At 48.4% G+C, this 115343-nt stretch carries 101 protein-coding genes, 1 tRNA gene and 16 pseudogenes (2 of these 118 running past the window's edge); 95 read left to right on the plus strand and 23 right to left on the minus strand.

Annotated features, from left to right (window positions below; translation table 11 throughout):
• From pepT to ACGCCZ_RS11860, 3 genes are all read right to left on the minus strand, one after another.
• Nucleotides 1-957, minus strand: the 5' portion of a protein-coding gene (pepT, locus tag ACGCCZ_RS11850) for a peptidase T (RefSeq protein WP_054324343.1). 258 nt of this gene lie to the left of the window's left edge; 957 of the gene's 1215 nt are visible here — the first part of the coding sequence; it begins with the start codon at nt 955-957; the stop codon falls past the left edge of the window.
• A 74-nt stretch (nt 958-1031) separates the two neighbouring features.
• On the minus strand, nt 1032-1397 hold the full coding sequence (locus ACGCCZ_RS11855; protein ID WP_085533179.1) for a hypothetical protein: 366 nt from the start codon (nt 1395-1397) through the stop codon (nt 1032-1034).
• Nucleotides 1398-1439: 42 nt separating this feature from the next.
• Nucleotides 1440-2825: a PLP-dependent aminotransferase family protein gene (locus tag ACGCCZ_RS11860; protein WP_054324341.1), complete on the minus strand. Its 1386-nt coding sequence runs from the start codon at nt 2823-2825 to the stop codon at nt 1440-1442.
• Nucleotides 2826-2962: 137 nt separating this feature from the next.
• Between ACGCCZ_RS11860 and ACGCCZ_RS11865 the strand changes: the two genes are divergently transcribed.
• The 9 genes and pseudogenes from ACGCCZ_RS11865 to srtB all read left to right on the plus strand — a co-directional run bounded on the left by ACGCCZ_RS11865 (nt 2963) and on the right by srtB (nt 10428).
• A complete protein-coding gene (locus tag ACGCCZ_RS11865) occupies nt 2963-3547 on the plus strand; it encodes an ECF transporter S component (RefSeq protein WP_054324340.1) in 585 nt (194 codons plus the stop codon).
• Between the two features lie 1243 nt (nt 3548-4790).
• The gene (locus tag ACGCCZ_RS11870; protein ID WP_411656129.1) at nt 4791-6116 is read left to right on the plus strand and encodes a lipopolysaccharide biosynthesis protein; all 1326 of its coding nucleotides are present in this window, start codon (nt 4791-4793) and stop codon (nt 6114-6116) included.
• 26 nt (nt 6117-6142) lie between these two features.
• The gene (locus ACGCCZ_RS11875; RefSeq protein WP_411656130.1) at nt 6143-6403 is read left to right on the plus strand and encodes a hypothetical protein; all 261 of its coding nucleotides are present in this window, start codon (nt 6143-6145) and stop codon (nt 6401-6403) included.
• 4 nt (nt 6404-6407) lie between these two features.
• Nucleotides 6408-6611, plus strand: a complete 204-nt coding sequence (locus tag ACGCCZ_RS11880; protein ID WP_411656131.1) for a hypothetical protein — start codon at nt 6408-6410, stop codon at nt 6609-6611.
• Nucleotides 6569-7126 (plus strand): DUF2207 domain-containing protein, encoded by a 558-nt coding sequence (locus ACGCCZ_RS11885; RefSeq protein ID WP_411656132.1) that lies wholly within the window; start codon nt 6569-6571, stop codon nt 7124-7126. Before ACGCCZ_RS11880 ends, ACGCCZ_RS11885 begins: the two co-directional genes overlap by 43 nt.
• 37 nt (nt 7127-7163) lie before the next feature.
• Nucleotides 7164-7870: pseudogene (locus ACGCCZ_RS11890) on the plus strand (AzlC family ABC transporter permease).
• Nucleotides 7867-8202, plus strand: coding sequence for a branched-chain amino acid transporter permease (locus ACGCCZ_RS11895; protein WP_054324337.1), 336 nt, complete (start codon nt 7867-7869; stop codon nt 8200-8202). Before ACGCCZ_RS11890 ends, ACGCCZ_RS11895 begins: the two are co-directional and overlap by 4 nt.
• Before the next feature lie 70 nt (nt 8203-8272).
• The gene (locus ACGCCZ_RS11900) at nt 8273-9508 is read left to right on the plus strand and encodes a BTAD domain-containing putative transcriptional regulator (RefSeq protein ID WP_054324336.1); all 1236 of its coding nucleotides are present in this window, start codon (nt 8273-8275) and stop codon (nt 9506-9508) included.
• A gap of 44 nt (nt 9509-9552) precedes the next feature.
• Nucleotides 9553-10428 (plus strand): class B sortase, encoded by an 876-nt coding sequence (gene srtB / locus ACGCCZ_RS11905; RefSeq protein ID WP_158088993.1) that lies wholly within the window; start codon nt 9553-9555, stop codon nt 10426-10428.
• 627 nt (nt 10429-11055) lie between these two features.
• Here srtB and ACGCCZ_RS11910 read toward each other — a convergent pair.
• From ACGCCZ_RS11910 to ACGCCZ_RS11930, 5 genes are all read right to left on the minus strand, one after another.
• Complete coding sequence (locus ACGCCZ_RS11910) at nt 11056-11820, minus strand: MetQ/NlpA family ABC transporter substrate-binding protein (RefSeq protein WP_411656228.1); 765 nt, start codon at nt 11818-11820, stop codon at nt 11056-11058.
• Nucleotides 11821-11952: 132 nt separating this feature from the next.
• Nucleotides 11953-12612, minus strand: coding sequence for a methionine ABC transporter permease (locus tag ACGCCZ_RS11915; protein ID WP_411656133.1), 660 nt, complete (start codon nt 12610-12612; stop codon nt 11953-11955).
• Nucleotides 12602-13621 (minus strand): methionine ABC transporter ATP-binding protein, encoded by a 1020-nt coding sequence (locus ACGCCZ_RS11920; RefSeq protein WP_143255283.1) that lies wholly within the window; start codon nt 13619-13621, stop codon nt 12602-12604. The genes ACGCCZ_RS11915 and ACGCCZ_RS11920 overlap by 11 nt, the downstream gene beginning before the upstream one ends.
• 127 nt (nt 13622-13748) lie before the next feature.
• Nucleotides 13749-14423: a tRNA (guanosine(46)-N7)-methyltransferase TrmB gene (gene trmB / locus ACGCCZ_RS11925; protein ID WP_411656134.1), complete on the minus strand. Its 675-nt coding sequence runs from the start codon at nt 14421-14423 to the stop codon at nt 13749-13751.
• Nucleotides 14407-14910 carry a YbaK/EbsC family protein gene (locus ACGCCZ_RS11930; protein WP_054324330.1) on the minus strand — a complete coding sequence of 168 codons (504 nt, stop codon included), beginning with the start codon at nt 14908-14910 and terminating at the stop codon, nt 14407-14409. Before ACGCCZ_RS11930 ends, trmB begins: the two co-directional genes overlap by 17 nt.
• Before the next feature lie 325 nt (nt 14911-15235).
• On the opposite strand from ACGCCZ_RS11930, the gene ACGCCZ_RS11935 reads away from it, so the two are divergent.
• The 10 genes from ACGCCZ_RS11935 (at nt 15236) to ACGCCZ_RS11980 (ending at nt 22521) form a co-directional block, all read left to right on the plus strand.
• Nucleotides 15236-16297 carry an FAD:protein FMN transferase gene (locus ACGCCZ_RS11935; protein WP_054324329.1) on the plus strand — a complete coding sequence of 354 codons (1062 nt, stop codon included), beginning with the start codon at nt 15236-15238 and terminating at the stop codon, nt 16295-16297.
• Nucleotides 16294-16692: a NusG domain II-containing protein gene (locus ACGCCZ_RS11940; RefSeq protein ID WP_054324328.1), complete on the plus strand. Its 399-nt coding sequence runs from the start codon at nt 16294-16296 to the stop codon at nt 16690-16692. The genes ACGCCZ_RS11935 and ACGCCZ_RS11940 overlap by 4 nt, the downstream gene beginning before the upstream one ends.
• Before the next feature lie 38 nt (nt 16693-16730).
• Nucleotides 16731-17273 carry a Gx transporter family protein gene (locus ACGCCZ_RS11945; protein ID WP_082402230.1) on the plus strand — a complete coding sequence of 181 codons (543 nt, stop codon included), beginning with the start codon at nt 16731-16733 and terminating at the stop codon, nt 17271-17273.
• A gap of 33 nt (nt 17274-17306) precedes the next feature.
• Entirely contained in the window at nt 17307-18650 is a 1344-nt protein-coding gene (rsxC, locus tag ACGCCZ_RS11950; RefSeq protein WP_054324398.1) for an electron transport complex subunit RsxC, read from the plus strand.
• A complete protein-coding gene (locus ACGCCZ_RS11955; RefSeq protein ID WP_054324326.1) occupies nt 18650-19621 on the plus strand; it encodes an RnfABCDGE type electron transport complex subunit D in 972 nt (323 codons plus the stop codon). Before rsxC ends, ACGCCZ_RS11955 begins: the two co-directional genes overlap by 1 nt.
• A complete protein-coding gene (locus ACGCCZ_RS11960; RefSeq protein WP_054324325.1) occupies nt 19618-20196 on the plus strand; it encodes an RnfABCDGE type electron transport complex subunit G in 579 nt (192 codons plus the stop codon). The genes ACGCCZ_RS11955 and ACGCCZ_RS11960 overlap by 4 nt, the downstream gene beginning before the upstream one ends.
• 2 nt (nt 20197-20198) lie before the next feature.
• Nucleotides 20199-20885 carry an electron transport complex subunit RsxE gene (gene rsxE, locus ACGCCZ_RS11965; protein ID WP_054324324.1) on the plus strand — a complete coding sequence of 229 codons (687 nt, stop codon included), beginning with the start codon at nt 20199-20201 and terminating at the stop codon, nt 20883-20885.
• The gene (locus tag ACGCCZ_RS11970; RefSeq protein ID WP_198945609.1) at nt 20882-21490 is read left to right on the plus strand and encodes an electron transport complex protein RnfA; all 609 of its coding nucleotides are present in this window, start codon (nt 20882-20884) and stop codon (nt 21488-21490) included. Before rsxE ends, ACGCCZ_RS11970 begins: the two co-directional genes overlap by 4 nt.
• A 16-nt stretch (nt 21491-21506) precedes the next feature.
• Nucleotides 21507-22310, plus strand: a complete 804-nt coding sequence (locus ACGCCZ_RS11975; RefSeq protein ID WP_411656135.1) for an RnfABCDGE type electron transport complex subunit B — start codon at nt 21507-21509, stop codon at nt 22308-22310.
• Nucleotides 22311-22434: 124 nt separating this feature from the next.
• Nucleotides 22435-22521: transfer RNA gene (locus ACGCCZ_RS11980), tRNA-Leu, on the plus strand.
• 650 nt (nt 22522-23171) lie between these two features.
• On the opposite strand, the gene ACGCCZ_RS11985 is transcribed toward ACGCCZ_RS11980, so the two are convergent.
• From ACGCCZ_RS11985 to ACGCCZ_RS11995, 3 genes are all read right to left on the minus strand, one after another.
• Nucleotides 23172-23837, minus strand: a complete 666-nt coding sequence (locus ACGCCZ_RS11985) for a HypE family hydrogenase expression/formation protein (protein ID WP_082402229.1) — start codon at nt 23835-23837, stop codon at nt 23172-23174.
• A 238-nt stretch (nt 23838-24075) separates the two neighbouring features.
• Nucleotides 24076-24246, minus strand: a complete 171-nt coding sequence (locus tag ACGCCZ_RS11990; protein WP_411656233.1) for a hypothetical protein — start codon at nt 24244-24246, stop codon at nt 24076-24078.
• Complete coding sequence (locus ACGCCZ_RS11995) at nt 24195-24494, minus strand: hypothetical protein (RefSeq protein WP_143255282.1); 300 nt, start codon at nt 24492-24494, stop codon at nt 24195-24197. Before ACGCCZ_RS11995 ends, ACGCCZ_RS11990 begins: the two co-directional genes overlap by 52 nt.
• Before the next feature lie 194 nt (nt 24495-24688).
• On the opposite strand from ACGCCZ_RS11995, the gene ACGCCZ_RS12000 reads away from it, so the two are divergent.
• From ACGCCZ_RS12000 to ACGCCZ_RS12035, 8 genes are all read left to right on the plus strand, one after another.
• Nucleotides 24689-25363 (plus strand): response regulator transcription factor, encoded by a 675-nt coding sequence (locus ACGCCZ_RS12000; RefSeq protein ID WP_054324320.1) that lies wholly within the window; start codon nt 24689-24691, stop codon nt 25361-25363.
• Nucleotides 25360-26706, plus strand: a complete 1347-nt coding sequence (locus ACGCCZ_RS12005) for a sensor histidine kinase (protein WP_085533151.1) — start codon at nt 25360-25362, stop codon at nt 26704-26706. Before ACGCCZ_RS12000 ends, ACGCCZ_RS12005 begins: the two co-directional genes overlap by 4 nt.
• Before the next feature lie 104 nt (nt 26707-26810).
• The gene (locus tag ACGCCZ_RS12010) at nt 26811-27794 is read left to right on the plus strand and encodes a PepSY domain-containing protein (protein ID WP_085533149.1); all 984 of its coding nucleotides are present in this window, start codon (nt 26811-26813) and stop codon (nt 27792-27794) included.
• 490 nt (nt 27795-28284) lie between these two features.
• Nucleotides 28285-28461: a hypothetical protein gene (locus tag ACGCCZ_RS12015; protein ID WP_411656136.1), complete on the plus strand. Its 177-nt coding sequence runs from the start codon at nt 28285-28287 to the stop codon at nt 28459-28461.
• 113 nt (nt 28462-28574) lie between these two features.
• Nucleotides 28575-30944: a hypothetical protein gene (locus ACGCCZ_RS12020; RefSeq protein ID WP_411656137.1), complete on the plus strand. Its 2370-nt coding sequence runs from the start codon at nt 28575-28577 to the stop codon at nt 30942-30944.
• 540 nt (nt 30945-31484) lie between these two features.
• Nucleotides 31485-34214 (plus strand): ATP-binding protein, encoded by a 2730-nt coding sequence (locus ACGCCZ_RS12025; RefSeq protein WP_054324255.1) that lies wholly within the window; start codon nt 31485-31487, stop codon nt 34212-34214.
• Nucleotides 34215-34232: 18 nt separating this feature from the next.
• Nucleotides 34233-34967: a response regulator gene (locus ACGCCZ_RS12030; RefSeq protein WP_054324256.1), complete on the plus strand. Its 735-nt coding sequence runs from the start codon at nt 34233-34235 to the stop codon at nt 34965-34967.
• A 164-nt stretch (nt 34968-35131) separates the two neighbouring features.
• Complete coding sequence (locus tag ACGCCZ_RS12035) at nt 35132-35908, plus strand: DeoR family transcriptional regulator (RefSeq protein WP_054324257.1); 777 nt, start codon at nt 35132-35134, stop codon at nt 35906-35908.
• Nucleotides 35909-36025: 117 nt separating this feature from the next.
• On the opposite strand, the gene ACGCCZ_RS12040 is transcribed toward ACGCCZ_RS12035, so the two are convergent.
• A complete protein-coding gene (locus ACGCCZ_RS12040) occupies nt 36026-36931 on the minus strand; it encodes a glycyl-radical enzyme activating protein (RefSeq protein WP_085533139.1) in 906 nt (301 codons plus the stop codon).
• A gap of 170 nt (nt 36932-37101) precedes the next feature.
• On the opposite strand from ACGCCZ_RS12040, the gene ACGCCZ_RS12045 reads away from it, so the two are divergent.
• From ACGCCZ_RS12045 to ACGCCZ_RS12060, 4 genes are all read left to right on the plus strand, one after another.
• Nucleotides 37102-38076: an ROK family protein gene (locus tag ACGCCZ_RS12045; RefSeq protein ID WP_411656138.1), complete on the plus strand. Its 975-nt coding sequence runs from the start codon at nt 37102-37104 to the stop codon at nt 38074-38076.
• Nucleotides 38077-38132: 56 nt separating this feature from the next.
• Nucleotides 38133-40535 carry a glycyl radical protein gene (locus tag ACGCCZ_RS12050; protein ID WP_054324259.1) on the plus strand — a complete coding sequence of 801 codons (2403 nt, stop codon included), beginning with the start codon at nt 38133-38135 and terminating at the stop codon, nt 40533-40535.
• Nucleotides 40536-40547: 12 nt separating this feature from the next.
• Entirely contained in the window at nt 40548-41249 is a 702-nt protein-coding gene (locus ACGCCZ_RS12055; RefSeq protein WP_411656139.1) for a fructose-6-phosphate aldolase, read from the plus strand.
• Between the two features lie 295 nt (nt 41250-41544).
• The gene (locus ACGCCZ_RS12060) at nt 41545-42933 is read left to right on the plus strand and encodes a sodium-dependent transporter (protein WP_054324261.1); all 1389 of its coding nucleotides are present in this window, start codon (nt 41545-41547) and stop codon (nt 42931-42933) included.
• A gap of 1417 nt (nt 42934-44350) precedes the next feature.
• On the opposite strand, the gene ACGCCZ_RS12065 is transcribed toward ACGCCZ_RS12060, so the two are convergent.
• From ACGCCZ_RS12065 to gdhA, 7 genes and pseudogenes are all read right to left on the minus strand, one after another.
• Entirely contained in the window at nt 44351-44827 is a 477-nt protein-coding gene (locus tag ACGCCZ_RS12065; protein ID WP_054324263.1) for a GNAT family N-acetyltransferase, read from the minus strand.
• Nucleotides 44827-45297, minus strand: coding sequence for a pyridoxamine 5'-phosphate oxidase family protein (locus tag ACGCCZ_RS12070; protein ID WP_054324264.1), 471 nt, complete (start codon nt 45295-45297; stop codon nt 44827-44829). The genes ACGCCZ_RS12065 and ACGCCZ_RS12070 overlap by 1 nt, the downstream gene beginning before the upstream one ends.
• 346 nt (nt 45298-45643) lie before the next feature.
• Nucleotides 45644-47205: pseudogene (locus tag ACGCCZ_RS12075) on the minus strand (acyl CoA:acetate/3-ketoacid CoA transferase).
• Nucleotides 47206-47363: 158 nt separating this feature from the next.
• On the minus strand, nt 47364-47951 hold the full coding sequence (locus tag ACGCCZ_RS12080) for a manganese efflux pump MntP family protein (protein WP_085533127.1): 588 nt from the start codon (nt 47949-47951) through the stop codon (nt 47364-47366).
• A gap of 130 nt (nt 47952-48081) precedes the next feature.
• Nucleotides 48082-48657, minus strand: a complete 576-nt coding sequence (locus ACGCCZ_RS12085) for a PTS sugar transporter subunit IIC (RefSeq protein WP_411656140.1) — start codon at nt 48655-48657, stop codon at nt 48082-48084.
• Complete coding sequence (locus tag ACGCCZ_RS12090) at nt 48654-49118, minus strand: PTS sugar transporter subunit IIC (RefSeq protein ID WP_411656141.1); 465 nt, start codon at nt 49116-49118, stop codon at nt 48654-48656. The genes ACGCCZ_RS12085 and ACGCCZ_RS12090 overlap by 4 nt, the downstream gene beginning before the upstream one ends.
• 229 nt (nt 49119-49347) lie before the next feature.
• The gene (gene gdhA, locus ACGCCZ_RS12095) at nt 49348-50679 is read right to left on the minus strand and encodes an NADP-specific glutamate dehydrogenase (protein ID WP_054324266.1); all 1332 of its coding nucleotides are present in this window, start codon (nt 50677-50679) and stop codon (nt 49348-49350) included.
• A gap of 84 nt (nt 50680-50763) precedes the next feature.
• On the opposite strand from gdhA, the gene ACGCCZ_RS12100 reads away from it, so the two are divergent.
• The 14 genes and pseudogenes from ACGCCZ_RS12100 to guaA (ACGCCZ_RS12165) all read left to right on the plus strand — a co-directional run bounded on the left by ACGCCZ_RS12100 (nt 50764) and on the right by guaA (ACGCCZ_RS12165) (nt 68270).
• Nucleotides 50764-51126: a hypothetical protein gene (locus tag ACGCCZ_RS12100; RefSeq protein ID WP_411656142.1), complete on the plus strand. Its 363-nt coding sequence runs from the start codon at nt 50764-50766 to the stop codon at nt 51124-51126.
• Nucleotides 51123-52453 (plus strand): annotated as a pseudogene (locus tag ACGCCZ_RS12105) (glutamine synthetase family protein). Before ACGCCZ_RS12100 ends, ACGCCZ_RS12105 begins: the two are co-directional and overlap by 4 nt.
• Nucleotides 52454-52489: 36 nt before the next feature.
• Nucleotides 52490-52723: a hypothetical protein gene (locus tag ACGCCZ_RS12110; protein ID WP_411656143.1), complete on the plus strand. Its 234-nt coding sequence runs from the start codon at nt 52490-52492 to the stop codon at nt 52721-52723.
• On the plus strand, nt 52720-53034 hold the full coding sequence (locus ACGCCZ_RS12115; protein WP_411656144.1) for an ANTAR domain-containing protein: 315 nt from the start codon (nt 52720-52722) through the stop codon (nt 53032-53034). The genes ACGCCZ_RS12110 and ACGCCZ_RS12115 overlap by 4 nt, the downstream gene beginning before the upstream one ends.
• A 135-nt stretch (nt 53035-53169) precedes the next feature.
• The gene (gene dapF, locus ACGCCZ_RS12120) at nt 53170-54006 is read left to right on the plus strand and encodes a diaminopimelate epimerase (RefSeq protein ID WP_411656145.1); all 837 of its coding nucleotides are present in this window, start codon (nt 53170-53172) and stop codon (nt 54004-54006) included.
• Between the two features lie 57 nt (nt 54007-54063).
• Nucleotides 54064-55284, plus strand: coding sequence for an LL-diaminopimelate aminotransferase (locus ACGCCZ_RS12125; RefSeq protein WP_054324271.1), 1221 nt, complete (start codon nt 54064-54066; stop codon nt 55282-55284).
• Between the two features lie 112 nt (nt 55285-55396).
• Nucleotides 55397-56446 (plus strand): annotated as a pseudogene (locus ACGCCZ_RS12130) (carbamoyl phosphate synthase small subunit); the annotation flags it as partial.
• Between the two features lie 24 nt (nt 56447-56470).
• Nucleotides 56471-59689 (plus strand): carbamoyl-phosphate synthase large subunit, encoded by a 3219-nt coding sequence (carB, locus tag ACGCCZ_RS12135; protein WP_085533119.1) that lies wholly within the window; start codon nt 56471-56473, stop codon nt 59687-59689.
• An 84-nt stretch (nt 59690-59773) separates the two neighbouring features.
• Nucleotides 59774-60481 (plus strand): phosphoribosylaminoimidazolesuccinocarboxamide synthase, encoded by a 708-nt coding sequence (gene purC / locus ACGCCZ_RS12140; RefSeq protein WP_085533117.1) that lies wholly within the window; start codon nt 59774-59776, stop codon nt 60479-60481.
• A 71-nt stretch (nt 60482-60552) separates the two neighbouring features.
• Nucleotides 60553-61998: an amidophosphoribosyltransferase gene (purF, locus tag ACGCCZ_RS12145; protein ID WP_411656229.1), complete on the plus strand. Its 1446-nt coding sequence runs from the start codon at nt 60553-60555 to the stop codon at nt 61996-61998.
• 14 nt (nt 61999-62012) lie between these two features.
• Nucleotides 62013-63443 (plus strand): adenylosuccinate lyase, encoded by a 1431-nt coding sequence (purB, locus tag ACGCCZ_RS12150; RefSeq protein WP_054324314.1) that lies wholly within the window; start codon nt 62013-62015, stop codon nt 63441-63443.
• Nucleotides 63444-63551: 108 nt separating this feature from the next.
• Entirely contained in the window at nt 63552-64829 is a 1278-nt protein-coding gene (locus ACGCCZ_RS12155) for an adenylosuccinate synthase (RefSeq protein ID WP_085533115.1), read from the plus strand.
• Nucleotides 64830-64873: 44 nt separating this feature from the next.
• Nucleotides 64874-66701: pseudogene (glmS, locus tag ACGCCZ_RS12160) on the plus strand (glutamine--fructose-6-phosphate transaminase (isomerizing)).
• A 33-nt stretch (nt 66702-66734) separates the two neighbouring features.
• Nucleotides 66735-68270: a glutamine-hydrolyzing GMP synthase gene (gene guaA, locus ACGCCZ_RS12165; protein ID WP_411656230.1), complete on the plus strand. Its 1536-nt coding sequence runs from the start codon at nt 66735-66737 to the stop codon at nt 68268-68270.
• Between the two features lie 292 nt (nt 68271-68562).
• Here guaA (ACGCCZ_RS12165) and ACGCCZ_RS12170 read toward each other — a convergent pair whose 3' ends face one another.
• Nucleotides 68563-69093, minus strand: coding sequence for a helix-turn-helix domain-containing protein (locus ACGCCZ_RS12170; RefSeq protein WP_009247529.1), 531 nt, complete (start codon nt 69091-69093; stop codon nt 68563-68565).
• Between the two features lie 448 nt (nt 69094-69541).
• Here ACGCCZ_RS12170 and ACGCCZ_RS12175 point away from each other — a divergent pair, with 448 nt between their 5' ends.
• The 9 genes and pseudogenes from ACGCCZ_RS12175 to guaA (ACGCCZ_RS12215) all read left to right on the plus strand — a co-directional run bounded on the left by ACGCCZ_RS12175 (nt 69542) and on the right by guaA (ACGCCZ_RS12215) (nt 79232).
• On the plus strand, nt 69542-69730 hold the full coding sequence (locus ACGCCZ_RS12175; RefSeq protein WP_009247528.1) for a transcriptional regulator: 189 nt from the start codon (nt 69542-69544) through the stop codon (nt 69728-69730).
• Nucleotides 69731-70823 (plus strand): annotated as a pseudogene (locus tag ACGCCZ_RS12180) (tyrosine-type recombinase/integrase). It abuts the gene before it with no gap.
• Nucleotides 70813-71148, plus strand: a complete 336-nt coding sequence (locus tag ACGCCZ_RS12185) for a plasmid mobilization protein (RefSeq protein WP_009247526.1) — start codon at nt 70813-70815, stop codon at nt 71146-71148. Before ACGCCZ_RS12180 ends, ACGCCZ_RS12185 begins: the two are co-directional and overlap by 11 nt.
• A complete protein-coding gene (locus ACGCCZ_RS12190) occupies nt 71138-72292 on the plus strand; it encodes an AAA family ATPase (RefSeq protein ID WP_009247525.1) in 1155 nt (384 codons plus the stop codon). Before ACGCCZ_RS12185 ends, ACGCCZ_RS12190 begins: the two co-directional genes overlap by 11 nt.
• 355 nt (nt 72293-72647) lie before the next feature.
• Complete coding sequence (locus ACGCCZ_RS12195; RefSeq protein ID WP_411656231.1) at nt 72648-73787, plus strand: plasmid recombination protein; 1140 nt, start codon at nt 72648-72650, stop codon at nt 73785-73787.
• A 26-nt stretch (nt 73788-73813) separates the two neighbouring features.
• Nucleotides 73814-74191: a TnpV protein gene (locus ACGCCZ_RS12200; RefSeq protein WP_009247523.1), complete on the plus strand. Its 378-nt coding sequence runs from the start codon at nt 73814-73816 to the stop codon at nt 74189-74191.
• 453 nt (nt 74192-74644) lie between these two features.
• Nucleotides 74645-76189 (plus strand): ATP-binding cassette domain-containing protein, encoded by a 1545-nt coding sequence (locus ACGCCZ_RS12205; RefSeq protein WP_009247522.1) that lies wholly within the window; start codon nt 74645-74647, stop codon nt 76187-76189.
• Between the two features lie 84 nt (nt 76190-76273).
• On the plus strand, nt 76274-76771 hold the full coding sequence (locus ACGCCZ_RS12210; protein ID WP_009247521.1) for a nucleotidyltransferase domain-containing protein: 498 nt from the start codon (nt 76274-76276) through the stop codon (nt 76769-76771).
• A 1162-nt stretch (nt 76772-77933) separates the two neighbouring features.
• Nucleotides 77934-79232 (plus strand): glutamine-hydrolyzing GMP synthase, encoded by a 1299-nt coding sequence (gene guaA, locus ACGCCZ_RS12215; protein WP_054324275.1) that lies wholly within the window; start codon nt 77934-77936, stop codon nt 79230-79232.
• Between the two features lie 213 nt (nt 79233-79445).
• On the opposite strand, the gene ACGCCZ_RS12220 is transcribed toward guaA (ACGCCZ_RS12215), so the two are convergent.
• Entirely contained in the window at nt 79446-79967 is a 522-nt protein-coding gene (locus ACGCCZ_RS12220; protein WP_054324315.1) for a helix-turn-helix domain-containing protein, read from the minus strand.
• 418 nt (nt 79968-80385) lie between these two features.
• Between ACGCCZ_RS12220 and ACGCCZ_RS12225 the strand changes: the two genes are divergently transcribed.
• From ACGCCZ_RS12225 to ACGCCZ_RS12275, 11 genes and pseudogenes are all read left to right on the plus strand, one after another.
• Entirely contained in the window at nt 80386-80589 is a 204-nt protein-coding gene (locus ACGCCZ_RS12225) for a DNA-binding protein (protein WP_411656149.1), read from the plus strand.
• 2 nt (nt 80590-80591) lie between these two features.
• Nucleotides 80592-81674 carry a tyrosine-type recombinase/integrase gene (locus ACGCCZ_RS12230; RefSeq protein ID WP_411656150.1) on the plus strand — a complete coding sequence of 361 codons (1083 nt, stop codon included), beginning with the start codon at nt 80592-80594 and terminating at the stop codon, nt 81672-81674.
• Between the two features lie 3 nt (nt 81675-81677).
• Nucleotides 81678-82013 carry a plasmid mobilization protein gene (locus tag ACGCCZ_RS12235; protein WP_054324277.1) on the plus strand — a complete coding sequence of 112 codons (336 nt, stop codon included), beginning with the start codon at nt 81678-81680 and terminating at the stop codon, nt 82011-82013.
• Nucleotides 82003-83160, plus strand: a complete 1158-nt coding sequence (locus ACGCCZ_RS12240) for an AAA family ATPase (protein WP_054324278.1) — start codon at nt 82003-82005, stop codon at nt 83158-83160. Before ACGCCZ_RS12235 ends, ACGCCZ_RS12240 begins: the two co-directional genes overlap by 11 nt.
• Nucleotides 83161-83246: 86 nt before the next feature.
• Nucleotides 83247-83501, plus strand: a pseudogene (locus ACGCCZ_RS12245) (complexin-2).
• Nucleotides 83502-83861: 360 nt separating this feature from the next.
• A complete protein-coding gene (locus ACGCCZ_RS12250) occupies nt 83862-85127 on the plus strand; it encodes a plasmid recombination protein (RefSeq protein WP_411656152.1) in 1266 nt (421 codons plus the stop codon).
• A gap of 145 nt (nt 85128-85272) precedes the next feature.
• The gene (locus tag ACGCCZ_RS12255) at nt 85273-85572 is read left to right on the plus strand and encodes a hypothetical protein (RefSeq protein WP_411656153.1); all 300 of its coding nucleotides are present in this window, start codon (nt 85273-85275) and stop codon (nt 85570-85572) included.
• A gap of 181 nt (nt 85573-85753) precedes the next feature.
• Nucleotides 85754-85966, plus strand: a complete 213-nt coding sequence (locus tag ACGCCZ_RS12260) for a helix-turn-helix domain-containing protein (RefSeq protein WP_054324281.1) — start codon at nt 85754-85756, stop codon at nt 85964-85966.
• Between the two features lie 15 nt (nt 85967-85981).
• Complete coding sequence (locus tag ACGCCZ_RS12265; RefSeq protein WP_054324282.1) at nt 85982-87877, plus strand: Dam family site-specific DNA-(adenine-N6)-methyltransferase; 1896 nt, start codon at nt 85982-85984, stop codon at nt 87875-87877.
• A 14-nt stretch (nt 87878-87891) separates the two neighbouring features.
• Complete coding sequence (locus ACGCCZ_RS12270) at nt 87892-89904, plus strand: AlwI family type II restriction endonuclease (RefSeq protein WP_054324283.1); 2013 nt, start codon at nt 87892-87894, stop codon at nt 89902-89904.
• A 27-nt stretch (nt 89905-89931) separates the two neighbouring features.
• Entirely contained in the window at nt 89932-90798 is an 867-nt protein-coding gene (locus ACGCCZ_RS12275) for an abortive infection family protein (protein ID WP_054324284.1), read from the plus strand.
• Between the two features lie 423 nt (nt 90799-91221).
• On the opposite strand, the gene ACGCCZ_RS12280 is transcribed toward ACGCCZ_RS12275, so the two are convergent.
• The gene (locus tag ACGCCZ_RS12280; protein ID WP_411656155.1) at nt 91222-91545 is read right to left on the minus strand and encodes a hypothetical protein; all 324 of its coding nucleotides are present in this window, start codon (nt 91543-91545) and stop codon (nt 91222-91224) included.
• 223 nt (nt 91546-91768) lie between these two features.
• Between ACGCCZ_RS12280 and ACGCCZ_RS12285 the strand changes: the two are divergent.
• The 10 genes and pseudogenes from ACGCCZ_RS12285 (at nt 91769) to ACGCCZ_RS12330 (ending at nt 97452) form a co-directional block, all read left to right on the plus strand.
• Nucleotides 91769-92287, plus strand: a pseudogene (locus ACGCCZ_RS12285) (AAA family ATPase).
• Nucleotides 92288-92311: 24 nt separating this feature from the next.
• On the plus strand, nt 92312-92719 hold the full coding sequence (locus ACGCCZ_RS12290; RefSeq protein ID WP_411656157.1) for a hypothetical protein: 408 nt from the start codon (nt 92312-92314) through the stop codon (nt 92717-92719).
• Nucleotides 92720-93122: 403 nt separating this feature from the next.
• A pseudogene (locus tag ACGCCZ_RS12295) lies at nt 93123-93789 on the plus strand (plasmid recombination protein); the annotation flags it as partial.
• 77 nt (nt 93790-93866) lie between these two features.
• Nucleotides 93867-94055 (plus strand): hypothetical protein, encoded by a 189-nt coding sequence (locus ACGCCZ_RS12300; protein WP_152918376.1) that lies wholly within the window; start codon nt 93867-93869, stop codon nt 94053-94055.
• A gap of 482 nt (nt 94056-94537) precedes the next feature.
• Nucleotides 94538-95185, plus strand: a complete 648-nt coding sequence (locus ACGCCZ_RS12305; protein WP_411656160.1) for a GNAT family N-acetyltransferase — start codon at nt 94538-94540, stop codon at nt 95183-95185.
• 83 nt (nt 95186-95268) lie between these two features.
• Nucleotides 95269-95691, plus strand: a complete 423-nt coding sequence (locus tag ACGCCZ_RS12310; protein ID WP_411656161.1) for an MATE family efflux transporter — start codon at nt 95269-95271, stop codon at nt 95689-95691.
• Nucleotides 95655-96365, plus strand: coding sequence for an MATE family efflux transporter (locus ACGCCZ_RS12315; protein ID WP_411656162.1), 711 nt, complete (start codon nt 95655-95657; stop codon nt 96363-96365). Before ACGCCZ_RS12310 ends, ACGCCZ_RS12315 begins: the two co-directional genes overlap by 37 nt.
• Nucleotides 96338-96607 (plus strand): hypothetical protein, encoded by a 270-nt coding sequence (locus tag ACGCCZ_RS12320; RefSeq protein ID WP_411656164.1) that lies wholly within the window; start codon nt 96338-96340, stop codon nt 96605-96607. The genes ACGCCZ_RS12315 and ACGCCZ_RS12320 overlap by 28 nt, the downstream gene beginning before the upstream one ends.
• Nucleotides 96608-96620: 13 nt before the next feature.
• The gene (locus ACGCCZ_RS12325; protein ID WP_054324287.1) at nt 96621-97097 is read left to right on the plus strand and encodes a GNAT family N-acetyltransferase; all 477 of its coding nucleotides are present in this window, start codon (nt 96621-96623) and stop codon (nt 97095-97097) included.
• Nucleotides 97098-97317: 220 nt separating this feature from the next.
• Complete coding sequence (locus ACGCCZ_RS12330; protein WP_411656166.1) at nt 97318-97452, plus strand: hypothetical protein; 135 nt, start codon at nt 97318-97320, stop codon at nt 97450-97452.
• A gap of 613 nt (nt 97453-98065) precedes the next feature.
• Here the strand turns inward: ACGCCZ_RS12330 and ACGCCZ_RS12335 are convergent.
• A pseudogene (locus ACGCCZ_RS12335) lies at nt 98066-98553 on the minus strand (helix-turn-helix domain-containing protein).
• Between the two features lie 84 nt (nt 98554-98637).
• Here ACGCCZ_RS12335 and ACGCCZ_RS12340 point away from each other — a divergent pair.
• The 20 genes and pseudogenes from ACGCCZ_RS12340 to ACGCCZ_RS12435 form a co-directional block, all read left to right on the plus strand.
• Nucleotides 98638-98972, plus strand: a pseudogene (locus ACGCCZ_RS12340) (plasmid mobilization protein).
• Complete coding sequence (locus ACGCCZ_RS12345; protein ID WP_411656167.1) at nt 98962-99183, plus strand: hypothetical protein; 222 nt, start codon at nt 98962-98964, stop codon at nt 99181-99183. The pseudogene ACGCCZ_RS12340 and the gene ACGCCZ_RS12345 overlap by 11 nt, the downstream one beginning before the upstream one ends.
• Nucleotides 99180-99734: an AAA family ATPase gene (locus ACGCCZ_RS12350; protein ID WP_411656168.1), complete on the plus strand. Its 555-nt coding sequence runs from the start codon at nt 99180-99182 to the stop codon at nt 99732-99734. Before ACGCCZ_RS12345 ends, ACGCCZ_RS12350 begins: the two co-directional genes overlap by 4 nt.
• 52 nt (nt 99735-99786) lie before the next feature.
• Nucleotides 99787-100098 (plus strand): hypothetical protein, encoded by a 312-nt coding sequence (locus ACGCCZ_RS12355; RefSeq protein WP_411656169.1) that lies wholly within the window; start codon nt 99787-99789, stop codon nt 100096-100098.
• Nucleotides 100099-100742: 644 nt separating this feature from the next.
• Nucleotides 100743-101384 (plus strand): TetR/AcrR family transcriptional regulator, encoded by a 642-nt coding sequence (locus tag ACGCCZ_RS12360; RefSeq protein WP_054324290.1) that lies wholly within the window; start codon nt 100743-100745, stop codon nt 101382-101384.
• Between the two features lie 174 nt (nt 101385-101558).
• A pseudogene (locus ACGCCZ_RS12365) lies at nt 101559-102675 on the plus strand (hypothetical protein).
• A 14-nt stretch (nt 102676-102689) separates the two neighbouring features.
• A complete protein-coding gene (locus ACGCCZ_RS12370) occupies nt 102690-104090 on the plus strand; it encodes a DUF6138 family protein (RefSeq protein ID WP_411656171.1) in 1401 nt (466 codons plus the stop codon).
• 27 nt (nt 104091-104117) lie between these two features.
• A complete protein-coding gene (locus ACGCCZ_RS12375) occupies nt 104118-104840 on the plus strand; it encodes a hypothetical protein (protein WP_054324292.1) in 723 nt (240 codons plus the stop codon).
• Nucleotides 104815-105012, plus strand: coding sequence for a hypothetical protein (locus ACGCCZ_RS12380; RefSeq protein WP_411656172.1), 198 nt, complete (start codon nt 104815-104817; stop codon nt 105010-105012). The genes ACGCCZ_RS12375 and ACGCCZ_RS12380 overlap by 26 nt, the downstream gene beginning before the upstream one ends.
• A gap of 32 nt (nt 105013-105044) precedes the next feature.
• Entirely contained in the window at nt 105045-105188 is a 144-nt protein-coding gene (locus ACGCCZ_RS12385) for a hypothetical protein (protein WP_411656174.1), read from the plus strand.
• 615 nt (nt 105189-105803) lie between these two features.
• A complete protein-coding gene (locus tag ACGCCZ_RS12390; RefSeq protein ID WP_411656175.1) occupies nt 105804-106565 on the plus strand; it encodes a hypothetical protein in 762 nt (253 codons plus the stop codon).
• An 802-nt stretch (nt 106566-107367) separates the two neighbouring features.
• Nucleotides 107368-108254, plus strand: a pseudogene (locus ACGCCZ_RS12395) (hypothetical protein); the annotation flags it as partial.
• Nucleotides 108243-109020: pseudogene (locus ACGCCZ_RS12400) on the plus strand (DUF4241 domain-containing protein). The pseudogenes ACGCCZ_RS12395 and ACGCCZ_RS12400, both read left to right, overlap by 12 nt.
• 18 nt (nt 109021-109038) lie before the next feature.
• Nucleotides 109039-109365, plus strand: coding sequence for a DUF5713 family protein (locus ACGCCZ_RS12405; protein WP_085533101.1), 327 nt, complete (start codon nt 109039-109041; stop codon nt 109363-109365).
• Between the two features lie 13 nt (nt 109366-109378).
• Nucleotides 109379-110340: pseudogene (locus tag ACGCCZ_RS12410) on the plus strand (NTF2 fold immunity protein).
• Nucleotides 110341-110375: 35 nt separating this feature from the next.
• Nucleotides 110376-110975, plus strand: a complete 600-nt coding sequence (locus tag ACGCCZ_RS12415; protein ID WP_411656178.1) for a hypothetical protein — start codon at nt 110376-110378, stop codon at nt 110973-110975.
• 59 nt (nt 110976-111034) lie between these two features.
• Nucleotides 111035-111219: pseudogene (locus tag ACGCCZ_RS12420) on the plus strand (hypothetical protein).
• 138 nt (nt 111220-111357) lie between these two features.
• On the plus strand, nt 111358-111528 hold the full coding sequence (locus ACGCCZ_RS12425) for a hypothetical protein (RefSeq protein ID WP_411656179.1): 171 nt from the start codon (nt 111358-111360) through the stop codon (nt 111526-111528).
• A gap of 684 nt (nt 111529-112212) precedes the next feature.
• Complete coding sequence (locus tag ACGCCZ_RS12430; protein ID WP_411656180.1) at nt 112213-115338, plus strand: suppressor of fused domain protein; 3126 nt, start codon at nt 112213-112215, stop codon at nt 115336-115338.
• Nucleotides 115319-115343, plus strand: partial view of a hypothetical protein gene (locus ACGCCZ_RS12435; RefSeq protein WP_411656181.1) — the beginning only. The gene runs 701 nt beyond the window's last position; the window shows 25 of its 726 coding nt (coding positions 1-25); it begins with the start codon at nt 115319-115321; its stop codon lies off the right edge, out of view. Before ACGCCZ_RS12430 ends, ACGCCZ_RS12435 begins: the two co-directional genes overlap by 20 nt.

Here is a 115343-nt window from a genome sequence, read left to right on the forward strand (position 1 = left end):
ACTGTCAGTGATGTTGAGAACAACTGTTCCTGTACCATATTTCTCATTCAAGTAAGTCGCAATCTTTTGAAAACGCGCCTTTTTGACTTCAAATTTTTCCATATCATGGTCTCGGATAATATAGTGCAAGCTTGTCTGCTCTTCATGTCCCTGAATACCTTCCAGATGGCTGAACCCCTCATATCCTTCTGTAAAGGCCGGATTTTCGAAAACGGGAAGCATGGAGTGAAATTCCATTGCAATTAGGATTGCATTTTTCATCTTGCCCTTGGCTGTACCAGGATGAACGCTTACACCATTGATGGTGACTTTAGCATCTGCGGCATTAAAGTTTTCATATTCAATTTCACCGAGTTTTCCTCCGTCAACTGTATAGGCATATTGCGCCCCAAATCCCTTTACATCAAAGCGGTCTGCGCCACGTCCGGTCTCTTCGTCGGGCGTAATGCCGACTTTAATCGTACCGTGCGGAATGTTTTCCGTTGTCAGGCGTTCCAGCGCAGTGAAGATCTCAGCAATCCCCGCTTTGTCATCCGAACCAAGCAGCGTCGTACCATCGGTCACAATCAGATCCTGTCCTTTGTAATCGAGAAGGCTTTCAAATTCTGTGGGACGCATGACGATCTTCTTTTCCGCGTTGAGTAGGATGTCTCCTCCATTGTAGTTTTCCACAATACGTGCTTGCACATTTTCACCGCTTGCTGCGGGAGAGGTGTCCATATGTGCAATTAGCCCCAAAACCGGCTGGTCCGTTTTACAATTGGCTGGCAGTGTTCCGTAGACATAGCCAAATTCATCCATATGGGCATCGGCCAATCCCAAGCTGAGCAGTTCCTCAGCAAGTGCAGCCCCCAGTACCTTTTGGCGATCGGTTGTGGGACATTTATCCGCCGGTGCATTGTCGTCAGAAGTGGTATGATAACGCACATATTGTAGAAATCGTTCATAAGCTCTCATCACATATGTCTCCTTTCAGGAAAAAGCATTTTTTTCCATCATACGCCAATTTTTTTCAAAGCGCAATGTTGTTTTCACAAAGGATGTGGCTCGCCATGGTGCAGCTCTGTTCCATAGTGCTCGCTAGAAAATCCGTTATCAAAGAATATGGAAAAAAACGGAGTCATCTTATTGTAAATTTCAGTATCCATTGGCTTTGGTAGACATAGGAGCATATGAAGGAATTCCGGTGTTACGGGTCCGGAGATAACTGTACCATATGGCCAATCGGTTTCTTTGGGGATTCCGTATTGTAAAGCGAGATCGATCCACTCTGGTTCTTCCTTCCAGCAGTGGATTTCAAAGGTCTGCGCTCTTTTCGCGTGTTTTTCAACAAGCATCTTCCAGCGCTGGCTATCGGGTTCTGCCGCATCGAAATAAAGGCTTTTAAGGGAATTCATTCTATCCATCCTTTTTTATATGTGTGGATTGCTGCAGAAAGGTCATACTGTGGGAAGTGTTTCCCAGGCAATGTGAAGTTGTTCCACTGCTGAAGGGATGTCTTCCAAGGGGATGCCAGCAAATCCCAGAGTGACACTGCCCGGCTCTTTTTCAGCAATCACCCGGACCCCACGCTGAGCGGCTAATTGGCAAAGTTCTTCAGAGGGAGTTTCATAGGGAAGAAATAAGGTCAACCGAAGCGCCGTTTCCTGCAAAAAGAGGCGGCATCGGGGTCCAAATGCCTTTTGTACCGAGCGGATGAGCTCTATGCTTTTCGCCGCATAAAGTTTGCGCAAACGGCGAAGATGACGTTCCAATTGCCCGCTTTTGACATAGCTGCACAGCGCAAGCTGCTCCACCTTGGAGGCGGTCTGATTGTAGCTTCGCACACGGGAACGATAGTCCGCAAGCAGAGAGGACGGCAATACCATATACCCTATGCGCACCGATGGCAGGAGCAATTTGGAAAAGGAACCAATGTAGGCAACTTGTTCCCCGCTTGCCATTCCCTGCATAGCGGGGATGGGGCGGGCATTGTAGCGCAATTCGCCGTTGTAGTCATCCTCAATGACCAGAGCTCGATGAGCCTTTGCCCATTCCAGGAGGGCAAAGCGTCGATTCATAGGCATTGCGGTTCCACTTTGAACGCTGTGAGAGGGCCGCACCAAGACAGCACGAACGCCGCTGGCTTCCAATGCATCCATACGAATGCCGTCCCGATCGGCCGGCAGGTGTAAAACTGAGAAACCGCAGTCCGCAAAAACACGTTCCGCTTGGGGAAAGCCGCGCTCGTCCATCGCGACTGTTTTTTCCGAAAGCAGGCCACAGAGTAGATATAAAAGCGGCTGGGTACCCGCACCAACCACGATCTGTCCCGGGCTGGCTTTCACCCCACGCACACCATAACAATAGGAGGAAAGCGCTTCTCGCAGGGCGGGTTCCCCCTGGGGATCACCATAGGAGGTCAACACCTCCTGACGGGTTAGCACATCGCGGATATGACGGCGCCATATTTTGAGGTCAATACACACGCTGTCCACGGAATCACTGCCAAAATTGTAACGAATACGGGACTCCAGTGTTTCCGCTTGGAGGGAACGCACAGGAGGTTCTGAGAGGGTAGCGTGTTCTGAACGAAGAGGACTGGCTTCTACAAAAAAGCCGCTTTGCGGGCGGGCGCGCACATATCCTTCGACACAGAGCTGCTGATATGCCATCTCAATTGTGGTGCGGCTTAAATGCAAATCTTCAGAAAGCTTGCGAATCGAAGGGAGTTTTTCATTTCTGGTCAGGTGTCCTCGTTCAATTGAATTTCGCAAAGACTCATAGAGCTGCTGATATAAAGGTACTTCTGCATTCGGATGAAGGACCAAATAGTCGTATGTCATAACGATTTCCTCACAAACTGTACTGGTCAATTTTTTATAAACTGTATATTTTAGTATGAACACTTTTGCGCTATGATTATACCACAAATGGACAGAGATGCAAGATTCTCTGTTTAAACTGTCTGGAGGGGAAGACCATGAAATTTCATTTGAATGAACGGAATACCAGCGTCAATCTGGCGCTTACTGGGCTGATGGCGGCGCTTGTCCTGGTGGCGACGATGTTCTTTAAAGTGCAGATTCCTGTGGGAACGGATAAAACGATGATTGGCTTTGCAAATGTGTTTTGCATTTTAGCCGGCCTGTTGTTGGGGCCGGTGTATGGCGGCCTTGCGGCTGGCATTGGTTCCTGCATTTTTGATTTAATCGGCGGATGGGCGGACAGTGCGCCAAGTACCTTGATTTTTAAATTCCTAATGGCGTTTGTGTGCGGCCTGATCGCATGGGGCGGCGATCACACGGCGAGGAAGCTCTCCCGTGTGATTGTGGGTGCAGTGAGTGGTTCTCTCTGCTACTGTGTTCTGTATTTGGGATATTCGTTCGTGAAGCTAATCTTGGTGGGATCTGCACCAGAGGCTGCGGCGCTTGCAATGGTAACAAAGTTGGCAGCCACTTTGACAAATGCAATTGTGGCCGATGTGATCGCGGTGCCGTTTTTCTTTGCGATCCGCAAAGCCTTGGAGCGTGCGCATTTACCAGTAGGCGGCCCGCGTCGAGCGTAACCGAATAGAAGTGAAAATAGATAAGCCTGTTGTACGTGGGAAAGACCGTACAACGGGCTTATTTTTTTAAAAGATGCGAGAAAAATCAGGTCATGTCTTGACGCCATTGTACGTGGGAAAGACCGTGTTTAGAGGTATTTCATCCGGGGCAAGACTCCTCGTTTCAAAAAATTTGAGGACTCCATCAGGATTGTAGGAAGCCGCAAAAATAGGAAATTTATTTTTTATAATCCATATTTGCGGGGATGGACTGATGGGAGGTCGTTTCTTTCAGGAGGCGGACCCTCTATCCCGGTGAGGTACGGGGGCATATACAGAAATGATTCAATTTTACAAGGCTCCGGGATTCGAACGGTTCGATTGTCAGGAGAGGGGTGCTCTATCCTATTGAACTACTGGCGCATGTACAAAAATTATTCAATTGTACGGCTCCGGCGGACGAGAGATCGTCAAATATTAGGAGGAGGACCCTCTATCCCGGTGGGGTACGGGGCATATACAGAAATGATTCAATTTTACAAGGCTCCAGGATTCGAACGGTTCGATTGTCAGGAGAGGGGTGCTCTATCCTATTGAACTACTGGCGCATGTACAAAAATTATTCAATTGTACGGCTCCGGCGGATGAGAGATCGTCAAATATTAGGAGGAGGACCCTCTATCCTGGTGAGGTACGGGGACATATACAGAAATGATTCAATTTTACAAGGCTCCAGGATTCGAACGATTCGATTTTTAGGAGAAACGTCCTCCCTTTGCTTTGTCATACCTTCTGATTATCGACTGATTTTGAGAAGATTCCCATGCTTTGGATTCCTTTTCCGTCCGCAAGCTCACTGCAAGTGGGTTGTTTTTGACGAAACTGGACATCGTATAGAGGGTTTGGCATTTGGAAGGACAACTGCTTTTGAAATGGAATTCCCTAGGAGTTTGCATATCGCCCGGAAGATGTGGATAAGAGACGTTTCTCGATAGATAGAATCGGAGTCGGGAATCTGCAGAAAGGACCAAACAACGGAAGGATATAAATAAAGAAGGACCGATTTGTATAGAAACCTACGAAAGGGTTTTATACGATATGGACGATATTCCTGGCTTTTTTCGCCCTTTTGAAACCTCAAACCCGCAGAATCCGTAAAAATCCGGAAAATCCCTTGTGGAATTGCCTGTCAAAATGTTATAATAATCTTTATGAATTTCGGCCTTGAAAAAAGGGATTTTTCCCTGGAATGGAGTTTCACAGGATGAAGGATACGGAAAAGAAGCCCAAGAGACTTCACAGCGACATTGTGCGGGATAGTATCAATACATTCGGCACCAATGCGATTGGCTCTCTATTGTCCATCATCTCCGCTTTTTTTGTACTGGGTGTCCTGGACCCTGACGTCAAAGGGCAGTATAACCAAGTGCAGCTGGTGGGAAATGGTTTGTTTACACTGTTTGGGTTCAGCATCAATGCCGCAATGATCTACTTTGTCTCCCGCTTTAAGATCAAGAATACCAAAAAGGCGATCACAACCTTGACAACAGCGATGTCCATCCTGATTATGGCGGCTGGCGCTGCGGCAGTGCTGTTTATGAAGCAGATCTTTTTCCCCGGCAGTACGGCCTTTTACTGTTGGGCGGCTGTTGTGTATGGCCTGTTCTCATTTTTGTTAAACGTCTGCCTGGCAATTCTGCGCGGTGAAAACAAGTTTAAAATGTTCAACACCATCAACCTGCTGCAAAAAGTGTTGCTGACCGCATTTATGTTTTCCATGTTGTTGTGGCCCAGTGCGATGTTGTTGGTGACTTCGATGATTGGCATCCAGGTGCTGATGATCGTCTTGGCGATGTATGGAATTAAGCGTTGGAATGGAAAAGAGCCGGAACCTGCTCCAGATGATGATTTTCCTGTACGGACAGGTGCCATGTTGCGCTACAGTCTGAAGTCGCATGTTTCCAATGTGATGACCTATATTAACTCCTATTTGGGCTCTTATATTGTCAACGCCGTGTATTCTCTTTCGACCTTTGGCATTTATAATGCGGCAGTGACAATGATGCAGCAGGTCTGGTTGTTGCCCGATGCAGTGAGCCAAGTGATTATGAGCCGGATTGCGGCCATGCATGAGAAGGATGACAAAGTCCGTTTGACCTTGATGTCCTGTAAAGTTGTAACCTATATCACCATCGTTTGCGCCGTACTTTTGGTGTTAGTGGCGCAGGTATTTGTGCCGATTGTTTTCCCAAAGTATGTAGAGGCGATCGCGCCTTTGCGGTATCTAATCATTGGTTCGATTTTTATCTGTTATGCAAAGGTGTTGGCCAATTCCATTGCCGCTTATGGAAAACCGGAGTTGAATATTCTGCCCACCATCATCGGAATTATCGTCAATCTGAGTTTGTCCTTCGTTTTGATTCCTTTGATGGGGGTCAATGGAATTGCATTGGCAACATCAGCGTCTTTGACTGCACAGGGCTTTACCTCCATGGTGATTTTTTGCCTGTTTACGCACACGCCATTTTACCGGCTTTTGATCCCGAACGGTGAAGAAATCCGTTCGGTCAAGCAACTCTTTCGGAAATAATTTATGAATACAAGGAGAGAGCATCCATGAAAAAATACCTATCTCTGCTTCTGGCGCTGCTTCTGGCGCTCTCATGTACGTCCTTCGCTTTTGCTGAAGAAGACGAAGAAGAGATCTCGTCAGAAATGAAGGAACTCGGCGAATACATTATGAACCATCAGGTGGAAGCGTTTGATCTGGCGGTGGAGGGCTATACCTGTCAATCCGAAAAGGTAGAGGCAGAGCTGCTGCACAGATGGTACGGTGAACATCATAGAATATTGGACGTTCTCCTGCCGGAATTTTGAAAAGATGACAAAATTCGAACGCACGATTGCAAAGTCCGATGCCTATGAAATATCGAATATCCGTGTGGTCATGGGTTCAGAGGATTTGGAGCGTTTTAACAGCTACGAGGAGATTCAAGCAGCGACGGAAACCGAGGGGAAAAATATCCGGAGCGTAAGTATACATTGGATGAAACCGATACGGGATACGACATTCATGCTTATCTAAAAAATTGGAATGCTACTACGACGATCAAAGTCCTCTATACGGTAAAAGGCGCGGTTCGGTTTCATAACGATACGATGGAATTCAACTGGCAACTGATCGGAGAAGATATTCCATATGAGGCGGGATTGCTGACTGGTTATGTCATTTTGCCGTATGGTGCGGAGCGCAAAGAGGTAAAAGCATGGACGCATGACCAGGAAAACGATACGCTGGTCATCGAAAGCGGCGAATTGGTGAGCTTGACCGTGGACGAAGTTCCGGCCAACCATGCCGTAGACATCCGTGTGACCGCCCCGTTGTATCTGTTCCCCAATGCTGCGGATGCCTATAAGACCGGGGAAGATGCCTATCTGCAAATTTTGCAGGAGGAAAATGACCCGGATCAAAATCCTGATTACACTGCGGGGGAGGCGCGCAAAGACCAGATGATTCGCATAGCGGCTCCGGTTGTATTGATTGGTGGTGCAGCGCTGATTTTGATTGTCTCCCGCCTTCGCAGGAAGAAAAAGGCATAAGGGAGGCAAAGCAATGCAAACAGGACAACCAGCAAAAATGCGGCAGTTGAAGTTGGCCCTCCGCGCAGCCTTCCCTCGAACGGTTCCCGTGATGGTGGGATACCTTTTTTTGGGGGCTGCCTTTGGAATTTTGCTGGAAAGTAAAGGGTATGGCTTTGGATGGGCTGCCTTGATGAGCATATTCATCTATGCCGGATCGATGCAATTTGTAGCAGTCGATCTGTTGGCCACCGGGGCAGGATTTTTACAGGTTATTTTGATGACCTTGATGGTGAATATCCGACATGTCTTTTACGGGATTTCCATGTTGGGGAAATTTCGGAATCTTGGAGCAAAGAAACCCTACATGATTTTTTCCCTGACGGACGAAACGTTTTCTTTGCTTTGCACAGCAGAGCCACCGAAAAATGTGGACCGCAATTGGTTTTTCTTTTTTATCGCTTTGTTCAATCAGTTATATTGGATTGTGGGTTCTGTGGTAGGAGGCTTGCTCGGTTCTTCTTTTCGTTCAACACGCAGGGAATTGACTTTGCAATGACGGCACTCTTTGTGGTAATCTTTGTAAACCAGTGGCGCGAGGCAAAGAGCCATGTTCCGGCGTTGGTGGGGCTGGTTTGTTCACTGGTGTGTCTATTGCTCTTTGGAGCGGACAATTTTATCCTGCCGGCGTTGATCGGAATGGTCGTGTTACTGTCGGTCTTTCGAGGACGTCTGGACAGGCCGGAGGAGGGGGCGGCTACATGAACGGGGCGATTCGTGCGCTACTGGTGATTGCGTTTGTTGCGCTTGTTACTTTTTTCACAAGGCTGCTTCCGTTTGTTCTTTTCCCAGAAGGAAAGGAGACCCCACCGTATGTGAAATATCTGGGGAAAGTTTTACCTTTTGCAATTATTGCCATGCTGATGGTATACTGTTTGAAAGGGACCAGTTTGTTGGAATGGCCATATGGATTACCGGAACTGATCGCTGTAGCAGCGGTTGTGGTGCTGCACCTTTGGAAGAAAAACACTCTGCTGAGTATTGGTGTAGGGACGGTACTGTATATGCTGTTGGTGCAGTTTGTTTTTATTACATAAGGGTTTCCTGTCCAGGGGGCAGGACAACCAATCCAGTGAAACGAATAAAAAGATTGTGGGGGAAATCGGAATGATGGCCACTGAAAAGCTGTCCGTGCGCATGCTGGGAGATTTTTCAATCCGGCGGGGCGACCGGGAAGTCGTGAAAAAAGGAAACCGTTCCAAAAAGATCTGGCTTTTGATAGGGATTCTCTTAATTAACCGGGGCCAAAGGTTGTCCCAAGACCATTTGATTCGTCTATTGTGGCGGGATGGAGACGAGTGTATCGATCCGGCAAATTCTTTGAAGAATTTGGTCTATCGTGCGCGTATGCTGTTGGATGATTTGACGCCGGACAATGAAGCTTGTGAGGAAGGCATGGAGCTGATTCGTTTTTCCGAAGGCGCTTACATGTGGAATGAGGATTTTCCTTGTGAGATTGATACGGAGGTTATGTCCCTATTGGCCAAGCGTGGTTCGGATGAAGAGCAGGCCCTGGAAAGCCGTATTGCCTGTTATTCCCAGGCGGTGGAACTGTACAACGGGGAATTCCTGCCCAATTTGGGAGAGGACGAATGGATTTTTAGCAGACGTGCGCAATACCAAAGCCTCTATGTCAGTTGTGTACTGACGCTATGCAGACTTTTGAACCAGTCGGAACAGTACGGGGATGTGATCTCAGTTTGTGAGCGTGCGGTCCGCTTTTGTCCTTATCAGGAGGACATCCATCACATTTTGCTAAAGGCCTATTTGCATACCGGTCAATATGCACAAGCTTTGGTTCATTATGAGAATATTTCGGAATCTTTTAATCGGGAATTGGGAATGGGTCTTTCTAATTCCATCCGAAATCTACATCGTGAAATTATCCAAGGGCTCAACATGGTAGAGATCGATATGAATCAGATCAAGGACGACATCCTTGCGGAGGAGACCTCCGGTTCTACGCCATTTTTCTGTGAATATACGGTATTCCGTGAAATCTGTCGAGTACAGATGCGTTCGCAAGAGCGCTGCAATCAGAGCGAGGTTTTGATTTTGCTTACAGCAACGGATAAGAACGGAGAGATTCCTCCGTTGGAGAAATTAAAAAATATTATGATCCTTTTGAAGCAAGCAATATCGGAAACCTTACGCCGGAATGATATTGTAGCGCGCTATAGCCCGTCGCAGTTTATTTTGGGGCTGCTGGTGGCACAGGAAGAAAACGGTCAATTGGTTGCAAACCGCATCCGCAGCGCATTTGAGGCCAAATGCCGTAGAAAAGGGGAAATACACCTGAAAGAACAGATCATCAGCCTGCGTACACAAGAGACGCAGCGTTGACCGGCGGATCGATAGAAGATGCGGAAACTGCGAAAGGAGAGCCTATGAGAAACGGTCTACGCAAGGGGATTTTTGTTGTGTCGCTCTGTGTTTTTGTGGGCTCCTTGAGCGTGATCGGATATAAGGGAATCTATGAACCCCTGCGAAACCGGAATGCAGTCGAGCAGGTACAGCAGATTTATCACACCGAAGAAGATGACAAGGATCGTACCTCTTCTTCACAGGTTCCGGAAAAAACCGCAGAGAGAAAACGGGATGCCTTTAAACAACTCAAGGAAGGCAATCCGGATACCATTGGATGGATTCAGATTCCCAATACGGTGGTGGATTATCCAGTGATGCAGTCTGCAAAGGACAATCCAGAACTCTATTTGCGTCATGGATATGACAAAAAGTATACCCAGTATGGGTGTATTTTTCTGGATGCCAATTGCTCGCCGGCACAGGACATGAAGAATTTGACTCTCTATGGGCATAATATGGATGATGGGCAGATGTTTGCAGCTATTTTGCAATATACCGATCTGGATTTCTATAAGTCTGCTCCTGTTATTGATTTCGACTTAGAAGGCGTTGAGGGCAAGTGGAAGGTTTTCTCTGTGTTTAAGATCAACACACTCCCAGAGCAGGGAGAGATTTTCGACTATGCCCAGCCGGATTTTCCAGATGATGCAGCTTTTGCGGCGTTTATTGAGGAGATGAAAAGCCGCTCTATTCTAAATATACCAGTTGATGTTACCACAGATGACCAATTGCTCACCCTTTCAACCTGTTCCTATGAGTTTAAAGAATTTCGAACGGTCGTTGTGGCCCGCCGTGTGCGGGAAGGCGAGGATGCAACTGTGAACTTAGATCAGGCAGGGTATAATCCGTCGCCGGTCTACCCAGATTGTTGGGTACAGAAATACGGAAATGGATGAAGGGGCTTGATCTTGTAATTCTCGGAGAGGAATAGCAATCATCGGGAACGGATACATCATTTATAAATAGAATTGCACGTCCAACAAAAAATAACGCCCTGTATCTGCCGAATGGCTGTGTTACAGGGCGTTTCTTTGTTAGGCTGGAGACACATATTAAAATCGCATCAAAGCGCTTTTACGAAGCTCCTTTTGCTTTTGGCTAGCGCAAAAAGGCCAACAAGGAGAAACTGGGCCTCTCAGTGGTGGCAAGTATAATCTGATTCGAAAGGATGAAATCGGAACTACTTAAAACTACATGTAATGAGAGGTTTACTTCCATCTTAAAGGGCAGCACTTTTGATTCATAGGAAGAGGTACTGAAAATAGGATTGCATTGCTTGCCCGGCTACGGATAAACCAGCTCCTCTCAGTATCTTGTTAACCATATCGGTTCTGGGGGTTTACAAATACCTCTGAAATCATCGGAAAAGGCTAGGCGATGTTCCTTCTTAATAGGCTGGTAACCCCCAAGATCGTTTCCAGTCGAAACTTTTTGAATTTCGCGGTTGAAGCAAGGCGTTTATGCTGAAAGTGGCAACAAGAAACCGGCTGTGTGATTTCACACAGCCGGTTGACGTTTGCGGTTCACTCAATTGGAACAACGGAACCCGCATAAGTTTCATTGATATACTGCTTAACAGTGTCGCTCTTCAGGGCATCCACAAGCGCCTTCAATTCCGGGCGGTCTTCGTCTCCCTTGCGAACAGCGATCACATTGGGGTAGGCGGTTGTCGCAACAGAACCGCTCTCTTCCACGGCCAAAGCGTCGCTGATTTTTAGGCCGCCGTCGATGGCGTAATTTCCGTTGATGACGGCGAGATCGACATCGGGAAGAATGCGGGACAACTGTGCCGCCTCAATTTCCGTTATTTGAATATTCTTGGGATTATTGGTGATGTCCTTCACTGTCGCATTTAATCCAGCGGATTCATCCACTTCGATGAAGCCCTGATCTTGGAGCAACAGGAGTGCGCGCGCTTCATTGGTCGTATCATTCGGGACGGCAATGGTCGCATTGTCCGGGAGGTTGTCCAATGAGGCAGTACGGCCGGCATAAATGCCGAGGGGCTCGTAATGGATTGCACCGATGGAGACCAATTCCGTGCCATACTCCTCGTTAAAGTTGTCCAGATAGGTCTGATGCTGGAAATAGTTTGCATCCAGTTCGCCCTCAGAGAGCGCAAGGTTCGGCTGCACATAATCGGAAAATTCGACGACATCCAGCTCATAGCCCTGTTCTTTAAGAAGATCACTGGCGACCGCAAGAATTTCTGCATGAGGGGCAGGAGAAGCCCCTACTTTAATGACTTTAGCTTCAGAATTGGTTGCATTTGTTTCGGAAGCAGGTATTACCGCCGGATTGGCATCCAGCTAAAACAGTAGCGGAAAGTGCAACAGCCAACAAAATTGCAAAAATCTTTTTCATGAGAGAATCCTCCTTGTTTTTTCAACAGATGGAAAAAACATTCTGTTTTTCCAAATTTATTTCCGCCGGTCGAGTCGCCTGGCTACCCAAAGCCCCAGCCCTTGGAATACCTGAACCACAACGATCAAGAGGACGACGGTGATGAGCATAATATCCTCTTCACGTCGGTAATAACCGAAGCGTATGGCAATGTCTCCTAATCCTCCACCGCCGACAAATCCTGCCATCGCAGTATATCCAAGAATGGTCGTGATGGCAATGGCACAGTTGACGATGAGCGAAGGGCGTGCCTCTGGAAGAAGGACTTTCCAAATGATCTGGAAAGCGGAAGCTTCCATCGATTGAGATGCTTCAATCACACCAACATCGACTTCTTTGAGAGACCCCTCGACCAACCGCGCCACAAACGGGGCGGCAGAGATCGTCAGGGGGACAATGACTGCGGTAGGGCCGAGTGTGGTACCGAGCAGCCAACGAGTGAACGGCAAAACAGCAATTAATAGGATGATGAATGGGAAAGACCGGGTCAAATTGACCACCACATCCAAAATTTTGTACAGGACTGGATGTGGGCGGATCCCGTCCGAGGCGCACATGACGAGCAGAACACCCAATGGAAGTCCAATCACATAGGCGAACAGGGTGGACCCCAGTGTCATATACAGGGTTTCACCAACGCCTTGTAACAACATTTGCAGCGTGGATTCATCCCACATTTCCGCTCACCTCCTCTACGGTCAATCCCCGCAGATGCAGATACCGCTGCATCTTTTCCGCAAGAGAGACATCTTCCGGCAATTGGATCACGATTTGACCGAAAGCTTTGCCGTCCATATTTTTTGTGTCTGCAAATAGAATATTGACAGGGGACTTATATTCCAGCACCATGTTTGCGATCACAGGTTCAAAAGAGGAACTCCCATCGAATACAATGCGAATTGCATGCTTGCCGGTGAATTGCTCGGTAGTATGTTTCCCCTCAGGAAAGACCAAATGTTGTGCAGCCGGTGTCTTGGGGTGGGAGAAGATCTCTGTAACCTCACCGCACTCGGCAATTTTGCTCTCACTGATGATGGCCACCCGGTTACAGATTTCTTCGATCACGCTCATTTCATGCGTGATAATTACAATGGTGATTCCCAGACGGCGGTTGATATCCTTTAATAACGAAAGGATAGAAGCCGTTGTATTTGGGTCTAGGGCGGAAGTCGCTTCATCGCATAGAAGTACCTTCGGATTGGTTGCAAGCGCACGGGCGATGGCGATGCGCTGTTTCTGTCCACCTGAAAGCTGAGAGGGGTAGGCCTTTGCCTTATCGGCTAACCCGACAAGCTCTAAAAGTTCTTTCGCGCGTTTTCTGGCGGTGATCTTGTCTACTCCGGAGATCTCCAATGGAAAGCAGATGTTTGCTTCTGCTGTCCGCTGCATCAGTAGATTGAACTGTTGGAAAATCATGCCCATCGAGCGACGTGCTTCACGCAGTTGTTTGCGATTTAGCTTGGAAAGGTCCATACCATTGAAGAATACAGTCCCCTCCGTAGGAACCTCCAGCATGTTCATACAGCGCACCAGCGTACTTTTTCCTGCACCGCTCATACCGATAATTCCGAAGATGTCGCCTTCTTCGATTTTCAGGTTGATGTCCCGCAGCGCATGGACTTCCGTGTTCTTTCCCCGGAAGGTTTTGCTCAAGGAGCGAATTTCGATCATCGGTTTACCTTCCACACTGCACCCCTCTTTCCATCTTTTGGTGGGATACCGAGCCGCAGAGTATCCCTTAATTATTACTGATTTAATAGGAATTATACGGCACAAAACGACGCCTGTCAAGCAAAATACATATGAGATACATTCATTCGACGGGCGGCTCCCAACGTGCGATCAACGCTTTGATGGGAATCCCCTGTTCGGTGAACATCTTTTCATGTTCGGTCGGGGCATCCTGCTCAAAAAAATCTGGACTTTTATGTAAATCCATTGTCTGAGATAAAAGTGCAAATCCACTTTCCTTTACATATGCCAGCGTATCGGAGAAAAGGCCATCATCGTCTGTTTTGAACCAAAGTTCACCACCCGGCTTGAGGAATTGCTTATAATCGTTTAAACGGCGCGGATGGGTCAAGCGGCGCTTGTTGTGCTTTGCGCGCGGCCAGGGATTGCAAAAATTGATGCAAATGCGCTCCACACCATCTTCTGGGCGAAGAATATTGCAGATTTGTTCCACATTATAGGCGGTTAACCCGACATTGTCAACGGGCTGTCCGATTTCAGCAAATGCAGCCTCCACAATGCGCTTGGCGGGCGCCAAAACAATATCTTTTAGGTCCACTCCAAGGTAGTTGATGTTTGGATTTTTGGGAGCCAATCCGGCGATGTACCAACCTTTTCCACAGCCAAGCTCCAAGTGAATCGGCTGCTTTTGAGAAAACCAATCCTGCCATTTGCCAGCCATGCGCTCTGGACCGCGGACAAAAAAGGGGCAGGCGTTTAATTCCGGAGTCGCCCATGGTTTATTGCGCATCCGCATTTGCAATTCCCTCCGTCTCCCAATTTTTACACACATCCACCCACTTTAGACTGTGAGAATACCGGAAGAGTTCCTCACAATTCAATTCAATGGCAGAGTTTGCCGTACCGCAGGCAGGAAAAACCGTTGCAAAGCGTTTTAAAGAGACGTCACAATACACTGCTGCGGTATTTGGATTGGCAAAGGGGCATACGCCTCCTACTGGATGGCCCGTAAGGGGCAACACTTCCTCCGCATTCAACATTTTGGCTTTCCGATGAAATTCTGCTTTAAATTTACCGTTGTCAATCTTGGCATCGCCAGCGGCGACGACTAAGATGCAGCCGTTATCCGCTTGCAGAGAAATCGTCTTGGCAATACGTGCAGGTTCCACGCCGAGCGCCTGTGCGGCTAACTCCACTGTGGCGCTGGAAACGGAAAATTCCTGTACGCGATCGGCTACCCCATAGGGTTCTAAATACCGTTTTACGGTTTCAATTCCTGACATGAATACGTCCCTCCATACCGCTACTCAACCGGCTGGGTTGTTGCGGCTCTTTCCATAACATAATTCTAACAAAGTATAGCATAAGAATAGACGTTGGAAAGCAGTTCAAAAGGAATTTGTTGAATACGACAAAAAAAGTTGGGTAATTTTCGCCTTTCTGGTGTGATTTTGTGGAATGTGCAGGGAGAGAGAAATTCAACACTTTTTTTGCTTCAATTTCTTACAAATAACCAGTTGAAAAATGTCCCGATCGTTTGCTTGCTCTATCAAGAGTATGGTATACTATATTTTGTATAGAGGCATGTGAGCCGCTTTGGAGGAACCCATGAAGAATCAGAAAAAATGGAAAATCGGCCGGGCGTTGGCGTTTTTTGCAGTTGTTTTGGTGTTGGTATTTGCCGGCCGCCAATGGTACATACAGCAACGTGACCGGCAACCGTTTACCAGCACAGAATATGCAATGGGAAGCTATGTCCAGCAGACGGTTTATGGCCGTATGGGAGAGGATGCTGCATCCGAGGCGGCCAATGCGGTACAGCGTTTAGAAAATCAGATTTCCTGGCGGATGGAGGATTCCGACATTGCGCGTTTGAATGCAGCGGCAGGAACGGATTGGATTGCGATTGAACCCCAGACAGCGGATTTATTGGAAATGGCTCTTCATGTGGCAGAGCAATCGGAGGGGGCTTACGACCCGACGGTCTTGCCGGTCAGTTCCCTATGGGATTTTGGAGGAGAAAACCAACACTTGCCGGACGAAGAAGAGATCGAGACATACCGGACTTTTGTGGACTATCACAACCTTCGAGTTGACAAAGAAACTTCCGAGGCTTCTTTAAAGATCCATGGGGCCGCTCTCGACCTCGGTGGTATTGGAAAGGGTGCAGCGTGTGATACAGCGGTGCAGGCCTACCAGGAGGCAGGGGTGAAAGCTGGGATTATCGCAGTGGGCGGCAGTATTGGCTTATATGGGGAAAAACCCGATGGAAGCCTTTGGCGGTTGGCTGTCCGCGATCCTCAAAGTGGCGATGACAAAGCGGAAGAGATGGGGTTGTTGGATTTGGCATCCGGTTTTGTTTCCACTTCCGGTTCGTACGAAAAGAATTTTACGGAGAATGGCAAGACCTATCATCATATTCTCGACCCGAAAACCGGATATCCGGCAGAAAGTGGACTCGTTTCCGTCACCGTGGTTTCCGACAGTGGTGCGTTAAGCGACGCGCTATCCACGGCGGCTTTTGTACTCGGAGAAGAGAGGGGAATGAGCCTACTAGAGCACTATGATGCAGGCGGCGTTTTTATTGCAGAGGATGGACGTGTTTGGGTATCCGATTCCTTAGAAGATGCCTTTCAACTTACGTCGGACGCCTACACGCTTGTATCATGAACGGGCGGGAAAATCGGACGCGCTTGTTGAAGAAGCAGGATGTCGTGTTGATCGCCATCCTACTGGCACTTGCTGGATGTTTAGCCGCGTGGTTCCAGCTACGTCCGGTGGAGGAATGTATCGCGGTGGTGGAACAGAATGGACAGGTTATCCGCCGCATAGATTTAGACAGACAGACTCAAACGGAAGAACTGGCCCTTGGCGGTCCATATCAGGTCAAGCTGTTGGTGGAACCGGGAGCGATTTCCTTCTTTTCGTCTGCATGCCCGGACAAAACCTGTATACGCACAGGGAAATTGACACGGCCGGGACAGTCGGCTGTGTGTCTGCCTGCGCGTGTTTCTGTACGGCTAGAATCCGGTGGAACTTCCGGATTTGACGGGGTGACCGGTTGAGGTCATTGTGTGCGTTTCGATTGGGAAAGGGATGGACGATGAGACAGCAGGGATATTTAAATCTATCGCCTAGAACGCAGCGCATTGCGTTTAACGGCCTATTAGGGACGCTGGCATTGGTGCTGTCTGCATGGGAGGGGATGCTTCCTCCCATTCCGGTATTGCCACCTGGAGCAAAGTTAGGGCTGTCCAATTTGGTGACCATGTACGCTGCAGGGACGGTGGGACTTGGCCCGGCATTGTGTATTGCAATTTTAAAAGGATTATTCGCTGGAATAACACGTGGATTTGTGGCGATGCTGATGAGCCTTTCGGGAGGAGTGGCCAGTACGCTGGTAATGTGGTTTTTCCTGCGATTAAAAGGGAATCCGTTCGGAATGATCGGCCTTGGCGTGGCGGGAGCGCTTTCACACAATGCAGCGCAGTTGTGTGTGGCGGCGTTGCTTACAACGCCTGCAATCGTCTGGTATATTCCATGGTTGCTTTTATTTGGTGTGTGTTCCGGTATTCTCACGGGGTTGGTGCTTCGTGCAGTGATGCCGTTACTCGATAAATGGCGTCCCATTGAACGGGATGCTTAGGAAGAAAGTATGTTTGAAAATGGAGGGAAAAGAATGGAACTTGCATTTCCGGAAAAGCCATTCAAAACACATGGCGGAGCACATGTGCCGCATCGAAAGAATACGGCACAGATGGAATCGGCTGTCATGCCGCCGCCCACGCAAGTGATCATTCCCATGCAGCAGCATGTGGGAGCTCCCTGTACGCCCCTGGTGAAGGTGGGGGATGAGGTTCTGGTGGGCCAAAAAATCGCCGACAGTATGGCTTTTGTCAGCGCACCGATTCACGCCAGTGTCTCCGGCAAGGTGCGTGCAGTTACCCAGGTGATGCTCTCTGGGGGTCAATATGTGGATGCACTTGTCATCGATTCCGATGGAGAGATGAAGATCTCGCCGGAGGTACAGCCGCCAAAAGCGGATACGCGGGAATCGTTTCTTCAAGCAGTGCGCGAATCCGGACTGGTTGGACTGGGTGGCGCGGGGTTTCCAGCACATGTGAAATTGAAGGTTTCACCAGATAAAAGGATTGACACGCTGATTATCAATGCCGCAGAGTGCGAGCCCTACATAACGGCAGATCACCGGGAAGCGTTGGAAAACTCCTGGGCGGTCCTTTCTGGAATTTATGCTGTGAAGGATATGCTGGAAATCGAACGAGTCATTATTGCAGTCGAGGACAACAAGCCCGACGTGATTGAAACGCTGCGAAAAATGGCAGACAACGAGAAGCTGGACCCGGGGAATCACGTGCGGGTCTTGGCGCTCCATGCCTCCTATCCGCAGGGGGCGGAGAAAGTGCTCATCAAATCCTGCACAGACCGGGAGGTTCCCATGGGAAAACTGCCTGCGGATGTGGGATGCATCGTGATGAACATCACCTCTGTTGCATTCCTGGCCAATTATCTCAAGACAGGGATGCCCCTGATAAAAAAGCGCGTTACTATCGATGGCTCGGCAATCCAATATCCACAGAATGTCATCGTTCCAATTGGCACGCCGATTGAGGAGGTTATCCGTTTCTGCGGCGGGTATAAAGCCCCACCGAAAAAGATTTTGATGGGTGGCCCCATGATGGGTATTGCCATTACAGACGACAGTCTTCCAATCGTCAAGCAAAACAACGGGATTATTTGCTTGGATGAGGAAGAAGCCCGTTTACACGAACCGACCGCATGTATTCGATGCGGCCGCTGTGTCAGTGGCTGTCCGATGCATCTGATACCTACGATGTTGGAGAAATATGCGGAGGCTAAGCGTGCAGAGGAATTGCAGGAATACAGTGTGATGGACTGCATGGAATGTGGCACTTGCGCCTATAATTGCCCGGCGCACCGGCCTTTGGTGCAGGCAATCCGACTAGGAAAAGCCTTGGTAAAAAGCGCGGGAGGGAAGAAATAATGGAGCAAAAATTGATCGTATCTCCTTCGCCCCATCTGCGGAGTGGGGCAACTACTCAGAAAATTATGCTGGATGTCATCATTGCGTTGACCCCCGCGGCCATTGCTTCCTGTATATTATTCGGCGTTCAGGCATTGATTTTGATTCTTACCTGTGTGGGATCCTGTGTACTGGCAGAATATCTTAGCCGCCGAGTGATGAAGCGTGACAACACCATTTTTGACCTGAGCGCGGTTGTCACAGGAATTTTGCTCGCTTTTAATTTGCCGGTTACCATCAGCCCGCTGATCGCAATTTTTGGCAGTGTGGTAGCGATTGTTGTAGTAAAGCAAATGTTTGGCGGTATTGGACAGAACTTTGTCAATCCAGCTTTGACGGCACGCATTGTACTGATGGCTTCCTTTCCAGCGAAGATGAGCAATTGGGTGGTGCCGTTCTGGTATCGCATCGGGAACCCAGATGCAATTACGACCGCTTCGCCGCTCGGACTGCTCAAGCAGGGGGCGGCGGACCAGCTTCCGAATCATTTGGATATGCTGCTTGGCGCACGTGCCGGTTGTTTAGGGGAAACTTGCGCGATCGCTTTGCTTTTAGGGGGCATCTATTTGATCGTCCGCAAGGTAATTAGCCCCGTGATACCGCTTTGTTATTTGGGAACCGTGGCGGTAATCTCGTTGCTTGCTGGCCGCGATGTGATCTTTGAGCTCTTGTCCGGCGGATTGCTCCTCGGCTCCATTTTCATGGCGACGGATTATACAACTTCTCCGATCAACCGGAACGGGCGAATTGTATTTGCCGTCGGTTGTGGAATTTTGACTATGTTGATTCGGATGTTTGGTTCTTTGCCAGAGGGGGTATCCTTCTCCATTATCCTCATGAACATCCTGGTGCCGCACATTGAGCGTATGACGCGCCCGCGTCCGTTTGGGGTCAAAAAGGAGAAAGCAAAGAAGGAGGGGGCACAGGAATGAAAATTCAGGCAAAAGAGGTCCTTCGCCCCACGGTCACACTGACCTTGATTTGTTTGGTAATTGCGGCCTTGTTGGCGGGAACAAATCTGCTGACGAAGGACAAGATCGCAGAGCAGGAGGAGGAAGCTGCCCGAGAAGCGCGTGAGTTAGTGCTTCCCGGAATTAAAGACTTTGAAGAAGCGCAGGTCACAGATGCGGAGGGCGCAAATGTTATTTACTATGTTGGCAAGGAGAACGGAGAAACGGCCGGATATGTATTTACGACCTCTGCCAGCTCGTATGGCGGCCCGGTTCAGGTGATGACCGGTATTCAGGTGGATGGATCGGTGTCCGGCGTGGAACTGCTCAGCATTGATGACACGCCGGGCCTCGGTATGAATGCAGAAAAAGAGGACTTTCGCGCTCAGTTCCACCAGGCAGTTCCAGAATCTGGTGAATTTGAAGTGATTAAGTCCGGCGAAAAGCAGGATGGTCAAATCATGGCGATGACGGGCGCTACCATCACGACCCAGGGCGTGACCGATGCGGTCAACGAGGCGTTGGCCTTGTACGAGACAGTGAAAGGAGGCGCCTAAGAATGGATAAGAAGAAATCCCTTTGGAAGGAGTTCTCCAAGGGCATTGTCAAAGAAAACCCTGTTTTGCGCCTGGTGCTTGGATGCTGCGCAACACTAGCGGTCAGCACCTCTGCGAGCAATGCCATTGGTATGGGTTTAGCGACGACGTTTGTTCTGGTGTGTTCCAATGCGGTGATTTCCATTCTGCGCAAGATCATTCCGGATAAAGTACGCATACCTGCATTTATCACAGTCATTGCAGGCTTTGTGTCCGTTGTACAGATGTTTATTCAGGCCTATTCTCCAGCACTTGATGAGGCTCTGGGAATATATTTGCCTCTGATTGTGGTGAATTGCATTATTTTGGGCCGTGCAGAGATGTTTGCCAGCAAAAACAAGATTGTACCATCCATCATTGATGGGCTGGGAATGGGCGTGGGATTCACAGCCACACTGTTGGTGATGGGGATGATCCGTGAATTTTTTGGCGCGGGAAGCTTGTTTGGTATCCCGATTACGGCGGGCGTTGTCGACCCGATCATTGTATTTATTTTGCCGCCAGGAGGTTTCTTTGTGTTTGGAATTCTGATCGCAGTGGCAAACCGGCTGGCAGGTGAGGGATCTCGCCCGGCAGAGCTCGGCTGCCATGGCTGCCCTCTTGCAGAGAACTGTTCGAAGATTCAGAAAAAGGAGGCTGCTAAGAAATGATTAAAAATTTGGTAGCGATCTTTTTGGCGGCAATCCTTACAGAGAACTATGTGCTCAATAAATTTCTTGGCATCTGCCCATTTCTCGGTGTATCCAAAAAGCTGAATACTGCGACGGGAATGAGCGTGGCGGTGACCTTTGTTATGGTGATTGCCACAGCTGTGACGTGGCCGATTTACATGTATCTGTTGGTACCCAATCAGCTGGAATACCTACAGACCATCGTCTTTATTTTGATTATAGCTGCTTTGGTACAGCTGATTGAAATTGCTTTGCGCAAGTTCATGCCGCCGCTTTACAATGCGCTGGGAATTTACTTGCCACTGATTACTACGAACTGCGCGGTTTTAGGCGTCACTATGTTGGTGATCGAAAAAGGCGCTGCAGATCCGACCTTTGGATATGTACAATCCCTGGTCAATGCATTTGGTTCCGGTATTGGTTTCATGGTTGCAATGGTGCTTTTTGCAGGTGTCCGTGAGCGACTGGAAACAAATGATATTCCAAAATTCCTGAAGGGCCTCCCGATCACCCTGATTGCGGCATCGCTCGTGGCGGTGTCCTTCCTTGGGTTCCAGGGCCTTGTTGATGGCCTGTTGGGTTGATAGGAGGGAGTAGAGAATGAATCAATTGTGGATTCCAATTGTCATTGTAGCGGTAATCGGACTGATTGCAGGGTTAGGGCTTGCAATTGCCTCGATTCTGATGGCGGTGCCAAAGGATGAGAAAGCAGAGGACATAGAAGCCATGTTGCCAGGAGCCAATTGCGGCGCTTGTGGGTACTCCGGCTGTTCTGGCTATGCAAAGGCACTGGCACATGGTGAGGCGCAGCCCGGCCTGTGTGCACCTGGAGGGGCGGAAGTGGCCAAGATGGTTTCCCAGTACCTGGGGTTGGCAGATGTGGATGTAGAGGCCAAGGTGGCAGTAGTCTATTGCCTGGGCAGTTATGACAACACCAGCGACAAAATGGAGTATGAGGGGATTCAAACCTGTGCCGCTGCCGCACAACTGGCAGGGGGCGTTTCCAGCTGCCGTTACGGTTGTATGGGACTGGGAGATTGTGTTCGTTCCTGTGCTTACGGTGCGATTGATGTCTGCAATGGCGTTGCCCATGTGGAACCGTCGCGTTGTAAAGGCTGTTCTATGTGTGTGAAAGCTTGCCCAAAACAGCTGATTTCCCTAGTGCCCTTGAAAAAACAGGCAGTTGTGCGTTGTGATAATTGCGATAAGGGAGCAATGACCAATAAGGTCTGTAAAGTGGGTTGTATTGGTTGCATGAAGTGTCAAAAAGTCTGTGAAGCTGGGGCCGTCAAAGTGGAACATTTCCACGCCACGGTCGACCCGGAGAAATGTATTGGCTGTGGAAAGTGTGTGGAGGCATGTCCTCGCCATTGCTTAACGATGATGGAACATTTGCAGGCATAAGTATAGACTCCGATTCTCTTTTTCTAAAAGATGGACAAAAAAGAGAATCGGAGTTTTTTTAAAATTTATATGAAAAAACTGTTGCTTTTTTGCGAGCAATGTTGTATAATCTTTAACGTTACATGCCGGTGTGATGGAATTGGCAGACGTGACAGACTCAAAATCTGTTGTCAGCAATGACGTGCCGGTTCGAGTCCGGCCACCGGCACCAACTGAAACCTGAACGCAAATTGCGTTCAGGTTTTTTTCATGGAATCCAGCATTGAAATTTATAATATCTTCGTACACTTACCGTGTATATTATAGAGTTCCCGTGTGAGATGGTTTTAGAAAGCATTGAACAATTAAAAAATGTTTTATCTATGGACGCTAGATACAAGAAGAAAAGAATTAGAAATATCCAGTATCACTCACGGAATCCTCGTGTTTAGCCTGTTCGTACTCTTGAGCATATGCTATTACAGAGGTGAAACAGATGATTATGATTGCAACAATACGTGAAGTTTGGGCTAACCGTCTTTTGGTAAGAGATCATGCTACGGGTCAGGAAGTGATGGTAAATACTGATTGCACGAAGTGCCTCTCGGCGGGGGATCGAGTGGGGATTTGGTACAATGGTGTGATGACCAAAAGTCTCCCACCTCAGATCTCTGCAATTCGAATTCGAAGGCTCTTTTCTTGTAAAAATTGTGTCTGTTAATCATATTGGAACTTAAAGAACTACAGGATAAGGCCTAAGAAATTATGAAGTGCATCGGACTATAGCAAAGCAACTGTTTTTCTAATAATTTATGAAGAATCTATTCAGGATAGTCATAAGACAGTAGTTGCTTTTTGTTCCTTATGTATCCAAAATTAATTTTATAAGTGGCAAATTGAAAGGTGTACTGCATTCCATGATACTATGCAGTACACCTTTCGTCTGATTTGGAATATGTCCTTATGCCTTTCCGCAATTCGAGGCAATTGTGCTCCGGTAAGTTTCCCGAGGATGCGGCTTCCACCGAATGTGGTATGAAGGATAACGCGTCCAGGCCGACTTTCTGTCACACGGCCAATGACAGTAGCACCATCTTCTCCGGGAGTATGATGCCTGGCATCCAATACGGTGGCAGCATGTTCCAGGGAAACGACAGCCAGCATACGTCCCTCGCAGGCGTTGTAAAGCGGGGCTAACCCCAAAAGCTCACAAGATGCAGCAACGCCGGGATCAACAGGAATAGATTCTTCTTCTAATTCGATCGTCCGTGGACGGTTCTCAACAAATTCATTGAGTGTTGTAGCGATCCCGCCACGAGTAGGGTCGCGTAAAATACGCACACCACCAACTTGTAATGCCGCAGCACTGAGCGGATGGAGTGGAGAACCGTCGGAATACAGCTTGCCCTCAAAGGGGATTTCTCCCCTTGCCGTACAGCTGCACCATAGCATCCCACACTTCCACTGATTAAAACGACATCTTCCGCACGAATTGATTGATAGGATAAACCGGACACCACGGTGAACCGATTCCAGCAGTGTTGGCATAAAGGCCGTCCCCTTTTCTACATTCAACCACCTTTGTATCGCCAGTGACGATTTGTACGCTTACCTGCTTTGCAATGCCTGTAATGGATTGTACAATTTCTTTGAAATCTTTTTGAAAAACACGCCGCCGGAGAGGACTATCGGTAGTCTATCCGGGTTTAGAACGCGGCACTGCTCAATGCCATCCGGCGCAAGACATCCATAAAACCGCGGGCAATCGCAGCAGGATTTGTTTGAATCACAATGTCCCCCACAATTGCACGGAGTAGGGGACGCGTGTCAAATAGGCGAAGTCCATTTTTTCATAGAACTCCACTGGATACCATCGACCAGGAATATCGTTTTGAGCCAACGTTTTCAAAAGAGAGGCTTCCTGTCCCTCATAATGGACATATTGTGGACTGGCCAAGAGCTATAGAATTCCATCGAATAGCCGCCCGATGCTGCTAGCTTCTGGATATGCTGGCGTTTATTCAAAATGGCGAAAAAAGCTGTTTGGCTTTGTGGTGAGCAGGATGTGCCTTTGAGGGAAAGGTCTGCATTCCATAGAAGCGAGAACGCGATCCTGCCAATCTCCCGAACAGTTGCATCGCCCCAGGGAAGAAAAATTGGACGAATTGAGCCACAATGGGAAAATGTTTGATAATCTCCAATCAAAAATTCTCCACCCCAAATGGTGTCATCCGTGCCGAGGCTGGTTCCATCTCAAATCATCCCAAATGATGGTCCGGGTAGATTATGGTCCGCTAGTCAAATCCTTTTTTTATTGTGTGAAACTCTGGATAAATAAAATTAGGGCTTGATTGGATACGCAGAATGTATCATAATAGTCGTAAATTGGAGGGAATTATATGAGAATTTTTGTGGTGGAGGATGAACCCGAACTGAATCATCTGCTTGTAAAACAGCTACAGGCCGCACATTATAGCGTAGACAGCTGTTTTAATGGGACGGATGCTCTGGATTATTTACGCTGTGCGGAATATGATGCGATTGTCCTGGATATTATGTTGCCAGGAATTAGCGGGCTGGAAGTGCTTCGAGAGTTACGCAGTGGCGGCGACAAGACACCCGTACTTTTGCTGACGGCTAGGGACGGAATTGAAGACCGTGTCACTGGGTTGGATGCTGGGGCAGACGATTATTTGGTAAAGCCATTTGCTTTTGATGAGCTTTTGGCTCGTCTTCGTGTAATGATTCGCCGGTTGTCAGACAGCACAAGCGATGTGTTTTCTGTGGCAGACTTGACGGTGGACTGTACGGCCCGTACTGTTCAGCGAAACGGACAAGTGGTGTCATTGTCCAGCAAAGAATTTGCTATATTAGAATATATGATTCGCAATAGCGGGATTGTACTTTCCAGGGAGAAGATCAGTCATCATATTTGGAATTACGATTATGAAGGCGGTTCTAATGTGGTGGATGTCTATATTCGGTATTTGCGTAAAAAATTGGACGATGGCTACGAGCCCAAGTTGATTCATACGGTACGTGGAGCGGGATATGTTTTGCGGGAGGACAAATGAAGCGCTTATCAATCCATTTGAAGGTGACCCTGTGGTTTACGCTGCTTATGGTGTTGCTGGTCAGCATCGTCTTGGCTTTTTTGTTTTATACGGGTGCTCAGTCGGCACTGGAAGAAACAAAGAGCCAGATGATGGATATGGTGGCCGCAGGATGGCGGGAGATTGACGCAGACGACGGGGAAATAGAAATCGATGATGATTTGGAATATTTTAAGGACGGTATCTATCTTTCGGTGTACGATGCCGGTGGTGTACCGCTTTACGGTTCTGTTCCAAGGGACTTTGACAATTCGGCAGTATTTGCTCCCGGTCAATTGCGAACCATTCCCAGTATGCAAAAAAGCTGGTATGTATATGATGAACAGAACACGATTTATGGATATGGCACTGTATGGATACGCAGCGTGTCGGCAGCGAATCAAGTAGATTCAACGATTTCGACACTCTACCGTCTGGCGCTGATTGTCCTGCCGTTTTTTGTGTTGTTTGCGGCAGTAGGCGGCTATTTCATCACACGCCGTGCTTTTCAGCCAGTGCGGCGAATCATTCAGACCGCGCGTGAAATCGGAGAAGGGAACGACCTATCTCGCCGTATTGCACTCGGCCAAGGACGGGATGAAGTTTATACCTTGGCCGCGGAGTTTGACAGTATGTTTGCGCGGTTGGAAAAGGCTTTTGAGAGGGAAAAGCAGTTTACCTCCGATGCTTCACATGAATTGCGAACGCCAACAACAGTGATTATTTCTCAGTGTGAATATGCTCTTGAGCGTGCAAAAACATTGGATGAAGCAAGGGAGGCGTTGCATGCAATTTTAAATCAAGCAGAAAAAATGGCTGTCATGATTTCTCAGCTATTAATGCTTGCACGTGCAGATAAAGCTCATGGTAAGATGCAGTTTGAAACAGTTAACCTCAGTGACTTAGCCATGATGGTTGTGGAGCAACAACAGGAGAACGCCAGTATGCGGCATATCCAATTGGAGACACATATTGAGCCCGATGTTGAGATGCAGGGCGATGAAACCATGTTGATGCGTGTGTGGATTAATTTGATTGAAAATGGAGTGAAATATGGTAGAGAAGGCGGATGGTTGCAGATAACTTTGCAAAAAAAACAAGGGCTCATCATCGGTTGTGTACAAGATAATGGTATCGGAATTGCTCCAGAAAACTTGGAAAAAGTTTGGGAGCGGTTTTGGCAGGCGGATTCCGCGCGCAGTGCCAGCGGCGCAGGACTGGGCCTTTCTATGGTAAAATGGATTGTTCAGGCACATGGAGGGAATATCCAGGTGGAGAGTGTTCTCGGCCAAGGCTCGGCTTTTACATTTTCGTTTCATGCTTAGAAAAATTAAAAAAACATACATCTTTTAATGAAGCTTTAATCTTTGCTGGATATACTGAAGACACAAAAGCAAATGAAATACATTTTGGAAAGGATGTATGATGTATGAATAGAAAGAATTTATGGATTGCAACTTCTGCCGTGATTCTTAGTTTGGCACTTTTTACCGGGTGTGGGTCGCCTGTGTCAGATACAGCGTCCAATGCTTCTGGCGCGGGAACGACGGTCGCACCAGTGGCTTCGCCCTCAAGCAATGTTTCGGCAGGAATTGCGGGTAATGCTTCAGGCGACTATATCACGGAACAAGAGGCAAAGGATCTTGCATTGAAGAACGCTGGTTTTGCTGAAGACGAAGTGCAGTTCATTCGGGCACGCCTAGATTATGATGACAATCGCGCAGAATATGACATTGAATTTGTGGTTGGCAATGAAGAATATGATTATGACATCGATGCAGTAACAGGAGAAATCCTCTCTATGGATCGAGATATTGAACATTATAATTCGTCATCGCAGGTTGCCTCACAAGCACCTGTAACCTCGGGCAAAGAAACTGCTCCGGAGAAATCGGGTAATCAATCATTTACCTCAAGTAGTACGCCTGCCAAAACGAGTTCTTCATCCGCTACAGATTCATATATTGGCGAAGATGCTGCACAGAAAATCGCTTTAGATCATGCAGGTGTCAGCAAGGACAGCGTGAAGTTTGTCTACACCCAATTGGAAAGGGATGATGGACGCTGGAAATATGAGGTAGAGTTCTATAAGGACAATACCGAATATGATTATGACATCGATGCAATTTCTGGGGATATTCTTTCGTATGACCATGATGCAGAATACTATTCCGCTCCCAGTAATTCGGGATCTTCCGGCGAAGTGTCATTGACGGCAGATGAAGCCAAGCAAATTGCATTGAAACATGCGGGTGTTACTGAAGGCGATGTACAACGGATGAAAGTAGAATTCGATCATGACCATGGTCGAATAAAGTATGAGGTGGAGTGGGACATTGGAAGAACAGAATACTCCTATGAAATTGATGCGAGTACAGGAGAAATTCTTGACTATGAAAAGGACATGGATTAATGAGTCCATGCATCATCAGAAAAATTGAGAATCTTTATATGAAGAGGCCAGGCGGTTCCATATGGAAAACCGCCTGGCCCTTTTTGTGCGAGAATATTTATTCAGGCGCTTATATATGGAATTGTTTCCTTACAAAAAAGAATATACGGGGCCTTATTCTTTCGATTATTACAAGCATTTGTGGGGCCTGTTACATATTTTAGTGTAGGACGGGGTAACCGTCGAAGGTGTATAAGGAGGATGAATCCAATGAACTGTTATGGGTGTAATTTCTCAAACCGAAATTGCCCATGTTATCCAGTAGACGATAACTATGTTGTTCAGGGCCCACAAGGAATTCCTGGTCCTCAAGGTCCACAAGGTCCCAAAGGAGAACGTGGCTCACAAGGCCCCCAAGGCCCAAAGGGGGAACCAGGGTGTCCTGGTCCGATTGGCCCTCGTGGAATGGTTGGCCCCATGGGGCCACGTGGCCCGCAAGGTGTCCGTGGAGATGCCGGCCCCAAAGGAGACCCGGGAGAGATGGGCCCCCAAGGTGTTCGGGGAAATCCAGGACCTATGGGTCCGCAAGGCGACAGAGGACCAGTTGGACCAAAGGGTGACTCCGGCATGGTTGGACCCGCTGGTCCAAAAGGTGATAAAGGTGATATGGGAGAACGAGGACCTATAGGAGCACAGGGTCCACAAGGAGAGCAGGGGCCGCAGGGAGAAACTGGTCCACAAGGCCCACAAGGTGATCGTGGGTGCCAGGGCCCGCAAGGAGAACAGGGAGAACAAGGCCCGATGGGGCCGATTGGCCCAAAAGGAGATACTGAAGCAACGGGGGCAACAGGTGCAACGGGAGCTACAGGAGAGCAGGGACCCATAGGAGCCACCGGTGCGACTGGAGCAAGCCCTACCGTTGAAGTGGGAAACGTAAGTTCCGGAGAAGAAGCATCGATAACAGCGAATGCCACAGAAACCGGGATTAGCCTGGACTTTGTAGTGCCAGTTGGAGCCACAGGAGCAACAGGTGCAACGGGAGCTACAGGAGAACAAGGTCCCATAGGAGCCACCGGTCCAACTGGAGTAAGCCCCACTGTCGAAGTGGGAAGTGTAAGTTCAGGAGAAGAAGCGTCGGTAACCGCGAATACCACAGAAACTGGGATTAGCCTGGACTTTGTAGTGCCAGTTGGAGCCACAGGAGCGACGGGAGCTACGGGAGAACAGGGACCCATAGGAGCCACCGGTCCAACTGGAGTAAGTCCCACTGTTGAAGTGGGAAGCGTAAGTTCTGGAGAAGAAGCGTCGGTAACAGCGAATGCCACAGAAACTGGGGTTAGCCTGGACTTTGTAGTGCCGGTTGGCGCAACAGGGGCGACAGGTGCAACGGGAGCTACGGGAGAACAAGGTCCCATAGGAGCCACCGGTGCAACCGGAGTAAGTCCCACTGTCGAAGTGGGAAACGTAAGTTCTGGAGAAGAAGCATCGGTAACAGCGAATGCCACAGAAACTGGGGTTAGCCTAAACTTTGTAGTACCGGTTGGAGCCACAGGAGCAACGGGAGCTACAGGAGAACAGGGGCCCATAGGAGTCACCGGTGCAACCGGAGCAAGCCCCACTGTCGAAGTGGGAAGCGTAAGTTCTGGAGAAGAAGCGTCGGTAACAGCGAATGCCACAGAAACTGGGGTTAGCCTGGACTTTGTAGTACCAGTTGGAGCCACAGGAGCGACGGGTGCAACGGGAGCTACAGGAGAACAAGGCCCCATAGGAGCCACCGGTGTAACCGGAGCAAGCCCTACTGTTGAAGTGGGAAACGTAAGTTCCGGAGAAGAAGCGTCGATAACAGCGAATGCCACAGAAACTGGGGTTAGCCTAGACTTTGTAGTGCCGGTTGGAGCAACAGGTGCAACAGGAGCTACAGGAGAACAAGGCCCCATAGGAGCCACCGGTGCAACCGGAGCAAGCCCTACCGTTGAAGTGGGAAACGTAAGTTCTGGAGAAGAAGCGTCGGTAACAGCGAATGCCACAGAAACTGGGGTTAGCCTGGACTTTGTAGTGCCAGTTGGAGCCACAGGAGCGACGGGAGCTACAGGAGAACAGGGACCCATAGGAGCCACCGGTGCAACTGGAGCAAGTCCCACTGTTGAAGTGGGAAGTGTAAGTTCTGGAGAAGAAGCGTTGGTAACCGCGAATGCCACAGAAACTGGGGTTAGCCTGGACTTTGTAGTGCCGGTTGGCGCAACAGGGGCGACGGGTGCAACGGGAGCTACGGGAGAACAAGGCCCCATAGGAGCCACCGGTGCAACCGGAGTAAGTCCCACTGTCGAAGTGGGAAGCGTAAGTTCTGGAGAAGAAGCGTCGGTAACAGCGAACGCCACAGAAACTGGGGTTAGCCTGGACTTTGTAGTGCCGGTTGGCGCAACGGGAGCAACAGGTGAACAGGGACCAGTTGGTGCAACTGGTCCAACCGGAGAACAAGGGGCCATCGGTCCAACTGGTGCAACCGGTTCTACTCCTACGATCATCGTTGGAAATGTTACTACTAGTACGGATGGAAAAGGGAGTGTATCGGCTTCTGATACGGAAACTGGTGTCCAACTCGATTTTGTTGTGCCACAGGGGCCAATAGGTGAAACGGGTGCTACAGGAAAAGATGGCATTTCCCCAACAATTACTGTAGAAGAAAACACGACAACAAGCTATAAAGTACGTTTTAAAACGGCCGATCAGGAGTTTGTAAGTCCAAATCTACACTCCACAATGGAATGCTATAATGTGGATTTGTCCACATCGGGTAGCTCCATTGATGTTCCTCTTCAAAGTTTATATTTAACAGCACAATATGCAGCGGCTGGCGCAATCCGTCTCTCCATTCGAGCAAAAAATGCTGCGAAACCTGTTTTGGCAGATATTCGCCGAACAAGTATCTATGATGGCCTTTCAATTGATTCACAGACCTTTAATAACACCACTATTTCTACAACGATTGTAATAGATGATATTGTTTATAGCCAATCGCAGGAAATGCATTGGACACGGATTCGGGAACAAGATCCGGATACAGGTTTGTGGTCTATGTGTGAAGTAAGGACATTTGCTTCTCAGAACGGAGCGAGGACTTCAATATGTGTTGCGTGGTATTATACAGGCGTAACTTTTAAGAAGCCCTAGAGATAAAGAAAATAGAAATTCTGCCAAGGTTCATACCTGTAAAAGCTCCAGACTACTTTTTCGAGAGCGCCTTATACGGTAGTATAAGGCGTTTCCTTTTTATCATGATAAAGAGGAATTCTACAAGCTAGCCATAAGTAAGTATGGAACGGTACAGTCAAAACATATTTTGATTGGACCCGAAGATTCCTTCCATTGAATAGGCCATCCAGCGCCTGCATTACACATTTACTGAAACATAAAAAGGTGATCCATAGTCGGAGCACAAGAATATCGGGTTTTGTGTAGCAAAATTTTATGAATGTCACCTCTTCGAATATAGATGCATCTATGGTATACTAAAAAATAGCGTTTCGATTTGTGCTGTGGTGAGAAGCCAAGAAACAACATCCAAAGAAAATAGTCCCTACAGGAGAAAAACTGAAAGCGTGCATTATCATTGAATGGAGCCGGAACATAGGAATGGAGCCCCGTAGGAGATGGCCTTTATGGGCAGAGTTGTTCTGGTGAGCTTAGTCAAAAAAGAGGACGGTGAATCGAATGGAGGAAGAACGGCCTAATCCAGATCTGTTGCTCAAGCAGATTCAGACGGAAGAAGCGGAGGCCGCCCGAAAGATCGGAAAACTAAAAATTTTCTTTGGGTATGCAGCCGGTGTGGGAAAAACCTATGCGATGTTGGAAGCGGCACATGCAGCCAAAACAGAGGGAATTGATGTTGTAGCAGGGTATATTGAGCCGCATACACGTCCGGAAACGTTGGCGCTTTTGAATGGCTTGGAGAGTTTGCCACCTCTACTTGTTGCACATCGGGGAATCACCCTGCGGGAATTCGACTTGGATGCGACATTAAAACGAAAGCCGCAGCTTGTATTGGTCGATGAGCTGGCTCATACCAATGCGGAGGGATGCCGCCACCGAAAACGTTATCAGGATATTCAAGAGGTTTTGCGGGCCGGAATCGATGTATTTACAACGGTAAATGTCCAGCATATTGAAAGCTTAAACGACATTGTAGCTTCGATCACAGGAATTACCGTCCGAGAACGGATTCCGGACGATGTATTCGATCAGGCTGACCAAGTGGAACTCGTGGACATTGAGCCGGATGATTTGATCGAACGTTTAGAGCGAGGGAAAATCTATCAGCAAAATCAAGCACAGCGCGCACTGGGACACTTTTTTACACGCGATAATCTGGTGGCTTTACGAGAGATTGCCCTTCGTCGAACTGCAGATCGAGTCAATCGAACAGCAGAACGGGAACGCAAGGCAGCAGCCAAAGAAAAACTTCCCACAGAAGAACACATCTTGATCTGTCTGTCAAGTTCCCCATCCAATGCAAAGGTAATCCGTACAGGGGCGCGGATGGCAGAGGCGTTTCATGGAATGTTCACCGCTCTTTTTGTGGAGACACCTGGAACGCGGGAGCTTTCCGGCGAAAACCGAATGCGTTTGCGCCGAAATTTGAAGTTGGCGGAGCAGCTGGGAGCCCGTATTTCAACAGTCTATGGAGAGGATGTGCCGGCACAGATCGCAGAATACGCCAAAGCGAGCGGTATATCGAAAATTGTAATAGGCCGTTCCAACAATAAACGGACTCTGTTTAGCCGGATTCGCAATCCTCAGAGTTTGGTAGACCGGTTGACGAAATTAGCACCTTCGGTGGATATTTATGTGATTCCAGATACACCGGTCAAATATGTTCCCCCATCGCCTCGTTCTTTTCGGAAACCGCCAAAGTTCTCTGTGGTGGATTTTATGAAAACCGTAGGGATTTTGGGAGCGGTTTCGCTGTTAGGCTTGTGGTTGTTTCTATTGGGATTTAGTGAAGCAAGCATCATTGCGTTTTATATCTTGGGGGTATTGTTGATCTCATCGGTCACCAATGGCTGGGTCTATGGCGCGTCGGCTTCGGTGGTCAGCGTATTGGCGTTTAATTACTTCTTTACGGACCCACGTTTTACATTGCAAGCATATGATGCAGAGTATCCAATTACCTTTGTTGTAATGTTTATTGTCTCTTTTTTGACCAGCACCTTGACCATGCGTGTGAAAAAGCAGGCAGCATTGTCTGCATTTCAGGCGCAGCAAACAGAGGTTCTATTAGAAACCAGCCAGAAATTGCAGCGCGCTATGAGCCGGCAGGAAATATATGAGGCCATGGCAGGTCAGTTGCTTCGTTTGTTGAATCGTACCATTATTCTTTATCCGATTGAGATACAAACAAAGGGAGGACGGCGTCTTGGGCAACCGATGCCTTTTCCGCTTGGAAATACAGATGTTTCCCCCTATTTAGCCCAAGACGAGCGCGCGGTAGCGGAGTGGGCGTTTCGGAATAGCAAACATGCCGGAGCAACGACGGATACCCTTCCCGGGGCTCGATGCCTCTATTTGGCTGTCCGCAGTCACGACGAAGTATTCGCTGTAGTCGGAATCGTAATCCCCCGTGACGACGAATTGGACGCTTTCGAAAAGAACCTATTGATTGCACTGTTGGGAGAATTTGCGCTTGCATTGGAAAAGGATCATATCAACGAAACAAAAAATCAAATATCCCTACAGGCGCAGCAGGAACAACTTCGTGCCAATTTGTTGCGCGCAATTTCACACGATCTGCGTACACCATTGACCAGCATTTCCGGGAACGCTGGAATCCTGATGGAAAATGAAAGCGTTTTAGATCGGAAAAAGAAGCGGCAACTCTATACGGATATCTATGATGATTCCATGTGGTTGATTAATCTAGTGGAGAACCTCTTATCGGTTACGCGAATCGAAAATGGCTCTATGAACATTCATGAAACTCCGGAATTGTTGGAAGAGGTTGTCCAGGAAGCCCTGCGCCATATCAATCGAAAGAAAGCAGAACATAGAATTACCTTTGAGCAGGAAGACGATTTACTCATGGCGCGTATGGATTCACGTCTTGTGATCCAAGTGATTATCAATATTGTGGACAATGCAATCAAATATACGCCTCCAGGTTCTCACATTGATATTCAGACGAAGCGCGAGGGAGAGTGGGCCGTTGTGACCATTGCCGACGATGGTCCTGGAATTGCCGATGATGTGAAAAAGCGTTTGTTCGATATGTTTTTTACTACGGATCATACCCACGGGGAAGGCCGGCGCGGATTAGGTTTGGGCCTTTCCCTTTGTAAGTCAATTATCAACGCGCATGGAGGAACAATTTCTGTACAGGATAATATCCCACGTGGAACGGTGTTCCGTTTTACATTGCATGCAGAAAAAGAATTTCACCTTGAATGATAAAAAGGAGATGATGCCATGAAAAATCAACCTTTAATATTGGTGGTCGAGGATGACCGGGCCATTCGAAGCTTGATTACTACGACGCTGGATACCCAGGGATACCGCTATCATGCGGTAGAGACGGGCGCAGCTTCTATTTTAGAGGCTGTATCCCAAAGACCGGATGTGATGATTTTGGACTTGGGGCTCCCAGACATGGATGGAGTGGACATCATCCGTAAGGTGCGCGAATGGTCCAATCTGCCGATTATAGTGGTCAGTGCGCGCAGTGAGGATCAGGATAAGATCGGCGCGTTGGATGCCGGGGCAGACGATTATCTGACAAAACCGTTTAGTGTGGAGGAATTATTGGCACGTTTGCGTGTCTCTCTTCGGAGGGTGAATTATGAGCGAATGCACCAACCGGAGGAGGCGATTTTTCGCAACGGAGGATTGGAGATCGATTATGCAGCCGGCTGTGCGAATGTAGATGGAAAAACGGTACACTTGACGCCCATTGAATATAAGCTACTGTGCCTGTTGGCGAAGAATGTTGGGAAAGTACTGACCCATAACTTTATTCTTCGGGAAATTTGGGGCAGCGCCCTCGAAACCGACACGCCTTCCCTTCGTGTGTTCATGGCAACCTTGCGAAAGAAAATCGAACGTGACCCTTCACAGCCGAAGTATATCCAGACGCATATCGGAGTGGGATACCGGATGCTTCGTATCAGCGAAGAATCCCCTGCCGATGAGACAGCGCAATCATAGCGGTTTAAGATGTTATATTTATAATGGGTGTAGGTCCCGACGTTTGTCGGGGCCACATTGTTTTTTGGCAGTTAAAAAACGGTTGATAGACTTGCAAATGAAAAGATATATCTGGTATTCGTAATCAATTTGTGTTAAAATCTCTTTCAGAGAGGATGAGGCACATGACGAACCGGCAGACAAAAATTTTGGAGATCGTAACAGAGCACAACCGCATTGAGGTGGCAAAACTGGCACAGCTTTTGCAAGTATCCCAGGTCACCACCCGCAAGGATTTGGATCAACTGGAGGCCAAAGGCCTGATTAAACGGGAACATGGTTACGCGCTTCTATGTTCGAACGATGACATCAATAACCGTCTTGCCTATCACTACGAGTTAAAGCGCCGGATTGCACAGGCCGCTGCTAGCCTCGTCCGAGACGGAGAAACGGTGATGATCGAGTCTGGTTCTTGTTGCGCCTTGCTTGCGGATGAGCTTTGTACACGCAAGCGCGATGTGACCATTGTGACCAATTCCGCTTTTATTGCGGGATATGTCCGGCGATTGCCCACAGCAAAGATCATTCTTTTGGGGGGAGACTACCAAAATGAATCCCAGGTGATGGTGGGGCCGGTTGCCCGCCAATGTGCACGGAACTTTTTTGTTGAGAAGCTTTTTATCGGGGCGGATGGTTTCCGAAAGGAGAGCGGTTTCACAGGTAACGATCTTTTGCGTGCAGAGACCGTGCGGGATATGGCTGGACAGGCGGACAAGGTGATTGTGTTGACGGAATCCAGTAAGTTTTCGAGGCAAGGGGTGGTCACACTTTTGCCAACCAAACAAGTTGCAATTGTTCAGACGGATGACGCAATCCCAAAAGACGCAGAGGATTTTCTCCAGCTCCAAAGAATTGAAGTTCGTAAGGTTCCTGGAGAAGAGTCGAATGAGGAGAATAACTGAAAAATGCGCCCCCAATATGGCTCGTGCCATATTGGGGGCGCTTCTCTGTAATTTATAGAAAAGAAAGCTGTATGGGAAGGGGATTGTAAGACCTACATAGGATGCAAAACCTGAAAGTCAGAAATAACAGTCAAAGCCGTTCTTCACAAAAATATCGCGAAATGCTGTTAAATCAGATTCATGTAGCGCAGAAATTCCACGTAGCTGATAATTCCTATTTAAAAAGTCATACTTTCGCTCTCCAAACTGATGGAATGGCAAAAGGTTGATCCGTTTGGCGCCAAGGGGTCTGAGAACTGCACAAAAACCTTCTGCATCTTCTAACGAACTATTGACGCCTGGAATCACCGGAATTCGAACGATTACATCCTTTCCCGCTTGTAGAGCTGTTTTCAAATTCTGAAGAATCTGATCGTTGGGAACCCCGGTTGCCGCGAGATGCTTTTGACAGTCATACTGTTTGCAATCAAATAAATAGAGATCGATATCCGGCATCAGCCGATGAAATACAGAGGCAGGAGCAAAACCAGTCGTTTCGATGGCCGTGGAAATCCCTTCTTGTTTGAGGCGGTGTAACAATTCAGCGGCAAAGTCGGCCTGCATCATTGGTTCCCCGCCCGAAAGAGTGACTCCTCCACCGGAACCTTCATAAAAAACACGGTCCTGTAGACAGATACGGGTCACCTCGTCGACGCTTTTCCATTCCCCCTCCAGGGTGAGAGCTTCCTGGGGACACTTAGCCACACAAGTGCCACAACCGATGCAGCGTTTAAGATCAAAATGGATACAATTCTTTTCCGAATGAAATTGGATGGCGCCCTGTGGGCATGCCTGAATACATTGTTGGCAACGTATACATTTTGATAGATCCCAAAGAATTTGCGGCTTCTGAGCTTGTGATTCGGGATTGGAACACCAGCCGCAGTGCAGCGGGCAACCCTTAAAAAAAACCGTCGTGCGGATGCCGGGCCCATCGTTGGTGCTGAATTTCTGAATATTAAAAATACAGCCTTTACTTTCCATAAAAGTTCCCCCTTTGTCCTCTTGATTATAGCAAATCAAGGACAATTTGTAAAGAAAAATAGAACTGTTTGAATCAAAAATACTTACGAATGTAAATTATGTATTGACATTTGAAGGCACAGTGTTATAATATAGGTGTAACAAAAACGGAATGGCCGCAGATGCATTCTGTGGCAGAAAGGGGCATTCGAAATGGAACAGTACACAATCGGCGTGGATGTTGGCGGGACGAAAATTGCGTACGGTTTATTCGATGGAGAGCAAAACTTGGTGGCTCGAAAAAGGTCCCATCGGACCCAGAGTTGGAAGCGGGGCCGTTTTTTGATGCACTGGCAAAGGACATTTGGGCTCTTATACAGGAACACAATCTAAAAGCGGAACAGATGAGGGGAATCGGAATTGGGATGCCATCCTACATCTTGTTTGAAGAAGGAAAAATTATCAAAACAACCAATTTGACAAAAATCCACGATTTTCCGGCCCGTGAATACCTAATGAAGCAACTCAATGGGATGCGGGTTATTCTGGATAACGATACGCATGTTGCAGCATTGGCAGAGCATAAAAAAGGGGCTGGACGGGGTTTTCAGCACATGGTGTATTGTGCAGTTAGCACTGGAATTGCCAGCGGTATTATCATCAATAATCAGCTCTTCCGCGGCCGGTATGGTTGGGCTGGAGAGACGGGCCATATGCTGATTACACCTGGAAAAGGTATTGAGTGTGGTTGCCGGAACAAAGGATGCTTCATGTCGTACTGTTCAGGGTCGATGATTGTCAAACACATCCGCAATCGAATTGCCGCGGGAGAACAGACGTTGATGACGGAATTAGCGGGTAGCCCTGAGCAGATCACCGCTGTACATATCCAGCAGGCTTTCGATCGTGGGGACTCCATGGCGAAATGGGCCGTAGAACAGATGGCACAATATTTAGCAGTTTGGCTTTATAATCTATACCAGGTGCTAAACATCAATTGTTTTGTCTTTGGAGGCGGCTTGGTCCATTTTGGAGACCGCTTGTTCCCACGCATTCGGGAGTTGTTTGATCAATATAACGGCAATGATTTGCCAGTATATTTCAAATTCGCCGAGTTGGGGGACAATTTTGGAATCATTGGCGCAGCAGAGCTGCTGTTTTCTTAATGATTTTTATCAGTTGTTCCATCTAGATTTATATGGATGATATAGGAGGACTTCTTATGAGCCATTTTGGAGAATTGACCACCCGGATGCATGATTTCCGTGAGGAGCTTTTAAATGCCAAGCCCATGGTTTGTGTAGAGCGAGCAAAGATTACCACGCAGACTTATCGCGAAAATATGGATCAGCCGTTGGCTATTCGTCGCGCCTTGATGTATCGCAACGTCCTAAACGGGATGAGTATTTTTATCGAGCCGCAGACCTTGCTGGCTGGAAATCAGGCGTCCAGCAACCGCGCTGCTCCCATTTTTCCAGAATACGCAATGGACTGGGTGATCGACGAGCTAGACCAGTTTGATCAGCGTGATGGCGACCGTTTCTATATTACAGAGGAGAATAAGCAGGTATTGCGCGACATCGCTCCTTTCTGGGAACATAATACCACCAAAGAGCGCGGCCTAGCGGCGATGCCGGAATCGGCAAAGGTATTCTACGATTTGGGAATTATTAAGGCAGAAGGGAATATCACTTCTGGCGATGCGCATGTTGCGGTCAATTACCGCCGGATGCTGCAAAAGGGTTTAAAGGAATACCGCGCCCGTGCCGAGCAAAAACTCCGGGAACTCGACTTGACGGAAGCGGAAAACCTGCATAAATCGTATTTTTATCGCGCCGTTCTGATTGTGGTGGATGCGACGGTCGCTTTTGCGAAGCGGTATGCGAATTTGGCGTTTAAAATGGCGCAAGAGGAGTCGGATGAGGGGCGCCGGGCAGAACTACTTGAAATGAGCCGTGTGCTCAATAAAGTTCCTTATGAACCCGCAGAAACCTTTTATGAGGCGGTGCAGGCTCTGTGGTTGGTGCATCTCTGTTTACAAATTGAGAGCAACGGCCATTCGCTCTCCTATGGCCGGATGGACCAGTATCTTGATCCATATTATGAAAAAGATTTACAGGAAGGCCGTATTACAGAGGAAACTGCCTGTGAATTATTGACCAATCTGTGGTTAAAGACCTATACAATCAACAAGATTCGTTCATGGAGTCACACCCGTTTTTCTGCTGGAAGCCCGCTCTACCAGAATGTTACGGTTGGTGGACAGACGCCGGATGGTAAAGACGCAGTCAATCCGTTGAGTTTCTTGATTTTGCGCAGTGTAGCTCAAACCCGCCTGACTCAACCGAATTTAACTGTACGTTATCACAAGAATCTGCCAGCAGACTTTATGCAGGAAGCCATCGAGGTTATGCGCTTGGGGTTTGGCATGCCGGCGTTTAACAACGATGAAATCATCATTCCGTCTTTTATAGCGAAGGGCGTGAAGCCGGAAGATGCGTATGATTACAGCGCGATTGGCTGTGTGGAAGTGGCGGTCCCGGGCAAGTGGGGATACCGCTGTACAGGTATGAGTTTTCTGAATTTCCCCAAATCCCTGATGATCGCGTTGAATGATGGCGTTGACATTGAGTCGGGAATCAAAGTATGCGAGGGTGTGGGACATTTCAAGGATATGACCTCTTTTGACCAGGTCATGGCGGCTTGGGATAAAATCATCCGCGAGTTCACCCGTCAGTGCGTGATCATCGACAACTGCTGTGACACGGTCTTAGAGAAAGATACAGCGGATATTCTTTGTTCTGCCCTATGTGACGATTGTATCGAACGTGGACTGAATCTCAAAGAAGGCGGTGCAGTCTACGATTTTATCAGCGACCTGCAGGTAGGAATCGCCAATCAGGGAGATTCCCTGGCGGCGATTAAGAAATGTGTGTTTGAAGATCACGCGATGACTCCAGCACAACTTTGGGACGCTCTGATGAACAATTTTGCCGGGGAAGAGGGGGAACACATTCGCAAATTGTTGATTGCTGCTCCGAAGTATGGCAACGATGACGACTATGTGGATTCACTGACTCGCGCTTCTTATGACATCTACATCGATGAGCTGTCCCATTATCACAATACTCGGTATGGACGTGGTCCTATTGGAGGGGTATACTATGCAGGGACTTCTTCGATCTCAGCCAATGTCCCTCAGGGAGCTGGTACCACAGCAACCCCGGATGGACGTAAAGCGGGAGAGCCACTGGCGGAGGGATGCTCGCCGTCCCATGCGGCGGATAAGCACGGACCTACCGCGGTATTTAAATCCATCTCTAAGCTGCCAACCGATAAGATTACCGGCGGCGTTTTGCTGAACCAAAAGGTCAACCCGCAGATGTTGGAGAAAGAAGAGAACCGGCAAAAGTTGATTGCTATGCTGCGCGTGTTCTTTGACACCCTGCATGGGTTCCATGTGCAGTTTAATGTTGTTTCGCGCGAGACTTTAAAGGATGCCCAGGTACATCCGGAAAACCATCGGGATCTGATTGTGCGTGTGGCAGGCTATAGTGCCTTCTTCAATGTTCTGTCCCGTCAAACGCAGGATGACATCATCGAACGCACGGAGCAAGTGATCTGAATGTGGTGAAAATTGAAAGGAAAGGAATCGGTTGTCATGGAATTTTTATTTGATAGTGCGAATCTGGAGGCCATTGAAAAATACAGCGCTTATTTTCCGATTACCGGCGTGACGAGCAATCCGAGCATTTTAAAGGCAGAAGGAAAGATTGATCTATTTTCACACATGCGAAAGATCCGTCAGATCATCGGTCCGGAGAAAACGCTGCACATGCAGGTGATCGCGGAGGATTGCGAGGGAATTCTCAAGGAAGCACGCGCGATATTGAAAAATGTAGATGATTTGGTCTATATCAAGGTCCCCACAACGGAAGAGGGACTTAAAGCGATGCGTGCCCTTAAGGCCGAAGGAGTTCATGTGACAGCGACAGCCATCTATAGCAAAATCCAAGGATTTATGGCGATTGCGTGCGGTGCCGATTTTATTGCCCCTTATTACAACCGGATGGAAAATTTGGATATTGATTCCTGCGATACCATAGCGGCATTCCGCCAGATGATCGACGAAAATGACTCTGAAACTAAGATTTTGGCCGCTAGCTTTAAGAACATCGCACAGGTGACAAACGCTTTAATGGCGGGTGCCCATACAGCTACCCTGCAACCTTCCCTGCTGCATGAGGCATTTGGAATGGCTGCCATTAAAAAGGCTGTGGACGATTTTCATGCGGATTGGGTCAAGATCCAGGGTGAGGTTTCCATCGCGGAGCTATAAAATAATAAGAAACCAAAAGGGTGTCCTCAAAGTCATGAAATGACTTGAAGGATGCCCTCGTTTTTTTAGAAACGCAGATGTTTTTCCAAATAGAAAGAGGGTGCCCCATTCCTATGAATCGAAAGGGTTGTAGTTTAGGAGCATCCTCATTTTTTTAGGCCAAATATCCGCTTTTTTCACATTTTCTGGAACGTTGATCTTGTCCAAATAAGTACTTTTTGATAAAATAGTAGTAAAAAAGCTGTGGTTTGGGCTGAGGGGGCCTTGCGTGCAGCTGAGAAAGAGGAGAGTTTACATGCAACAAAGAGAAAAATTTGCATCTCGCCTGGGATTTATTCTGATTTCGGCTGGATGCGCCATCGGCCTCGGAAATGTTTGGAGGTTCCCCTACATCACAGGAAAATATGGCGGTGCAGCGTTTGTCATTCTGTATCTGCTATTTCTTGTGATTTTAGGATTGCCAGTCATGGTGATGGAATTCGCAGTGGGACGTGCCAGTCAAAAGAGCTGTGCGAAAAGTTTTCACATTTTGGAGCCTAAGGGAACCAAATGGCACTGGTACAGTTGGCTTGGGTTTGGCGGCTGTTATCTGTTAATGATGTTCTATACAACTGTCGGCGGTTGGATGCTCAGTTATATTGTCAAGAGTGCGACGGGTGTGTTTGATACGGCAACCCCTGACATCGTTTTTTCCAACATGCTTGCAAATCCTGGAGAGTTGATCGGTTGGATGCTGGTGACCATTATTTTGGGATTTTTGGTGTGCAGCATGGGATTGCAGAAAGGCGTTGAGCGTATTACCAAAGTCATGATGAGCTGTTTATTCCTCATTATGATTGTCCTGTGCGTGCGAAGCGTTACCCTGGACGGTGCAGCAGAGGGCTTGAAATTCTATCTTGTTCCGGATTTTGGAAAAATGTTTGAAAATGGTTGGTCCAGTTTTGGTGAGGCAGTATATGCTGCAATGGGGCAATCGTTCTTTACTCTGAGCCTGGGAATTTCAGCTATGGCGATCTTTGGGTCCTATATTGGCAAAGACCGTGCATTGACTGGAGAGGCTCTGAATATTGGAATCCTTGATACGATTGTAGCTCTGATGGCGGGATTGATTATTTTCCCGGCGTGCTTTGCTTTCAATGTAAATCCGGGCGAGGGGCCAGGATTGGTATTTGTTACTCTGCCAAGCGTCTTTGGGCAGATGTGGGGCGGTCGTCTGTGGGGGACGCTGTTCTTCCTGTTTATGAGTTTTGCGGCGTTATCCACGATCATTGCTGTGTTTGAAAATCTCATCAGCTTCTGCATGGATCGTTGGGGCTGGAACCGCAAAAAGGCTGTTATTGTCAACGGAATTGCCGTTACAGTTCTGTCTCTGCCTTGTGCGTTGGGCTTTAATATCTGGAGCGGTGTCACATTGCCGGGAATTGGGGATATTCAGACCATCGAGGATTTCGTGGTTTCCAATAACATCTTACCAATTGGCAGTTTGATTTATCTGCTTTTCTGCGTTTGTAAGCGGGGCTGGGGTTGGGACAATTTTGTCAAAGAAGCGGACACAGGCCGTGGCGTTAAGTTTCCAAAGTGGGCGCGTGTCTATTTAAAATATGTTCTGCCAGTTTTGATCCTGATTATCTTTGTGATGGGGTATCTACCGAAATTCCAGACATGGCTTGGCATAGGCGGTTGATGTTGTTCCTATGCATAAAACGGTTCTTTTCAGTAAAAAGAACCGAAGTAGAAATCCAGTCTACAGATGGAGTGTCACACGGTAAAGAGTGGAATAACGTTTGTATTCTCGTTGGGGATCATGGGACGGCGGTCAACGCTTTCCCCTAGGAGAAAACGTTTGACGAAATTCTACATAGGTGAGAGCATCAAACAGCAAAAAGGCTATGGAAGAACCGTCCATAGCCTTTCTTATATGCGGTTTATCTTGTGTGCAAAAGAGGGACAAAGATTGGATGATAGAACTTTTTCCTTCAAAGGTTGCTACGCTTATTTTTCGGACCAACCGGAAAAGGGTGAGGAAAAAGAGCTTTCCATCGGAATGAAAGCGGATGCGGGGCCAAATCGTTACAGTTGTAATGGAACAAAAAGGCTGCCTCGAATTCAGCAGAATATCTGCGGTTCGGGACAGCCTTTTTAGCCTTGGAAACAATTGTCTTTCGGTGCAGGGCGGTACGCATGACAGTGTTGCATATTTTCATGAGAACTTATGCAATGAGAGCAGTAAACACTTTATTCCCACGGTTGCAACACATTGGTTCCGAGAGCTTCCTTCATCATAGAGGTGTGTGCAAATACAGAGCCTATCACGCAGCTTTTTCATCGTATAGGTTCTATCATCAGCCATTGCCAATCAATCTCTGCGACAAATTGTGTCTGGAGTACAATGCTATGGCCAATAGCAACTGCTGAAGTTACTCCTGTCCCATGGACTACAGTTCTCTGGATTAGTAGACACCGCCGTAGCATAAAGTGAAAGAAAATGGTACCAGGTATCGCTGCACACATATGCCTGTGTCGTGATGTTGTTTACTGCTATAAATGAGGACTGGAAAAGCTCTGCCCTCTGCACCATAGACACTGATAGGATTGAAAGAAGTGGAGCCTTTTTGACGCCTGGCTTTGGATTTTTTGGAGGGGCGCTCTGCCGTTTGCGATGGTTCCTTGCACGCGTTAGAATATATTTCTGTGGTATTGGGGCGCTGCTACGGCCTTTGCAAGCTATAGAAAGGCTCAGCTCTGCGGTACTTCGGCAGGTATAGCTCTTCTAATCCATCTGCTCCATCTTGGCAACCCATTTGCTTAATACGTCTCTGGAAAGAAGTTCGCGAAGAGCAATCATCCCTTGATTTAGAACGTTTTTTGCGTACGGAACTTCTGCTGGGCTGGTATTTCCGATTGATTAAAAGATTCTTCGCAGCTACAAGAGCCTTTCGGAAGTCCTCTTATTATTCGGAAAGGTTCAATTGCTTTTGCGGCTGTCAGCGAGCGATTTAAGAGCGTTGTGATCTCCCACAGACTCTAATTACATATCATACAATTCGCAGGGGGAAGTTTCACAATTATCATTCGATGTCATAGGCAAAAAATGACTGTACTTACAACAGTTTTTGCATTGGATACAGGCCTTCGCGATCGGGAAACTTCTCCAGGTCGCAGTAGCCGAGTCTTTGATAGAATAGATGAGCTGTCCGAGAAGCACAAAGACGTACAGAAAATCCCCCTTGTTGTTGGATGAACCGTTCGCCTGCCTCCACCAATTGGCGGCCAATTCCGCAACCGTGGTAATCGGGTAGAACAAAGACTGTACGCAGCCAGTACTCTGCGCTTACATTCCAAGATGGAAGAACTCGAAGAATACCAGCTGGATTCCCTGCTACATCTGCGAGAAACGTTTTTCCTTCTGTGGACATGCGAAGAATTCTTTCTGGAGTATGCTCCTGAACAAGCTGTTCAATTATTTTGGGAGGATAATCGTGACAATTGATCTCCCGTAGATTTCGGCATATCAGGGAGGACACCCTTTGTACATCTTCTGGTGTGAATTCCCGAAGGATGAATCGGATGGTTCCCATTACGATTCATCCGTAATGGGCTTCGATTTGCCTGTTATGTGCTCTATATGGATTTTCCAGACGCCTGTATAAGGAAAATCCTTGGCGATCTCCGCATCAAAATGGGCCATATTTGTAGGGACATAATGTTTACAGAGTAGACGCAGGGCATGGAGCTTTTCAGCATCTTCGATAACTTCCTGTGCGGTTCCATGGACAACAGCGGATTCGTATTGAACGCTGAATTCATCCTCCGGAATACGAATACGTCCCACTGCGGTCAGGCAGACAGCGGGATTGGCGCGGAGGTTTTCAATCTTTTGTCCCCGGAGTGCACAGTGAAAATAGAGATAATCGTCTTCACGTACAGTACTAATCGGTATACAATAGGGGGTACCGTCGGTATTGACCATTGCCAAGACCGCATAGCTACAATGATCGAGGACTTCTTTTGCAAATTCGGGACTTCTCTCCCGGTCTTTTCTTCTCATAATGGGTTCTCCTTATGTCAATGTGATGAATAGGAAAGCGATTGAATACCTTTATAAGCCTTCATAAAGACGTGCAGATCTTTTTCCAAGCAAAGGCATTTGAATGAAGTAGGGGCACAACATTTTGTAATGCCTGTAAAGTTTCCCCATTAGAGGGCAAATGGAAAAATATTTTTGGACGATTACAAAAGGTTTTGGAAGCGCACTTCGGTTTCCGGCGAATGGCTTACATCCCCGTTTGCCAATAGCGGTTTTGGTAGAACGGTTTGAGGGTCGGAACCAACCATCAGAAAAAGCTCCTTGGTCAGGAAAAATACCTGCCAAGGAGCTTGTCTTTTTCTAGGGATTATTCTTTAGCCAACCCCATGATTTCCTCCCGGAAGATGCGTGCATCCATCTCTTTGAGGTCAGGGGAGACCAGAGGCCTCTTCGGCATATGCGCGAAGATGTCCTTTTCAAGATCGACTCCTGGAGCATACTCGATCAAAATCAAGCCTTTTTCAGTGAGCTGGAATACAGCGCGTTCTGTGATGTACATAACGGGCTGCTGATTTTTCTTGGCCGTCTCAGCGCTGAAGGTGATATGCTCCAACCCGGTTTTAAATTTACTGATACTGCCATCCGAGAGAATGTGCAGCTTCCCATCGGAAACTTCCGTTTTTAGGCCCTTTGCTGTAAACGTACCGCAGAAAAATACCTGTTTTGCGTTTTGGGAAATATCGATAAACCCGCCGCATCCAGGAAGCTTCACACCAAACTTGGATACATTGACATTTCCCTCTTCATCGCCTTCTGCAAAGCCGAGGAATGCTTGGTCCAAACCACCGCCTTGGTAGAAGTCAAACATCGAGGGTTGAGACATGATGCACTGAGGGTTCAGACTCGCACCGAAATCTAAGCCGCTTTGCGGGCTGCCTCCCGTTAAACCAGACTCTACAGTCAGAGTAAAGCAATCCAAGATTCCCTCTTCTGTAGCAACGGAAGAAATGTATTCGGGAATTCCAATTCCCAGATTAACGATTCCATTCTTTTTCAATTCCATAGCCGCACGGCGCGCAATGATCTTTTTGGGAGACATAGGGGCGGGGTAAACTCTGCTGCGCCCATACGGTGTTCACCGGAAAAACCAGGATTGTACTGAGTGCCAAACGTCTGCATGTGGTTCTTCATATCGCTGACAACGACAACGGCATCCACCAGAATGCCAGGAACCTCTACCTTTTGTGGGTCGAGGGAACCGGACTTCACAACACGTTCTACCTGTGCAACGACCGTACCACCGGAGTTTTTGCAAGCCTGCGCTACGACCAGCGCTTCCGCCTTGACGCCGAGGTGTTCCATAGAGATGTTTCCATCCTCATCCGCATATGTACCGGAGATAATGGCAAAATTGACCGGCTGGTTTTTATAGAAAAGGTACTCCTTGCCTCCGATTTCCATCAACTCGACCAGGTCCTCCTGCTCACGAGTCAAATCGTTGAGCTTGCCGCCCAAACGGCGTGGGTCCACAAAAGTGCCGAGACCCACATGGGTCAGGGTGCCTGGCTTGTGGGCAGCCGCATCGCGGAACATGTGTGCCGTAACGCCCTGCGGGAAATCATAGGCGATAATCTTATTATCAGCTACCATCTTACCAAGTTTCGGTGCAAGGCCCCAGTGTCCACCGATTGCACGGCGAACCATACCGTCGTGCGCAAAATGGTTAAGTCCTTTATCTTTCGAATCGCCCTGTGCGGCGCAGAAGAGCAAGGTCAAATCGTTTGGTGCGCCGGTCTCTAAAAAACGCTGCTCGATTGCAATTGCGATTTCTTCCGGAAAGGAAGCGCCAATGAAACCATTTGTTGCAAGGTTGACGCCGTTCGGAATGAGATCCGCCGCCTCTCTTGCAGTTAATACTTTTACAGACATGAGCAATCCTCCAATTTATATACATGATACTGAATTGTTAATATTATATCATACCGATTGGAAATTTCAAGGGACAATCCCAGCCATGGCAAACAAAGAAGACGGCGCTTTTCCGTCAAAACAGAGAAACGCCGCCTTCTTTGCGAAAATCCAACCGTTTAAGAAAAAAGGGTATGTTCCAGGAAAATTTTTAAACCAATGGCGATGAGCACAACGCCACCAACAATTTCTGCTTTCCCACAGCAGAGAGAACCGAACTTTTTTCCAATCGCTACCCCAACCAGGGAGAGGAGGAACGTGATGACGCCGATGGAAACCACCGAGACTAACATCAGAGCGAGAGTGGATGCACCGACCGCAGTAGGAAGAATAATACCGGTTGCCAGCGCATCGATGCTGGTCGCTACAGCAAATGCAAGGATCGTTTTTAGTCCCGGCTGTTCTTTCTGACAATCGATCGAATCCTTATGCCCCTTTTTGTGAGATTCCCAGAGCATTTGAATACCGATATACCCCAACAGGATCAAGGCAATCCAATGGTCGATGCTGCTAATCAGGCCTTCCCCAGCTTTTCCAATGGTCCAACCGATCATGGGCATGGCCGCCTGAAACAGTCCAAAGCTCGCCGCAAGTTTTGTTGCAAAACCGACTGTCACATTGCGCGTCACGGCTCCATTCGTAATCGAGACGGCGAATGCATCCATGGAAAGACCGATGGCAATACCGATCAAAGAAACAACGTCCATGCGCAACCCCTCGCTATGTAAAATACGGAATTTGACAATAAGTTAGACTATTCTATCTCTTTTTTGCTTCCTTGTCAATCCTCCTAATAGGTGTATGAGAAGAGGTGAAAAAACATGCCGCCGGCCAGGATCAAATGCTGATTTTCATGTCCCCGGCTTTAATCCATCCTGCCTTGCGCAGAGCAAAGTCAAACAGAAAGGTAAGAATGGCAGGGGCGATAAAGTGAAGGAGGAGAACCTCTGCGAGGATCTGCCATTGAGGGACGGCGCCGGACATGGCGGCAAAAGCGCCAAACTGGCCAACCAAACCGCTGGTTCCCATACCCGCGCCGGTAGCCGTATTGGTCATTTTAAAGACACAGGTGGAAATTGGACCAAGCACAGCGCTGGCTAAAGTGGGAGCAATCCAGATCTGTGGTTTTTTCATAATATTACTGAATTGTAGCATGGATGTTCCGATTCCCTGAGAGAGAAGGCCGCCCCACCGGTTGTCGCGGAAGCTGGCCACTGCAAAACCGACCATCTGGGCGGAGCACCCCACAACCGCAGCGCCTGCAGCAAGTCCACTCAAGTCCAACATGATACAAAGAGCCGCAGAACTGATCGGCGCAGTGAGCACCATGCCGACAATGACGGATACAAGAATCCCCATCGGGAGAGGGGAGAGTTCCGTCGCCTGATTGATTACTGCGCCGATCCCATTCATAAAGTTCTGGATATAGGGGCCGACAAACTGCCCGGCAATACTGCCGGTAATGATGGCAACGCATCGGCGTCACCACAATGTCGACCTTGGTTTTTCCACTGACCAGACGCCCGAGTTCCGCGCCTACAACAGCAGCCACATAAGTCTCCCACCGGTCCACCCGCCTGGTAGCCGAACGCGCCGCAGACGACACAGGAGAATACCACCAGCGGTTTCGCTTTCAGCCCCCAGGCGATTGCAGCGCCAATCGCTGAACCTACCACGGGAGAGGAAGCCGCTGCCATCTCCGAATAAGGGGCCAAAAAGGTTAGAAAGGGAACCATACTCAGCTGAGACATGATGAGGCCGATAATGAGTGAAGAGAACAGGCCGAGTGCCATCGCACTCATGGCGTCTACAAAATACCGTTGAAAAAATCTCTTTAACAGGGTACGCGCCTTGTTGTCCGTTGTATTTTCCATGTTTCTACACCTACTCCATTTCTTTTTGGTCCGATTAGGGCGATATCCCCCAATAGACAAAAAAATAGCGGTTGTGAGAGGGATGTAACGCTGAATTTTTCAGCGCTTATTTCCTAACCCACATACCGCTATTTCTTCTACAATATCGGATATTGTTGGCCGATCAAGCCATGCCGCCTCGCCAGCGGCACGGCACTTGTCTGTTCAAATAGAACTTGTCCGAATTTGATCAGATGACGCCTTCTGCCATCATAGCATCTGCGACCTTAACAAAGCCTGCAATGTTGGCGCCAACCACGTAATTCTTCGGATAGCCGTACTTCTCAGCTGCATCGGCAGCATTCTTGAAGATGTTCTCCATGATTCCCTTGAGCTTTGCATCGACTTCTTCGAAGCTCCAGGAGAGACGCATGCTGTTCTGGCTCATTTCCAGCGCAGAGGTCGCTACGCCGCCAGCATTGCTGGCCTTGCCCGGTGCAAACAAAACGCCGTTTGCTTGCAAATATTCCGTTGCTTCAATGGAGGTCGGCATGTTTGCACCCTCCGCAACCGCAAAGACACCGTTTGCAACAAGCGCCTTTGCGTCGTCGATCAGCAGCTCGTTCTGTGTTGCGCACGGAAGAGCGATGTCACACTTGACCGACCAAACACCTTTCCCTTCATGATACTCGGAGTTCGGACGATAATTCTTGTATTCCGTCAAACGAGCGCGCTTCACTTCTTTGATCTCCTTAATAGCAGCCAGATCAATGCCTTCCGGATCGTAGATCCAGCCGGTGGAATCGCTCATGGTGACTACCTTGCCGCCGAGCTGCTGTGCCTTCTGGCAGGCATAGATGGCGACATTGCCAGCGCCGGAGATGGCGATGGTAGAACCAGCGATGCTCTTGCCGTTGGCCTTTAACATTGCGTCTGTGAAATACAGAAGGCCGTAACCAGTAGCCTCTGTGCGGGCCAAAGAACCGCCGAAGTTCAGACCCTTGCCGGTGAGCACACCCTCATAGGCATTGCGAATTCTCTTATACTGGCCAAACAAGTAACCAATCTCACGGCCGCCTACGCCGATGTCGCCGGCCGGCACGTCGGTGTCCGGACCAATGTGGCGGTACAACTCTGTCATGAAGCTCTGGCAGAAAGCCATGATCTCGCGGTCGGACTTGCCCTTCGGATCAAAGTCGGAACCGCCTTTGCCGCCGCCGATCGGCAGGCCCGTCAGGGAATTCTTAAAGATCTGCTCAAAGCCAAGGAACTTGATGATGCCGAGGTTTACGGACGGATGGAAACGCAGGCCACCCTTGTAGGGTCCGATTGCGGAGTTAAACTGTACGCGATAGCCGCGGTTGACCTGCACCTTGCCGTTGTCGTCCACCCAAGCCACGCGGAACTTGATCTGGCGCTCCGGCTCGGTGATGCGCTCGAGAATGCCAGCCTTCTGATACTGAGGATTTTGCTCAATCACAGGCTCGAGGGATTTGAGAACCTCTGTAACGGCCTGGATGAATTCCGGCTCGCTTTGGTTGAGACGGATGACGTTTTCCAACTGTTCACTGACATAGGACATGATACATAAGCCTCCTATACTAAGAATATCTGTAAGCTTTTGCGATCATGCGGCGGAGCACAGGGGAACCCCCAGCCGTTTTGAATGACAGAAAACGGCACTGGCCTGCACGCACAATTTTTACTTCAACAGTTTAGCATAGGAATGCCGACATTTCAAGATTTTACCGCTGAAAAAATCAAATTTTTTTGCTGGTTTTGCAGGAAGTCGGAGAAAATATTGCAAAATCGATGCTGTTTTCACCGGAAAGCGTCCGAATCCATCTGGAAATTTGTGCATAAATATGAATCGAAGCCATCACGACGAAAAGGATTGACACAACTTTACAAATCGAATAAAATAAAGACAATATTGTTCGGCTGTACTGCGGCTGAAAAAGAGGGACAAGGAGGTTCTGTAAACAGGGGCAGCCTTGTTATTTTTATTTTTAGGGGGATATGGCTTTGAGCAAATACACCAAGGAGGACATCATCCGGATTATCCGGGAAAATGACGTGAAGTTTGTCAGGCTGCAATTTACGGACATTTTCGGCACTTTGAAGAATGTGGCCATCACGACAAGCCAAGTGGAAAAAGCGCTGGATAATAAATGTATGTTCGACGGGTCTTCCATTGAAGGTTTTGTTCGGATTGAGGAATCCGATATGTACCTTTGGCCGGATTTAGATACCTTTGTCATTTTACCTTGGCATACCCAGCATGGAAAAATTGCCAGGCTGATCTGCGATGTCTATAAGCCGGACGGCACGCCCTTTGAAGGAGACCCACGCTATATCCTGCGAAAAGCGCTTCGGGAAGCGGCGGATATGGGGTATAGTTTCAATGTGGGGCCGGAATGTGAATTCTTCCTGTTCAATACCGATGAGTACGGCCACCCCACTACCATTACCCATGATACGGCAGGATATTTTGACATGGGCCCATCCGATTTGGGAGAAAGCTGCCGCCGCGACATCTGCCTGACCTTGGAAGATATGGGATTTGAGATAGAAGCTTCCCATCATGAGGTGGCAATCGCGCAGCATGAGATCGATTTCAAATACAGCGAAGCACTTTCGGCGGCGGACAACATCCTCACTTTTAAGATGGTGGTGAAATCTGCGGCGGATTCTCACGGCCTGTGCGCTACATTCATGCCCAAACCGGTCTATGGGCAATGCGGCTCGGGGATGCACACCAACATGTCCCTCTTTAAAGATGGCAAGAATGCTTTTTATGACCCGGATTCCGAGTCCGGCTTGAGCGAAATTGCTCATCAGTTTATTGCAGGCATCTGTAAGCATGTCAAGAGCATCAGTGCGATTACCAATCCATTGGTCAACTCCTACAAACGCTTGGTTCCCGGCTACGAAGCCCCGTGTTATATCGCTTGGACAACCTGTAACCGCAGCGCGCTGATCCGTGTACCGGACACCCGCGGGTTGGAACACGTGTGGAATTGCGGTCTCCAGACCCAGCGTGTAACCCTTATCTGGTCTTTTCTCTGTTGCTTCAAGCAGGCTTGGAAGGAATCCGAGAGGGGATGACTCCACCGCCGCCGGTGAGCGCCAATATTTACGATATGAAGGAAACAGAACGAGAGAAGCAGGGGATTGAAAATCTGCCGGCAGATCTGATCGAGGCGGTGGAATGTATGGAGGCTGACCCGTTTATCCGCAAAGCGCTGGGAGAGCATGTTTATACAAAATATGTGGAAGCAAAGCGTCAGGAGTGGAAGGAATATACCACCCGCGTCTCACAATGGGAGATTGAACGGTACTTAAATAAGTTCTAAAATGCACTTTTAGTCGATAGGTTAGGGACGAGAATTGTGGGCAATGTAATTGTTGCAAATACGAACCTAAATCATGCGAAACAGATCAGCGCAGTTCTACGATCGGCAGGAATACCGGTGGCGGCTGTGTGCACTACGGCTGCACAGTTATTGCGCTTGATGGAATATAGCCGTTGGGGTGTGGTGGTATGCGGCGTTACCCTCTCCGAAATGCCTGCCATTCAGCAGTTGCGCAATATGCGGGCGGACTACCTGTTTCTTATATTGTGAGAGGACTGCCGCCGGAGGCCTTGGACGACCCCTGTCTGGTGATGCCGCTGAACCGCGGGCGGTTGGCCGCTTGTGTTCATATGCTGGTCCAGATCTCGGAGAGTTCTGGGCAAGCCTTGAAACAGCGCATAGCCAACAGTGGAATGGAGGAGAAAGAAATTCTCGTGCGCGCAAAAGAGCAGCTGATGGTGCAATGCAATATGAGTGAACCGTCCGCCCACCGGTTCTTGCAAAAGCGAAGTATGGATTCCGGCAAAAGGCTGTGCGAAATAGCAATACTTGTGCTGGATACTTTGAATAGAACCGTCTAAAGGGCATAAAGATGATAAAGGACGAAAGTTTATTGTTCAGTAAAGAAGAGACGCTTCCAGGAAAGAGGCAGCCGTACAATCGGTGGGATGCGGCTCCGTGCGTGCGGCGCTTGATTTGTAAAGGAGGATGGCCCCATGAAATTTACCAAAATGCATGGTATTGGCAACGATTATATCTATGTCAATGGGTTTGAGGAGACGGTTCAAAATCCCTCGGAGGTGGCAATCCAGTTGAGCGACCGGCGGTTTGGCATTGGCGCGGACGGCCTGATTTTAATTCTTCCCTCCGATGTAGCGGATTGCCGCATGGAGATGTTTAATGCGGACGGTTCGATCGGCAAGATGTGCGGCAATGGCATTCGTTGTGTCGCAAAATACGTCTATGACCGCGGGATCGTCCAAAAGGATGTCCTGCGGGTAGAAACGCGCAGCGGTATAAAGACCCTACAGCTGCGTATCGAGGATGGAAAAGTTTCCTCTGTGCGTGTCAATATGGGGCGGCCGGCACTCAAGCCGGAAGAGATTCCGGCGCATTTTAACAAAGAGCGCATTGTGGACGAGGAAGTTCAGACCGCTTCAGGCAGAGTATGGAGAATTACATGTGTTTCCGTTGGAAATCCCCATGCGGTGGCGTTTGTGGATGAGGTCGGCGGACTGGACTTGCCTACGATCGGGCCGGAGATGGAGAATCTCCCGATCTTCCCAGAACGCGCCAATATTGAATTCGTTCAGGTGCTTGGACCGCATGAGATTCGGATGCGTGTCTGGGAACGTGGTTCTGGTGAAACTTGGGCTTGCGGCACGGGAGCGTGTGCCTGTGCGGTGGCCTCTGTGCTGAATGCAAAAACAGATCGAGATGTGACCGTCCATCTACGCGGCGGCGATCTGCATATTTTCTGGGACCCGAATACGGACGAGGTTTTTATGGAAGGGCCAGCTGCTTTTGTTTTTGACGGAACCGTCGAAATCTGATATAATATGGTATTGGACATTCCAGAATAAAAAACAAACTTAAGGAGGTTTTTTGATTTGCTGAAAGTCAATGAGAATTTTGTGAAGCTTCCTGCCAGCTATCTGTTTGTGGACATCAATAATAAGGTAAACGCCTTCATGAAAAAACACCCGGATCAGGAGATTATCCGTCTGGGAATCGGGGATGTGACCCGCCCACTGCCGAAAGCGGTGGTAGACGCCATGTGCGCGGCCGCAAAAGAAATGGGCCAGGCGGAAAGCTTCCACGGGTATGGACCGGAAGCGGGGTATGGGTTCCTGCGCGAAGCGATTGCAAAGAATGATTTTCAGGACCGTGGAGTTGACATTTCTGCGGACGAAATTTTCGTAAGCGATGGCGCGAAAAGCGACACGGGCAGCATCGGCGATATTTTTGGCGTGGACAATGTTGTCGCCGTCTGCGACCCGGTTTATCCAGTCTATGTTGATACCAATGTTATGGCAGGACGCGCTGGCGATTATGTGGAAGGCAAGGGTTGGAGCAAAATCGTTTATATGCCCTGTAAAGAAGAAAACGGCTTTTTGCCAGAGCTCCCCCAGCAGCCTGTGGACATGATCTACCTGTGCTTCCCAAACAATCCATCCGGCGTGGGAATCACCAAGGAAGCATTGAAGAAGTGGGTGGATTATGCATTGGAACACAAAGCCATCCTTCTCTATGACGCAGCATATGAAGCATTTATCACCGATCCGGACATGCCCCACAGCATTTTTGAGATCGAAGGCGCTAAGAAGTGTGCGATTGAGTTCCGCAGCTTCTCCAAGACAGCTGGATTCACCGGAACTCGCTGTGCGTTTAGCGTGATTCCGAAAGAACTTGAATACGATGGCGTATCGCTGAATAGACTTTGGGATCGCCGTCAATCCACCAAGATGAACGGTGTGTCTTATGTGGTGCAGCGCGGCGCAGAGGCGGTCTATTCGGAAGAAGGCAAAAAAGAGGTTCGGGCCAATATTGCCTATTACCTCAACAATGCCAGAATCATCCGTGAGGGGCTGAAGAAGGCGGGCTTTACCGTTTATGGCGGTGAGAATTCCCCTTATGTATGGCTCAAAACACCGCAAGGCGTTTCCTCATGGGAATTTTTCGATCTGTTGCTGGAAAAGTGCGGGGTAGTTGGGACGCCGGGCTCCGGATTTGGCGCTGGCGGAGAGGGTTTCTTCCGCTTGACCTCCTTCAATACAAAAGAAAATACGGAAAAGGCGCTTGCAAAAATTGTAGAGGCCTTTGCCGGTTGAATGGTTGTTTCCTGGTCAATAGCCCCGCCTTTTTAAGTCGGGGCCGTTTGACTGTAAACATACAAATGTAGGGATTTGGGAATTTTATTATTTAGAAACGGTTGGTGATTGAATGAAAGCACTCCTTATGCTCGAAAATGGCATGACATTTGAGGGCACGGGTTTCGGCTATGAGCACGATGTGCTGTGCGAAGTCGTGTTCAATTCGGCCATGTGCGGCTACACCGAGCTGCTCACGGACCCATCCTACGCGGGTCAAGGCGTTGTCATGACCTTTCCGCTGATTGGAAACTATGGCATCTGCTACGACGATGCGGAATCTACAAAACCGTGGCTGGGCGCGTTTATCGTGCGGTCTGTCTCCGGTATCCCGAGCAATTTTCGCTGTGACGTGGATCTGGATACCTATTTAAAACAAAACAAAGTTCCCGGTATGTACGGCATTGACACCCGCGCGCTCACCCGTGTTCTGCGCGAAAGCGGCACTATGCGCGGCATGATTTCCTATGGGGAGGCGATCGACCCGGCGGCTATGAAAAAGCAGATAGAGGACTTTGTATTGAAGTCCTATGTGCCGACGGTTAGCGACCGCGAAGGGAAAGTCTACGGCGACGGACCGATTCGCGTGGCGCTGGCGGATTACGGCGTCAAACACAATATCATCCGCTGCCTTGTCAAGCGTGGCTGTACGGTCAAGTGTTTTCCGTATGACGCCTCGATGGAGGACTTTTTGGCATTTTCCCCCGATGGTATCATGTTGAGCAACGGCCCGGGCGACCCGCAGGCGTGTGTAAAATCCATTCAAGAGTTAAAACGTCTCTATGACCACGGACTTCCGATCTTTGGCATTTGCCTGGGCCATCAGCTGATGGCATTGGCCCAGGGATTTGACACTTACAAATTGAAATATGGCCATAGAGGGATCAACCACCCGGTCAAGGATCTTGCGGCCAACCGTGTATATATTACCTCTCAAAACCATGGTTTTGTCGTCAATGCGGACACGATGAATCCTTCGGTTGCAGACGTCAGTTTTGTCAGCATGAACGACGGAAGTGTAGAAGGTTTAAACTATAAAAATGGCAGGGTCTTTACTGTACAGTTCCATCCAGAGGCTTCCTCAGGCCCGTTGGATACTGGATTCCTGTTTGATAAGTTTATCAATTTGATGGGAGGAGAGCCGCATATGAGCAAGAATCCAAAGATCAAAAAGGTTGTCATCATCGGTTCCGGCCCGATCATCATCGGACAGGCGGCAGAATTCGACTATGCTGGAACGCAAGCGTGTCGTGCAATTCGCGAAGAGGGCGTTGAAGTCGTCCTCATCAATTCCAACCCGGCGACAATTATGACGGATAAGCAGATTGCGGACAAGGTTTATATCGAACCGCTGACCGTGGAAACCATCAAAAAGGTCATCATCAAAGAAAAACCGGACAGTATTTTACCGACTCTGGGCGGCCAGAATGCCTTGAATCTTGCGGTGGAGTTGGAGGAATCCGGTTTCCTGAAGGAGCACAATGTTACCATGATCGGCACGAGCGCCGATACAATCCGGATGGCGGAGGACCGCGAGCTCTTTAAAGAGGCGATGGAGCGCATTCATCAGCCCTGTGCGGAAAGCGAAATCGCCGAGGACTTGGACCGGGCTTTGCAGGTGGCGGAACGGATTGGTTACCCGGTGGTTGTTCGTCCGGCATATACCTTGGGCGGCAGCGGCGGTGGCATTGCCTATGACCGCGAGCATTTGCTTTCGATCGCATCCCTCGGGTTGCACCGCAGCCGCGTACACCAGGTATTGATTGAGCGCTGCATCTCCGGCTGGAAGGAAATCGAATACGAAGTGATGCGTGATAAGAACGGCAACTGTATCACCGTCTGTAATATGGAGAACTTCGACCCGGTCGGCGTACACACCGGCGACTCGATCGTTGTAGCGCCGTGTCAGACATTGGCGGATAAAGAGACGCAGATGTTGCGCAGTGCGGCATTGGACATCATCACGGAATTGGGGGTGGAAGGCGGCTGCAATGTACAGTTTGCACTAAACCCCAACAGCTTTGAATACTGTGTCATTGAGGTGAACCCGCGCGTCAGCCGCTCTTCGGCGCTCGCTTCTAAGGCGACCGGTTACCCGATTGCTAAAGTAGCCTCAAAAATTGCACTGGGATATACGTTGGATGAGATCCCAAATGCAATTACGAAAAAGACATACGCCTGCTTTGAACCGACATTGGACTATTGTGTTGTGAAGATTCCGAAGTGGCCGTTTGATAAATTCCAGAACGCCAAGCGGCTTCTGGGAACCCAGATGAAAGCGACCGGCGAGGTCATGGGCATTGCGCCGAACTTTGAGGGCGCGTTGATGAAATCGGTCCGTTGCCTGGAAGTCAATATGATGAGCCTGATCGACAAGAATCTCAAAGGCCTCAGCGATGATGCAATCGGCGAGCGCCTGCATGTGGTCGATGACCGCCGCCTGTTTGTACTGGCAGAGGCATTGCGCCGCGGATTTACAGCGCAAGAAATCCACGACATCACCAAAATCGATCTGTGGTTCTTGGACAAGCTTGTTTCTATCGTCAATGTGGAGAAAGCGCTTGCGACCGAAGAGCTGGATCGTGCACTGTTGCTTAAGGCGAAGGATTATGGCTTCCTGGATGAAACCGTCGCGGAACTCAGTGGAAAGAGTGTGGAGGAGATTCGCCGCTTGGAGGATGAGTGGAATATCAGGCCCGTCTATAAGATGGTGGACACCTGTGCAGCGGAATTTGATGCGGCGACGCCATACTACTATTCCAGCTATGGCACGGAAAATGAGTCCGTCTGCCAGACGGACCGCAAGAAGGTTTTGGTTATCGGGTCCGGTCCTATCCGCATTGGACAGGGAATTGAATTCGATTTCTGCTCGGTTCACAGTGTTTGGGCCTTGCGGGATTTGGGATACGAGACCATTATCATGAACAACAATCCGGAGACGGTTAGTACGGACTTTGATATTGCGGATAAGCTCTACTTTGAACCGCTTACGCCGGAGGATGTCCTCCATGTTGTTCAGTTGGAAAAACCCGATGGCGCAGTGGTACAATTTGGCGGCCAGACGGCGATTAAGTTGGCCGGTGCCATCGAAAAAATGGGAATTCCGATTTTGGGAACCTCTTTTGACAGCATCGACGCCGCAGAGGACCGTGAACGTTTCGACGCGATTTTGAACGAATGTGAAATCCCGCGCGCCGCAGGCCGTACGGTGTTCACCTGTGCGGAGGCGCTTGCTGCGGCGAACGAGCTTGGTTATCCAGTTCTGGTGCGTCCGTCCTATGTGCTCGGCGGCCAGGGAATGCATATCGCCTACAGCGATGAGGATGTCATAGAGGACATCGGTGTGATTAACCAGATTGCACAGGAACATCCGATTCTGGTGGACAAATACATCATGGGTACAGAGGTCGAAGTTGACGCTGTGTGTGACGGGATTGATTCGGTGATTCCGGGGATTATGCAGCATATTGAGCGCGCTGGCGTTCACTCCGGGGACAGTATTTCGGTCTATCCAGCAGTTGGTGTAAGCAAGGATATGCAGGACATCATCGTGGAATATACCCGCCGTTTGGCAAAGGCGCTCAAGGTTAAGGGCCTGCTGAATATCCAGTTTATTGTGAAAGACAATCAAGTTTATGTCATTGAGGCCAACCCGCGTTCATCCCGTACGGTCCCATATATCAGCAAGGTGACGGATATTCCGATCGTCCCGTTGGCTGTTGGAACGTTCTTTGGCAAGACTTTGCCGGAGATGGGTTATGAATATGGTTTGCAGCCAGAAAAGGAGCTCATCGCCATTAAGATGCCGGTATTCTCCTTTGAAAAGCTGTATGGCGCCGACGTCAACCTCGGACCGGAGATGAAGTCCACCGGCGAAGTTTTGGGTGTAGCCCGGACCTTTGACGAGGCGATGATTAAGGCGTTCTATGGCGCGGGAACCCATATGATTAAAAAGGGCCATGTCATCATTACAGTTAAGAACAGCGACAAGCAGGAGGTCCTGCCGATCGCACGCGGTTTGTACGAATTGGGATGGACGATCTATGCCACGGCCGGGACGTCTACGTTCCTGAACGACAACGGTATTCCCACCATCCGTACAAATAAAATCGGCGCGGGCAAGCCGGACATTCTCGATGTGATCCTATCCGGGAAGATCGACTTGGTTATCAACACGCCGTCCAAGGGCGTGTCGCACAATCGCGACGGCTATCTGATCCGCCGCAATGCGGTTGAGGCAGGCATTCCCTGCCTGACTTCGTTGGACACCGCCAATGCGTTTTTGACCTGTGCACAGCATGTGGAAACCACACAGCTTTCGGTCATCGACATCACAACGGTATCCAGCTTCCTGAACTTTATTTAAACCGGTCTGCGCCGGGGGTGTATGCCCCCGGCAATGCCTGTTTCCCATCCTTGCCAGATGAAATCGATTAGGAGGATTTTAATCATGAAAAAATGTGAACAGCTCTATGAGGGAAAAGCCAAGAAGGTATTTGCAACAGAAGATCCGAACCTCTGCATTGTCGACTATAAGGACGACGCGACAGCATTTAATGGGCAGAAAAAGGGAACCATTGCGGGGAAAGGCGTTGTGAACAACCGTATGTCCAACTTTATGTTCCAGCTTTTGGAGAAGCACGGGGTAAAGACGCACTTCGTCGAGGAGCTGAGCGACCGCGAAACGGTCGTTAAAAAGGTAGAGATTGTCCCGCTGGAAGTGATTATCCGCAACCTTTCCGCTGGTTCCTTTGCAAAGCGCTTCGGAGTGGAGGAAGGCATCGAGTTCGCACAGCCGACCATCGAGTTTTCCTATAAGAACGACGACCTTGGCGATCCGTTGATTAACGACTATCATGCAATGGCGCTTGGCCTGGCAACCCAGGAAGAGATTGATACCATCAAGGCAATGGCGTTCAAGGTCAATGAGGTGATGAAGGAATACTTCAAGCAGCTCGATGTTATTTTGGTGGACTTCAAGCTGGAGTTCGGAAAAACGCCGGACGGCGAAATTCTCCTGGCCGATGAGATCTCGCCGGATACCTGCCGCTTCTGGGATGTTCACACCCATGAGAAGTTGGACAAGGACCGCTTCCGCAGAGACTTGGGCGGTGTAGAAGAGGCCTATGCCGAGATGATGAAGCGCATCGGACTGTAAAGTCCTTTTCAACCGATTCGTTTGACAATCCATAGTTTGATTAGGATGGTAAGCTTTTGAACGGTTCTGTAATGGAGTTTGATTTTGCAAAACCACATGAGGAGTGCGGCGTGTTTGGCGTCTATGCAATGGATGGTACGCTAAACCCTGCATATGCTACATACAACGGCCTGTTGGCCCTGCAACACAGAGGCCAGGAGAGCTGTGGAATCGCAGTAAACGATCAAGGCGTCATTTCCTGTTACAAGGACATGGGGCTGGTGACAGAAACCTTCAACGACAAGATTTTGCGGGAATTGAAGGGCCAGATTGCCGTGGGCCATGTGCGCTATTCCACGGCGGGCGCAAGCGTTCGGGAGAATTCCCAGCCGTTGGTTATGCGCTACATCAAGGGAACATTAGCGATTGCGCACAATGGAAACCTGAGCAATGCCTATGAGCTGCGGCATGAGCTGGAGCACCGCGGCTGCATTTTCCAGACGACGATTGATTCCGAAGTAATCGCCTATATCATCGCTCGGGAGCGCGTAGACGCTGCCTCGATTGAGGAGGCGGTTTACCGTGCAATGCCGAAGGTCCAAGGCTCCTATTCCATGATTGTGATGAGCCCGCAGAAGTTAATTGCTGTGCGTGATCCCAATGGATTCCGTCCGCTCTGCATTGGCCGTGCCGGGGACAGCTATGTATTTGCATCCGAAACCTGCGCTCTGGATGCGTGCGGTGCGGACTATGTGCGCGATGTAGAGCCCGGAGAGATTGTCGTTGCGGATGAGAACGGCCTGCGTTCGATGATGCTGCCAAACGCGGCCAAAAAGTCCCTCTGCGTGTTTGAATATATTTATTTTGCCCGTACGGACAGCGTAATAGACGGTATCAGCGTGTATGAGGCGCGCAAAGAAGCCGGCCGCCTGTTGGCGCGCCAGCATCCGGTAGACGCGGATATGGTGATCGGTGTCCCGGAATCCGGGATCGACGCGGCGATTGGATACAGTGAGGAATCCGGGATTCCTTACCAAAAGGGAATTGTCAAGAATAGCTACATTGGCCGTACGTTTATCAAGCCGGATCAGGCCTCCCGTGAGCGCAGTGTGCGTATTAAACTAAATGCCCTGGGGACAGCGGTGAAGGGCAAGCGCGTTGTTATGTTGGACGACTCCATTGTGCGCGGCACAACCTGTGCGCGGATTGTGTCCATGCTGAAAGATGCCGGCGCCAAAGAAGTACATCTGCGTATCAGCTCTCCGCCTTTCCTGTGGCCCTGTTACTATGGGACGGACATCCCTTCCAAGGATGAGTTGATCGCCTGTAAGCATACTGTGGAGGAGATCGGAAAGATGAGCTTTGCGGATTCGATCGAGTTCCTTGCGCTGGAAAATCTCCCGAAGATGTTGGGGGTTGAGGGTGCCTGCGGTCATTATTGTGATGCTTGCTTCTCTGGAAACTATCCGGCTTCTGTTCCCAGCCATTCGATGGCGTCAAAAGAAAACAAATATTGTGTGCCGATCAGAAGAGATTGATGGAGGTTGTCAACGTGAAAAATTCGTATGAATCACCCCTCTCTGCGCGCTATGCGGATGCTGAGATGAAGTTTTTGTTTTCACCGGACAAGAAGTTCCGCACTTGGCGCAAGCTCTGGATTGCCTTGGCGGAGACGGAGAAGGAGCTGGGGCTTCCCATCACGCAGGAGCAGATTGACGAGCTGAAAGCACATGCGGAGGACATCAACTACGAGGTGGCGGAGGCGCGCGAAAAGGTGGTCCGTCACGATGTTATGTCGCATGTCTACGCATATGGAGAACAGTGCCCCAAGGCGCGTGCAATCATCCATTTGGGAGCAACCTCCTGTTATGTAGGGGATAATACCGATGTCATTGTGATGACAGAAGCCTTACAGTTGGTACGCCAAAAGTTGGTAGGGGTTATTCGCGTTCTAGCAGATTTTGCTATGGAATATAAAGACCTGCCCACACTGGCGTTTACACATTTTCAGCCCGCACAGCCGACGACCGTTGGTAAGCGTGCCACTCTATGGATTCAGGATTTGATGATGGATCTTGAGGATGTGGAATATCAGCTGAGCAAGGCAAAGCTGTTGGGCTCTAAGGGAACAACAGGTACCCAGGCTAGTTTCTTGGAGCTTTTTGATGGCGACTATGAGAAAGTCAAACAGCTGGATCAAAAGATTGCAGAAAAGATGGGCTATCGCGCTTGTTTTGCAGTTTCTGGCCAAACCTATTCCCGTAAGCTGGACAGTCAGATTTTGTCCATCCTGAGTGGTATTGCACAGAGCGCTGCTAAATTTTCCAATGATATCCGCTTGTTGCAGCATTTAAAAGAGGTGGAGGAACCGTTTGAAAAGAATCAGATTGGTTCTTCGGCCATGGCTTATAAGCGCAATCCCATGCGCTCTGAACGAATTGCCTCTTTGGCCCGTTATGTAATCGCAGACAGCTTGAATCCGGCAATTACAGAGGCGACACAGTGGTTTGAGCGTACTCTGGACGATTCTGCAAATAAGCGTCTGAGCGTTCCAGAAGGTTTCTTGGCGGTGGATGGCATTTTGAATCTGTACAACAATGTTGCAGATGGTTTGGTGGTATATCCTAAGGTGATTGAGCAGCATCTGCGTCGGGAATTGCCCTTCATGGCCACGGAGAATATTATGATGGACGCCGTCAAGCGCGGTGCCGACCGTCAGCAGCTGCATGAGCGCATCCGTGTGCACTCCATGGCCGCTTCCAAGGTGATTAAGGAAGAGGGCGGCGAGAACGATTTGCTTGCGCGTATTGCTGGAGACTCGATCTTTGGCGTTACACTGGAGGAATTGCATGCGATTGTCAGCCCAGAGAAATATGTGGGCTGTGCGCCAATGCAGACGGAGGAGTTTATTCAGAATACAGTTCGTCCGCTTTTGGATAAATATTCGTTTGTTCCAACGGAGAAAGCGGAAATCAACGTTTAATCCACCAATGTGCGGAATATGGCCGCCGCCCCCTTGCGGGATCTTCCCGGGAGGCGGCGGACTTGGTTTTGCACGGAGGTTTTTAGATTGAAAAGGCAGGTGTTTTAAATGGTAACAGCAATTGTGGGTGCTAACTGGGGTGACGAAGGCAAGGGGAAAATTACCGATGTAAAGGCTGCTGAATCGGATATCGTTGTCCGGTTCCAGGGCGGAAGCAATGCGGGACATACCATTATCAACAACTATGGAAAATTTGCTCTGCATCAGCTGCCATCCGGTGTGTTTTACGAGCATATTACCAATATCATTGGCAATGGCGTTGCGCTGAGCGTAGAGAACTTTATCAAGGAGTTGCATTCGCTGGAAGAGCGCGGGGTACCAAAGCCAAAGATCTTGGTTTCTGACCGTGCGCAGGTGGTTATGCCATACCATGTGGAGCTGGACTCTTTGGAGGAAGCACGCCTTTCTTCCAAATCCTTTGGTTCCACAAAATCCGGTATTGCACCGTTTTATTCCGATAAATTTGCCAAGATTGGATTTCAGGTCAGTGAGCTCTATGACGATCAGGAAAGCATCATGGAGAAAATCGCGCATGTTCTGGATCTGAAAAACGTATTATATAGAGATTTGTACCATCAGCCGGAGTTGAAGGCGGAAGATGTCTATGAAAAGTTGATGGAATATAAAGAACTGCTGGCGCCTTATGTGGCAGATACCTTTACGCTTTTGCATCAAGCAGTACGGGATGGAAAGCACATCCTTCTGGAAGGCCAGTTGGGTGCCTTAAAGGACCCGGATTTCGGTATCTATCCGATGGTAACCTCCAGTTCCACGCTGGCAGGCTACGGTGCTGTGGGCGCGGGAGTGCCGCCGTATGCAATTCAGGAAGTCATTACAGTCGTGAAAGCATATTCCAGCGCAGTGGGCGCGGGAGAGTTTGTCAGCGAAATCTTTGGAGAAGAGGCTGATGAGTTACGCCGTAGGGGCGGAGATGGCGGCGAATATGGCGCTACCACCGGCCGGCCGCGCAGAATGGGTTGGTTGGACCTGGTGGCTACTCGCTATGGCTGCCAGGCACAGGGCGCTACCAGCGTGGCATTTACGGTTTTGGACGCTTTGGGATATTTGGATGAGATCCCGGTCTGTGTGGCCTATGAGTTGGATGGAAAGCGGATTGATTTCTTCCCGCCCACTGCACAGCTGAAGCGTTGTAAGCCAATTCTTGAAACATTGCCCGGCTGGAAATGTGACATCCGTGGCATCAAAACGTATGAGGACCTCCCGGAAAACACCCGCAAATATATTGAGTTTGCGGAAAAAGAAATCGGCGTGCCGGTCAAAATTGTATCGAATGGTCCGGCTCGCGAGGACATTATTTATCGGTAATTCCGCAGACTGCGGGATATTCCCGCGCATAAGGGGGTAACAGTATGTGTGGAATTGTGGGCTATATCGGTGACGATCAAGCGGCGCCGATTCTTTTGCAGGGCTTGGAAAAACTGGAATACCGCGGCTATGATTCGGCCGGAGTCGCTGTTTATGACGGGACCTCGCTTCGCGTAGTCAAGGCGAAAGGCCGTCTTCAGGTCCTAAAAGACTTGATTCATGGAGGAAAAGACGTCCCGGGAACGGTGGGCATCGGCCACACTCGTTGGGCGACGCACGGCGCTCCTTCAGACATCAATTCACATCCCCAGGTGAGCGATTCAGGGAAATTCGCGGTGGTACACAACGGCATCATTGAAAATTATCTCGCATTGAAACAACATTTGATTCGCCGCGGGGTCTCCTTTGTCTCCGAAACGGATACAGAAGTGATCGCGCAGCTATTGGAGCATTATTATAAAGGCGATATTATGGATGCAGTCATCAAGGTACTGCAAAAGGTAGAAGGCTCTTATGCGCTCGGAATTATCTGTGCAGATGCACCTGACCAATTGGTTGCGGTGCGTAAGGATAGTCCGTTGATTATCGGTCTGGGGCATGGGGAGAACTTTATTGCTTCCGATGTCCCTGCGATTCTCAGCAAAACGCGTGACATCTATCGCCTAAATGACAATGAAATTGCCGTCATTCGACGGGAAGGCGTGCGTATCTACGATATGGATAAAGAGCTGGTTCCTAAAGAACCGGTTCATGTAGAGTGGGATGTATCTGCTGCCGAAAAGGGTGGCTATGAACATTTTATGGCAAAAGAAATCATGGAGCAGCCGAAGGCAGTGCGCGATACCTTATCGCCGCGCATTCAAAACGGACGCATTGTTTTGGACAATATCACACTTACAGCGGAACAGCTAAAAACGTTTAAAAAGATTTTTATTGTTGCGTGCGGTTCTGCTTATCATGTGGGAATGGTTGCAAAATATGTATTGGAAAAGATGACTCGGATTCCGGTCGAGGTGGATTTGGCGTCTGAATTCCGATACAGGGAGCCGATTATTGATGAAGAGGTTCTGGTTCTGGTAATCAGCCAATCCGGCGAGACAGCGGATACATTGGCCGCTATGCGTGAGGCAAAGCGGCTTGGAGCGCGTACGCTTTCGATTGTCAATGTCGGTTGGAAGTTCGATCGCCAATGAATCCGACGATGTAATCTATACATGGGCGGGACCGGAAATTGCGGTAGCGACCACAAAAGCGTACAGCACCCAGCTGGCGGTGGTTTATCTGTTGGCGATTTATATGGCGGATCAATTGGGACGCCTTTCTGTGAAAGAATATTCGGCCTATCTGACAGAGTTACAGGCGTTGCCGGACAAGATTGAGAAAATTTTGCAGAATCGTGAGAATATCCAGTATCTAGCGTCCCAACATTTCAATGCGAAGGATGTATTCTTCATCGGACGGAATCTGGATTATGCAATGTCTTTAGAGGGGTCTCTGAAGCTCAAAGAGATCTCTTATATCCATTCGGATGCTTATGCAGCGGGCGAATTGAAGCATGGAACCATTTCATTGGTTGAGGATGGGACCCTGGTAATTGCATTGGCGACCCACCAAAATTTGTTTGACAAAATGGTGAGTAATGTCAAGGAGGTTAAAGCGCGCGGCGCCATAGTTCTTGGCATGACGACAGAAAACAATACGCAGATTGAGCAAGTGACAGATGATGTGTTTTATATACCTCAGACCTGCGATGTCATGCTGCCCTCTCTGACCGTGATTCCGTTGCAGCTGTTTGCCTACTATGTGGCGTCCATGAAGGGATGCGACATCGATAAGCCGCGGAATTTGGCAAAGTCGGTAACTGTAGAATAGTTCTCAAAAGACAAGGAAGGGAAAGAAATCATGCTGAAAAATGAGGCAGTCTTAATCTTAGACTTCGGCGGACAGTACAGCCAATTGATTGCGCGCAGGGTCCGCGACTGCAATGTGTACTGTGAAATCAAATCTTGTAAGACCCCGGCGCATCAGATTGCCGAGGCGGGATATAAGGGGATTATCTTTTCCGGAGGTCCAAATTCCGTCTATACAAAGGATGCCCCGGTATGCGACAAAGCAATATTTACTTTGGGGATACCCGTTTTGGGAATTTGCTATGGGGCGCAATTGATGGCGCATTCGTCGGGCGGAACGGTCAGCCGTTCCGAGGTGCGCGAATATGGAAAGACGCCCATACGGGTGCAGGCAAATGCGGCATTGTTTCATAATTTACCAGCGGAGTCCGTCTGCTGGATGAGTCATACAGATTATATTGCTCAGCCTCCGGCTGGCTTTGCCGTCACAGCGGAAAGTGACGCCTGTCCCGTGGCAGCAATGGCAGATGACATACGCCGCCTCTATGCATTTCAGTTCCATCCAGAGGTGGAACATACTGTCTATGGCACCGAAATGTTAAAGAATTTTCTATACGATGTGTGTGGTTGTTCCGGCAGTTGGAAGATGGATTCGTTTGCGGAAGAAACTATCCGTCATATCCGAGAAAAAGTAGGTGGGAAGCGCGTTCTTTGTGCGCTATCTGGCGGAGTGGATTCCTCAGTGGCTGCGGTGCTGGTTCACAAAGCGGTTGGGAAAAATCTGACCTGCATTTTTGTAGACCATGGAATGCTGCGGAAAAATGAGGGAGATGAGGTAGAGCGCGTATTCCGTAAGCAGTTCGATATGAACTTAATTCGTGTCAATGCGCAGGATCGGTTTTTGCAAAAATTGGCAGGCGCTGTAGAGCCGGAGCAGAAACGAAAGATTATCGGAGAAGAATTTATCCGTGTATTCGAAGAAGAGTCCAGTAAGCTTGGGAAGATGGAGTTCCTTTGTCAGGGAACCATATACCCGGATGTGGTTGAGAGCGGCTCCGGAGATGCAGCGACCATTAAAAGCCACCACAATGTGGGTGGTTTGCCCGAAGATGTAGGGTTTGAAGGAATCATCGAGCCCTTGCGCGATTTATTTAAGGATGAGGTTCGTCGTGTCGGTATCGAGTTGGGAATTCCAGCACATCTGGTTTGGCGTCAGCCGTTTCCCGGACCGGGACTCGGAATCCGGATCATGGGAGAAGTTACACCGGAAAAATTGGAAATTTTGAAGGATGCTGATGCAATTTTCCGAGAAGAAATCGCAAAAGCAGGGTTGGACCGCCAAATCAATCAGTACTTTGCGGTATTGACTGGAATGAAGAGTGTCGGTGTTATGGGTGATGGACGTACCTATGACAATACCATTGCGTTGCGTGCAGTAACAACAACGGATTTTATGACAGCGGACTGGGCGCGTATTCCGTACGAGACTTTGGAGATTGTCAGCACCCGGATTGTCAATGAAGTTGAGAATGTGAATCGGGTGGTTTATGATATTACAAGTAAGCCGCCAGCTACGATTGAATATGAATAAATCGAGTTGCTTAAAAAAGCCAGTGTTTATGCGGGTTTCAGCGATTTCGATTAGTCTTTTGATAACAAATTGATAACAGTCATAGCAAGTGCCATTATTCTTGTTATCCAGTGGTTTATGGGTAACGGAACAATTAACAGGTGGCTTGCAGACTAAAGTTCGGAGCTTGGCTCTGAACAAATTCCATATTATAAACTAAGCCCTTAGCTGTGGTTAATAACCATAGTTAAGGGCTTTTTTGTCGTTGCCAAAGCATCTGTAGGGAGCTGCCAGTGGCAGGTCCTGTAGGTGCTTATTTATCTTTCAAGTGGTCTTTGAATGCTTCCACGAGAGCGTCACTTAATTCCTGTGATGGAACTTTTGCCCAACGCTGTGTGGTGTCGAACTCTGGATAATGGTAACGCCAGTTATCGTATTCTTCTCTGTTGATTTCTTCGGAAGATAGCTTGTCTGCCTGTTCTTTCCAAGCATACAGCATTTTGAGGAGTTCATATGCTTCTCTGCCTTTGTCCTTGTTGACCTTTAAGCATACCTCTCCGTCTGCTTCACTGACAGTAAGACCGTAAATATCTTCAAGGGTAAACAGAGTGTGCATAAGACCGATATAGCTGTCTATGTCAGGAACATCAAGAGCCTGTGGAGAAACATCAAGCACCTGTGCCAATGCATTTGTAAGGTCTGCTTTCGGTTTGCGTGTACCAGTTTCGTACTGTGCCAAACGCACATCAGCACTCTTTTCTGGAAAACCGATTGCTGTACCGAGATACTTTTGTGTCATACCACGCATTAGTCTGAAAAAATGTATTCTTTCGCTGATAGCCATAATGATACGCTCCTTTTATATTTAGTGAAATAAGTATAGCAGAAATGTTTAGTGGAAGTCAAGAAAAACCGAAACAAAAATGTTTAATATTTTCTTTGCAACCACTTGACAATAGCAAATATGTTTAGTAAAATAAATTACGAATTAAACAAATATGCTTAATGCGACAACTGAATGACCGTCCGAAAAGCCAAACCGCCAAGACCTCGTCGGAGCAAGTTCCGTATCGTTCGCTTGTGTGCAAGCACAAAAGCTCATTCGCTGCACTGCTCCTCCTCTTCCCCAAAAGTCTCCGACTTTTCGGGAACCCCTATACGAGCGAGCGCCTGATGTACTGCGGTGCATTGGGACAGCACAGCGCCTGCCGACAAGCAGGAGTGCCTGTTGGAACTTTAACACGGAGAAAGCGGCAAGCAAAAAATTATTTTAAGAAAGGAAGAAAAAGGATATGGAAAACAGATTTATCCGAGCCGAAGATGTGGCTCAGGAACTAAACGTATCAAAACCTTATGCATATAAACTCATCAGACAATTAAATGAGGAATTGAAAGCAAAGGGCTTTATTACGATTGCAGGGCGTGTAAATCGCCAGTATTTTTACGAAAGGCTCTACGGAGCAGGAAAGGGGGAAATGTAAATGCCGGTATTTAAGAATGAAGATAACGGTACTTGGTATGTGATGGCAAGGTATGTGAACTGGAAAGGGGGAACGCAAGCAGAAATGCAAGCGTGGCTTTGCTACCAAACGAGAAGCACAGGAATGGGAAAGAATGTTCAAATTGCAGACTTCTTCAGACCTTGATATGAGTTTTGAAGCCTTTACGGAGCTTTATATCAATGATGTGAAGAACCGTTTGAAGGAAAACACGTGGCTTACCAAAGAGCATATCATACGCACAAAGATACTTCCGTATTTCGGGAAACTGAAAATCAGCGAGATTTCCACAAAGGAGATTATTACTTGGCAGAATGAAATGCTTGCCTATCGTGATGAGAAGAAAAAGCCTTATTCACAGACGTATCTGAAAACGCTGCACAATCAGTTGTCCGCCATTTTCAATCACGCTGTCCGCTACTATGAACTGCGTTCCAATCCTGCGGCAAAGGTGGGAAATATGGGACGTGAGGAACACAAGGAAATGCTGTTCTGGACAAAGGAAGAATACAAGAAATTCTCTTTTGAGATGATGGACAAGCCTGTTTCCTTTTATGCGTTTGAAATGCTTTACTGGTGCGGTATCCGAGAGGGCGAGCTGTTAGCTTTGACTCCGGCAGATTTCAACTTTGATAAGGAAACAGTCACAATCAATAAATCCTATCAGCGTTTGAAAGGGCAGGATGTGATTACTTCTCCGAAAACGAAAAAGAGCAACCGCACGATTAAAATGCCGAAGTTTCTGTGTGAGGAAATGAAAGAATATCTCGGTATGCTTTACGGATTGAAGAAGAAAGACCGTATCTTTACGGTGACGAAAAGCTATCTTCATCACGAGATGGACAGAGGGGCAAAGGCGGCAGGCGTGAAGCGTATCCGCATTCACGATCTCCGTCACAGCCACATTTCACTCTTGATTGATATGGGCTTTTCTGCGGTGGCGATTGCTGACCGAGTTGGTCACGAAAGTATTGATATTACTTATCAGTACGCACACCTCTTTCCGTCAAAGCAGATTGAGATGGCAGAAAAATTAGATGATTTAGGGAAAGGAGATTTTGAAAATGTCAGCTAAGAACAGAGATAACAAAAATCGTTGGAGGAATATCACAGTAGGGTTTCGAGTATCGCCCGAAGAAAACGAACTCATTAACAGAGCTGTAGCTCTATCAGGATTGCCAAAACAGGAGTATTGTTACCGCCGTTGCTTAAATCAGGATGTGGTGGTACAGGGCAATCCGAGAGTGTATAAGGCGTTGAAAACGGAATTTGCCACAGTCCTTGCGGAACTGAAAAGGATTGAAGCAGGAAAAGGTGTGGATGATGAACTGCTGAGTGTAATAGAACTGATTTCCATTATTCTCGGCGGTTTGAAAGGAGAGGATGCGAATGGAGAATAAAAAAGAAATGACTATTCCAAATGTATCTGCGGCAACAGATGCGGAACAGTCACTTTCCAAATGTACTGACAATAGTATAGTCAATCAGGATACGGATTTCAAGGGGTACGAGCAATCTTTTGAAGAAATGCAAAGGGAAATACTCAGACAGTTAGACCCTTCCTATCTGAAAACAGTATCAATGACAACGCTGTATGATACGGTGTTTGAGGTTCAGACACCACTTATCGACGGTCTGCTCCAAAGGGGAACTTACCTTTTCGTAGGTTCCCCGAAAGTGGGAAAGAGCTTTATGATGGCACAGCTTGCCTATCATATCAGCACAGGCACACCGCTTTGGGAGTATAAGGTGCGTAAGGCAACGGTGCTTTATTTTGCCCTTGAAGATGATTACCCACGTTTGCAGAAGCGATTGTTTCAGATGTTCGGTGCAAAGGAGACAGGCAATCTGTATTTCGCAACGGAATGTAAAACGGTCAATGGCGGACTGGAAGAACAGATAAGAGGGTTTATGAGGGAACACCCAGACACAGGCTTGATTATCATAGACACCTTAAAGCGTGTGCGTGAAGCAGGCGGAGCAGATTACAGCTACGCAAGTGATTATGATGTTGTGGCAAGGCTGAAAGCGTTGGCAGACAGTTACAAGGTTTCAATGCTTATTGTTCATCATACACGCAAACAAAAATCGGAAGATATATTCGATATGATTTCAGGCACGAATGGTCTGATGGGTGCGGCAGACGGTGCATTTGTTCTCAGTAAGGACAAGCGTACTTCCAACAATGCCACACTTGATGTTGCTGGCAGAGACCAGCAGGATATGAAAATCCATCTTGTAAGGGACAGCGAGCGATTGGTGTGGAACTTTGCAAAATCGGAAACGGAGATGTGGAAAGAACCGCCCGAACCTCTGCTTGAGAAGATAGCGGATACGCTCTTTTCGGAAAGTGACAGATGGGAAGGAACTGCTTCGGAACTTTGCGAAAGGCTTGCGGTGGATATAAAGCCGAATGTACTTTCTTTAAGGCTCAGTATCAACGCAAGCAGGCTGTTTCGTGATTACGGTATCCGTTATCAGAACAGCCGCACACACGACGGAAGAAAGGTTTCACTTTGGAAAGAAACCGAGCAGACGGCGTGACAAACGGTGTCAAAGGTGTCAATGTTTTTGAGAGCAGCACGCTGTGAAAAACATTGTCACCATCGTCACACTTTGACACCGGATAAAGTTTAGGGGAGTGTGCAGAGAGTGCCTTTTCAAAGGCGGCTCTTTGGTCTCGCCTGCTGGCTCGGTCGGTTCGCAGGCGTGTGTGCCACCGGCACACGCTCACCCCTCGGAGAGCCTTCGGAGAACGCAAAACCTGTTTACAGGTCGCATTTTTGATGGGTGTACCCGTCAAAAGTGCTTTTGCGTTACTTTTGACAAAAGTAACAAAACCTGAGAATGTTGAAATTTACAGATGGGAGATGAAAAAATGCAGAGAACGATAAGTGCAATGGTCGGTAAAGGCTCGGTCAATCACAATAGCCGAAAGTTCCGAGCAGAAAATGTAGACGGAACTCGTACTCATCTCAATATCGACTACTGCAATGAAAATATAAAGACAGTTTATCACGAATTGTTTGATGAAGCATTGGAAAGATACAATGCCAAGCAGATAAGGTCAGACCGAAAGATAAAAGATTATTATGAAAAAATCCGAAGTTCCAAGCAGGAAAAACCGTTCCACGAAATCATTTTACAGGTGGGCGGTAAGGGAAATATGAACGCCGATACGGAAAACGGAGAACTGGCAAAGCAGATTTTAGATGAATACTATCAGGGTTTTCAGGAGCGAAATCCACAGCTTCGGGTGTTCTCGGCTCATCTGCATATGGATGAAGCTACACCACATCTGCACATAGATTTTGTACCTTTTACCACAGGCAGCAAGCGTGGACTTGATACAAGAGTGTCACTAAAGCAGGCTCTTGCAACGCAAGGTTTTAAGGGCGGCAGTCGTGGCGATACGGAGTGGTCGCAATGGATACAGTCCGAAAAAGAACAGCTTGCGGCGGTGATGGAACGTTATGGGATTGAGTGGGAACATTTAGGCACACACGAAAAACATTTTTCTGTTTTGGATTATAAAAAGCAGGAAAGAGAAAAAGAAGTGGCGGCATTAGGTGCGAAAATCGAGCAGAAACAGATTGAATTTGATGTGTTGTCGGAACGAGTATTGAACTATGATAAGGCAAAAGACGAGCTGTCAAATCTTGAAATAGAGCTTGATACTGCACCGAAATATCAGTTGCCAGAACCAGAGAAATTTATGACTGCAAAGGCATATAAAACCAAAATGGCAGAGCCGGTTGTAAGGAAATTGAAGCAACTTGTCAAAACGGTGCTTGCCCGCTGCTTTGAGGGGTGGGACAACTATCATAGGCTGAATACAGCGAATGCACAGTTATACCGCACCAATCAGCGTTTGGAGAAAGTCAATGAAAGATTGACCGAAGAAAACAAAATCCTAAAAGCAGAAAATAAAGATTACAGCCTGCTCCGTAAGGTTTTTGGTCGCAAACAGATAGATGATTTGTTGGAGCAGGCAAGAACAGTTAAAGGTCGCAAGCGTGATAATACACGATCACGATAGACAAAAATCACAGGAGGAAAAGGAAAATGACAAAGACAATTTTTGAAGAAATGGGCGGAACTTATAGACAGGTGGGTGATTATTTATTGCCGAACATCACAGTACCAGCCGAAGAAGAAATAGAGCCGATTGGTTTATGGGGGAAACGACATGCAAGGCATTTAAAGGAACACTATAAAGTGTTATATATGAACCTGCTGACAAGCGGAAAGCTGCATAGTTATCTTGCAGAAGTCGATAAGCAAGCAGAGGATATGTTTCTTCGACTGGTAAAGGAATATGCCGACAGACAAGATGTGACGGAACAATTAAAGAAAGATAATCCCTACGAATGGATTGGAAGAATGAATAATATTCAGGCTTGTGTGAGGGAAGTTGTAGGAACGGAGTTGATTTACACATAAGCGTTTTACGGTATGGTGCTCCTGCGTTTGCTGGAGTGCTGTGGTTGTGGTTGTAAAGAGGTTGTGAAAGATTGAATTTCGTAATGGTTGGATGTATAATTAGGAAGTGAAAATTTTAATTTGCACTTCCATAAGGTGAAATGTATTGACAAAAAAAATACAGTATGATAGTATTGCCATTAGAAGAAAGAAAGGCACATTTTGTGTAAGGTGAGGAAATGATTAATAGATAATTTGATTTAAGTAAGACACATATAGTTATTGAGCCTGTAGAGAATAGGTTTGTTTTGTGTACGCTTAAGTTGGATTATCGCAAGAGGCATTTCCTTTGTTTTCCTTTTGGAAAAGAAATAAGGGTCTATTTAGCGAGTCTATTTTTGCGTATGCAAAAAAGACTCGTTTTTGTGTGTTCAAAATAATAATTGGCTCAGACTTCGAAAAGGAGAAACTTTAATGTTGCAGATAAAAAAATTAAATTTAACACATAAAAAAGACCTGAGAATAATTCTTAATGATTTCAACCTTGTGCTAAATGATGGAGATAAGGCAGTTATTATTGGAGAAGAGGGAAATGGGAAATCGACATTAATGAAGTGGATATACAATCCGTCGCTTGTAGAAAACTATATAGAAGCAGATGGGGAAAGGATAATGGGACACGAACGTCTTGGTTATCTTCCGCAGGAGATGCTCGATGAAGATAAGGAAAAAACAATATACGAATATTTTTCTGAAGAGGAAATATTCTGGGAGAAAACGCCTAAAGAATTGTCTGTTATTGCGGGAAAATTTGGAATGAAAAATGATTTTTTCTACAGTAACCAGACAATGGGTAGTCTTTCAGGAGGCGAAAAAGTCAAGACACAACTTATGAGGCTTTTCATTCGCGATGTTTCTGTGCTGTTGTTGGACGAACCTTCCAATGACATCGACATTGCGACGCTTACATTACTGGAAAAAATCATAAATGACTGGAAGCACATTGTGCTTTTTATTTCACACGATGAAACGCTGATAGAGCGTACTGCCAACATGGTGATACATATCGAGCAGATTATACGAAAAACAAAGGCGAGATATACCGTGGCAAAGCTTCCCTATAGACGCTATGTGGAAGAACGGCTTCATAAATTTGAAATCCAAAAACAGCGGGCACTGAGTGACCGTAGGGAGAAAAAGATTCGCGATGAAAAATATCAAAGAGTTATGCAGAGTGTACAAGGTGCATTAAGAAGTTGTACCAGACAAGCACCGTCTGTTGCCAAAAACTTAAAGGACAAAATGCATACGGTTAAGGCAATGGAACGAAGATTTGAAAAAGAAGATGAAAATATGACTCAGATGCCGGAACAGGAAGAAGCAATCTTTGTCAAATTAGGGGATGAAAACTCACACATTCCCGCAGGAAAAACGGTCATAGAATATGAACTTTCAAAGCTTGTGACTCCGGATGGCAAAAGAATTTTAGCAGAAGGAATTCATTTAAAAATAAAAGGTTCAGAAAAAATCTGTATGATAGGAGCCAACGGGGCAGGAAAAACGACTCTTCTAAAAAAGATAGCGGAAGAACTCCTAAATCGGAATGACATTAAAGCAGAATATATGCCTCAAACTTATGAAGACCTGCTGGATTTGGATGTTACACCGGTTGATTACCTTGATAAAACAGGAGATAAAGAAGAGCGTACAAGAATTAGAACATACCTTGGTTCACTTAAATACACACCAGATGAAATGGAGCATCCGATTCGGGAGTTATCAGGCGGACAAAAGGCGAAAGTGCTTCTCTTGAGGATGAGCTTAAGTGGTGCAAATGTTCTTATTCTGGATGAACCGACAAGAAATTTTTCACCATTGTCCGGTCCGGTAATAAGAAAAATGCTCCGAGAATTTCCGGGGGCTGTCATTAGCATTTCTCACGATAGAAAGTATATTGAAGAGGTGTGCGATAAAATATATCAGCTAAATCCTAATGGATTACAGCTAATTGGTGATTGATAACAAAAAGGATGAAAGACTGACAAATTTCAGGCTTTTAGTGAGTTGGAAAGCATACAAAGATTTGAATTTGGAGGATAGATTATGGTACGTACAGAAGATGCATGTGAAATTATAAAATATGCTTTGCAAAACGAAATTAAAGTATATTTAGATGGCGGATGGGGTGTTGATGCACTTCTTAAAAGAGAATCAAGAATACACAATGATATTGATTTGTTTGTTGAACTGAAACATTATCATGATTATATTTATGTGATTAAGCAGCATGGATTTGAGGAAGTAAATACTGATTATACAACGGATGGTCATACTGTCTGGAAAGATGATAAACAAAGAATCATTGATTTACATTGTTTTGAATTTACAGATGACGGAATTGTTTATGAGGGAGATATATTTCCATCAAAAACTTTTTCCGGTATTGGAAAAGTTGGAGATATAACTGTTTCTTGTATTGAACCATTGAGTCAGGTAATGCTTCATTTGGGATATGAACACGATAAAAATGATGTGCATGATGTGATGCTGTTGTGTGAAACATTTCAAATAGCAATACCAGATGAATATAAGGAAAAGTAAAATTTCAGTTTTGTGTTGAATCTCTAAGCAAAATAGCTTATAATTTGACATGCTACATATAGTTATTATCCACAGTTATCGAGTAGGTGTTATCAATGCCGATAACAAAATGATAACATTAGCTCGTATAGGCAGGATAATATGGATATATCAAATAATCAAAAGAACGAGAAACATTACAGAGAATAATTCCTAAACAAAAAGCGTTAGTCTTTGTAGAGTTTGAATGAGTTGTCAATGAATTTTTAGCATGATGCCTTTTAGCCCTGCCAGTTAGCTAAAGATAGAATGCCCTTAGCTAACTGGCGGGGCCTTATTTAATTGGTCTTAAATAAAAATACGATTTTAAAGGGTATGATCGCAAATACGATCCAATAATTTACGATTAGTTGTGAAGTTCATTAAAAAGTTTCTAACAGTTTATCGAGACGATCTTAGATGATATGTGATGAAAGATTTTGGGGAGAGTGTCCTGGAAGACTGTACCTGTTTGCAGACAGAAGAAAGTTGGCTGGCGTTTATACCAGGATTCTAAAGAGAATTTGCATTTTGAAGGGTGAATGACAGATCTTCATTTTGAAAAGAATGTATTCGATACATTTGCTGAATGATGAAGTTATTTTGAGGATGTCGATAGGTATATCCAGTTGTAAAACATACTAGAGGGTAGCACGCTGTCCGGCTCTACGATTTAGTTCGTTGTATCGTTGAAGTTGGTAAGAATATGGGGATGGCCAGTGGATACTTTGGGTGAGTAGTTTGTCAGTGAAGGAAAGTGGCCCAAGGAATAGCTACTTCCGTAGGATATGTAAAAGAATACGTGAGTTTTTGTAATTCTGTGTGGTTTAAAAGAGTAATTGTATAGCATTATAGTATAAGAATTAAAATTCTTTTTAAAAGCAGATGGGAACCCATATAAAGAATGCGTCACCCACGATATCAATAGGGATACACGGATATTGAGTAAGAAAACACAACCTAAGCCGTGAATTCGACTTTTTTAAAGACATAAACTGACAGATACAAAATGGTATGCAAGCGGAATATTTGTATCCGTTGGAACGACAAATTTCGAGCGAATATGAAAAAATTTGTCGATCAGAGTTGACGGTATTATTGGGAATATGCTACGATAAAATCGATTAAAAAAGGAGGGTATACGATGAGACAAGATATGATTGTAGTTTTGGATCTGGGTAGTACACGAAATACCGATGTTGCACGGGCAATTCGTGCACTGGGGGTATACAGCGAAATTTGTAATTACGATGTAACCATAGAAGAGATTTATAAGTTGCCGAATGTGAAGGGCATTGTTGCAAATGGCGGTCCAAATGATGTGGTAGACGGTGAAAAGATTGGACTTTCCGAAGCGATTGTAAAATCTGGTCTACCCATTTATACATTTGATTATGAATGGAATGGAATCCTAAATCCGATGCCAGAAGAAGATCAAGCCATTCAAGAAGCTTTACGTGACTTTGTTTTTAATACTTGCAAAGCCCAAGCCAATTGGAACATGGATAATTTCATCGCTGACCAAATTGATCTAATTCGCCAGCAGGTGGGGAATAAAAAAGTATTATTAGCATTGTCCGGCGGTGTTGATTCGTCTGTAGTTGCGGCGCTCTTGTTAAAAGCAATTGGTAGTCAATTGACTTGCGTGCATGTCAATCACGGCCTTTTGCGGAAAGGAGAGCCGGAGCAAGTTGTTCGTGTATTTCAGGACGAATTGTCAGCCAACTTGATCTATGTAGATGCAACCGATCGTTTTTTGGGGAAGCTGGAAGGAGTGGCCGATCCAGAGCAGAAGAGAAAAATTATTGGAGCAGAATTTATTCGTGTCTTTGAAGAAGAGGCTCGTAAGCTGGATGGTATAGAGTTCCTTGCACAAGGAACGATTTATCCGGACATCGTGGAAAGCGGCACAAAGACTGCTAAAATGGTTAAGAGTCATCACAATGTGGGCGGTTTGCCTGAGGATTTGCAGTTTGAGCTTGTAGAGCCACTTAAAATGTTGTTTAAAGATGAAGTTCGTGCCTGTGGGGTGGCGTTAGGATTGCCTGCTAGCATGGTATATCGGCAGCCGTTTCCAGGACCTGGATTAGGGGTGCGTTGTTTGGGGGCGATTACGCGCGATCGCTTGGAGGCAGTACGCGAATCCGATGCCATCCTCCGGGAAGAATTTGCTAAAGCCGGTTTGGAGGGAAAAGTTTGGCAGTATTTTACAATTGTTCCGGACTTTAAATCAGTGGGTGTACGCGATAATGCGCGTTGTTTTGATTGGCCAGTTATTATTCGTGCAGTAAATACCATTGATGCAATGACAGCACAAGTTCCGCAATTGGATTGGGCGTTGTTGCAGACGATTACTTCGCGTATTCTGCACGAGGTGAAAGGTGTAAATCGTGTTTGCGTTGATCTGTCGCCCAAACCAACGGCAACGATTGAGTGGGAGTAAGAAATATTTATCCCAATACCGTTTTTTCTGGCTCTACAGCCGGAAAAGTGGCTGAATAGGATGGATTTCTTCCCTATTTGATAGCAGATTGATAGCACTTGTCAAAACCGTACTTGCTGATTTACAGCCAAGTTGCAAGCGGTTTGCAGGTGCGCTGAAAACTTATCTACAAAAAAGGTCTAACCGATTTTTGCGAGTCGGTTAGACCTTTTTTCATTTGCCCTTTTTCAGTTCTTCGGTCAGCATATCACTCAGCCCCTGCGGGATCACCTTTGCCCAGATACGGGTGGTGTCGTACTCCGGGTAACGATAACGCCAGCGGTCATATTCCTCCCTGGAGATTTCGCCAGCTTCCAGCTTGGCCGCCTGTTCCCGCCACGCACACAGGGAACGGTAGAGTTCTTCTGCATCTCTGCCCTTAGATGGGTCAACACACAGGCAAGGCGCTCCGTCAACTTCTTTAACAGTCAGGCCATACCGATCTTCCAGAGTAAACAAGGTATGCATCAAACCAAGATAGGAATCTATGTCCGGTACAGATAGCGCCAGAGGCGACACATCCAGAATATTGGCCAGAGCCGCCGTCATATCCGCCTTTGGGGTTCTCGTCCCGGCTTCATATTGAGCAAGGCGCACATCTGCGGACTTCTCTGGGAAGCCCACCCGCGTGCCGAGGTATTTCTGCGTCATACCCCGTAATTTGCGGAAAAACTGAATCCGCTCACCAACCGCCATAATGACCAACTCCATTCTATGGGTGTTTCCACAAATAGCATAGCAGATATGTTTAGGATAGTCAAGACAAATCTAAACAATTTTATTTAATATTTTCTGCAAACCGCTTGACTTTAACTTATATGCTTAGTATAATGAAAGTAGACTAAGCATAAACAGTTAATTCAAAAAATTTTACAAATCTGGCCACCCCAAAAGCCGCAAAAAATGTCCGTTGTAGAGTGAAAGGGGGGATTTCACCACCGCAAAACTGAATGACCGTCCGACAGATACTTTCTCCGGGGAAGCAGGCGATGACAGGAGCGTGCCAAGGAGAAAAGAAAACGGCACAGCGCCGGAAAGGGTTGCCTGTCAGAGTCTGAGCGGAAAAACGGCGGTAGAAAAATCATTACGACAAGGAAAGGAAGGTACTTTGCCTATGGCAGCGCAGATTTTTATGCGAGTGAACGAAGTGGCAGAGGAACTGGGCGTCTCCGTTCCTTACGCCTACAAGCTCATCAAAAAAATGAATGAGGAATTGAAGCAAACTGGCTGCATCACCATCTCCGGCAGGATTGACCGTAAATTTTTCCATGAAAAATTCTACGGTACGAGAAGCCAGACAGAAAGGAAAGGTGATTGACTATGGCAGCATTCAAAAACAAGGATAACGGCACTTGGTATGTGCAGTTCCGCTATACCGACTGGAAAGGTAAGCGTCAGCAGAAGCTCAAGCGTGGATTTGCCACGAAAAAGGAAGCCCAAGCGTGGGAACGGGAGTTCCTCATGGAGAAACAGGCCGACATCAATATGACTTTTGAGAGCTTTGTAGGGCTTTATGAAAAGGACATCAAGCCCAAACTCAAGCTGAACACCTGGATGACCAAGGAGAGCATCATCCAGAGGAAAATCCTGCCCTATTTCCGTAAGCGCAAGCTCTCTGAGATCACCGCAAAAGACATTATCGACTGGCAGAATGAGATCAGAGGGCTGACTGATAACAACGGAAAGCCCCTATCCACCACTTACCTGAAAACCGTTCACAACCAGCTCAGCGCCATTTTTAACCATGCGATCCGCTATTACGGCTTACAAGTCAATCCGGCACAGCGGGCTGGCAATATGGGAACCGAGGAACGGCGAGAAATGTTGTTCTGGACAAAGGAAGAATACACGAAATTTTCTGAGGTGATGATGGACAAACCCATGTCCTTCTACGCTTTTGAAATGCTCTACTGGTGCGGCATCCGGGAGGGGGAGCTGTTGGCGCTAACTCCTGCTGACTTTGATTTTGAAAAAGGAACGGTGTCCATCAATAAATCTTATCAGCGGTTGAACGGGCAGGACATCGTAACTACTCCGAAAACCAAGAAGAGCAACCGGGTAATTCAAATGCCGCAGTTCCTGTGCGAAGAAATGCAGGACTATTTGAAGCAACTCTATGGAGCAGAGCCTGACAGCCGTATTTTCCCTGTCAGCAAATACTATCTTCATCATGAGATGGATAGAGGATGTAAAGAATCCGGGGTGAAGCGCATCAGAATCCACGATTTGAGACACAGCCACATTTCCCTTCTGATTGACATGGGCTTTACCGCTCTGGCAATCGCCGACCGTGTGGGGCATGAGAGCATCGACATCACTTACCGCTATGCGCACCTGTTTCCCACAAGGCAGACTGAAATGGCAAACAAATTGGATTTGCTGCGAACCGAGGAAGGAGTGTAAATTATGTCGCTGAAAAATCTTGACAATCACAACCGCTGGCGGAACAAAACGGTGGCCTTTCGGGTATCGCCGGAAGAGGACGAGCAGTTGGAAGCCTTTGTGAAGATGTCCGGCCTTACCAAACAGGACTATATCACCCGGCGGCTCCTGTGCCGGGATGTGGTGGTACAGGGAAATCCGAGGGTGTATAAGGCGCTCAGAGATCAGTTCGCCACTGTGTTGGACGAGTTGCGGCGGATCGAGGCCGGGGCTGGCGTGGAGGACGAACTGCTGGACACGATCTACTTTATCGCAGAAATTATGGATGGAATGAGGGAGGACAATGCCTATGGCGAATGAAGCAAAAGAAAAGACTGCCCTTACAACATCTGTTGGCGCAGATGAAAGGCAGTCCATTCAAAAATCCACTGTGAATAGTATACCCACTTCGGAGCGGGAAATCAATGAGGAAATTGAAAATTCCGAGCAATCTCTGGAAGAAATGTACCGCAGGATGCAGCGTATGACCGACCCGCAGTATCTGCACACAGTCTCCATGACCGAGCTGTACCAGACCACTTACAGGAGCAGGCCCCCAATCATCGAGGGGCTGCTCCATGCTGGGGCATATATCCTTGCTGGCGCTCCTAAAATCGGAAAATCCTTTCTGGTGGCGCAGATCGCCTACCATGTCAGTACAGGTAGGAAATTATGGGAGTACGAAGTGCATCAGGGAACTGTGTTGTATCTCGCCCTCGAAGATGATTTCCAGCGCATCCAGAGCCGGATGTTCAGGATGTATGGCGTGGAAGATACATCCGATCTCCACTTTGCAACGGCGGCTGGGAAGGTTGGAAACGGTTTGGATGAACAGCTTGCCAATTTTATGCGGGAGCACCCGGACACCAAACTCATCATCATCGACACCATGCAGAAAATTCGGGAGACCGGCGGCGAAGCGTACAGCTATGCCAGCGACTACGAGATTATCGGGAAACTGAAGGCGTTTGCAGACAGATACGGTATCTGTGTGCTGACTGTTCACCACACCCGAAAGCAGCCCGCCGGAGACGCTTTTGAAATGATCTCCGGCACCACGGGGCTGCTGGGCTGCGCCGATGGCTCTCTGCTGATGCAGAAGAAAAAACGGACGGCGCTGGAAGCAACCATTGATGTGGTGGGGCGGGATCAGCAAGACCAGATTCTCTATCTGAAAAAAGACCCTGAAACACAGATTTGGGAATTGGAGCGCATGGAAAACGAGCTTCACAAAGAACCGCCTGACCCGATTTTGGAAGCCGTGGCAAAGCTGGTAACGGAGCCGTGGTGCGGAAGCCCCACGGAGTTGGCAACGGCGCTCCAAGCCGGTATGCAGCCCAACACTCTGACCAAACACCTGAATGTAAACGCCGGGAGGCTGTTTGAGGAATATGGCGTTCAGTATGAAAACGCCAGAAATCACGCCGGAAGGAAGATCACGCTGACCCATGTTTCGGAGAAAGCGTGACGATGGTGACGGTCGTGACGGTGATTCAGGCGGTGTCTCAAACACCGTCACCATCGTCACGACCGTCACGGAAAGGAATGAAGCCGATGAAAAATGTGCAAATCCCCTATGACCTGTTCGTGGATCTGGTGTTGTATCATCTGAACGGCGAGGAAGATTTTGAAGAGGACATCCGGCGGGGACTGGAGCAAAAGCTGGACGCCATGCTGAGCCGCTAGCTCTATTCGCAATACAAAACCGCACCCACCGGGGAACAGCGGGAACAGGCGAGGAAGGCGTATCTTGACCGCCGGGGCGTACCCGAAAGCTACCGCTGGACTACCTCTCCCTGGGAGCGATAACAGGAGCGTGCCACGCTCCTGTGGCTGGCAGACAAAGCAGAAAGGTTTGTCTGCGCTCCCCACGCAGCTCCCGTCCCCATCGAAAAATCCGCAGATTTTGAGATGGATGTGGGCGGAAGATTGCGAGCAAATACGATTTGCGAACAAGCTGCTGTCCACGCTGTTTTTGCGGATTGTGGCTACACCAGCAAGCCGCAAAAATAGCAGAGGCATCCGCAGATGCCGCATACCCCCTCGGAGAGCCCACGATACTTTGCAGCCGCAGGATGAAAGTATCATAGTGGGTTATTACACTTCCGCAGAAGTGTTCCCGAAACGCTACCCCGTACCACTGACGAAAATTACAGGAGGAAAATGCCTATGGCAAGAGGCGATGGTGTTCACCGTACCAGCGCAAGAAATATGAGAATGACAACCGACAAAGTAATGAACGCTCAGGCTCACAATGAGCGGGAAAAAGAGAGCTATGTCAATCAGGATATTGTGCCGGAAAGACAGTGCATGAATGTCCATTTCAAAACACCGGCAGGCAGCTACACCGCCATGTTCGATCAGATGGTGGCAGACGGCATAATTTCTACCCGTGGTCTGAAAGCCGATGCGGAAAAGTTCGGCGAACTGATTTTTGATGTCAATTCCGCTTATTTCTACAACCACGGCGGTTATGATTTCGCAAAACAATTTTACCATGACGCCTACCAGAGCGCAATTAAAATCGTGGGTGGCGAGCAGTATATCCTGTCGGCAGTCATGCACGCCGATGAACGCAACCGGGCCATGTCCGAGGCGTTGGGGCGGGATGTGTACCACTACCACCTTCATGTGGTCTATGTCCCGGTAGTGGAGAAGGAAATCCGCTGGTCAAAACGCTGCAAGGACAAATCGCTGGTAGGAACAGTCAAGGAGCGTATCATGCAGGTCAGCATGAGTAAAAAATGGGCATCCAAACCGGCGCAGGACGATGATGGGCAGGTGCTGCGCTCCAAGTCCGGTAAGCCGGTTCTGAAAAAATCCTATTCGGTGTTGCAGGACGATTTTTTCCACCACATGAAGGCTGCCGGATATACCGATGTGGAACGGGGCGAGCGTAGGAGTTCGGAGGAACACCTGACCGTCACCCAGTTCAAGGTGGAACGGGAACAGGAGCGCCTTGCCTGTCTCACCGAGCAGACCCAGCAGAAAGCAGCAGAAGCGGCAGCTTTGGATAAGAAAATTGAAGAGATCAAGCAGAAGAAGGTGGACATCGAGAGCATTGACAAAATTGAAGCCAAGCCTGTCATGCTTTCCGCATCAAGGGTATCTATTGAAAAGTCAGAGTACGAAACGCTGGCTACTGCCGCCAAGAAATACTATGCTCAGGAGAAGCGAGAATCCAAGCTGCAAAAGGCGTTGGGTGCCGCCCACAAGCTGATTGGTGAGTTGAGAGCACAGGTGGCTACTTTGATCGCTGAGCTGTCCAAGTACAAGTCCGTCCGCAGCAAGCTGAACTCAGTTGGCTTGGAGCATGAAAATGAGGAATTGCGAAGGAAAGTCCAGCAATACGAAAGCGTGATTGACAGACAAAATCTGTGGCATTTATTCGGCACAGGGCGTGTGAAAACCCATTCAAGGGATGATGCTCGCTGATTCCGTGTAGAGCCGGAAAAAGCAGAAAATATCTGCTGGGTGCGTTCTGAATGAAGCCTACACCATTCGGATGTTTTCCAGCGGAAAATGCACCCACTTTTGCGGCTGTTGAGCCGTGAAAAACTTACGGAAATCAGGAGGTATTATGAAAACAGGTCTTTCCAAGAAGCAAAAGGCTACGAATATCTATTTTAACGAGGACAGCCCCATCATTGAGGTCTGTACTTACGACACTGATCTCAAAAACAGGCTGACCAGGTATGCCGCACAGTACCCCAGCGAGTGCAGGCTGATTGACGATGACGAGATGGGCTGTATGACCTTTGAAATCCGCAAAGGAAGATTTGGGTTCAAGCTGACCGCACCGTACAGCGAGGAACGCCGCAAGGCTGCCGGAGAACTGGCGAAGAAGCACACCGTAAATCTGAAAACAAAAGAGGAGTAACCCTACATCCGCCGCCCGTGGGAGAAATCCTGCGGGCGGCGTTTTTATTTGGATGAATGAGAGTTTACAATTTCACTATTGAGCTATGAATCCAAATGTGCTATACTATCCTTAAATTCAGCGAGCGCAGAATTATATTCAGCAATCCCGGTGCGTGAGATTTGCTAATGGAGTGGAGAAGATGGCTGTTAGTTATAAGAAACTGTGGAAACTGTTGATCGACAAAGACATGAAGAAAAAAGACCTGTGTGCCGCTGCCGGAATCAGTCATGCTTCCATGGCAAAACTCGGCAAAAACGAGAATGTTACAACTGATGTGCTGGTGAAAATCTGTACCGCACTGCAATGCGATATTGGCGATATTATGGAATTGACTCCTGAAAATTCCAAGTAAAAGGAGGCGAGTACATTGGCAGAACAAGTAGTTAAAAAATTAGCATCTGTTCAAGCCAAGCCCGTTTTGAAATGGGCTGGTGGAAAGACACAGATGTTAGGTGATCTGTTACCCAAAGTACCAGCCTCTTATGGTCGGTATATTGAACCGTTCTTTGGGGGCGGTGCGATGTTCTTTGCATTGCAGCCGGAGAACGCAATTATTGCAGACAGCAATCCTGAACTTATCAATATGTATCGGCAAATTGCCAATCATGTTGAAAATGTTATTTATTATTTGAGAACATACGAAAACACTTCGGAAATGTTCTATGCGGTTCGAGAAATGGACTGGACAAAACTGCCTCAGGCAGAAGCCGCTGCAAGAACGATCTTTCTGAATAGGACTTGCTTTAATGGCTTGTATCGTGTCAATAAACAAGGCCAGTTTAATGTTCCTTACGGAAAATATAAAAATCCTAAAATTTGTGATGAAGATGGTCTGAGAGCAGCCTCAAAAGCCTTGCAGAAGGCTGACATCATTTGCGGCGATTATCTTTTGGTTCTGGAACATTATGCTCAGGCCGGAGATTTTATCTTCCTTGACCCTCCCTATCTGCCAATCTCTGAGTATGCTGATTTCAAGCGGTACACAAAGGAACAGTTTTACGAAGAAGATCATATTGAGCTTGCCAAGATGGTTATGACCTTACACGAAAGTGGTTGCCATATCATCTTGACAAACTCAAACCACCCGCTGGTACATGAACTGTATACACCATTTACGATTGATGTTATTCAGACCAAACGCCATATTTCCTGCAATGGCAGCACTCGGAAAGGCGAAGATGTCATTGTTACGATTCCTCCGAAGCAGCGCACTTTGATTAAGTTGCTCCCACAACCATTACCCAAACAGGTTGCAGCATATCCTCCCACTCGCTTTATGGGGTCTAAGAGCAAACTGCTCTCTGAAATATGGTCTGTGGCATCACAGTTTGATGTAAATACCGTTGTTGACCTTTTCTCTGGCTCTGGCATTGTTGGTTATATGTTCAAAGCGCAGGGCAAGGCAGTAGTCAGCAATGACTATATGGCGATGTCTGCCACATTTACAAAGGCAATGATTGAGAACAACTTGGTCACACTGCCAATGGATGAGGCTAAAGAATTACTTGTTGCTCATAAGGAATCCGATCATTTTGTAGCTTCAACTTTCAAAGACCTTTATTATACGGATGAAGAAAATGATTTGATCGACACCTTGCGTACAAATGTCGCTGCAATCCGGGATCAATACAAGCACGCCATCGCAATGACTGCGCTGATTCGTGCTTGCACCAAAAAGCGTCCTCGTGGTATTTTTACCTACACCGGACAGAGATATAATGATGGTCGCAAGGATTTACAGAAAACGCTTGCACAGCAGTTTTTGGAGGCTGTCGAAGCTGTCAACATGGCCGTCTTTGACAATGGAAAAATCAATCGCTCTAAGCATGGCGATGCAATGGATTTGAGAGTGGAACAGGCAGATTTGGTATACATCGACCCCCCGTATTATTCGCCGCTCTCTGATAATGAGTATGTCCGTAGATACCATTTTGTAGAAGGACTTGCCCGTGACTGGAAAGGCGTAGAGATTCAGGAGCATACGCAGACGAAAAAATTCAAGTCTTATCCCACGCCATTCTCTACCAGAAAAGGTGCAGCAGATGCGTTTGATCGTCTGTTCAAGAAGTTTGCAAGCAGCATCCTCATTGTGTCCTATTCCTCAAACAGCTTGCCTACACAGGATGAAATGGTAGCGATCATGGCTAAATATAAATCTCATGTAGAGGTTATACCTGTAGATTACAAATATTCCTTTGGTAATCAGAATGAGGCAAAAACCCACAGGAATACCGTACAGGAATACCTTTTTGTTGGATATTGATAGGGGGCTTTCGTATGAGCGAACAAATCAAAATATGGCTGGTGGGCAATACTGGCCTGCGTAATCCCAATCGAATCCAAGAAGGATTTTCTGTATTTGCCAACTCTGCATTTGTTGGGCATCTTCATGGCCGTGATAACGAACTTGGATTTATGAATCTGCTTGATGAAAAGGGCATTATTCAAAACGAAGAGGGCAAGGACAGCTCCGGCAGTCATGCTCGTAAATGGCGGTTGATGTTTGCGAAAAACGGTCTGATTTATCCTCAGGTTCAGAAAAAAGATGGTCGTCAAGAAGATTTAGGCCCACTTGACGATATTACACCTTTTGGCAGGTCGTTCTTAAAAGCGGACACATATCCAGCAATGCAAGAATGCTTTTTACGGGCGATGAGCGTGGAGCAATTTCCTATGCCGGATGGCGTGCATTACTTCTCTCCGCTGAGATGGCTCTTGGCAATTATGCTGGAACTTGAAAAGCGGACTGGTTCATCTGAGCTTAGTCGAATCGAATTTGCCCTTTGGGGTCATACCACAAATCCCAGCTATAGCTTGGAAGAAGTGGTTGACAACATTCTTGATTTGCGAAAGCGTAGAGCTACAGCTCCGGCGAAGCGCCCGTTTGACAAAAAGGAGATTGCCAAACGAGGTGAAAATTACGACAAAAAGCCAGATAATTTCTTGGATTACAGCGATATGAATATGAGATACCTCCGCATTTCTGGTGTGCTTCAACGCAAAGGCAGAGGTCTAATAATCGTACCCGCAAAGCATGTCTTGGCAGAAAAACTTGCAAAGTCCACCGCAAGCGCAAAACCTCTTATGGAACAGTACAGACTGCTCTGCGCTGGTGCGCCTCTGCCAACGGACAGTGTGGATGTCGCCAAATCCCTGTTGGATGATCTGGTCAAACAGATGAAAGAGCGCCATATTCTCTTTGACATCACCGATCTGCCTCTGAATACTCCTGCAGAAATCAATATCGCACGGCAGAGACTTGAAAATATCCTCTCCCAGACAGACGAAATTCAGTATGCCAGCGAACAGTGCAACCAGTGGGAAGAAATCAGAGATTATATGACTCTGCTGATAAAGGGCGGCGGAAAGTTAGTCTATGACGAAGATAACGCCATAGAGGTTCCCAAGGATGAAACTCCCGCCTACCTCGAATGGACACTCTGGCGTGCGGCCTTAGCGATTGATCACATGGTTAATAAGCCGTATGAAGTGCGTGGATTCAAACTGGATTCTGACTTTATGCCTGTTTCGGCTGCTGGCGGTGGCAAAGGCGATCTGTATTGCGAATTTAACGATTTTACCATTTTGACAGAGGTTACTATGTCCACATCCTCCCGTCAAGAAGCGATGGAGGGGGAGCCTGTCAGACGGCATGTTTCCGATGCTGTTCTGAAATACGATAAGCCTGTATATGGTATGTTTATTGCTGTTCGGATAGATACCAACACAGCAGAAACATTTAGACACGGCATTTGGTATGCAAAGGGTGATGTCAAGCAACGACTGGATATTGTGCCGCTGACACTGGGCCAGTTTCAGAAATACTTTGTGGCAATGTTTGAGGCGGACAAGGCAACTCCAGAAAAGCTCAGAGATTTGATTGTAAAATGCGAATCCCGGAGAGATGTTTTGGAGGCTCCAGCTTGGAAGCAGTATATTGACTCCACTGTTGCCCAAAAGTCGCTTGAAATCACCAATGGAATTGTTGCCCACAGTGGCTCCGAAGCACCTCTTGTTCCGGCTGGGGCCATTGTGCGCCATGTAGCATTTGGAGAGGGACAAGTTGTTGCGCTTGAGGCCAATTTTCCTGAATGTCCTGCCAAAACGGTTGAAGTGCCATATCTGCGATCGTTACCCGATGAGGTGAGTTTCTGCCCTGATGGCAAAAGTCTGCTGCATGATCGGTTTGGTGAGGGTACAGTTTATGCGTATGTCATTGTGTTCCAGAAAGTTATTATGAGATTGTCATACCCGGCTGCGTTTACAGACGGCTTACTTTCTATAGAATAAGCCGAAGTTTACCATGCCACTAAAGAAATGAGGCGAAATAATATCAGTACACTTTCATTCATAGAAAAACAAATAATCTGTCGGTTGTTTGGAATATCTGGTGGGTATATCTTCAAGTTTTGGAGCGATAGAGGTACTTACAACAAAAATACTACGCATCAACTGATTCTTGACTCTTGCGGTATAGATATTTACAAAGATAAACCATATAAAGATTTATCGCAGCAAAAATGTGTAGAGAAAATTTGGAGCGATTGTAACCCACAAATTGTTGCTAAGCTTTTGCGCTCATTGTCTGAATACTTTTGTTTCGCAATGGGAACTGATTATTGGAGCGATGAAGATAGTTATGACTATCGGCAGGTTGAAGATATAATTAAACGGCTCCAATCAACATCGGAAGTTTCTTTACCGGCACAAGAATCTACAGATCTAAAACTAATATTAAGTGACATAGAGTCAAATGTCCAAGCAGGAAAGCCTGAATTGGTCATAGATCGGCTCCATACATTTGCGACTAAGTATATACGAGAAATCTGCCAGAAACACGAAATTGCTATTGCTGACGAAAAAGGCGATCATTATTCGCTTGATTCTCTTGTTGCCAAACTAAAAGGATGGTATGAACGAGAGAATTACTTTGAATCCGAATTTTGTGTGGTAGCAATAAGGAATACCATCAATATCTTCACCAAATACAATGATTTAAGAAATAGTAAAAGTGCTGCTCATCCTAATCAACTTTTGCAAAAGGCAGAAGCCGAGTATGCGATTAAGGTAATTGCAGACACACTCATGTTTATTGATAACATAGAGAAGAGCAAGGCAGTCGAAACAATTCCTTGGGGAAAAGGTGAATTGTTCGTGGACCCGGACAGCGAAGTCCCATTTTAGTGATAAAGGAATACTTTGTAGAAATCGGGTTTCATCTGGAAAAGCACCTGAATATATGCTATAATACATCCAAGCCACCCGCACAGCCTTATCAAGAATAATCGTTGATAGCACCGGGGTGATAGCTTTTTGATAGCAGAATTTCGGATAGACCATAGGATAAGGATAATCTGTATCAAAATAAATAACACCGAATCAAATCCTCTATACAAAAAAGTTTAGGAAAGGATTTCATTCGGCGAGTGGGAATGACGCTTGAAACGGCGCAAACCCGCATGAATACAGGCTTTTTTGCCCGTCCACAAGGCTCTTGATACTGGATTAATACTATTCGTGTCCCGGTACTCTCAAGAGAATAATCCCAAAAGGACAAGCAAAACCGCCCTGCTGAATTTGTCGTTCAGCAGGGCGGTTTTGCTTGTCTTATTTGTTTTTCCGCCACGGGACATAGTATTGGCTTTCCCTGCCATCATCACAGGTATGGGGCCAGTTGAGTTTCCATTCAAAGTATTCGTCCCGGGTGATCTCCCCGGCGTACAATTCCTGCTGGCGCAAGAGCCATTCGTGCATGAACTCGTCTAAAAGCCCGTAGTTGAAGTAAATGCCCACAGGAGGTTGTGCGGGCCAGTCGTAACTGTCGTTATACTGGACAACGGTTTCCTCTTTGATTTTGCCGGGGACACGGACAAGCGGAAACAGGCGGATAGCGCTAGGACTGTTCTCATCTAGCCAGAAGAATGTCCGCATGAAGTCCTCGGCGGAGCCGGGGATATGGTGTAGAAATTCTGGTGGTCTACCCGCAATCTTGTCTAGAAACTCCCGTTTGGAGACATGGCATTCGTCTCATACTGCGCAATCCTGTTGTCAGCTCCCTTTTCCTCAAAGCCGATAGCAAGCCCCAAGAACGGGATTTTGAGGAAATGGGCAGATAAGTCGGGCCACTGCCCCGGCTTATCTGCCCACTTTCTCCATGAATGAACTCTACGAAAAGGTCTATCCCGGCAAGCCGCCTGTGATAGAGGGCCTACTCTATCCGGAGGTGTACCTCTTTGTGGACACTCCCAAGGTGGGTAAGTCCTTCCTCATGGCCCAACTCGGCTATCATGTGAGCATGGGCCTCCCCCTGTGGGGGTATGCCGTAAACCGTGGGGCCGTCCTCTATCTGGCTTTAGAGGATGACCACCGCCGGTTGCAAAGCCGTCTTTATCAAGTGTTCGGGGAAAACAGCGTCGCAACCCCCCACTTCGTATTTACGCCAAGCAGTTAAACTATGGACTAGAAAGGCAACTAAAGAGGTTTATCCGGGAACACCCGGCTCATTATCATCGACACCCTGCAAAAAATCTGGGAGGCCGGGGCCGAGAAGTACAGTTATACAAGCGATTATGAAGTGATAACCCGTCTGAAACACTTTGCCGATGGAACGGGGGGCTGCCTCCTGCTGGTACACCATACCCGCAAGCAGCAGGCGACGACAAATTTGATATGATCTCCGGCACCAATGGTCTGATGGGTGCGGCAGACGGGGCCTTTCTGCTCCAAAAGGAGCGGCGGACGGACAGTGCAGCCAAACTGGACATTTCCGGGCGTGACCTGCAAGACCAGCGCCCTCTATCTGAAACGGGACAGGGAGCGGCTTGTGTGGGAGTTGGAGCGGCGGGAAACGGAACTGCACAAGGAGCCGCCCGACCCGGTTTTAGAGGCCGTGGCCGTTCTGGCGACGGTGGAGTGGCCCAAATGGAGTGGTACGGCCGCCGACCTTGCTGTCGCCCTGGAGAGGAAGATGAAAGCCAATGCCTTGGCTATGCGGCTGAATGTCCGGGCAGAGCGGCTGTCCTATGAGTACCCTATCCGCTACAAGGACGACCGCACCCACGTTGGGCGGAGTATCTTCCTCACGTTGGAAACGCATTGGATGTGACGACTGTGACGGCCGTGACGGGGAACGCGGGGTGAACGTCAAGGGGGCATACCTGCGGGTGGAGATTGCCGCAAGGGCAATACAGTCCGTACCCCTTGACTTTCCCCTACGGAGAACACTTGCCGGGTGAGTGGAAAGACTGCTGACCTTTCCCCCCTGCCCAACGGCGAGTGACAAGGTTTAGGCGGGGACAGGGTGCTCTTTTCAAAGGCAGCCCTGCTGGGGAGCCGTCCGTAGACGGCGGGGCAAAGCCCCCTATACCACCCCATAGGGCACAAATGCGCTTTTGATGGCCGATAGGCTGTCAAAAGTGCTTTTGCGTTTACTTTCGCGAAAGTAACACAGGCCCGCCGCTGGCGCGGCGGTAAAAAGGAGGGCTTGATTGAAAAGGACGATCAGTGCTATGGTGGGACGGGGCTCAGTCAATCCCAACAGCAGGAAACTTTACGCCAAGAATACCGCCCAGGAGTGTTCCCACCTGGATATAACCTACTGTGAGGAAAATATCAAGGCAGTGTACCATGAACTCTTTGACGAGGCTTTGGAGCGACACAACGCCAAGCAGATCAGGGCAGACCGCAAGATTGAGGACTACTACGAGAAGATACGCTCTGGCAAACAGGAAAAGCCGTTCCATGAGATCATCCTGCAAGTGGGTAACAAGGGCAATATGAGTGCCGACAGCGACGAGAAGCGGCTTGCGGCGGTGCTGGACGAGTACATGAGGGGCTTTCAGGAGCGCAACCCAAGCCTCCAGGTGTTCTTGGCCTTCCTCCACATGGACGAGTCCATCCCCCATATGGACATTGACTTTATTCCATTCATTACTGGGAGTAAGCAGGGCTGGACACAAAGGTATCTTTGAAGCAAGCGTTAGCGGTCCGAGGTTTCAAGGGTGGTACCAGAGAAAACATAGAGTGGAGCCAGTGGGTACGCTCGGAGAAAGAGAGGCTTTCCGTCGTGATGGAGTGCCACGGGATAGAGTGGGGGACAAAGGCACCCACGACAAGCACCTGTCTGTGCTGGACTAAAAAAGGAGCAAAGGGCGAAAGGGGTTGGCGATCTGGAAACGGTCAAGGTGAAGAAAGAGAGCCAGATGGAGGAATAGGGGTGGCGGCTGAAAGAATTGGCCCCGGTGGTAAAGAACATGGAATGTCTGGTGGCGGACTTTTCTGTAGACCCGGAGGAAATTTTACCAGAGGCCGGGACATTGGAAAGTGCCAAGTCTTACCGGGAGAAAAAGGCAAAGTTCCTGCTGGCAAAAATCGTCCAAGAGTTGCGCTCTCTGTACCACAAGTACATCGAACTGAAAGGAAAGTTTGACCGGAGACTATGACCGGGTACGGGAGGACAACGCTCGCCTGTCTGAACACTTGATGGAAGTAAAAATGGAAACAAAGCCCTGCGGCAGATCTCCGCCGACTATGAGCGGATCTTCGGTCCAGAACAGGTAGCGGCGGTGGAGGCCGACAAACAACGGGAATAGGCGGAGAAAGGCCACAAGCGGTCCCGGAGCTCTCTTGGCCGGGGAGAGCGGTGAAATATAGATTTGTTTACATTGTATGATGATTTCAAAGATGAAAAGTGACCAGTGCAAGAATAATTTATCAGTGTATGTAGTGACGAAAGTATACTTGACAAAATTATTCGGTTATAGTAAGCTAATTACAATTTGGCGATGTAGCGTATCTACATGAACCGAGCAAAAAGGCTGAACAAACAAATTGCAGATGATGTTACCGCGTACGGTTTCATCGAAAGGCAGTTGTTGTGTTCCCTGTTTTGTCCGGTTCTTTTTTGTTTTTGGGAGGAGTTTCAATGAACAAAATTACTTATCGGCCATACGTACCGCAAGATTTCAAAGCTCTCTCTGATATTATTAATATCACATGGGGACATGAAAAATCTTATAGTCCTACCACTGCAGTCCGGCTATCCAACGCTTATCTGCGGTTATGCCTGATAGAACAAACCTTTACTCAGGTAGCCTTAAACAATGGGAAACCCATAGGGATCATTATGGGGAACAGTTTTCACACCCCCCATAAATCCTTGAAGTATCGGTTACAGGCAAGATGGGCTTTATGGATGCTTTCGCTGACGGCGGAGGGACGCAGAGCATGGCATTTTTTTGAGGAGGTGGATCAGATTTATGAAAAGTTGCTGTCCGGGCAGTCACAGGACTATGAAGGGGAACTATCCTTTTTTGCCATACACCCGCTTTATCGCGGGTTAGGGATCGGTAAGGAATTATACCGCCGCTTCTTCAACTATATGAACAACGAAAACATTCGGCATTTCTATGTGTTTACAGACACCACTTGCAATTTTGGTTTTTATGAACGCCAGAATATGCTCCGGTGTGGTACGGAAGAAGTAAAATTACAGGTTAACAAAAAGCCGGAAAAATTTTTATTTTTTATCTATGAAAATGCGGTGCAGAAGCATAGCGCAGAAAATAAATAAGACAGAAAATATACGAAAATTTGTTATGGGGTGATAAAAAAGCAAATTTAGTTATCCGATCACTTTACATATAAGCGCTTATTATGTTTTGTCATTTCACCGATTTTGATGATTGTATGCGGTTCCTTGTTATAGTACCGTGGACGGCTTTTTGTATTAATTTTGTTGGTAAAACGCCATTTACCGCACTCAATCTGATGATGCCTGTCATAATGGCAATCGGCACGCTTGGTTTTATGATTGGAACAGGCGGAAGTGCCGTCGCTTCGATTAATTTAGGAGAGAAAAATCCTGAACGGACGAACCAGTATTTTTCTTTTCTGCTCTATGTTGCGGCGGGAGCCGGTATTGTATTATCGTTCCTCGGCTTTCTTTTTGTACGGTCCATTTCGATTTTCAGGGGGGCAGATCATGAACTGTTAAAGGATTGTATCTTAAATATGGACGGATTTTGTTCATTGGGCAGACGGTGTTTATTTTGCAGAATGTTTTTCAAAGCCTTCTGATCACAGCGGAAAAACCTGTGCTCAGTTTGAAAATTTCGGTTGCCGCCGGTCTTACCAATGTTATATTCGACTTTCTCTTTATCATTGTTTTTCACTGGGGATTGTCCGGCGAGGCGGTTGCTACCGTAATGGGGCAGTTTGTTGGCGGTATCCTTCCGCTCATTTACTTTTTAAGATCCAATACCAGCCTGCTTTGGTTGACGAAAACCGCTTTTTATGGGAAAACGCTTCTCCAAACCTGCATAAACGGTTCATCTGAAATGGTGACAAATTTGTCCGCTTCGATTGTCCGTATTCTTTTTAACGTTCAACTTATGCGGACTGCCGGAGAAAATGGCGTTGCCGCGTGTGGTAGCATTATGTATGTCAATTTTGTTTTCATGGGGGGATTTGTCGGATATTCGTTAGGGGGCGCCCCGATCATCAGTTACCATTTTGGCGCGGAAAACCATGCGGAACTTAAAAACCTGTTTCGCAAAAGTATTGCTCTGATGTGCGGAGCCGGAATCATATTGACTATGATTGCTGAATTGCTTGCGGAACCTCGGATCATGATATTTGCAAGTTATGATGTGGAACTGTTCAATACGACCCGCCACGGATTTGTAATATACTCGCTGGTGTTTCTGCTCATGGGGTTCAATGTATGGGCTTCTGCTTTTTTACAGCGTTGAACAATGGCCTGATTTCTGCGACAATTTCTTCTTTGAGAACGCTTGTATTTCAGATTGTCATGATATTCACACTTCCCGCCTTGTTGGAGATTGATGGAATTTGGCTCTCTGTTGTATTGGTGGAAGTCTTGTCCTTGGTTGTGACAATCAGTTTCTCTGTGACAAAGAGGAAAAATATCAATATGCGTAAAACCTTAAAACAAAATTTGGATTTATACAGCAACAGTTTTGAATTTTTATAAGAGAGGAAATAATATGGATTTAAGTGTTCACAAACGATTGCATTTTGAGTTGGTAAATGACGAAAACCGTAAAGAAGTGGAGGGCTTGACTGTCTTTTCTGAACAGGCTGGTTTTATTGAAAGTGTAAACGAGTGCTTGCAGGAAGCAGACGAATTAGAACTATGGCGGCCTGTTGGTATTTATGATAGCGACACCCTGATTGGCTTCGCCATGTACGGCTATTTTCCAGAACCAACTCCGGGGCAACTATGGCTGGATCGGCTTCTGATTGATAAAAAATATCAAGGAAAAGGATATGGAAAACAGGCGGTATTTTCCCTACTGGACAGACTGCACGCAGAGTATCAAAGCGATACTGTATATCTTAGTGTGTATGAAAACAATCCCCATGCAATCCGGCTTTATCAGCAGATCGGCTTTCGCTTCAACGGGAAGTACGATACCAAAGGAGAACATATCATGGAATATCACTTCAAAGAACACATATAATCAATTTTTTTCACCAGATAAACATTAACTCAGACGGAAAAAACACAATCTTCCCCTCTATCAAAGGTGCACAATAAAATTGTGTTTCAAACGACGATAGAGGTTTAGAGCGGGATTGCGGCTTGCAGCGTATTAGAGGAAGAATGTAAATACATAGAAAATAATCTCCATTATTGACGGCTAAAATGTACGGACATAGCAAACCCTGTCGGGGCCGTCAATGATCGAGATTAAACAGCGCACTTCGTGCGCCGCCATTGACTATTCCGCCCGGCCTTGCTTTGCGGTTATCAAGGCGGGCAAGCCCAAGGGTGCTTGCCCGTCTCTTCGGATTTTGGGCGAGGGCTATTGTTGAATTGCGTCCCACGGTGCGATTGATTTTCGCCGGGGGCGGAAATCTCCCTTCATGTCGTTTGGGAGCGTGAGCGCTCCCAGGCAGTGGTCGAAATTGCTCTCAATTCGAGATCGATTTCGACGGAAACTTACATCAATTTGAAGAAAGTTTTGATCATGGCCCGTTTGTGACTTGAAACCCTTACAATTCCTCAGTTTTTCCTTTACTATTTTGATGCTAAGAAAGCAGGTTGCCCCAAATAAGTCATCGAAACATTCACATATTTGTAAATGTTTCGCCCATGAAATCATCCTAAATACGCTCCCCTATACTTGAATTTGCCGAGTGGGAATAAGAAAAAGTGGATATGAGAGCCCGCAAGCCCTTGAAAACACTGACTTTCTGATTTACAGATTCCCCATTTGATCGCACTCGCCAAATCCCGATTTATTGAGTTTGAAAAGAAAAATCGGGTTATTTGCGAGTAGCCTCAAAATCCTCGTATTTTGCTCATAGAGAAAAAGTCTAACTGATTTTTGCTGATCAGTTAGACCTTTTTTATTTTGTTATCGTTTATCTGAATTTTTGATTTTGCGCAACAAACAGCCTCTCCCGTGGCCTACAAGTGAGAAGGTCAGAAAAGTCCCTCCGGCGGCACTTTGGCGTGGATCTGGGTGCTATTGTACTCCGGGTAGTGGTAACGCTAGCGGTCGTACTTCTCCTGGGAGATCTCCCCGGCTTCCAATTTGGCCGCCTGTTCCCGTCAGGCCCAGAGCATTTCGTGAGGCCGGGCAGCGTCCTTGTTTTTGCGGGAATCCGCCTACAAGGAAAGCTCATCGTCCTGCTCCGTGACCTTCAGACCGTAGTTGTTCTCCAGGGTGAGGGTGTACATGGGACCCACATAGGAGTCTATGTCCAGGACAGAGAGTGCATGTGGGGTGACATGTCCAGTACCTGAGCCATAGCTGCGGTAAGATCCGCCTTAGGGACTCTTGATCCTGTTTCATGCTGTGCTAGGTGCACATCAGCGGACTTCTCCGAGAAGCCCAGCGCCGTACCGAGATATTTCTGTGTCATCTCCCGCAGGAGACGGAAAAAGTGGATTCCTTCGCCAATCGCCATACATCCAGCTCCCATCTATGCTTGTCGTTATAAAAAGCGTAGCAGAAATGGCAAACAAATTGAACGTGGAATGGGGCAAGTAAAATTTTAGCAAAGAATTTGGACAAGCACAACCATTGGAGAAATAAGACCGTGGCTTTCCGGGTCTCCCTAGAGAAGGATGCACAAATCGAAATGGCGGTCAAACTTACCAGCTTACCTAGCGGGACTACATCATCCATCGACTGCTGTGCCGGAATGTGGTGGTGCAGGGCAATCCCAGGGTTTACAAGGCGCTGCGGGATCAGCTGGCCGTAGTGCTGAACGAGCTGTGCCGGATTGAGGCCGGACAGGGTGTGAATGACGAGCTGCTGGACACCATACAGATGATTGCAACCATTCTAAACGGAATGCAGGAGGACTTTGCCTATGACCGATGAAAAAATGGCCGCCCATGGCGCAGATGATGGACAGTCAATCTTTCAAATTTCCAGGACTACTATACCAGGCCTAGAGGGAAAAAGTAATTCTCTGAAAAATGATTTGGAAGAACTTTACTGCAAAATGCACCGCATAAGTGACCCGGCCTACCTCCACACTGTGACACTGGACGAGTTGATAGGCAATGTGTTCCAGGCCAATCCGCAATGATTGAAAACCTGCTCTACGCTGGAGCATACATCCTTGCTGGAACGCTCAAAATTGGCAAGTCCTTCCTGGTAGCGCAGATGGCACACCATGTCAGTACCGGACAAAATCTGTGGAGCTATAAGGTCCACCAGGGGACGGTGCTCTACCTTGTGCTGGAGGATGATGAGAGCCGTTTGCAGCGCCAGATGTTTCGGATATTCGGGGTGAAGGGGGCCCGTTCCCTCCTTTTCGCCACCAGCGTCAGAATGGCCGGCAGCGGTCTGGATGAACAGATGGAAAAGTTTGTCCGGGAACACAGTGACCCCAAGCTGATTATCGTGGACACTCTGCAAAAAGTCCGAGAGACGGTAAGCGACAGTTACAGCTATTCCAGTGACTATGAAATGATTAGTAAGCTGAAACAATTTGCGGTATGGCGTCTGTGTCCTGATCGTCCGCCACACCAGAAAGCAGCATGCGGGAGACAGCTTCGAGATGATTTCCGGCACGACAGGACTGCTTGGATGTGCGGATGGTGTACTCCTCATGTAGAAGGAGAAGCGGATAGATAGCAAGGCTACACTGGAGGTGGTAGGTAGAGACCAGTCGAATCAATGGTTGTATTTGAGTAAGGATCAAGAGAGCCTATTTTGGAGCTTTGATCATGTAGAAAATGAGCTTTGGAAGCAGCCCCCGGCCCCGGTCCTGGAAGTTGTGTCGAAGATCGTGTCCGCTGAAAACCGGGAATGGGAAGGAAGTTCCACCGAGCTATCCGAGACCCTGCATCTGTACATGGCAATGAACCGGCCCACCAAACACCTGAATGTGAATGCCAGCCACCTGCTGGAAGAATATCCGGTGAAGTTCGAAAACAAAACCAAACGCGCCGGACGGCGTATCCGGTTGACCTACGTGGTGTTAGAAGCACTCGCGTAAAACGCAACGGTCGTGGAAAGAAAAGGTATTTTGTCACCCCATCTTCCGAGGGGAGCCCTGTTTTAGGGCATACCACATAAACATAGGGGTGTCGCAATTCACAACACTCTATGCCTCGAAACGGGGCATGGGTACGGACTAACAAAAGCGTTCGCAGAATTTGCAGCCATACGATTGGAATTCTGTGTTCAAAAGGGAGAGGGGGAACGCTGCCCTCAACAAGCAGATGGCAGGCAATGCGAGTGTGTATATTGGTTAGCCGCATTTGTCTATTAGGTATAGGCAAATGCATGTCATAATGGTCTTGATAATAATCTGACTTACTTGCCTGTATAGGCAAATTCAGCTAATAACCATGAAAACTCGCATTGCTTGCTACAATATGCTGCAAATCTAATAAAGTATCAAACCCTTGGAACGGTATAATTTCTAAATATGCATAGATATTGAAAAACTACCTCATAAGGCGGTAAGTGTTCTAAACCCATAAATCCAAGTACCAATACTTCCTCTGTATCGTACATTGTGTTTAAAAATTTATAAAAATTTTTCAAGAAAGTAGTTGTATATTTTTCTTCACTCAGTTATCATATAAATACTAATTTATAATTTTATTCTTTATTTTACTAGGGGGATATAAGAATATGGCACGAAAAGCCTATTCTGAGCAGGAGCGAGAACAGGTACGGGAAGCCCTGCTGACCACCGTGATCCAGTGCATTGTGGACCGGGGGCTGATTCACAGCAGTATTGATATCCTGTGTAGGAAAGTGGGTATATCCAAGACCTTTTTCTACACCTTCTTTTCCTCCAAAGAAGAACTGGTACTACAGGCACTTCGGTATCAGCAGCCAAAGCTGTTGCGATATGCCCAACAGCTGATGGACGATTCCTCGCTCAGTTGGCGGGCGGGCGTCAGGACCTTTTTGGAGACTTGCGTTTACGGTGAGAAAAGAGGCATCGCCGTGTTATCCATTGAGGAAGAACAGGAGGTTTACCGCTGTCTCTCCCAGGAAAATTTCCAAACCTTCCGCGAGGACCAGATCAAATTGTTTTGCAGCCTGCTGGTGATTTTCGGCTTTCCCATGGGAAGCATTGATCCACGGCTGTTCGGCAATCTGGCCCTATCCATGATGATGATTTACAAGGCGATTCCTAATACGATCCCTTTTCTGTTTCCAGAGGCAGCAGAGGATATGGTGGAGTTTCAGATCAACGCTCTACTGGATGAGATGCAGAGGACGAAAGAAACAATGGATAGAGTGAAAGAAAATGTACAGAAATAAACGGCGATTCCCTGGAAGGGCACAAAACAATCAGATACTTGCAACCGCTGAGCTAGGCCGGTTCCCGATAACCGGCCACTGGTTCTGTGCGGCCTTTTCACGCCCTGCGCCAGCCTGTCTAATTGACAGTGTGCCGCGGGGAGTTTTTCTATTTTCTGAAAGGAGCCAAAGTGCATGAGTTTGAAATACACTTGCCCTATCTGTGGGACGCCCCTGGGCTATGAGGGGTTGTGCTGGAAATGTAAGTCTGAGCAGGAGCGGAAAGCGGTACTGTCCTGGGCATCGGAACAGATTAAAGAAAAGCAGGACGGTCTAATCCGGAATATCCAACGGCTAGCGGATATGGAGGACCCAGAGTTCACAGACTTCTGGCATCTGCTCGGCTATCGAGATGCCATCACGCCGGAGATCCAGCGGGAAGCTTTGGCCGAAAAAGTATTCTATCCCTGTGAGCTCTACTACCACGCTCCGGGGGATGTGCGGGATGGGTTGATCGCCACAATACGGGAAACCAAGGACCCCGGCGAGGCGGGCAATCTCATGATGTGTCTGGCCATACAGGGGGACGACAGAGCGCTGGAAACCCTGTTGGAACTGGAGCAAAATCCAAGACCGTGGCAGAGAAAACTCTATGTGGGCCCGTCTGTCTACGCCCAGTGCGGCGGCTGGACCTTTGACAAGGAGGGCCGCCGGACGCAGCTCAACTTCGATACCTGTTACCCCATGGTCAAGGGAACGCCTGGTGAGGAGTCTCCCGTCCGCATCGGCCGGTTGCGGGAGGATACCTGCCCTCACTGCGGCGGTTGGATGGTAGATATGCTGGTGCTGGATGGCCAGGATGAGCGACTAAAGTTTCTGGGCCTGGACGGTATCATGACTGCCACCTGTTGCCCCAACTGCGTGGGATTTCTGAAGGGACCCGCGTTCAACCGCTTTACCCCGGACGGCGGCGTGGAGGTTTTCCCTTCAGAACTCTTTGACGGAGGGGATAAGATGAAATGCTATATCCAGCCTGAGGACTATCAGAAACTCACTGGAAATCCGTTCGTGTTGGGCAAGACAGACGTTCCCTTGTTCTGACGGCGCCGCCTGTGAAGATGTAAATACAGTGGGCGGTTTCGCCAACTGGGTGCAGGACTGGGAGTATGTTACTTGCCCCCGCTGCAGAAAGCCCATGAAGTATCTGGCTCAGATCCAGTGGGATACAGTGTTTGACGGTGCAGAGGGAACACTCTATATCGAATTCTGTCCGGACTGCCACATCGTATCTATGCAGCACCAGCAGACCTGAGAGGTGATCGAGTTATGAGTTTGCCAAAGCGTGATGGCGTAAATGGCCGTTATTATTTGATCCATAAGCCGGACACCGATCTCGAGGTATTGGAGCACGCGGACCAGTGTATTCAGGACATTCTGGATGGGACTGCCCGTGAAAACCATTCCGACTATCCGGTGGTAGTGCGGAGCAAGGGCGGAACCCCGTTTCTCCCTAGCCAGATCCTGGACCGCTTTCTTTTCCGGTTGCCACTGAAGGGATTTCCTTATAAGGAAGCCGTCACCTTCTGCGACGCTCTGCGTCGGCTGGTGGGCTGGCAGCAAATCTGCTACCACTTGACACAGTACATTGAAACGCAGGTGCAGGGGCGATACTTTATAGTTGGAGAAAAAGAGGATTTTTTTATGGCCTATCCGTCCTGCGTGGTTTCCCCGGAGTTGCGACAAGGGGAGGTGGATGAACTTTTGCTCCGTTTCACCTGTTATGTGGCGGTTTGCTGCACTGTATATGGGGCCAGCTATGAAAGCGTGACAACGGAACACTATTTTAGCCTTGTGTCACAGCTCCGCCCTGATATGGTGAAGAAACTGAAAAACAATGGGACCGGCAACCTGCCCAAAGACATCCAGCGCCGCAAAACGGAGCATCTCACCGCTTCGGCCAACGACGCCTTCGCCACCATCCGCATCACCGCCAAGGACAACACGCTGGAGTGCTATGGGGAGGCGCTGGACTATCTGTGCGAGGTGCTGGAACAGACAGAGTTCCCCCGCAGTTATTCGGTGGAATTCCGGGGACCAGAGAAGATTTACCTACCCATTCAGGGGCTTCCCAAGAAGGGGATCAACCAGCTATTTGCCCGAGCAGTGCAGTACCCAGAATTGCACACAAGCATAGAGCGGTATGCGCGGCTGGCCATGAGGGAATTTGAGTGGTATAACAATCTGTCCGATGAGCAATGCGCCATGCCGGGAACCTTTGCCGTGTTCGCCTTGGGGTTGGAGGGGCCTGCGTGGTGGCCGCTGGTGTGCGACTATCTCGACCTGTGTGATGATGAACACTCCTCTTTGCAGGAGAAATTTCTTCATGCGCTGTTTAAAAAGTACTGCTTTACCGATCGGTCAATGCCAGTGCTGTTCCACGGTGTCCAATCCATGCAGGAGCTGAAACCCGCTAAGGAGTTTCGCGCCCTGATCGCCAATGAGGGGAGCCTGGACGCCCTGTTGGATGCCAAAGCTCATCTGGAGGATTATCTGCCAGCGAAAGAAAAACGGGATAAAAAAGCATGGGACTATCTCTGGCAAGGGGTGCTTTGGGCCATCTGGGGGAAGGCTGCGGAGAACGGCGGCAGTAAGGTCATTAAGACGGCCCCGGAGAAATGGAAGGAGAGGTATACAGAGATTTTTCAACCCATCGCAAATAAGAAATGATGTGTGTTTAGGCGAAAGGGGATTTTTATGGGTTATGACGTGAGTTTTCATCCTATTTCTCAAAGTGAAATGGACGAGTGGTACTTTACGCCACTGAATTGGGTCAAGTTGGGTCAGGAAGAAAAGGTTCTGAAACTGGCCAATAGGTACGGTATGGAGCCGTTCTATGCCCAAAAGTATTTCGATACACTGCGGGTGGGCGCTGATACCGGAGAGGATGAATTGTTCGACAAGAGCCATGGGTTTTATCTTGCTGTGATTCAGGGCTTTTTTCGCACCTACTACTATACCAGGGGGAGTGCCTTTTCTTTCTTAGCAGAGCAGAAACCGGAATATGGGCGGTACTTTACTCCCTGGGAACAACTCACTCCTTACTCCTTCCCAAATCCGGCAGAAAACCGGATTGTGGAGAATTATTGCTCCGGGGTATACCTATCCTCAGAGCAGGTGGCGCAACTTCTCCGGAACATGGAGGAAAACCCGCAGGTCCACGCGGATTTGGAATCGCTGTGGAGCTGTGGACAACTTGCGGTTTTGAAAAAGGCACTGACGGTAGCGCGGAAGCTGGGATGCGGTCTGTTAGAGGCCACCGAGGTAGTAGAGCCAAATCCCATCCGACCCAATGAGAGTGAGAGTTATTCCAATCTGTATCATTGCGACCGAGACGGCATTTTTCTCTACATCGACACCGTAGTACAACAGATCAAAGATGCAATGGCTATCAATGACCAAGAAAGCAAATGGCAGTAGTGTGCAGGGAAAGGACATCACAGGGGATAAGAGAAGAATTATTGCTATTGTGGAAGGCGGACAGAGTACGGCGTCGATTTTACGACGCATCACAGAAACTGGAGGGCCATTTTCCACTGTCATGGCTGCAGAGAAGACAAGGCGCTGTCGCTGGATTTCTGGCAGAGGCTAGTTGACTAGCTGGACAAGTTAAACCGGGGGCCGATGGAGATCTTACAGAAAGAACTGCCCGCGGAAGGCTTCTCGATCTGCCTTTTCACCGATGTGATGTTGGATAAGGACGGGAAGTACGGGGCCTTGGCCCTAAGAAATGATGTAGGGGAGATCTATCTGCCTGGTGGCCCTTAACGAGCAATGAAAGCCAAACCCCGAAGTCATCTGCGAAACCTATTGACCCTTGTTCGATGCTTTGAGAGAGGAAGTAAGAGGCGGACGGTGGGCGAATTCTTTCCTGCTGGGTGTAATGCTGATTGTAGTAAACATCAGGGCCTTGCGGTGAATCTGTAAAGGGGTATGGGACACCTTTTGGTGAATTCACACTTGGAATGAGGGACACTGATCCCTCAGGAAGGTCCGGATTCCATCCACGGCTGGTCTGAAATGATTGCAGACACAGAGATTGGATTTTAATTATTTTGAATACATAAGAACTTTCGTCAGTGAATTTGGGTTTTATTCGTTCTATCATTTGATACTGACGAGAATATCTTTCAAAAGCGGAAAAACAAGTTGTAAAGAACTCTGAGGAATTTGGATTGCAGTATGCTCCATCCTAAATGGAGGAACTTTCAATAGCTATTTTATGATGGAATAGAATGGAGCCTGCACTTTCAGGTTTGTCCCTTTCCCGCAGGGGGACTGTTGGGGCATATCGTTGCGTTTTTGGGAGATACCCCTGTGCATGTAGATTATTTGTCAGAAGCGGAAGAAATAGAAGGACAATTTGTATAAGGAGGCCAAACAATGTCAGACTTTGCGCAGATCACAGCGGATGCGCTGGATATTCTGAAATATGACGGAGCCGTACAGGACACCCTGGCGGAGCTTCGTGAAAAATGGGGAGTGAAAATCCCGGCACTGCTGGATGAGCGGTTTGAAACGGTTGGCGTCCAATATATGAAGCTCTCCCACGAACAGGGCGTAGCCGCTCTGGGGCAGGAGCTCTCCACCTTCGGCTGGGCGCTCTATGACCTGGACGGGGAGGACATTTACCTCTTTGTCTTGATCCCCGAAGCAGAGCGGGAGGAGTTTGAGGCGTTTTGCAAACAGAGGGGACAGTATTGCCGACTGATGAAGCAGCCCCGGCGCAAGTGGGGGGACCATGCCAAGGAGCAGGACCCCGGCGCGGTCATGCCCTGTGAGGAATACATCCTGGAAGACGAATATGACTATTTCTTCAACTCCCTGGCGGGGGACTTTGCAGCTGGAGATGTGGAAACCGCAAATAGAGAGAACTGGCTGAACGGCTGCATAGCCGACCTTCGCCGCCGCCCGCCCCAGGTGACCCGGGCCAGAAGCCTGCCAGCTCTGTGCAGTCTCTCCTATTCCCCGGAGTTGGGCGTCTACGGCGCGGCCAGGAGCGGCGGCAGTGACATTGGACGGGCTTTGGTGGGGAAAAATCCGGCCAACCTGAACTGGTTTGAACCATCTCCCATTGCCTATGACGGCCCGCCCAGGTCTCTCCGGTGGATTCGGAAATTCCCTCTGGGTGGGGGACCCCCATAATGCCACCCGGATCGAACTGACCGATCGGGGCACCCGGAAGGACGTACAGAACTGGAGGCTGCCCAAGGACGATTGGAGCGGCAAGTACCACTGTGGTATTGTAGCGGATGGTCTGGGCCGGGTGTACTTCTCCAACCAGTGGTATAAAGGAACCGTTTACCGTTGGGAGAATGGTCAGGTGACAGAGCATCCTTTCCGTCTGGACGGATACGACCATCTTTCAGAAGCAGTCCCCGTCCCCGGCACGGGATGTATCTATATGATCCACGGGGTCAGCGGCAAAGGGCGGATCGAGGAATGTCTGCTGGAACTGGATATGGACACCGGGCGCTGCCGTATTGCCGCCTTGCCTGGAATGGGCGAGAATCTGAAGCTGCGCTGGTTTACCGAGAACTGGCTATTGGTACAGGGGAACGGGGAAATCCTATCCGATGACTTTGCCCAGCTCATCAACATGACCACGCGGGAGGTACTCCGCATTCGTCCGGGAATGTTCGGCGGCGAAAAAATGCAGCACATCGGAATGCTTACCGACGGTACCGTAGTCATTGTTACCCGGCGTGATCGAGTAGGGCCGGTGTTCCACTACCCCACCGACTTCTGGGGATTTTTGCGGACGGCGAATAAGCCCCGCAAGATGGAACCCTGGCAGGAGTACCGGGAGGTGTACCCAGATCTGCCCTTCTTTTTGCCGGGAGAGGAGTCAGAATCGCCGCAGGAGAGATGTGATGACAGATCCGGTGCAGGACACCCGCTACTCCGTCCCCAGTTCGATCAGCTCTCTCAAGAGGAAAAACGGACGCTGATGGAACGGCTGGCAGAGCGATATGACTTAAAATTTTTACGCCTGGAACTCTTTGACCGCTGGGGTCAGTGTTGCACTACCGGTGTTTTTGAACGGGATGGCCGGGAGTTCATCTTCGTCCCCGGCGATACCGTCACCCTGGGCTGGGAACAGTTTGCTGTGGGGCTAAATCGAGAGGGGCAGGAGGAACTGAACTACATTTTCCAAGAGATCGAGTATGACGGTTCCCCGGAGCACTTTTTCCGAAAGGGAATGGCCCCAGTGCGGCAGGCAGCCATCGGCCCCATGCTGGTGGGCAGAGAATTGGAGGAGATCGGCTGGGAACCGGTGAATCTGGATGATCCACGGCTTCGCCCGGAGTGGCTGGAATCCTTTCGGGAATTTGCCGCCACCGGTCGGGACAGTCTTACGCTGGTGGGTCACGCCCGCTTTGAACGGAAAGAGGATATGTGGCAGGCATGGCTCTCCCATTCGGTGACCTATTCCCGCCTGCGGGAATGGCTTCGGCAGCAGGATTTCTCCCTGCCTACAGTGGATGAGTGGGCTTACCTCTGCGGCGGTGGATGCCGCACCCTGTTCCCTTGGGGTGATGGGTTGGACGGCGCTATGCACATCCACCATTTTGAAGAACAGGGCGGTGACGGCCCCTATGACATGGAAGAACCCAACTTCTTTGGCCTGTCCATCGGTTACGACCCCTATATGAGGGAGGTGGTGGAGGCTACGCTTTAACCACCTGTGGCGGGGACGGCGGATGTAATATCTGTGGCGGCATGGGGCCACTGTTGGGATATCTGCCCTGTTCCCCTCACGCCAAGCCGGAGGTGCGGGAGGACGAGAAACTTAACAATGACTATGACTTCTTTCGGCCCATCATCCGGGTGGCGTTGGAAAACGGTTCGGAGCAGAAAGGAGAAAACGAGATGCCAACAACAGAATGGTTGAAACAATATGAAGCAATCAAGGACAGATTGTCCTGCAAGATCGACCTGGATGCCTATTTCACAGAAAAGGTCATTGGGAATAGGATGGTGGATGTGCTGGAAATGGGCACAGTCCGCTTCCCTACGGGGATGGTCTTTGCGTGCGACCCGCTGGTGGAACTGGAGGACGCCAGGCCCTATCTCCAGACCATTCCCGCCGGGAACTACCCGTTACAGATCTGCGTGGTCCCAAGCGAGAAGTACGGAGACCGTTATGCCTGCGTCAAGGTAGTGGTTAGCGGCCAAAAGCCGATCCAGTACGAGCTGGGCATGGTGGGCAATGAAGATCTGGATGGGAAACTGGAGGACGGTGATTTTTTCGGCTTCGGTGTGGACGCCGGTATGGGCTGTATTGCGGACATCCGGACGCAGGAAGCCTTCAAAGCCTACTGGGCCAAACGTCTAGATGAGGATGAGGACATCGACCCCTACAATGATTTGTTCTGTGACTTGCTGGAGGAGAACGCTAAAACACATCCCAAGTACCAGAGCGCGGGCGGCGACTGGCTCAACTGGACAGTGCCGGAAACAGACTGCCGGCCTCCCCATTTTTGCCTCCGGCTGGGGCGATGGAGTCTACCCGGTATATTTCGGCTATGATGCCCAAGGCGAGGTCTGCGGAGTGTATATCCATTTTATTGATATTGCAGAGAGTTATGATGCGTGATGGAGAGGAATAAACAAAATGAAAGCATTTGATTCTAATTACCAGCTTCTGGATGAGATGTACGAGGACGAATATTTCCCCGATTTTTTGGTGGACAAGGTAAAAAACGAGCTTCAAAAGGTCATCGACCTATTGGAGAATGGCGAGACGGATACCGAGGCCGTGCAGGAAAAGTTGGACGAAGTGGTCTGCGCCATCAACGACTTGCAGGATGAGTTCGACGAGAACGACAGCGAAATCGAGACCGTGGCCCGGGACTGCATCGGGGAAACAGTGGCTTATATTCTGGAGCGGTTCGGCATCCCGATCGATATAGAGGAGGCTATCCGGGAGAGGGATTGGTAAAGGAGGTACAGCAATGACAGAATGGCCGAAACGGGCACGGACAGCGGACTGGAAAAGGGTATCCTGATCCTGAACGGGGAGAAACAATTTGAGATCCCGGAACTGACCATGGAGATCATGGAGCGCTTGGCCAGATATACCCTGGTGGGCTTTCATGTGAAGGGATACCCGGTGACGGATGAGTTGCTTGCCCCACTTGTGGGGCTCAAGAATATAGTTAACTTCAGCGTGGAGAATAGGGCGCTCACCGATGCTTGTTTTCCCATCTTTGCCACCATGCCCAAGTTGCGTTACCTGCTGCTGGACGGCAATACCGCCATCAATGGCAGCGGCCTGTCCGCCCTGCGGGATTGCAAGATCGACCTCCTGGCCCTGAACCACACCGGGCTGGATGATGACGGCCTTCTCCAGGCGGCCTCCATCCCCAAGCTTACCCACATCCAGATCGACTACACTGCAATTACCTATGAAGGTCTGCTGGCTATCGCCAGCAACAGCCGGATCGAACCCATCGTCCATGAGCAATTTACCAGGGAACAGATGGAATATTTCTCCCAGATACAGCGGGAGAAGGCCAAAAGGCCCACCGTTCTAGACGAGCAGGCGGCGAAGGAATGCCGCAGAGTCCTGTCTGCTTTCTTTGAGAAAATGACTGTATGGGAACAATATGCAGAGCAAGCCGAGTTTGAGGATGACCAGGTCATGCCCCACTTACTGGTGATCTGGAAAACCTATGTGAGTGAAAAGCCCCGTCCGGGTTACCGTCCTCTAAGCCTCTCATATAGCCTACATGGGACTTACAGCAGAGAGAAATTTGTTGATGCAGAACAGATCACCCGGAATAAACTTTACATCTACACCAGAGAGGAAGATACAGGCTTTGAGCGCCGCTTTTTGATGAAGCGGACGGACAACGACTGGAAGATCGATACAGTGCAGATGCGTCTGGACGGCTGGCAGCGGGTAGGATTATAAAATAGCAGGATTGATGAAAGGGAGTGTATGGGTGTATGCGCCGAATGGTCGATGAGCCTTATTTTACTCATAGTGCCTACAGCGCCCTCACCACCGGCATTCAGGTGAAATGCTCCAAATGTCACGGTACTGGGATCGTAACTGCGGATAAGGACTATGCCTATTTCCGCTGCTACAACTGCGGCCATCAGGAAACCCGCGAGCGAACGATTTACCGCTATGATGTCCATAACCAATGCAGGAACTGCGGCCGGTATTACCGGATGGATATAAAAGATGAGGCAAAGCAGCACTTTCCGGTGCTCCATGTGGCCTGCCCCCACTGTGGGACCATGATGCCGGGCAAAGTACATAAAACAGCGGAAGCATACGCCTATATCGCTGAGATCAAGGACGGGAAGGAACCCTATTTCGGTCTGGAGCTGTGGTTCCTGACCTCCTTTCAGGGGAAACCGGTCTGGGCACTCAACCGAGAACATCTTGCCTATCTGATCGGCTATCTCAGCGCCGATTTGAGAGAAAAACCGTTCAGCATCCCAAGGAAAACTCAGACTGATCACCTCCCGACCTTCATGAAAACCTCAAAGAACCGAAAGCGGATTGTGAAGTTGCTGAAGAAAATGCAGGAGAGATGAGGATGGAATAGAAAGTAATTTACAACGGCCAAGTTCTTACCCTTACACGGTTTTGGGCGATGGGAGAGCCCTGGCTGTGGATTACGGACCCCAGCAAATCGGAAGACCTAAAATGGAGTTTGTGGGCGGACATTCGGACGAATACGGCATCTTTCTGAAAAACCTGACCGAAACAGAACTGGCGCAGATCATTTCCCTGAAAGGCGCGCTGCTGGATATTAGGAAAGAACTGCGCCAAATCTGACAAGCAAGGACAAAGTACCATAGCATTACAAAATAAGGACGCCATGCCTTCCCCCTGGCTGGCGCACCGGTAGATCGAGCGATGCTCCATCGGCTGGCGCATGGGCTATGGGGAGGATTTCGTAGTTCGGTTCAGCGATTGTCTGGATACCCTCTCACGCAGGAAGAACGGGCGGAATACCGCGCACTGTTCCCAGAGCCGGGACCCTGGAAGGGATGGTGGGACAATGAGGACACCGACAAGGCACTGGATATGGAGAGTTCTGTGTGGATGTTGGGCAGCCGGAGGGTTAGGTACACCGGACAGTGATTTCAACAGAAGTTTGCCGCCGAGCGAAAGCAGGAGCAGTGCCTGTTCTGGGGCCATCAGTTCTCTCAGTACGGCAGTATGATAAAGAGTTCCCTTAGCAAGCGGTGAATGGTGGACTTCTATGTCGAAGTTGGCGCCTATCTCTGCATGGAGCAGTACACATGATAGCCTGCAAAGTGGAGTTGTTTGGCGATCAGGGAATACGGGGGCAAAGCCTAAAATGTAGCGCCCCCAAGTAGATCAAAACCCTGGGCTGCAAAATGGGGGCTTTGACCAGGCGGTGTGATATTGTGATATAAGGTTCAAATACTCCGTCGTACTCAACGGAAACTGGTGTGAATTCAGCCAGAAACGTTCGCCTCGGGAGTTCCCCTGCCCTCAACCGGGCACAGTGTGCGGGTAGAGGCCAACCCTTACAATAACATCTGAGGCATCCGCCTATCGGCCAGTTCACCGGAGGCCCGGGGCCCGCAGAAGTGTCGGAGACAAAACCTTCTGAACTTTGCGCTGATGGAGGTGCGGGATGAGCTGCTCCGGGTGGCACAAAATCAAATGCTGTGCGACTGGAATACAGAGGTGTGAACCTTATGAATAAACAACATTGACGATAACAAAGGAGTGCGGAAACACTCCGTGAAAAACGATATGATAGAACAACCACAATAGATAAAGGAGGTATCATCTATGAGTTTGCTGGAACAATGCCAGAGGTGGAATGAAAACGACGAATTTCAGAAAATCATCGATGCGTTGGAGGACATCCCTGCCGGGGAGCGTACACCCGAAATGGACAGTGAGCTGGCCAGGGCATATAGCAATTTGGCAGAACTGGGGGATCGGGAGCTGTTCCAGAAGTCTATTGATCTGCTGGAACGCCACGAAGAATATTTTGAGGGCGACCACTGCTGGAATTTCCGCATGGGCTATGCCTATTACTATTTAGACCAGGAGGGTTCTGCGCTGCGGTATTTTGAACAGGCGCTGGCGGCTCGTCCCGGCGACGAGGACACCCAGACATTCATCGACGATTGCCGCCGCCGGCTGGCCCTGCCCCAGTTTGAGAAGGACTTCCGGCAGAGGACGGAGGAAGCTTGGGCTGCTTTTGCTGGGATTGAAGCAGAGCTGCGCCATATAATGGACACCGACGAAATGCGGGAGCGGGGCGAGGAGCTGATGGCAAAGTGCAGCGGTGCGCTGGAGATGGCTTTCTCTTCCCCTGCCTTTGAGTTGGGTTTCAACGGGGAAAAGTATGAACTGATCCTCACTGCCGAGGGACACAGGGCTGGACTGTTCCCCCTCACTTACTTCCAGCGTCATGCACCGGCATCTGTGCTGGAGCACTGGAACATCCTAGTGGGGCGCCAAACGTCTGAGGGATTCTATCTCCGGGCGGGGGAAACAGAGATACGGCCGGAGGATGTGCAGGTCTGGATAGAGAAGAAGGAGGACCGGATCTCCCTGACCTTGTACTGCGAAAAGCTGCAGCCTCTTATGAAGGATGATGCAGAAAAAGCATGGTGGCTGGTCTACACGCTCACCGATCAGGTTTTGGGAGAGGTGTCCTCCATTGCGCTCATCAACAACTTAGAGGTTGTGGAGCAGCCCCAAGAGGGGGCGTCCGTCCTGCTGTCCTCTCTACCTAAAACCCTCCGGGATATGGAATACACCCTTTGGGACGATGCCCAGGAATACCTGGACAATAGCTATATTGGCTATGAGCTGAAGCCGGTAGAGGACCCGGATGCCGACTGGCGGCTGGACATCTACACTGGTTCCGCTCGGTTACCGGTTCTCATTAACGAGTACATGAGCGCCGAGAGCAGCACCATGGATGACTACCAAAGGGACGGCATCGTAGCAGGCTTCTTGTGTTACCCCCTGGCTGGTTTTAAAGGAGAAAAGCGGGCAGAGCAGATCTTGCAGTTCCGGGATACCCTACAAGAAGCCATTCAGGAACATGCCGGAGATGATGCGGTCACCTTTCTGGGCGGGGCCACTGGTCTGTATTACGGGTATCTGGACTTCATCGCCTGGGATCTGCCTGCTGTGCTGGACGCGGCCAAGGAATTTTTTGCCGGCACCGAACTGACCTGGGGCGGCTTCCATGTGTTCCGCCGGGATGTGGGGGCGGTCCGCCTGTGGGAACAGGAGGGAGAACCGGAAGTAGACCCGGAGACCGGTTCCCTGCTGTCGGCGGAGGATATTGAAACGCTGAGGTCCTTTGACGAAGGTATATCGGGCTATTTTGGGAAAATGCTCCAATGGCTGGACAACTTTATCGAGCAGGGCGTGCAGGAGAAGAAATTTACCCAAAGGCAGGCCCAGCAGGATCTCCAAATCGCCCTATGGTACTCCTTCGCCTGCAACAATCTGGATGTGTACCGGTACTACTACAAGGCAGCCCAATGGATGAAGGATTCGGAGAAAAACGCAAAGGGCTGTGCCATGTGGTACTACCGCTACTCGGTAGCCCTGATGTACTGCAGTCAGTTGGAAGAAGCGTTGGACTACGCGGAGCGGGGTATCCGGGAAGAGCCGGACTACCCATGGATCTGGCTGCAAGTGGGAAAGTTGCGGGCGCATTTTGGTGATAAAGCAGGTGCTTTAGAGGCAGTGGCCCACGGCCTTGCACTGGAACCCGGTGATTATGAGTTCCTGACCTTGAAAAAAGAGATCGAGGACGGAGCACCACTGGAACAGATGGAGTACCACTGGATCAATCCCGATGCGGACCAAATCCTCCAACAGGGATTGGACGAGGACGCCGACGATAAACAGCGCTCCATCTCCTGTATTACAGTGAATGAAGAAGGGCTGGAGCGTTTTTGGAATATCTTTGGCCCGAAACCGGAACAGTACACTCCTAATGCACCTTTCACCCAGTTTCCCTATGCGGTGGGTGGTCATACCTTTGACCTCATGTTCCAAATGAACGAGGCCGGGATGTCCAAGCTGTATACGGATTGGCTGGAACAGCTGAAGGGCTGGCTTCAGGATGGGCGGTGGCTGGAACGGAACCACCCGGACGGCAGAGCAGCAAAGTTAGACACCGTGCTGGTGGGGTTGGACTACCACATCGGCCTGCTCTATCAAATAACCGATAATGGACAGTACTTCCAGATCTTCCTGAACCCGGACGGAACGGAAAAGGAGGGGGCTTTCTGGTCCTCGGAGGAGGGTGGAGAACCGGAGCTTTATACCGGAGATGAGATGTCTGCGGTGGAACAGCATATCGAAAGATACTTTGGAGAGTTCGACAATGTGTTCCATGAGCTGGTTTCACCGGACATCCATGTGGACATCTGTATTGTGCCTCCCAAAGATACGCGGGACTATTACACCTTGGTAACCATGGGAATGGGCGCTCACCGGATGAAGATACCAGAAGAGCTCTCCGCCAGCCATCTAGAGCGTGCGGAATTGGCGATTTGTTTGCCAAAAGATTGGAGGCTGGGGGAAGAGGATGAATGCTGGTATTGGCCGATCCGGCTGTTAAAGCAATTGGCTCGTTTACCGATGACCTATGATACGTGGTTAGGCTGGGGACATACTGTGGATAATCAAGAACCATATGCGGCGAATACGGAATTACAAGGCGTTATACTGATTGATCCTCAAAATGTGGAGGATGGAGCGGAGAAAGCGGTACTTCCCAATGGGGATGCTGTCCATTTTTATCAAGTGATTCCACTTTATGCAGAAGAGATGGAATATAAAACATCGCACGATGCAGATGCACTGCTTGACGAGATGGAGGGAATCAGCTTTTTGGTAGATACTGAACGCCCGAATGTTTGTAAACCCCGATGAGGAGA

Source organism: Anaeromassilibacillus sp. SJQ-1 (assembly GCF_046693725.1).
Lineage (GTDB): Bacteria > Bacillota > Clostridia > Oscillospirales > Acutalibacteraceae > Anaeromassilibacillus.

Coding starts and splice junctions, on each gene's coding strand:
- ACGCCZ_RS12060 (WP_054324261.1), top strand. CDS start 41,545: ATGCAACAAAGAGAAAAATTTGCATCTCGCCTGGGATTTATTCTGATT.
- ACGCCZ_RS12275 (WP_054324284.1), top strand. CDS start 89,932: ATGAGGCGAAATAATATCAGTACACTTTCATTCATAGAAAAACAAATA.
- ACGCCZ_RS12375 (WP_054324292.1), top strand. CDS start 104,118: ATGGGTTATGACGTGAGTTTTCATCCTATTTCTCAAAGTGAAATGGAC.
- ACGCCZ_RS12195 (WP_411656231.1), top strand. CDS start 72,648: ATGGTCGGTAAAGGCTCGGTCAATCACAATAGCCGAAAGTTCCGAGCA.
- ACGCCZ_RS12020 (WP_411656137.1), top strand. CDS start 28,575: ATGGGGCCGATTGGCCCAAAAGGAGATACTGAAGCAACGGGGGCAACA.
- ACGCCZ_RS12035 (WP_054324257.1), top strand. CDS start 35,132: ATGACGAACCGGCAGACAAAAATTTTGGAGATCGTAACAGAGCACAAC.
- ACGCCZ_RS11880 (WP_411656131.1), top strand. CDS start 6,408: ATGACAAAATTCGAACGCACGATTGCAAAGTCCGATGCCTATGAAATA.
- ACGCCZ_RS11945 (WP_082402230.1), top strand. CDS start 16,731: ATGAGACAGCAGGGATATTTAAATCTATCGCCTAGAACGCAGCGCATT.
- ACGCCZ_RS12300 (WP_152918376.1), top strand. CDS start 93,867: ATGGAATGTCTGGTGGCGGACTTTTCTGTAGACCCGGAGGAAATTTTA.
- ACGCCZ_RS12070 (WP_054324264.1), bottom strand. CDS start 45,297: ATGAGAAGAAAAGACCGGGAGAGAAGTCCCGAATTTGCAAAAGAAGTC.
- ACGCCZ_RS12345 (WP_411656167.1), top strand. CDS start 98,962: ATGACCGATGAAAAAATGGCCGCCCATGGCGCAGATGATGGACAGTCA.
- ACGCCZ_RS12155 (WP_085533115.1), top strand. CDS start 63,552: ATGGTAACAGCAATTGTGGGTGCTAACTGGGGTGACGAAGGCAAGGGG.
- ACGCCZ_RS12000 (WP_054324320.1), top strand. CDS start 24,689: ATGAGAATTTTTGTGGTGGAGGATGAACCCGAACTGAATCATCTGCTT.
- ACGCCZ_RS12010 (WP_085533149.1), top strand. CDS start 26,811: ATGAATAGAAAGAATTTATGGATTGCAACTTCTGCCGTGATTCTTAGT.
- carB (WP_085533119.1), top strand. CDS start 56,471: ATGAGCAAGAATCCAAAGATCAAAAAGGTTGTCATCATCGGTTCCGGC.
- ACGCCZ_RS12320 (WP_411656164.1), top strand. CDS start 96,338: ATGGGCTTCTGCTTTTTTACAGCGTTGAACAATGGCCTGATTTCTGCG.
- ACGCCZ_RS11955 (WP_054324326.1), top strand. CDS start 18,650: ATGGAGCAAAAATTGATCGTATCTCCTTCGCCCCATCTGCGGAGTGGG.
- ACGCCZ_RS11960 (WP_054324325.1), top strand. CDS start 19,618: ATGAAAATTCAGGCAAAAGAGGTCCTTCGCCCCACGGTCACACTGACC.
- rsxE (WP_054324324.1), top strand. CDS start 20,199: ATGGATAAGAAGAAATCCCTTTGGAAGGAGTTCTCCAAGGGCATTGTC.
- ACGCCZ_RS11875 (WP_411656130.1), top strand. CDS start 6,143: ATGAAAAAATACCTATCTCTGCTTCTGGCGCTGCTTCTGGCGCTCTCA.
- ACGCCZ_RS11870 (WP_411656129.1), top strand. CDS start 4,791: ATGAAGGATACGGAAAAGAAGCCCAAGAGACTTCACAGCGACATTGTG.
- ACGCCZ_RS12330 (WP_411656166.1), top strand. CDS start 97,318: ATGATCGAGATTAAACAGCGCACTTCGTGCGCCGCCATTGACTATTCC.
- purC (WP_085533117.1), top strand. CDS start 59,774: ATGAAAAAATGTGAACAGCTCTATGAGGGAAAAGCCAAGAAGGTATTT.
- ACGCCZ_RS12280 (WP_411656155.1), bottom strand. CDS start 91,545: ATGCGGACATTCTTCTGGCTAGATGAGAACAGTCCTAGCGCTATCCGC.
- ACGCCZ_RS12260 (WP_054324281.1), top strand. CDS start 85,754: ATGGCTGTTAGTTATAAGAAACTGTGGAAACTGTTGATCGACAAAGAC.
- ACGCCZ_RS12205 (WP_009247522.1), top strand. CDS start 74,645: ATGTTGCAGATAAAAAAATTAAATTTAACACATAAAAAAGACCTGAGA.
- ACGCCZ_RS12170 (WP_009247529.1), bottom strand. CDS start 69,093: ATGGCTATCAGCGAAAGAATACATTTTTTCAGACTAATGCGTGGTATG.
- ACGCCZ_RS11855 (WP_085533179.1), bottom strand. CDS start 1,397: ATGAATTCCCTTAAAAGCCTTTATTTCGATGCGGCAGAACCCGATAGC.
- rsxC (WP_054324398.1), top strand. CDS start 17,307: ATGGAACTTGCATTTCCGGAAAAGCCATTCAAAACACATGGCGGAGCA.
- ACGCCZ_RS12240 (WP_054324278.1), top strand. CDS start 82,003: ATGGCGAATGAAGCAAAAGAAAAGACTGCCCTTACAACATCTGTTGGC.
- ACGCCZ_RS11985 (WP_082402229.1), bottom strand. CDS start 23,837: ATGCCAACACTGCTGGAATCGGTTCACCGTGGTGTCCGGTTTATCCTA.
- ACGCCZ_RS12050 (WP_054324259.1), top strand. CDS start 38,133: ATGAGCCATTTTGGAGAATTGACCACCCGGATGCATGATTTCCGTGAG.
- ACGCCZ_RS12350 (WP_411656168.1), top strand. CDS start 99,180: ATGATTGAAAACCTGCTCTACGCTGGAGCATACATCCTTGCTGGAACG.
- ACGCCZ_RS11930 (WP_054324330.1), bottom strand. CDS start 14,910: ATGTCAGGAATTGAAACCGTAAAACGGTATTTAGAACCCTATGGGGTA.
- ACGCCZ_RS11935 (WP_054324329.1), top strand. CDS start 15,236: ATGAAGAATCAGAAAAAATGGAAAATCGGCCGGGCGTTGGCGTTTTTT.
- ACGCCZ_RS12200 (WP_009247523.1), top strand. CDS start 73,814: ATGACAAAGACAATTTTTGAAGAAATGGGCGGAACTTATAGACAGGTG.
- ACGCCZ_RS12430 (WP_411656180.1), top strand. CDS start 112,213: ATGAGTTTGCTGGAACAATGCCAGAGGTGGAATGAAAACGACGAATTT.
- ACGCCZ_RS11865 (WP_054324340.1), top strand. CDS start 2,963: ATGAAATTTCATTTGAATGAACGGAATACCAGCGTCAATCTGGCGCTT.
- ACGCCZ_RS11940 (WP_054324328.1), top strand. CDS start 16,294: ATGAACGGGCGGGAAAATCGGACGCGCTTGTTGAAGAAGCAGGATGTC.
- ACGCCZ_RS12065 (WP_054324263.1), bottom strand. CDS start 44,827: ATGGGAACCATCCGATTCATCCTTCGGGAATTCACACCAGAAGATGTA.
- gdhA (WP_054324266.1), bottom strand. CDS start 50,679: ATGTCCTATGTCAGTGAACAGTTGGAAAACGTCATCCGTCTCAACCAA.
- ACGCCZ_RS12325 (WP_054324287.1), top strand. CDS start 96,621: ATGGATTTAAGTGTTCACAAACGATTGCATTTTGAGTTGGTAAATGAC.
- ACGCCZ_RS12390 (WP_411656175.1), top strand. CDS start 105,804: ATGTCAGACTTTGCGCAGATCACAGCGGATGCGCTGGATATTCTGAAA.
- ACGCCZ_RS12310 (WP_411656161.1), top strand. CDS start 95,269: ATGTTTTGTCATTTCACCGATTTTGATGATTGTATGCGGTTCCTTGTT.
- ACGCCZ_RS12005 (WP_085533151.1), top strand. CDS start 25,360: ATGAAGCGCTTATCAATCCATTTGAAGGTGACCCTGTGGTTTACGCTG.
- ACGCCZ_RS12015 (WP_411656136.1), top strand. CDS start 28,285: ATGCCGGCCCCAAAGGAGACCCGGGAGAGATGGGCCCCCAAGGTGTTC.
- ACGCCZ_RS12360 (WP_054324290.1), top strand. CDS start 100,743: ATGGCACGAAAAGCCTATTCTGAGCAGGAGCGAGAACAGGTACGGGAA.
- ACGCCZ_RS12270 (WP_054324283.1), top strand. CDS start 87,892: ATGAGCGAACAAATCAAAATATGGCTGGTGGGCAATACTGGCCTGCGT.
- ACGCCZ_RS12025 (WP_054324255.1), top strand. CDS start 31,485: ATGGAGGAAGAACGGCCTAATCCAGATCTGTTGCTCAAGCAGATTCAG.
- dapF (WP_411656145.1), top strand. CDS start 53,170: ATGAAATTTACCAAAATGCATGGTATTGGCAACGATTATATCTATGTC.
- ACGCCZ_RS12305 (WP_411656160.1), top strand. CDS start 94,538: ATGAACAAAATTACTTATCGGCCATACGTACCGCAAGATTTCAAAGCT.
- ACGCCZ_RS12090 (WP_411656141.1), bottom strand. CDS start 49,118: ATGGAAAATACAACGGACAACAAGGCGCGTACCCTGTTAAAGAGATTT.
- ACGCCZ_RS12255 (WP_411656153.1), top strand. CDS start 85,273: ATGAAAACAGGTCTTTCCAAGAAGCAAAAGGCTACGAATATCTATTTT.
- ACGCCZ_RS12230 (WP_411656150.1), top strand. CDS start 80,592: ATGGCAGCATTCAAAAACAAGGATAACGGCACTTGGTATGTGCAGTTC.
- purF (WP_411656229.1), top strand. CDS start 60,553: ATGGAGTTTGATTTTGCAAAACCACATGAGGAGTGCGGCGTGTTTGGC.
- ACGCCZ_RS12370 (WP_411656171.1), top strand. CDS start 102,690: ATGAGTTTGCCAAAGCGTGATGGCGTAAATGGCCGTTATTATTTGATC.
- ACGCCZ_RS12235 (WP_054324277.1), top strand. CDS start 81,678: ATGTCGCTGAAAAATCTTGACAATCACAACCGCTGGCGGAACAAAACG.
- ACGCCZ_RS12100 (WP_411656142.1), top strand. CDS start 50,764: ATGACAGAAAACGGCACTGGCCTGCACGCACAATTTTTACTTCAACAG.
- trmB (WP_411656134.1), bottom strand. CDS start 14,423: ATGCGGATGCGCAATAAACCATGGGCGACTCCGGAATTAAACGCCTGC.
- ACGCCZ_RS12030 (WP_054324256.1), top strand. CDS start 34,233: ATGAAAAATCAACCTTTAATATTGGTGGTCGAGGATGACCGGGCCATT.
- ACGCCZ_RS12040 (WP_085533139.1), bottom strand. CDS start 36,931: ATGGAAAGTAAAGGCTGTATTTTTAATATTCAGAAATTCAGCACCAAC.
- ACGCCZ_RS12385 (WP_411656174.1), top strand. CDS start 105,045: ATGGAGATCTTACAGAAAGAACTGCCCGCGGAAGGCTTCTCGATCTGC.
- ACGCCZ_RS12175 (WP_009247528.1), top strand. CDS start 69,542: ATGGAAAACAGATTTATCCGAGCCGAAGATGTGGCTCAGGAACTAAAC.
- ACGCCZ_RS11900 (WP_054324336.1), top strand. CDS start 8,273: ATGATGGCCACTGAAAAGCTGTCCGTGCGCATGCTGGGAGATTTTTCA.
- ACGCCZ_RS12190 (WP_009247525.1), top strand. CDS start 71,138: ATGGAGAATAAAAAAGAAATGACTATTCCAAATGTATCTGCGGCAACA.
- srtB (WP_158088993.1), top strand. CDS start 9,553: ATGAGAAACGGTCTACGCAAGGGGATTTTTGTTGTGTCGCTCTGTGTT.
- ACGCCZ_RS11970 (WP_198945609.1), top strand. CDS start 20,882: ATGATTAAAAATTTGGTAGCGATCTTTTTGGCGGCAATCCTTACAGAG.
- ACGCCZ_RS12250 (WP_411656152.1), top strand. CDS start 83,862: ATGGCAAGAGGCGATGGTGTTCACCGTACCAGCGCAAGAAATATGAGA.
- ACGCCZ_RS12415 (WP_411656178.1), top strand. CDS start 110,376: ATGCGCCGAATGGTCGATGAGCCTTATTTTACTCATAGTGCCTACAGC.
- ACGCCZ_RS12085 (WP_411656140.1), bottom strand. CDS start 48,657: ATGAATGGGATCGGCGCAGTAATCAATCAGGCGACGGAACTCTCCCCT.
- ACGCCZ_RS11895 (WP_054324337.1), top strand. CDS start 7,867: ATGAACGGGGCGATTCGTGCGCTACTGGTGATTGCGTTTGTTGCGCTT.
- ACGCCZ_RS11975 (WP_411656135.1), top strand. CDS start 21,507: ATGAATCAATTGTGGATTCCAATTGTCATTGTAGCGGTAATCGGACTG.
- ACGCCZ_RS11860 (WP_054324341.1), bottom strand. CDS start 2,825: ATGACATACGACTATTTGGTCCTTCATCCGAATGCAGAAGTACCTTTA.
- ACGCCZ_RS12220 (WP_054324315.1), bottom strand. CDS start 79,967: ATGGCGGTTGGTGAGCGGATTCAGTTTTTCCGCAAATTACGGGGTATG.
- ACGCCZ_RS12210 (WP_009247521.1), top strand. CDS start 76,274: ATGGTACGTACAGAAGATGCATGTGAAATTATAAAATATGCTTTGCAA.
- ACGCCZ_RS12380 (WP_411656172.1), top strand. CDS start 104,815: ATGACCAAGAAAGCAAATGGCAGTAGTGTGCAGGGAAAGGACATCACA.
- ACGCCZ_RS12405 (WP_085533101.1), top strand. CDS start 109,039: ATGAAAGCATTTGATTCTAATTACCAGCTTCTGGATGAGATGTACGAG.
- ACGCCZ_RS11915 (WP_411656133.1), bottom strand. CDS start 12,612: ATGTGGGATGAATCCACGCTGCAAATGTTGTTACAAGGCGTTGGTGAA.
- ACGCCZ_RS12185 (WP_009247526.1), top strand. CDS start 70,813: ATGTCAGCTAAGAACAGAGATAACAAAAATCGTTGGAGGAATATCACA.
- guaA (WP_054324275.1), top strand. CDS start 77,934: ATGAGACAAGATATGATTGTAGTTTTGGATCTGGGTAGTACACGAAAT.
- ACGCCZ_RS12225 (WP_411656149.1), top strand. CDS start 80,386: ATGGCAGCGCAGATTTTTATGCGAGTGAACGAAGTGGCAGAGGAACTG.
- ACGCCZ_RS12080 (WP_085533127.1), bottom strand. CDS start 47,951: ATGGACGTTGTTTCTTTGATCGGTATTGCCATCGGTCTTTCCATGGAT.